The organism is Barnesiella sp. ET7, assembly GCF_024733785.1.
In the GTDB taxonomy this organism is placed as follows: domain Bacteria; phylum Bacteroidota; class Bacteroidia; order Bacteroidales; family Barnesiellaceae; genus Barnesiella; species Barnesiella merdigallinarum.
This window is the reverse complement of record NZ_JANRHM010000006.1, coordinates 57,672-173,014: the sequence shown is the minus strand read 5'-3', so window position 1 is coordinate 173,014 and position 115,343 is coordinate 57,672. Positions and strand designations below refer to the sequence as shown.

Here is a 115,343-nt window from a genome sequence, read left to right as displayed (position 1 = left end):
GTCGTCGGGCCCGGCAAAGGTGCGCAGGGTTTTCATCTCGGGGAAGGATTCGAAGCCGAATTCGCTGACGAACCGCAGCTGGAGCGTGTCCATGGCGTCAAACATCTCCTGTCCGTACCAGATGCCCCAGTAGTGTATGTCGCCCTGGGTCTGGGTAGCGGGGCGCCCCCAGTTGGCCGAGTCGGGCGAGGTGTGTATGTAGCTGCGTTGCGGGTCGTACCGGCGCACATACGCGGCGAGCGTGTCGCGGAAGAGGGTGTGGTAGTCGCGCCGCATCTTCTCGAAAGTCTCGGGCGTGTAGCGGCGATTCCACCCCCAGTATTTGAGTCCCTCGTAGATTTCGTTGTTGCCGCACCACAGGGCCAGCGAGGGGTGGTTGCGCAGGCGGCGGATGTTGTAGCGGGCCTCGCGGGCTACGTTGCCGAGAAAGTCCGGGTCACCGGGATAGGCCGAGCAGGCAAACATGAAGTCCTGCCACACGAGTATGCCGTAGCGGTCGGCCAGCTGGTAGAAGAGCTCATCCTCATACACGCCGCCGCCCCAAACCCGCACCATATTCATGTGCGACTGCTTCATGGCCCGGAACAGCCGGGTGTAGTCGTCGGGGGTGACGCGGGTGAGAATGATGTCCTGGGGTATGTAGTTGGTGCCTTTGGCGAAGAGCGGTTGGCCGTTGATGCGGAAGTAGAAGTTGCGCCCCAGCGAGTCCCGTTCGTTGACGAACTCGATGGTGCGTATCCCGGTCTGGTAATGTTTGCTCCCCAGGGTTCGACCGTTTTGCACGAGCGTTATATCCACATCGTAGAGATGCGCTTCTCCCCAGCCGTTGGGCTGCCACAGTTGGGGCTGCTCGATTTCGGAAGAGAAGCCGATGCGGTTCTCGCCCGGTTGCAGGGTGCAGCGACGGGTCGAGCGGGCCACCTCCTGGCCCGCTTTGGCGATGGTGAGCAGCACTTCGACCCCTTCGGCAGCCTGGCGGTTCTCGTTGACGATGGTCAGGTCGGTAGCCAGTCGGGCCCGGTCGTTGTCGATGTGCAGGGTGCGGGTAAAGGCGTCGTCGATGCGGCAGCCGTCGTAGAGCACCAGTCGGGCCGGTCGCCAGATGCCGCAACCCACCAGTCGGATACCCCAGTCCCACCCGTAGTGATAGGGAGCCTTGCGGGCGTATGCACTCAGGTGGGGCGTGCTGCGGTCGTTGTCGGCAGGGTAGTCGATGCCGGTCTGGCGGTATATCGGCTCTACGGCCTTGAGAGGCGAGGCGAAGTGCACGGTGAGGGTATTCTCGCCCGCAACGATTTTATCCCGAACCTCCTTCTCCCAGGCCACGAACATGTTGTCGGTCTGCATCACCGGCTCGCCGTTGAGAACGATGCGGGCAAAGGTGTCGAGTCCCTCGAAGATGAGGCGGGCACAGGAGTACCGGGCCAAGTCGTCGGCATCGACGGTGAAGGTGGTGGTGTAGCTCCACCCTTTCGTTTCGACCCAGGCCACCTTCTCCTCGTTCGTCCCGTAGAAAGGGTCGTCGAGCAGCCCGTTGCGCAGCAGGTCGGCATGCACGGTGCCGGGCACCACGGCCGGGTAAGAGAGGCTATCCCCTTCGGCGGAGAAGCTCCACCCTCGGTCGAGCTCGATTACGCGGGTGTTGTCGGGTGTCGTTTGTGAACGGGTCGGTTGCATGGCAATCAATAAGAGTATCAGTAAAATAACTATACGGTGTTTCATGGTGTATGCGTTGTTCTCTCCTGTTCAAAGGTACGCAAAAAGTTGGTCGGGAGCGACAGCCCCGGAATTTTTTCATTTGATTTTTCAAAAATAAGCCTGTATCTTTGATAATATTATAGGAAAGAGTGTATGAAAACCAATAGAGAAGAAATTTTGCAAAGCGCGCTACAGTTGTTCATGTCGATGAATTACGAGCGGGTGAGCCTGCAGATGATTACCCGCATGGTGGGGCTGACCAAGACGGGTATCTTTAATTACTATCCTACCAAACTCGATTTGTTTGTGGCTGTGGCCGACAAATATCTGTTCAACGCCCAGGACCCGAAGCGCAAGTATGAGGAGTCGGATGGTACGCTGGCCGATTTTATCGATAAATACGTGGCAGGAGTAGAGCGTACGATGGCCGAGATTGTACGGTTGGGTAATGTCCGTCAGGAGGCCATGCCCGGTCAGTCGGCCAATGCGGGTTATTTTCATCTCTTCCAGCAGGTACTCTTCTATTATCCAGACGGTAAGGCCAAGTTGCATGCCTGGATTGAATCGGAGTACGACCATTGGCGTAGCGTTATCCGTCGGGCTATCGAAAGCGGCGAAATCAATCGGGAGACCGATGTGGAGGAGGCGGTGGCCCAGTTCCGCCTCACGTTTGTGGGCATGTCGTTCGAAATGTCGTTTTACGAGGGGCTCGATGTGAATCGATTGGCCGCACACTTCCGGTATATTTATAATCAGTTGAAGCGCTAATCGCCAGGGATAATCATAAAAAAATAAAAATATGACCCATTGGTCATATTTTTATTTTTTTTGTTCTATCTTTGCTCCTGTTAAAAATGACCGAACGGTAATATTTATGAAACAGGAGCGATTTACAAGCATTCACAAGACATTCAACTATACCCCCGGGAGCATTTTCACCAACCAGTGGTCCAACCTGGCATTCGGTATCGGCATGATTGTCGTCCCGGCCATCTGGCCTTTCGGGTTGCGCATTCGTCGTTTGCACATTCTGTCGCCGGCGGTACTCTCGACCATCTTCATTATCGGTGGCATTGTGTTGCTGATATTCACCTGGCTGGCCATGCGCAAGGCTCGTGCTCTCATTCGCGAGGGGGCCATGATTACGGTCGATGGCAACAGGGTTACCTACCCGACGGTAAAGTCGGGGCGGGTCGAGTACGACACCTTTTCCATCAGCGACATCGAGTATATCAAGTACGACGAGAAGGAGAGCCAGTGCAAGGTGAGTCTGCCCGACCGATACCTGGTTTTCGAAATTCCCTATTTCGATTCGTGGGAGCAGTACGAAGAGTTTCGTGCTCTGCTCGGTTAGTATATGACAACCAACTAAAACATCTATATCATGATTACAAAAGTTATGAGAATCTTAACGGCTGTGGCTATTGCCGTGGCCATGTTGTCGTCCTGCTCGTCGGGCAATGATTTGGGTATGGCTTCTGAAGAGGCTGTGGCCAAAGTGAAGGAACTCGTGAAAACTCATGTACCCGCTGATGCAAAAGTCTATCGAGTCGAGATGAACGAAGATCGTGGCGACCGCAAGCTCGAGAATGTGTTGAGCCAGGTAATCGTGTTTTATATTACTCCCGACAATAGCGATTACGTATTGACGATTAACAAGGATGGCGGCGATTTCAAAGCCGATGAACCTTCGAAAAGTAACCGCCAAACATACGCTTATGAACCAACGGCTACACTCGACCTGAATGCTATCGACGCAGCGAAGTTGCAAAAGTGGGGCGAGGAGGGGAATAATCTGTTGCAAGCCGAGGAAGAAGGCGACCAATATGAATTGAAATCGGTCGAAAACTACACTTTTTATACCTTGCCCGTCGGGCTGAATGACGTGGAGCGTTGGAACCGAGACGAATCCTACAAGGCCGACAGCCAGAAGCAATATGCCTATTTCTCGCTGAACTACACGAAGAAAGGCGAGAAGACCGAGATGAACGGCCGATTACTCACTACCAACTACTACACTGTGCCATTCCGGGTGAACGAGGCCGGGCAGGTAGAGTTCGAGTAAAACGGATGACGGGTGAATTTGCTCGGAGATAAAGCGGTCGTTACAGGTGCCGGGGCCGACCGGCTGTTCGAGGCCGGGGTGAGCTATCTCGCTTGCGGGGCCTATTCCCTGGGCTATGCCTGTTTCGACCGGCTTGCCGATGACGACCTGCGGGTCGTTTACAATAAGGCTGTGTGCTGTTTCGGGGCGGGTGATTATGAGCGGTGCTATTCTTTGCTCTGCGAGGCCGACCGTTTGCTGCCGGTACGCCCTTGTTCCGCGCCTTCGGCTTTGCCCCAATCCCTGCTCGACTGGGAGCATGAGAGCGCCTTGCCCTTGTGCCCCATGCTTGTTACACCCTTTTCTCCCGAGACCGATACCCTTTTCCTTCGCCTCAAGGCCGAGGCTGCTTTCCGGCTGAGGCGATACGACGAAGTACGGGCCATTGCCGCCCGACTGGGCGGTAGATACCGGCACATCTGTAACCTCATTGAACAAATCGACCATGACAGTCAAAGCCATTTATAAACTGTATGATTGCGAGGTCCCCAGAGGGGAATTGCTGGAGGCTTTTGCCGAAGTTCCACTCGACGACCGGGACGACAACTTTTACGACCGTACGGCTCTGCATCTGGCTGCCGAGCAAGTCGATGTCGAGGCCATCGAGCTGTTGCTGATGCGAGGGGCCGAGGTCGATGTGCGCGACGCGCAAGGTCATACTCCGTTGCATGCCTTGGCTGTCGTGCGAGGCGAGCGAACTTTTTCGGGCGAACGGATATGTCAGGCTGCGCGGTTATTGTTGGAGCAAGGGGCCAGTGTGACTCGATCGGCCTGCAATACGACCGCTCTCATCGAGGCGGTGCGGAATCGGCATCATCGTCTGGTTGAACTGTTGGTCCGTTCGGCACGGTGTATCGACTCGGTCGACTCCAACGGCGAGAATGCTTTGCACGTTGTATGCCGTGTGGCTGTCGATACGGCCGCTTGTTTGCGTCGGTTGGAGTCGGGGATAGCACGCTTTGCAGATACTTGGGTCCCTGAAAGACGCAAGGAGGAGACTCTGCGCGAGCGGGACGAGCAGCTCGAGGAGGCCGAACGCTGCTATCGTACGGCTTCTCTTCTGCTGGTCGACGGGAGAATAGACCCCGACGAGAAGAACAGTTATGGACGGACACCTTTCGACCTGGCCATGGAAGGGGGCGCCAAGCGGGTGAGTGCCTTGCTTTCGGGTAAGGACTCTGCATCGGGCGAACCGCTCGAAGAGACTGGAGGCATGGATATTTTCCAAGCATTGTATTACAAGGATTTGGCGGCGGTCACGGCCCTGTTGCGATGGGGTGTCGAGCTGCAGACCGAGTGCGGGTATGAGAAGATGAACGACTTTTACGGGAAATCGCCGCTGGCTTGTGCGCTCACTTGGCAGAATGTCGAAGCGGCTGTGATGCTGCTTCGAGCCGGAGCTGACCCCAACTACCGCAATTCGCGGGGCGAGACTGCTTTTGTCGAGTGGCTCGACAAAGGGTGCCGGCATGCTTCTGGGATGGAGACCTTCGGACCTCTGTTGAATCTTTTTCTGGAAAAAGGGTGGAACCCCGATGCCCCGGTGAATGGTAAAGGGGAGACTGCCTTGATGCTTGTATGCTGTTACGAGAGTGACGACTTGGCTCTCTATGCCCTGCGCCGTCTGCTCGAGCGGGGTGTCGATGTCAATGCCCGCGATTGTCGGGGCCGGGTGTCGTTGATGCACCTCTTCAACCGTCAGACCTGCGGCCTCCACAGTGGTTCCATGGAGGAGTTTTTGCTCGAAGCCGGAGCCGATGTGCAGGCGGTCGACAGCGAAGGGAATACCATCTTGCACTATATCGCCGACTGTTATTCGCTCCCGGAGGCGAAACAGGCGGCCCGACTATTGTTTGATTTTGGGGTTCCGTCGGTTGCCGCTGTCAACAATGCGGGGGAGACTCCGCTCGACAGGGCCACCCGCCGAAACAACGAAGGACTGGTGAAACTTTTATTGAAATATGCTTAATCTCAAACGATGGACAATAACCTGACTTTTCTCAATGCCTGTCGCAACGGACAGAAGAGCATCGTGCGCATTTTTCTCGACAAGGGAGGTGTCAATCTCGATAAGCGTGATGGCGAGGGGAATACTCCTCTTTATTACGCCTGTCGGCAGGGGCACCGCGATGTGGTGGCTCTGTTGCTCGATCGGGGAGCCGATGTCTCTTTGATCAACAATCGTAGTGAAAGCCCCCTGCATGCTGCGGCACAGAGTGGGAACAAGGAGATTGTGGCCTTGCTGGCCCGGCATGGAGCCGACTTGAATGCGACCGACCGCGAGGGACGCACGCCGCTCATGGTGCTGCTCGATTACAAACGCACCGATGCCGCTCTTTATCTCATCGGGTTGGGGGCCGATACCGGACAGACCGACCAGTCGGGGCATACTCCACTCGACTATGCTACCGCACATGGGTTGCGCGAGGTGGTGTCGTTGTTGGGTCATACCTCCGCTTGCGACAGCCGGGGCAATACGGCTTTGCATCAGGCGGTCCATAACGACCAGGGAGAGATGGTGCGTACCCTGTTGGCCGATTCGAAGGTTCAGCTCAATGCCATGAACGACAAAGGGGAGACCCCTCTGCTGTTGGCTTGTGGTCGGAGCAACCTCTTTCTGGCCGAGTTGCTGATTGCGGCTGGAGCCGATGTCAACCGGGCTTCGCTGGTTGGGACTGCTCCGCTGCATGCTGCCGTTTTGTCGGGCAACCGTTTTATAGGCAAGGCTTTGCTGGGTGCAGGGGCAAATGTCGATGCCCGCAACAGTCGGGGCGAGACTCCGCTCATCCAGGCCGCCCGGTTGGGTGACAACGAGATGGTGTCGTTGTTGATAGCTGCCGGAGCTGCCGTAAATGTGGCCGACAACCTACAACACACGGCCCTCTATTATGCCGGCGAGCGGGGTTTCAACGAGATTGTCGAAACTCTGCTATATGCCGGAGCCGAAGGATAACAGAACCTTAAAATACTTATTTATATGGCACAAGATGAATTGAACACCCCTCACACGCCGGAGGAGATAGCCCGGGCTGCACAAGAGGCTTCGGTGCGGGCGGCGATGGAACAGATACAGTCGATGTATGGGAATATTCCGGGATTTGAAATGCCCGACATGAGCGATATGCAGGCGCAGATTATGGCCCAGATGCAGGCAGCCGTACCCAACTTGGCAGAGATTCAGAGGCAACAGGCCGCGATGGGAACATTGGGTGGTGTAGATGCCGATACTGTGGCACAAACTGCCCGTGCGAATATGGCGCAGGCCGGGGACTTTTACCGGCAGATGCAGGATGGGTCGCTGGAGCAGGAGCTCCGTGAGATGAACGATCTCGCTCTCGATTCCTTGGGAGAGGACTGGACGATACGCCGCAGCGGCGACAGTCGGTTGACACCCGAGCAACTCCGTGTGCTGGCCTTGGCCGCACCATTGTTGGTCTATAACGACGAGTGTGTCGATACCCTCGATTGCCAAATCGAGATCGATACCATCAAGGCTCAACTCGAAAACTGGTGGGAGATTGCCGACCGCGACTCGGTCGTCAAGACGGTCAACTGGCTGTTGAACGAAGGGCACCACGCCGATGCCGATGAAGCTCTGGCCGTACTCTTGAGTGACGAGGAGGTCGATGCCGACCCTGAACTGGACGAAAAACTTGACGAGGTGCGTCAGATGGTTGCCTACATGATTCAGAACGAATATTGCGACAGGACTACAATCCCCCACACGGCGATAGCCTGGGATTTGGTTCGTGTCGTCAATCTGGGGCGTTGGGCCTACCTGTGCGGTTATGTCACCGAGGAGGAGATGTGGCACATCATGCAGGTGGGAGCCGAGGTGGCCCGGCAGGAGTTCTCGTCGTGGCAGGAGTTTGGGCTCAGCTACACGTTGGGGCGCGGCGTTTGGCACGACGATACCGACGACTGCGACACCGCCTATGAGATAGCATCGCTGCTGCTCGGTCGGGACGATTCGCCCTGGCGGCAGATAGCCTGGTAATAGAGAATGCGAAATCGAAAAACTGTATGGACGATGAGTAACGAATTTTACATCATGCTCACGATAGCTGTCGTGAGTGGTGGAATATGGATTTATAAAAAGAGCAAAAGTGCTATCGGTACCGTGCGCAAGTTGCGCCGGGCTTTCACGACCGTCTGTCTCAATCCTCGTTCGACCTTGAGCGACGAGCAGTGTCGGAAGCTGGCCGTGGGGGCTCTCTATGCTTCGCAACAGGGGGCCTATCAAAATTCGCTTGAGACGGGTATCCGCAGCGAACTGCCCAAGATTCTGGGTGAGTGGTGGGGCATCACCTGTCGTACCGAGGCCGTGGAAGAGCTGCAATACCTGTGCGAGAAAGGTTACCGCTACTACTTTCCTTTTGTGTGGCAGGCCTTCTTGTTGACCGATCCGAAACAGCAGGACGAGGTCTTCCAGCAAAACATGACCTCGCAGGAGGATTATGACAAGATAACCGTTCAACTCCAGAACCTGCAGGATACCTGCGACGAACTGCTTGCGTGCAAAGTCATTGCCGTGAAAGACGACCTGCGTCGCTATGGCGTGGTCGGGTGGGATGCCGGACGCATCTGTTTTCTGGCACGGGCCTGCTGCGAGATGGGCTATATTACCGAGACCGAGGCCTGGCAATATGTAGATGTGGCAAACGAACTGGCCCACGGAGCGTTCTCGTCGTGGCGGGAACTGGCCCTGAGCTACGTGATAGGTCGCTCGTTGTGGGGCGGTAAGCGGGCCTATAATTCGGTGATGAAAGATACCGCCGACAAGCTGCTGGCCGATGCGAACAGCCCGTGGGTGAAATATCCCTGGTAAATTGGATGATAAGAGAAGTGACACCCTCAAAAAATAGAAAGCGATGAAACAGAGTGTTTGGCTTGTAGTCGTTCTGTTGTGCCTCTGTGCGGGGTGCAGAACAACCGCCCCGCTCGAGCCGGTAACGGCGGTGGAGGGGATGGACTACGATGTAAGCCCCGAGATATTGAAACTGCATAAGAAACTCAAACCGCTTGAGCGTCCGCAGGTGCGGTATACTGTCGAGCGGGCGGTCAAGACGGCCGACTCGTGTTGGGTATTGGTGCGCGTAGCCATTCCCTACAAGGCGATATGGAAAAAGGAATTCTACTCGGTTGATATGATTTTTCATGTACCCGAAGGGATGATGGAGTTGGGTAACCTTTCGCTCGACTCGAGAACCCACAAGAAAAAGGGCGGTTCCGACTGCGGCGAAGATTCTTCGGTCGACGTGGAGACCCGGGCAAATCATATTGAGTATATTTATTACTCCGTCAAGTTCGCTTATGACGAGCGTATGGAAGAGAATGCCGAAATATTGTTGATACCCCGTCTTTCCAACGAGCGTTATATCTTTGGTTACGAAGCTACGGTGTTGCCTCTCTATTGGATTGACGATGAGGAAGAAGGCCTGTTTTGGAGCGAGTGTGCCGATTTGCCTCAGGAAGTTCTGCTCGATTCGTCACCGATAAAAAGATGAGAAGCGTGAAACGGTGTATAGTCGTTGTTTGTCTGGCTGTTTGGACGGTGTTCGTTCGGGCCGAAGAGTCCGACTCGGCCATCATTGCCAACTTTTTGAGTGGTTTTTCCGATCTTTATCAGAAAGCCTATTCGTCCCGGATACTGCCTGCCGATTCGGTCGACTCCTCGGTAATGTGTGAACTCTCAGTCAGGGGCGACAGCCTGCGGGTAGGCAGTGCCATCATGCTTGTGTTGGAGTGCAACCGTCGGCCCGATGCCGAGCCCCCGATTATCGTGGCCAACGGCCGGTCGATACGCCCTCGCAGCAACAGTAGCTCAACCGTTTACAGCAATGGAGAGACGACCTCGTGCTACCGCTATTTTTATCCGTTGCGACTCGAGACAGACGGACACTACGAGTTTCGTTGCAAAGACCTTTCGTTCGACAACATTGCTTACGACCAGGGAATGGTGATTCTCGATATTACCCCGTCGGGCTATCGCGTAAATCACGATTTCGACACTCCTGCTTCCGGCACAGAGTGGGGATGGATATTAGTGGGCATTGTCGTCTTCTGTATTGTGGCAGAGTGGTTTTTGTTTTGGCTGTTCTTTCATAAGGAGGGCGATGAACCGCTGGCCGACTTTGTGTTGCGCACACGGCATTTGCCGCTTACGACCGATTGGGCCACGACTCACTATGCCCTGCCCTCTTTGATGGTGTTTATTTTGTGTTGTATGCTGTTGTTCAACCTTTTCTCCCTGATTTATTCCTGGGGTGTATTGTTGCCCTTATGGGTTTTGTGCATACCGTTACTGCTGGCGTTGTTGCTGTTTCATGTGCAGCGCAACCGGCTTGACTTCGAAGAGGTGCCAACCCGCCTTTCGATCGAGGAGATAGGTAACCTCTTTATCGAATTGGCCGAGGTACACGAGTGGAGTATCGACCACCTGGGGTACGACTGTATCGTAGCCCATACCAATCCCTCGATGTGGAGTTTCACTTGGGGCGAACATATATTTGTTGTCTATGACAGCGGTCGGGTGTGGCTCAACAGCGTGAATAATCTCGACCGACGTAGTTCGATTGTCTCTTTTGGGTATACGCGTCGCAATCTCCGTTGGATAGTCGAGGCCATCCGGGCGCGGGAGTATGGAGGTGCGAAATGAGCAGTCGGATAATATTTGGCGGGTCGCACCGTTCTTATATATATTACATGTATATAATGCGGTTTGAGGCTATGCAAAATATTTATGATCTCCGGCAAAAAGGGAAGTTGATTTTTCTGTTGATATCGGTGCTGCTGGTCGGCGGGGTGCTCTATGTGTCGAACGACCTGGTCGAGGACCTCTCGGTCGAGGAGCGCAAGAAGATGGAGATTTGGGCCGAGGCGACTCGCGAGTTGGCCAGCGACAAGACCGAGATGAGCATGGAGCTTATCCTGAAGGTCATCCAGAGCAATACCTCGATACCGGCTATTCTGGTCGATGGGAATGGCGAGATAAATCAGTATGTCAACTTGAATCTTCCTGAGACTGATCCCGAGAAATATTTGCGGCGGAAGCTGGCTCATTTGCAGAGTGGCTCGAATGTGATCGAAATCAATCTGGGTGGCGACGAGAAACAGTATCTCTACTACGACGACTCTATCCTGCTGAAACGGCTTTCGTTCTATCCCTATGTGCAGTTGGGAGTGATGGTGCTGTTTGTGCTGATTGTCTATTTTGCACTTATCAGCACGAAGAAGGCCGAGCAGAACAAGGTGTGGGTGGGGCTGTCGAAGGAGACGGCTCACCAGTTGGGCACCCCCATATCGTCGCTGATGGCGTGGATGGATTTGCTGGAGGCTTCGGGGGTAGACCCGGCGCTGCTCTCCGATATGAACAAGGATGTGAAGCGGCTTTCGGTCATAGCCGAGCGCTTCTCCAAGATAGGTTCGAAGCCCGAGATGGAGCTGGTTTACGTGAACGAGGTGCTCGAGAATGCCACCGAGTACATGCGTCGGCGGGTCTCGAGCAAGGTACAGATAACAACCCATCTGCCATCGGATGCCGAGGGGGCCATGGTGTGCCTGCCGCTGTTTGAGTGGGTTATCGAAAATCTGTGCAAGAATGCGGTCGACGCCATGAACGGCGAGGGGCGCATCGATGTATATCTGACCTCGGAGAGGCAGCAGATCTATATCGACATCAAGGATACCGGCAAGGGTATTGCCCGCAAAAACTTCAAGACGGTGTTCAATCCCGGTTATACGACCAAGAAACGCGGTTGGGGGTTGGGCCTCACGCTGGCCAAGCGCATCATCGAGGAGTATCATGCCGGTCGGATTTTTGTGAAGGAGTCGGAGGTAGGCAAGGGTACTACCTTCCGAATCGAGCTGAAGCGCGTAGCCTGACTTTGTGACTCCCCAATCGGTCGACAGTGACGAGCGTTGTGCTTCGCTTCCCCGATGGAAACGGGCCCTTTCGGGATTGAAAAATTTTAAATATGAAATAAAAACTCCCGAAAAGATTGATTTATAACGATTATTTTTTATACCTTTGCGCAGTTTTAACGACAAATAGCATTGGGACGATTTAGTGCTTATAAATTACCGCTCAAGAGTATGCCGATAGGTACTCAGAATTTTGAGTATGTATTGGATAATGAGTTCTTTAAGAATATCGAAGGAGAAGATGTTCAAAAAGGGAAGGTAAATGTGAAGCTGACCGTGAAGCGGACTGCGGCTTCTTTTGAATTGAATTTCGATTTGGAAGGAGTGATTCAGATTCCGTGTGATCGCTGTCTCGACGACATGGATCACGAGGTAAAAACCCACGAGACGCTTTTCGTGAAATTCGGTAGCGAATACAGCGAGGAGAGCGACAATGTGGTAGTGATTCCCGAGAGCGACGGGGAGTTGAACATCGCCTGGTTCTTGTACGAATTTGTGGCGCTGACAATTCCCTTGAAGCACGTTCACCCGGCAGGGAAGTGCAACAAGTCGATGAGTGCTAAGTTGCGCAAACATACGGCCCGCTCGCTGGACGATGGCGACGACGAGGCCCTCGATGCGTTTGACGATGAGGACATCGCAGACGTGGTACCCGACGAAGGCGAGACAATGACCGACCCCCGTTGGGACGAATTGAAGAAAATAATAGATAATAATTAAATAATAGAAAAATGGCACATCCTAAAAGAAAACAATCTAAAACGAGAACAGCCAAAAGAAGAACTCACGACAAAGCAGTAGCTCCTACTTTGGCAGTTTGCCCCAACTGTGGCGCTTGGCATGTATATCACACCGTATGTGGCGAGTGTGGCTATTACAGAGGAAAATTGGCTATCGAAAAAGAGGCTGCAGTCTAAGTTTCGATATGTAGAGCCCTAAAGCGATTTAGGGCATTTTTTCACACACTAAGCCGATTTTATAGTTATGAATGCTAAAATAACGGGGATAGCCTCGTATGTCCCTGATTATGTGCTGACCAACGACGAACTGTCGCACATGGTCGATACCAACGACGAGTGGATTACGACTCGCGTCGGTATCAAGGAACGCAGAATTTTGAAAGGTGAAGGTACGGGCTCGTCCGATTTGGGTGAAAAAGCCGTGGCCGAGCTTTTGCGGAAGACCGGCGTAAAACCCGAAGAGGTCGATCTGCTCATTTGTGCAACCTCCAACCCCGACTATCGTTTCCCCTCTACGGCTTCGATCGTATTGGAGAAGTTGGGTATCAAGACCGCCTATGGTTATGACATCCAGGCTGCATGTGCCGGCTTTATCGTAGCCTTGCAGTCGGGTGCCGCTTACATCAAGAGCGGTTTGTACAAGCACGTAGTGGTGCTGGCTGCCGAGAAGATGTCGTCGATGGTTAACTACAAAGACCGTTCGACCTGTCCGCTGTTCGGCGATGCTGCCGCTTGTGTGATGCTCGAGCCCACCGACGAACCGGTAGGTATCGTCGATGCCGTGCTGCATACCGACGGTATGGGCTTGCCCCACCTGCTGATGAAGGCTGGCGGTGCTGTTCATCCTGCTTCGCACGAGACGGTCGACAACGACGAGCACTACGTCTATCAGGAGGGTCGCGCCGTGTACAAACACGCCGTAACCGACATGCTCACCTCGTCGGAGAAGGTGATGGAACGTAACGGCCTCACGGTCGATACGATCGATTACTTCATTCCTCACCAGGCCAACCTGCGTATTATCGAGGCTATCGCCGACCGTATGAAACTTCCCGAAGAGAAGTTGCTGGTCAACATCCAGAAGTATGGCAATACGAGTGCAGCGTCCATCCCCTTGTGCATGGCCGAATTTGAAGATAAATTCAAAGTCGGCGACAAGTTGGTACTCACGGCTTTCGGTGCCGGATTTACCTGGGGCGCTCTCTACCTCGTGTGGGGATACAACGCGAAATAAACATTGCGAGAATAAGACAAAGACGCATCTTTTGTAGCAAGAGATGCGTCTTTTCTTGTCTTTGAACAAAAGCCGACGGCGGTTGTTTCGTCAAGTAGAATATTTTCACTACCTTTGGGGACAATAGAATAAGAGAAACGTCTATATATTGTCTGGCAAACTAACCCGATAAAACTATGCACAAGGCCGGTTTTGTAAACATTGTAGGAAATCCCAACGTAGGCAAGTCTACGCTGATGAATTCGCTGGTGGGCGAGCGCATCTCGATCATTACGTCGAAGGCGCAGACTACGCGCCACCGCATCATGGGTATCGTGAATACCGACGACATGCAGATTGTCTATTCCGATACGCCGGGTGTACTCGTGCCCAACTACAAGCTGCAGGAGTCGATGCTCAACTTCTCGCAGTCGGCCCTGGTCGATGCCGACATTCTGCTCTATGTGACCGACGTAATAGAGACTCCCACCAAAAACCAGTCGTTCCTCGACAAAGTGGCCGAGGAGACGGTGCCCGTGCTGGTGGTCATCAACAAGATAGACTTGTTGCAAGGCGGGCAGGAGTCGCTCGAAAAGCTGGTAGAGGAGTGGAAACGCCTGTTGCCGAAGGCCGAGGTGATACCCGTTTCGGCACAATATAAGTTCAACCTCGACTATCTGCTCAAGCGCATTCAAGAGCTGTTGCCTCCCTCGCCGCCCTTCTTCGACAAGGACGCGCTCACTGACAAGCCGGCCCGATTCTTCGTGACCGAGATTATCCGCGAGAAGATATTGCTCACCTACGACAAGGAGATACCCTATGCCTGCGAGGTGGCTGTCGAGCAGTTCAAGGAGGAAGAGGGGCGCATACACATCATGGCGGTGATCTATGTCGAGCGCGATTCGCAGAAAGGCATCATCATCGGCAAGGGCGGCTCGGCCCTGAAAAAGGTGGGCATGCTGGCCCGCAAGGATATAGAGGCATTCTTCGACAAGAAGGTCTACCTCGAGCTCTACGTCAAGGTCGAGAAAGACTGGCGGAGCCGCGAGAATAAACTGAAAGGATTTGGATACATACCCGAGTAAAACCCGATGGCTGTGACAGCCGTAAAAAAGAAAGAGAAATTATGGGAAATATAGTAGCAATCGTAGGACGCCCGAACGTAGGGAAGTCGACCCTGTTTAACCGCTTGACGCAAACCCGCAAGGCCATCGTCAACGAAGAGGCCGGCACGACTCGCGATCGCCAGTATGGCAAGGTCGAGTGGTGCGGGCAGGAGTTTTCCATTATCGACACCGGTGGATGGGTCGTTAATTCGGAAGATATTTTTGAAGAAGAGATCAACAAGCAGGTGGCGCTGGCTATCGAAGAGGCCGATGTCATCCTGTTCATGGTCGACGTGAGAACCGGAGCCGTAGACCTCGACGACCACGTGGCCGCCATCTTGCGACGTTCGTCCAAGCCGGTGATTCTGGTAGCCAACAAAGCCGACTCGAACGACTGGCAATACAACGCCGCCGAGTTCTATTCGTTCGGTTTGGGCGACCCCTTCTGTGTGTCGGCCGCCAGCGGTTCGGGCACGGGCGACCTGCTCGACGAGATTCTGAAACGCTTCACCAAGAAGTCGGAGCCCGAAATCGAAGAGAATATACCTCGCTTTGCCGTCGTGGGACGTCCCAATGCCGGCAAGTCGTCCATTATCAATGCCTTCATCGGCGAGGAACGCTACATCGTGACCGACATCGCCGGTACCACGCGCGACTCCATCTATACCCGTTACGACAAGTTCGGGTTCGACTTCTATCTGGTCGATACCGCCGGTATCCGCAAGAAGGGCAAGGTGACCGAAGACCTCGAATACTATTCGGTAATCCGCTCGATACGGGCCATCGAGGCCTCCGACGTCTGCATCCTCATGATCGATGCCACCCGCGGCATCGAGGGGCAAGACCTCAATATCTTCTCCCTCATACAGAAAAACAAGAAGGGGCTGGTGGTCTGCGTCAACAAGTGGGATTTGGTCGAAGACAAGTCGAACAAGGCGATACAGACCTTCGAGAATGCCATACGGGCGCGCCTCGCTCCGTTTGTCGACTTCCCCATCGTCTACGCTTCGGCCCTGACCAAGCAGCGCATCTTCAAGGTGCTCGAGAGCGCCGTGCAGGTCTACAAGAACCGCCAGCGCAAGATACCCACCTCGAAACTCAACGAGGTGATGCTCAGCGCCATTGAGAACTATCCGCCCCCTGCACACAAGGGTAAGTATGTGAAGATAAAATATGTGACCATGTTGCGCGAGACCTATGTGCCCACATTCGTCTTCTTCTGCAACCTGCCCCAGTGGGTGAAGGAGCCCTACAAGCGCTACCTCGAGAACAAGATTCGCGAGACGTGGAACTTCAGCGGAACCCCCATCAACATCTTCATGCGCGAGAAATAACGAAACAAGCGATACCTTATCGTTCACTGGCCCCGGAGTTTTTTACAAGATTCCGGGGCTATTTGTTTCAAGGCTGGCGAAAGTTCGTTACATTTGTAGGACGCTCGCCCGATGAGGGGCCGGGTACAACCTTTTAAGCCTTACGATAGAGATGATGACACAACCTCCCTTTCTGATTCCCGGCGATGGACTCGCCATTGTTTCGCCAGCCAGTATCATTAACCCCGATTATGTGAAAGGAGCCGTCGAGCGGCTCGAATCCTGGCCGCTGGGTGTGTCGGTATCGCTGCACTGTCTGGGAGAGTCGGGGGTCTACTCGGGTACTGTCGACGAGCGTACCGACGACTTTCGTAACGCCTTGTATACCACCGAGGTGAAAGCCATCTTGTGCAGCCGCGGCGGTTACGGCACCGTGCATCTGCTCGACCGGCTGGCCGACGATGTGGCCCGTAATCCCAAGTGGATAATCGGTTTCAGCGATATTTCGGCGCTGCACGCCCTGTGTGTGAGCCGGGGCATCATGTCGCTGCATGCGCCCATGTGCAAGCACCTCACGGCCGAGCCGGCCGACGACCGTTGCACGCAGTATCTGCGGCAGATTCTCTTCGGTCAGATACCCGAGTATCACGAGAAAACTCACCCGCTGAACCGGCAGGGCGAAGGCCGCGGTATGCTGGTGGGCGGCAATCTGGCGGTACTGTGTGGACTGATAGGGACCCCCTACGATATATTCCGGCCCGGCTCGGTGCTCTTTATCGAGGATATTGCCGAGGCTCCCTACAAGATCGAGCGCATGCTCTACCAGTTGAAACTGGCCGGGCGGCTGGCTTCGCTCTCGGGGCTGATTGTAGGCCGCTTCACCGAGTATACCGAGAACGAGGGGCTGGGTGGTACGCTCTACGAACTCATCTATCGCCTGGTCGAGGAGTATGACTACCCCGTTTGTTTCGACTTCCCCGTGGGGCATGTCTCCGACAATCTGCCTCTCATCGAGGGGGCCGAGGTGTTCTTCTCGGTCGGTAAAGAGTCGGTCGACCTCTCTTTTTGTATAAAATAGGCGGGATATTTGCGAGTTTTTGTCAGAATGCGTACTTTTGAGCAAGATGAAAACGCTAAACCGCCAACTGATATATTTATTTCTGATTATAGGACTGATGGCCTGTTCGGCAAAATCGGGGAGCAGCAGTGAGACTCAGGCGACCGATACCGTGTCGGTCGAGGTTCCCGTGTTCGATGCCGATAGCGCTTATGCCTATGTAGAACGTCAGGTCGAGTTCGGATACCGGGTGCCCAATACGCCGGCACATCGTGCTACGGCCGACTATCTGGCTGCCGAGCTGGCCCGTCACGGAGCCACGGTCGAGGTGCAGGAGGGCACCGTCACCGCCTACGACGGCAGCGAGCTGGCCATCCGCAACATCATCGGGTCGTTCTCGCCCGAGAAGAAAAACCGCATACTCCTTTTTGCACACTGGGATACCCGCCCCTATGCCGACAACGATGCCGACAAGAGCAAGCATCGCCAGCCCATTGCCGGTGCCGACGACGGTGCGAGCGGGGTGGGCGTGTTGCTCGAGATAGCCCGACAGGTGGGGCAGAAGCTCCCCGATGCGGGGGTCGACATTGCCTTCTTCGATGCCGAGGACTACGGAGCCCCCTATTGGAGCACGTCGAACGACGAGGATACCTGGGCCCTGGGCACACAATACTGGACCCGCCGTCCGCACAAGCCCGGCTACCGCGCCCGGTTCGGCATTCTGCTCGACATGGTGGGGGGCTCGGGTGCCCGTTTCTGCCGCGAGATGTTTTCGGAGTATTACGCCTCGGGCATCGTGAAGCAGGTGTGGGAGACGGCCCGTCGGCTGGGTTACGGCGACTATTTCGTGGACGAGAAGGGGGGCTATGTGACCGACGACCATGTGTATGTGAACCGTTACGGCATACCCAGTGTCGACATCATCGCCTGCTCGCGCGAGACGGTTACGGGATTCCCGCCCTACTGGCACACCGTAGACGACACGATGAAAAATATCGACCCCGCCACGCTGAAGGCGGTGGGGCAAACCGTGCTGACGGTCATTTATGAAGAGTGATTGATAAAACTACCCATATGAAAAGTATCGACGAAATACAAGACGAGATTATAGACGAGTTTTCGGTCTTCGACGACTGGATGGATAAATACGCCTTACTCATCGACCTGGGCAACAGTCTGCCCCCGATCGAGGAGAAATACAAAACCAACGAGAATCTGATTGAAGGATGCCAAAGCCGGGTGTGGCTGCAAGCCGACTACCGCGACGGCCGCATCTGGTTCGAGGCCGAGAGCGATGCCATCATCGTGAAGGGCATCGTATCGCTGCTGGTGCGGGTGCTTTCGGGCCGTACCCCCGACGAGATTCTCAACGCCGACCTCTACTTTATCGACCGGATAGGGCTCACCGAGCACCTGTCGCCCACCCGTTCCAACGGTTTGGTGGCCATGGTCAAGCAGATGCGCATGTATGCCTTGGCCTTCAAAGTGAAAAACAACTAAATCATTTAATACTTAAAATCTAACATTATGTTTAAAGGACATCCTAAGGGTTTGATAGCTGCGGCACTCTCCAACATGGGCGAACGCTTCGGCTATTACATTATGAATGCCGTGCTGGTACTGTTTCTATGCTCCAAATTCGGTTTGAGCGAAGAGACTTCGGGTACCATATATTCATTCTTCTATGCCGGTATCTATCTGTTGGCGTTGGTAGGCGGTATCATTGCCGACCGTACGCAAAACTACAAAGGTACCATCAAGACCGGTTTGATTATCATGGCTGCAGGCTATGTGTTGCTGTCGATTCCTATCCTGGCTACCAGCGGAAACGTGGCATGGTTGCTCCCGCTCACCTGTTTCTCGCTCTTCCTCATTGCCTTCGGTAACGGTCTGTTCAAGGGTAACCTGCAGGCCATCGTGGGCCAGCTCTACGACGATTTCGAGGCCGAAGCTGCCAAGCAGGGCCCCGAAGCCTTGAAGGAGGCCAAGAGCAAACGCGACAGCGGATTCCAGATATTCTATGTATTTATCAACGTGGGCGGACTCATTGCCCCGTTTGTGGCTCCGTTGCTGCGCGAGTGGTGGCTGGGTGCGAACGGTATGGCCTACAATGCCCAGTTGCCGGCCCTGTGCCACCAGTTTATCAACAACGGTGCCCAGATGAGTCAGGCCGCTCTCGATAACCTCAATGCCTTGATGGCGGCTGCCGGCGGCAACGTGACCGACCTGGCCAGCGCCAGCCAGAACTACCTCCAGATTTTCAACGAGGGTATCCACTACTCGTTCATCGCTTCGGTGGTAGCCATGCTCATCTCGTTGGTTATCTTTGTGGCTTACCAACGTCGGTTCCCCACTCCGGGCAAGAAGACCAAAGTCGAGTCACAATCCTATACCGCCGAAGAGAAGCGGGCCATGGCCAAGGAGATTCGCCAACGTATGGCCGCTCTGTTTGCCGTGTTGGGTGTGGTTATCTTCTTCTGGTTCTCGTTCCACCAGAACGGTATGTCGCTCTCGTTCTTTGCTCGCGACTTCGTAGACTCGAGTGCCGTGGCTCCCGAAATCTGGCAAGCCATCAACCCCTTCTTTGTAATTACGCTCACCCCTATTGTCATGGCGCTGTTTGCCTGGTTGACTCGCCGGGGTAAAGCCATCTCCACGCCCCGCAAGATTGCCATCGGTATGTTCATTGCCGGGTTGGCCTTCCTCTTCCTGGCCATCTTCTCGGCCATGAAAGGTTATCCTTCGGCCGACGACTTCAAGCTCCTCCCCGTGGCCGAGCAAATGGCTCGCAAGGCCCACTGGTGGGTACTGATTGTGACCTACTTCTTCCTGACGGTGGCCGAGTTGTTTATTTCTCCGTTGGGGCTGTCGTTCGTTTCGAAGGTGGCCCCCAAGCACCTGTTGGGTCTCTGCCAGGGCCTCTGGCTGGGAGCCACTGCCGCAGGTAACCTGCTGTTGTGGGTAGGTCCGCTCATGTACAACGCCTGGCCCATCTGGCAATGCTGGACGGTATTCCTGGTGGTATGTCTCATTTCGATGGGCGTAATGCTGGGTATGCTCCGGTGGTTGGAGCGGGTGGCCGAATAGTGCGCCTGTTTACGTCTAACACCTTATAAGGCAAGGCTCTCGGGAAAGTGCTCCCGGGGGCCTTGTTGTTTCATAGCTCTTTTCGCAACCGGAATTTCAGAGGCGAGAGCCCCGTCTTCTTGACGAAGAATTTGCCGAATACCGACTGGTCCGAGAAGCCCAATTGCGAGGCAATCTCCTTGATGTCGAGGTCGGTACATACCAGCATGCGGCGGGCATCGGCGCAGATGAGTTCCGAGATGAGGAATCGCACGGTGTTGCCGGTCGTCTGCTTGACTATTCGCGAGAGGTAGGTGGTCGAGATGTGCAGCTCGTCGGCATAGAAGCCGATGTCGTGGTGCTGCCTGTAATGGGCTGTCAACAGTTTGCGGAACTTGCGGAATATCTCGCCCGAGCGTTTTACGTAGACCGGCATGTGGCGGTTGCTCTGGCAGAAGGTATCGGCCGTTTGCAACAGCAGCAGGCAGCACAGGTGGTCGATGATGCCGTTTGGGTAGATTTTGAAGCCCCGCAGGTCGCTCGAGAAGAGGGCGAATGTCTGTCGCAGATAGCGGCTTTTCTCGGGTTTCAACGACACGATGGGGAGGTGGTCGGCCTGGATGAACTCGGCCAGTTGGCTGTAGAGCGGCTGGCTGCCGGGCAGGCTGTCGAAGTATTCGGGTACGAGGCAGATGCAGGTAAAGGTGAAGTCGGGGCTTGCATGGTGCAGGGTGGCTGTCAGGCTGGGCGAGAGTACAACCAGATCTTCGCCCTTAATCGCGTAGTCCTGGTGCATGTCGGTGAGCAAAGCTGTTCCACTTTCGACGAAAACGAAAAAGAAGCCTTTGCCGATGGTTGCCCGGTCGTGGGGTGAGAGCCCTTGCCTGTGGGCGAAAGCTCCGATTTGCGGTATCTTGCGAAGCAGGTCGAGTAGCAAAATGTCCATGAGCCGAATTTTTTACCAAAGGTAAGAACTGTTTCGTTTTTAACCAAAGTTGTTTATTCTTTTATGAGCACACATTGCGGAAATAGGGCGAACTTTGCACCGTTTTTTTAAGGTATTACACATTATGATGAATGTTTATTCGTTGAGGCGTTGCTTTTTGTTTGTTGTTTCGCTGTTTATCAACGCCTTGGGTATCGACTTTATTACAAAAGCCTTGTTGGGGACTTCGCCTATTACCGGTGTCAATTATGTATTGAGTCTGTTTACGCCGCTCACGATGGGGCAATGGACGATTATTGTCAATATCCTGTTCATGCTGTTTGAGTTGCCGTTCATGACGCACGAGTCGTTCAAGGAAGATTTGCGTCCCTACCTGCTGCAGATACCCATTTCGCTCAGTTTCGGTATCTTTATCGACTGGGGTATGAACATGTTGTTTTGGGTAGCCCCCGTCAATTTTGTGCAACAGATTGTTTATCTGCTTATTGGCTGTTGTGTGTTGGCCATGGGTATTGCCCTCGAGATGAAGGTGAATGTGGCCATGACGGCCGGCGAGTTTTTTGTGAAGGTGATAGCCCAGCGGTTGAAGCATCCCTTTGGTTTCGTGAAACTGGGATTCGACGTGACGCTGGTGCTGATAGCTTGCATCATGTCGTATCTCTTCTCGTCGACGGTTACCGGCGTAGGGCTGGGTACGGTGGTTTCGGCCTTGCTTGTGGGCCCTATTGTACATATGGTGAGCCCCTTCTACCGTGTGCTCGACCGGTGGTTGCTTTCGCCCGCAGCATAAACGAGTTCCGTAATCAGAAAATGGAGAGTTGCCGCTCGAGCAACTGAAACGATAGCCTGTGGTAAGGCGAAGGCCCGTATTGAGCAATGGCTGCTCGATGAGCTTTGGTGGGATACCCCTTGTTCGATTTCCAGTCGTACATGGGGTATTTTTCGTGCAGTTCGTTCATGTAGTCGTCGCGGTAGGTCTTGGCCAGAATCGAGGCGGCGGCAATGGCCTCGTATTTGCCGTCGCCCTTCACCACGCAGGTGTGGGCAATGCCGGGATAGGGTTTGAAGCGGTTGCCGTCGATGAGCAGATGCTGGGGGGTGACCCGCAGCTGCTCGATGGCCCGGTGCATGGCCAGGAACGAGGCGTTGAGAATGTTGATGCGGTCAATCTCCTGCGGGGTGACAATCCCCACAGCCCAAGCCAGGGCCGCCTCTTCGATGAGGGGGCGCAGGGCATAGCGCTGTTTCTCGGTCAGTTTTTTCGAGTCGTTGAGCAGTTCGTTGCGGAAGTCGGGTGGCAGCACCACGGCTGCGGCATAGACCGCCCCGGCCAGACAGCCGCGACCCGCCTCGTCGCAGCCGGCTTCGACCACTCCGCTGTTCATGTAGGGCAGCAACATATTCTCTCGGTTATTTCCCTAATTGACGGATAGCCCCGGTCTGGGGATAGAAGGTGGCGCAGGTGGGGTTCTTCTTGTCGGTGAAGAGCGACGGGTCGAGCCCGAAGATAACGCCGAACTGGGCCACCGGCACTTCGCCTTTGAACAGGGCTTTTTTGCCGTCGGTGAGAGTCACCTCGGCCTTGCCGGGAATGGCGTAGGGCACGGCATTCTTGGGCATCTTTTTCACCTCGCCCTTGTTGTCGACGGGGAGTTGTCCCTCCTCGGTAATTTGCAGGTTGAGGTATATGGGGGCGCCGCTCAGGTTATTGGAGTCGACTATGCCATAGAGGTCGGAGATGCGGAACACCACCTCGTTGGTTGCCTCAGCTACGGGGATATAGTCGATGTGCTTGACCACCGTTTCGGTTTGGGTCGTACCCATGAAGAGGGCGGTGAGGGCAGCCTCCTGCTCGTCGAGCTGTTGGATGACGAGTTTGAACGATTCGCCGTCGGCCGGCAGCTCGTCCACCTCGCCGGTAACCAGGTTCAGGCGGCTTTCGCGTATGCGGTAGAGCTGCTTGGCAGCCACCTCGGCCATCTTGGCGGTCGAGGCCGACATGAGCAGCTCTTCGGAGTATACCTTGGCATAGTCGTGGTTATCGAGGGGCGACTTCTTTTTGGCTTTAGGTTCGATGGGGACAATCGTGTCGACCACGGGTTCGGTGTTGATCGAGAGCAACAGGCCGTTTTCGTCGAGTACGATGTAGCCGTCGCTACCCGACTTGAACTGCATGAGGTATTGCTCCTCGGGGTCGGGCACTCCGTAGGGGTTGACCTTGACCGAAGTGAGGCTCCACGATTCGGAGTCCTGGGTGATGGCACCCGGTATGCCCAGATATTTCTCGGCATACTGATAGTAGGGGCCTGCCTTGCGGATGGTCTTTGTGGCTACGACCTCGAGGTCGAGGTGAGTTTGCGGCAAAGAGAATATGAGTCCGTACTCGTTATGTTTGTCGGCGGTGAGTCTTTTCGTCTCCTGAGCCAATCCTATGCTGGTCGTGAAGAGCAGGCAGAGGGATAAGAGGGCGTATTTCATAGAGCTTTGTATTGTTTTGCTGTTGGTTTACATTCGGGAGAACTCGGAGTCGGGAGCCGTACATAGGCTTTTTCCCCTCGCCGGGTTATTCTATCTTTTACAAAGATAGCGAATGTTTTGAAATTTATTGCATTCGCTCCGTTTTTATCTGTTTGAAGGCTTGTCCCAGACGGGCCACGATGTCGCCGGCTGTGACGAACTCTTCGCCCTCCTGTCGGGCGGCAATGTCGCCGGCCGTACCATGAACGAATACTCCGATGATAGCCGCCTCTTCGGGGGAATAGCCTTGGGCCAGCAGAGAGCCGATGATGCCGGTAAGCACGTCGCCGCTGCCGGCGGTAGCCATGCCGGGGTTGCCCGTGGAGTTGAAGTAGATTGAGCCGTCGGGCATGGCTATGGCCGTATGGGCCCCTTTCAGCACCACGATAATATCGTATTTGACAGCTACATGAGTGGCACATTTCAGCCGGTCGGCATCGCTGGTTTGCGGGCCGAACATGCGCTCCAGTTCAATGACATGCGGGGTGAGTATGGTGTGGGAGGGCAGCGATTGCAGAATGCTCGGGTCCTGAGCAATGCAGTTCAGCGCGTCGGCATCGAGCACGAGGGGTTGCTTCACCTCCTGAAGCAGATGCTTGAGAGCCGCTATCGAGGTGGCGTTGCACCCCATGCCCGGGCCTGCGGCCAGCGCCGTGTAACGCCGGTTCGAGGGAATCTCTTCGATATGCTCTTCGCCTTTGTCGGGCGAGAAGAGCGCTTCGGGTACAGCTGTTTGCAGAATGAGGTTGGCGCAGCGAGGCGCGTGGACCGATACCAGACCGGCCCCGCTGTGCAGGGCAGCCCGGGCGGCGAGAACCGAAGCTCCCACCATGCCGTATTGTCCGGCGGCAAGCAGCAGGTGGCCGTAGTCGTGCTTGTCGGTGTATTTGGCCCGAGTATGCAGGTGGCGGACTACATCGATGGCCGTAGTGAGGTAGTAGTCGGTGGCCGTCTCGGCGATAGCCCGGGGGTGCAGACCGATGTCGAGCACCTTGACCCGACCGGTAAACTGGGTATTCTCGGCAAAGAAGAAAGCCAGTTTAGGAGTCTGGAGGGTAAGGGTGAGGTCGGCTTTGACCACACGGTCGGGCGAGGCGTCGGGATTCCATTCGCCGAAGAGGCCCGAGGGGATGTCGATGGAGATGACAAAGGCCTCGGACTCGTTGATATATCGGGCCAGCGAGGCAAATCCGCCCGAAAGCGGGTCGTGCAGTCCGGCCCCGAACAGGCCGTCGATGATGACATCGCCTCGTTGTATTTCGGGCGGAGTAAACTGGTTGGTGATTTCGTAGAACTGGGTGATGCCGGTAGCCCTCAATCGGTCGCAGTTGCGCGCGCAGTCGGTCGACAGGCGATGGCTGGGTATGGTATTGAACAGATAGACGGCCGGTTGATAGCCCAATCCCAGCAGCAGGCGAGCCGTAGCCAGTGCATCGCCCCCGTTGTTGCCGGGGCCGGCAAAGATATAGAGGCGGCGGTCGGGCGATACGGTTTTACTGATCTCTTCGGTGAGAGCTTCGGCTGCCCGCTCCATCAGGTCGATCGAGTCGATAGGCTCGTATTCTAAAGTAAGTTGGTCGAGCAACTTGGTCGATTGGGTCGTAAACAGTTTCATGTCGTACAGGTTTTACCCTCGGCTACAGGGCCGGGAGGAGTCTTACAAAGATAGTGAAAGGTGAGAGCAGAGACAAAAAGAAAACGAAGTTTTCGTTTTTGATTTATGCCGAACTGCATCTTATCATCTATAAAGAGAGCGAAAGTCGAAAGAGGAAGAGCTAGTTTGCTTGATTTTTTATATTGAAGCATATTCTGTCTACTTCGAAAACATGCGAAAAAAACGGGCTAAGAAATATTTTGGCAGGTCAAGAGGCGATGCAAACGGTAATTCTGCAAAAATATAGTGTGTCGTTATCGGAGTTTTTGCGATTTATTATAACTTTGTGCAACATTCAGAATAACACCAATGGACACAAAGATTCAGATTAAGGACCGTTTTTTCACGCCCTATATTTCGAAAGAAAAGATTGCCGAGGCTGTGGCTCGTGTCGCTTCGCAGATGAACGAAGACCTGGCCGGAAAGAACCCCCTCTTTTTATGCGTATTGAACGGTGCATTTGTTTTTGCCGCCGATCTGTTTCGCGAAATCAAGGTCGATTCCGAGATTTCGTTTATCCGCATGAAATCGTACGAGGGCATGCACTCGACGGGCGAAGTAAAACAAATCTATGGTTTGCAACAAGATATTACCGACCGCACGGTAGTGGTGGTCGAGGATATTGTCGATACGGGTTTCACCATCCAGCAGCTGCTCAAGCAGCTTTATGCCCACAATCCCAAAGAGGTGAAGGTGGCCACGCTGCTGTTCAAGCCCGAGTCGCTCAAGTGCGATGTAAAGCCCGACTATGTGGCGCTCGAGATTCCCCCCGCCTTTATCGTGGGTTATGGCCTCGACTATGACGAGCAGGGGCGTAATCTGAAAGATATTTATGTCGTTGTCGAAGATTGAACAAACACAAGGTTGAATAGGATAATATTAAGGTAAAATGTTGAATGTAGTTATTTTTGGCGCTCCGGGTTCGGGTAAAGGAACTCAGAGCGAGAATCTTATCAAGGAGTATGGTCTGTTCCATATTTCTACGGGTGATGTATTGCGCGAGCAGATTGCCAAAGGTACCGAACTGGGCAAGACAGCCGATTCGTATATTTCGAAAGGTCAGCTTATTCCCGACGAGTTGATGGTCGATATTCTGGCTCATGTACTCGACTCGCACGAAGAGGCCAAGAAGGGCGTCATCTTCGACGGTTTTCCCCGTACCATTGCACAGGCCGAGGCTTTGAACCGCATGTTGGCCGAGCGTCAGGCTCAGGTAGATGTGGTGCTGGGTCTCGAGGTCGAGGAGCAGGAGCTGATCGACCGTCTGCTGAAACGCGGACAGGTATCGGGCCGCAGCGACGACAACCTGGAGACTATCCAGAAACGTCTCGATGTCTACCACAACCAGACCAGACCGCTCAAGGACTTCTATCAGAAAGAGAAGAAATATCGTGCTATCCCCGGCATGGGCAGCATCGACGATATTTTCGAGAGCATCAAGAAAGAGATTGCCAGCTTGTAAACCGCATGCAAGCCGGCAGAAAGGAGTGCCCCCGGACGGGGTGCTCCTTTTTTTTGTGTCTGGTGTTGCCTCAATTGCCCGTGTAGGGAAGAGTCGATAGAGAAGAAGAGGGTGCCCTCAAGTCGATGACTTGACAAGGCACCCTCTTTTGCAAGTGGCGTGTTTGGAAAATTATTTGACCACTTTGAATGTTTTGACAGTTCCACCAGAAGTTACCCGAATGAGGTAGAGACCTTGGGCAGCAGGTTGGAACGAAACCGAACCTTGAGCCCCGTCGATGCGATCGACAAGGTTGCCCGTAGCGTTGAAGAGCTCGACCGTACAGTTGCTCAGCTCGCCCAATACCACCTGCAGCATGCCGGCATTTTGGGCTACGAAGCAGGCATTGCCTTCGAGTTGTTCGATACCCGACTGAACCTTGCCGGTGTAGTGGAGCACGATTTTCTGATTTTGGTCGCCGTCGGCATTTTCGACAATACCGGCCGGGATAGTCACATAATACTCTTCGCCGCTTTCCAGGACAATGGGTTGAACGCCCTCTTGATACTCATCGGCCGGGAATACATTTACCGTTTTTCCGCTGGCATAGGCCATCCAGCCACCCTCGTTCACGACTAGTTCGCCATAGAGCTCTTGGCCTTTTACGACGGTTACCTCGGGGTATTGTTGCACGAGCGAGATGTTGTCGGCAAAGGTAATTTCGAGTGTGCCGAGGGTCTCGAGCTCCGAATCGTTGGCAGGGAGCACACTCTCGTAAGCCAAGACTCCGGTAGCCGACTCGACGATGTGGTCGAACTGGTAGCCCCACTCGCTGTCCTCATAGTCGGCTTTGCAGCCTTTGGGAACATACACGGTTACCTGTGAGGCTTCAAGGTTGCCAAAGGGGTGGTCGTAACCCTCGTAATAGTTCAGTACGGGAGGGGTGGCACCCAGGCAGAATACTTCGGTGAGAGCGGTGCAGCCGTTGAAGGCGTAGGCCTCGATGTCGCGGATGCTTGCGGGAATCGTTATCGATTTCAGAGCGGTACACTGGGCAAAGGTCCCTTCATACACGGCAGTCATGTTTTCGGGAAGAACTAGTGTGGTCAGTTGCGTCAAGGCAAAAGCCTGGTTACCCATCAGTACGAGCGATGCGGGGAAGTTGATTTCGGACAGGGCCGACTCGGAGAAGGCGTTGTCGTCGAAGGCACGCATACCATCGGGCACAACTATTTTCTGTACGTTTGAGTGCGCAAATGCACCTTCGCCCACACCCAGACAGCCGTCGGCAATGGTGTATTCGGTAGCTTCGGCTTTTGTCGGATAGGCCATGAGCACTTTACCGTCGGACGAGTACAATACCCCGTTTATGGCTTGGCATACGGTGTTGCCGGCCTCTACTTCGAAGGCTGTTACTCCCGTGTAGAAGAAGGCCGCGTCGCCAATCTCGGTTACGCCGGCCGGGATGGTTACCGAAGCGAGCGACGAGTCATCGAGGAAAGCATATTCTCCTATCGACTTGAGGCTGGCAGGGAGGTTTATTTCGGTCAGTTTGCTGCACTCTCTGAAGGCACCTTCGCTCAGCACTTCTACTCCTTCGCCCAGAGTTACCCGGGCCAGGTTGGGGCAGAGCTGGAAGGCATTGTTGCCAATCGTCTTGCAGCTGCCGGGAATCTCAATCTCGGTAATGGCCGTCTTGTAGAAGGCTCCACTGCCTATCGAGGTGAAGTCACCGGCAAAGGTGATAGTGGTCAGTCCCTGGTCATTGAAGAAACAACTTTGCGGAATCTCGGTCACTCCGGCCGGAATAGCCAGCGAGCTCAGTTTGCTGTTCGAAGCCAGGGCATAGGCTCCCAGTGTGGTGAGGTTTTGCGACAGTACTACCTCTTCCAGATCGTAGTTGTAGTAGATGGCGTTGCTTTTCAGGGCCGTTACAGTGTTGGGCATTTCGATTTTGCGAATGTCCGACAACCACTGGAAGGCATACTCTTCGAGCGAAGTCACGGTGTAGTTTTTCCCTTCGTAAGCGACCGATTCGGGAATGATAACTTCGGTCATCGGGGTTTCGTCCGATCCATACGTCTCGTTAAATCCCGACACGCCTACCGTATTCTCGCCGGTAACGGTGTATTGGATTCGATTTACCTCAAATGTTGTAGCATCTGCGGCTTTGGACTGGAACGGGCAAAGAGCTGTAATGAGAGCAAAAAAAGTAAGAAATCTCTTCATAGTTATACCTGTTTTAGTTAATACGACTGCAAAGGTATATGTTTCCATAATATATGGAAATATATACATAAAATCTTTATTAAAAAGAGTTATTGTGAATTTTTATTTATTTTTCTTATCGGTAGATTTTACTTGAAATCTCGATAAGGGACTATCGCTGTACAAATCGGTATTCCTATTTAAAAAAGATAAAGTGTCTGAAACCCGATGGGGTTTGACTTTTTGTTTCTATCTTTATGGATAGAAGATGGGATGCGGTTCGGGATAATCAGACTCGAAATTTTGTTTCGGTTTGCCTCTCCGACCACTTTTCACTATCGTTTGTTACACGAAGACAGGAGGTGGCTCGACATGGTCAAATTTGAAAACAAAGTTTTCATTTGCCACTGCTCTCGCCTTTCACTATCTTTGTAGAAGACAGGAGGCGGCTCGGCATGGTCAAATTTGAAAACAAAGTTTTCATTTGCCACTGCTCTCGCCTTTCACTATCTTTGCAGCGGATAATAAAAATAAGAGAAGAATATGGCAGAGTCGAATTTTGTAGATTATGTGAAGATACTGTGTCGCTCGGGCAAAGGGGGTGCCGGAGCCATGCACTTGTACCGGGCCAAGTATGTGCCCAAAGGCGGTCCCGACGGCGGCGACGGCGGCCGGGGCGGTAATATTTATTTGCGGGCCAACCGCAATTTGTGGACTCTGCTGCACCTGAAATATTCGCGTCACGTCTTTGCCGGCAATGGTTCGCCCGGCGGGGCCAACCGCAGTTTCGGCAAGGATGGTGAGGACAAGACCATCGAGGTGCCCTGCGGTACGGCGGTATTCGATGCCGACACGGGCGAGTTCCTGTGCGAGGTAACCCAGGACGGCGAGGAGCTGGTGCTTCTCAAAGGGGGCCGGGGAGGCTTGGGCAACTGGCATTTCAAGTCGGCCACCAACCAGACTCCGCGTTATGCCCAGCCCGGTGAGCCGGCTATCGAGCGCACCGTGATTCTGGAGCTGAAACTGCTGGCCGATGTGGGTCTGGTGGGATTCCCCAATGCGGGCAAATCGACCCTGCTCTCTACCATATCGGCAGCCCGTCCCAAGATTGCCGACTATCCCTTTACCACCCTCGAGCCCAATCTGGGCATTGTCTCGTATCGCGACAACCGCTCGTTTGTGATGGCCGATATTCCCGGTATCATCGAGGGGGCCAGCGAGGGCAAGGGTCTGGGGTTGCGTTTCCTCCGCCACGTCGAGCGCAATGCCGTGTTGCTCTTTATGGTGCCGGCCGATGCCGACAGTATTCGGGGCGAGTACGAAATCCTGCTGCGCGAGCTCACCGCCTTTAACCCCGATTTGCAGGACAAGCAGCGGGTGCTGGCCGTGACCAAGTGCGACATGCTCGACGACGAGTTGCTCGAGGCCCTGAAAGAGGATTTGCCCGACATCCCTACCGTATTTATTTCGTCGGTGACGGGGCTGGGCATTACCGAATTGAAAGATCTCTTGTGGAATCAGCTCAACGACGAGTCCAACCGGGTGATGACCTTGACGCACCGCAACCTCGATGCCCGTCACCGGGTAGCCGAGGAGGACAATTTCGATACGAGCGCCGGGCTCGACGATGAGGCCGACGACCTGGTCGACGGCGATAACTTCGACGAAGAGGAGTGGTGATGATTCTGCACACGACCGATACTTTCCGCTGGTACTCTTTCCCGCTTTTCGATGCGCTGCCGGGTGTCGTCACCTTTGTCACTACCCGAGGGGGCGTTGTGACGGACGATTCTTTCTCGACCGATAATCTGGGCGAATATACCGACGATGCTCCCGAGCGGGTGGCTGCCAACCGGCGGCGGTTGCACGATGCCTTGGGGTTCGACTGCCTGGCTGCTCCCCATCAGGTGCATGGGGTGGAGGTGGCTGCGGTTTCCCGCGACTGGCAGGACAGCCCTGACGGCGATAGGCGACAGATGCTCGAGGGTGTCGATGCGGTGATGACCGACCGCACCGGAATAGCTGTGGCCGTCTCTACGGCCGATTGTGTGCCGGTGCTGCTCTACGACCCCGACCACCGGGCTTGTGCCGCCGTGCATGCGGGGTGGCGGGGCATGGCGGCCCACATCATCCGCGCTACGGTCGAGTCGATGCAAGCCCGTTACGATACCCGGCCCGCCCGCTTGTATGCAGCGGTGGGGCCGTCGATAGGTCCCGACAGTTTCGAGGTGGGCGACGAGGTGGTCGAGGCTTTCCTCTCGGCCGGATTCGACGAGCGGGCTGTGGTGCGGCGCTATCCGTCGCGCCGGTCGCACATCGACCTGTGGGCGGCAGCCGTCGAGGAGCTGGAGGCTTGCGGGGTGGAACTTTCGCACATCGAGGTGGCCGGTATCTGTACCCGGGAGCACAGCGACGAATTTTTCTCGGCACGGGCACTGGGTGTGCGCTCCGGCCGTTTTCTCACCGGATTGTATTTTCGGCAGGAGGGGTAAGCCCCGTTCTGTTGCCTGCCTTTGACATTACGCGGGCCTCTTTTTACGGCCCGGGAAACTCTGTCTGTACCGAAATAAAAAAGACTGAACCCTCGATCGAGTCGTCGGGTTACAGTCTTTTATAATCGACCGCACATCAGTCGTCTGGTGGTCGGCGTTTCCCCTTTTTTAGTATTGTCTGTCTCAGTGGGGATAGGTTAGAGAGCCCACTCTGAGGGTGTGCATTGTTGTTTCACCGCGGCGTCGACCGTGGGGAAGAAGGTGAATCCCGTCTGTTGCTCGATATACTCTACCGATTTGCAACAGTCGGTACTGAAGGCGGTGGGATAGTCGCTACGATGCTCGAGCCAGAAGCCAATGGCTTTCAGCTCGCCGGCATCGCACTGGCCGACGGCTTTCCCCGTATTGCCCGAGCGGGTGCGCAGAATCACCTTGAAGTAGTGGGTGGGCACGGGGCACAGTTTGGCGTTGGGGTCGCGGCTGCTGCCATAGCTGCCGTCGTAGGTCGTGGTGTATCCGTTGCCGAAGTAGCAGCCCGTCACCACATAGAGGGTATCGTTGCAGATGTTGTTGCGGATTTTACTCTCGAGCGATTCCCACACGCCGCTGTTGAAGTCGCTGTTTTGCGGCGTCATGTTCGAGGCGTAGAAGGTCTGGCTGTTCAGCTCGTCGTTCACGGTGCGGTCGCCCGAGGGTATCTGGTGGCCGCGCGAATAGCCGTCGTAATAGCAGTAGGGGTTGCCGTAAAGCAGCGCCTGGAAACTCTCCTCGATCAAGGGGTCGGCCGCCCAGGCATCGGTGCGTCCGCTGCCGCCCCGGTAGCAGGCGTGCAGGGGATAGGCCACCCACAGGGCGGCATGCTTGTCGCGGTCGAAGAGCAGGGTGTAGTTGCGCACCCGTTGGCCGCCGATGAGGCCGTAGTGTGTCACCACCTCGTCGCCGGTGCCGTAGACCGGCAGTTCGGCCGGGGGATAGACGGTATTGTCAAAGGTGATGACCTGGCCCGACGGGTCGCCGTCGGTCAGCCGCACATCGTCGATGCGCATCATGTTGGCCCCGTCGGTGGTGCTGAACCGGATACCGAGGGTGCCATCGGTGAGTCCCTCGACCGAAAACTCGCAGGTGGTGAGCTCCCAGTTGTTGGTCAGCGGTCGGGTATAGTCGAGAGCTACCCACGACGAGCCGTTACCCACCTCGACCCGCAGGTCGGTGTAGTCGAACAGTTTGTTCTCGGAACTGCCGAATTGCAACACGAAGTCGCGTTCTTCGCCCACCCGTATGCCGTTGATGGCGACGAAACTGCCGCTCTTGTTGAAGTAGAGGTTGTTTTTTCCTGAAGCGTAAGGCTTGTAGTCGGCCGACGGGGCGTAGTCCGAGGTCCAGTCGCTCCGCACCGATACGCTCATCTGGTCGTAGGTCTCGCTGCCCTGGCCGGTGCCCGAGGCATTTTTCCAGCCGTCGAACTGGTCGAGGTAGGGCCAGTAGGTATTCTTTTGCGCCACCTCCCGGTCGAAATCGTTGTTATAGATAACGGTGCGTTCGGGGATAACGACCGCCGCTTCGCGTGTGACGGTCACCTCGCGCACGATTGCTTTCTCGTTGTCGCTCCGGGGTACGGTCGATACGGTGAGCTTGCAACTCTCGCCGACCGGAGCGTCGGTGATGCGTATCGTCCACTCGCCGCTTGTTCCCTCGCTTCGATCTATCTTCAGGGCGGCATTCGCCACGGTTGCCCGCCACGAGGTGTTGGTGCTGACAGAGACGACGTTTTTCGACGCATCGTTCTCGTCGAAAGTCAGTTGTTCGGGCGATACGGTGAGGATAATCTCATCGGGAGGGGTTCCGGGCATTTCGGGTTCCTGTTGCTTTTCCTCTTCACAGGCGCAGAGCGTGAGAAGCAGGCATAGCGGGTAGAAAAATACCTTTTTCATCTCTGTTGAATTTGTCACATTATTTACAAAAGTAGTCGAGGTGCTCTCAAGCGAGCGGGCAATGCGTCAAATTTTGGCGTCAATGCGTCAAAATGTGTATCATGAAGAGGTTCTACTGGGGTCAGATTCGATTTAGATCCATTGATAAAGGTTGTGGAGCAGCCTGTTAACCCGCTAAAAATATCCAATACCTCTATTCCCCTGGAGGGAGAGAGGGTATTGGATAGGAACGGGTGGTGATTGTTCGAATCAACTGTTTTTCCCCGATAGGTTGTTTTAAACGAACCTCTCGACCGATTGCGATGCACTGGGCAATAAGCGCATGCTCGGTCACAAGGCCTTGAGTGCCGACGGGCAGAGACGTCCCGACTATGGTTGCTTCGAAACCTGGAATACGGCCGACAACCTGGTTGTCAACCTGAACGATACCGATTATCCGCGGGCCGGTAGTGTGGCCTATGTGGGTAAGTATGGCGAGCTGCGCATGACTTCGGCCTTTACTCGCACCTTCTCGCCTTCCTTCCTGCTGTTGCGTCATTCGGCCGGATTGCGGGCCGGCAATCATGCCGTATCGCTCTACAATCTGGCTATCGAGCGCGACCTGAATCCGCTCATCGATGCCTCGACCGCCTCGTGGGATATGGTGAGCCTGCCCTTCTCGTTGGCAGTCGGTGGAGGGTCGTTGCAAAACGGCGTTACTATCGACGGCAATCCCGTCGAGGCCATACAGGCATCCGACGCGGTGAACGACAATGGTGGGCAACAGTTGTATCTCTACCAATACGACGGAGCCAAACGGGCCGAGGATTTGTATAGTGCCGTAGCTCCTCAAAACAGCAAATACTGGACCTTCGAAAATAGTCAGATAGGCGCCAACGTGGGTTACCTCATGGCTACCCCTGTGGCAACCGATGCGGTGACCGTGCGCTTCACTAAGTCTTCATCGGCTCTGCCTGTTTATGAAGAGACGGCCAGTGGAGCGAAGAGTCTGCTCTTGCGGCAATACAATCTGAAGAATGTGGTGAACGGGCGTCCTCAGTTTACCTATAAGGAGAACATGGGCTGGAACCTCTTCGGTATTCCGTATCTCTGCTCCTACACCAGCGAGCAGATGAGCATCGACCACATTCTCTACTCGTATGATTCGGCAGCCCGCAGCTTCGTCGCCTTGAACTCGTGGGAGGGCAACACGATAGCTCCCTTCTCGGCTCTCTTCACCCAGACGGCAACTCTGCTCGAGTCGGAAGAACTGACCTTGGACAAACCCGCCATTCCGCTGACTACCTCGCCGGCACCGCACGGCCTCCGGCTGAGCATATCGGGCAACAACCCGGCGGCCGGCAGCGACTGTGTATCGCTTGTAGCCGATGTGATAGACGATGAGCCTATGGACTTCGACATGAGCAACGATGCGTTGAAGATGATGAGCTTCGACCCGCGGGTACCCCAGATTTACGTCTACAATGCCGACGGGGTGCGGTTTGCCCACACCCAGACGGCCGATGTCGAGGGCGAGACTCCGCTGGGAGTTTATACCGGCGAGGCCGGCGTCTACGAGATAGCTTTGACCGACGACTCGGACTACGACCGCTACGAGCGGGTAATCCTGAGCGATCACTTCACCAGCTCCAAGGTCGACCTGAAAGAGGGCTCGTATAGCTTTACGGTCGATGATAAGGCCAACGAAAACGGCCGCTTCACGCTGTCGTTTGGCGCGCTGGACGACGAAATGCTTTCGCCTCGCTTCTATTCGCCCGAAAAGCGGCGGTTGCGCGTGGTGAATCTGCAGGGCGGCGAGACGATACGCGTCTACGACACGTTGGGCCGTGAGCAGGTGGTACGTAGGGCCGCCGGTGCAACCGACGAGTTTGAAATCGAGTCGGGTGTTTATGTGATACGGATTGGACAGAAAAATCCGGTTAAGGGGAAAGTGGTGGTGAAATAGACCGATGGGTCTATTACACCCTTAACCGGCTGAAAAACGATAAGAAACGAAAGGCGTGGAATCGACTTCCACGCCTTTCGTTTCTTTATGCCTGTTTATAAATAGGATTAAATTCGAAATCAGGCAATAATCAATTCGATACCGGCCTCTTCGATACTCTTGGCAATCGAGGGCGAGATGCCCGAATCGGTAACGATGACATCGACCTGGTCGAGGGTGCAGATTTTTCCGAAACCCCGTTTGCCGAACTTGGACGAGTCGGCCAGTACGATGGTGCGCAGCGAGGCGGCAATCATGCGTTGGTTGAGTCGGGCCTCGTCGATGTTCGAGGTGGTGAGACCATAGTCGAGGTCGATGCCGTCGACACCCATGAAGAGCTTGGAGCAGGTGAGGTTGTCGAAGGCGTGAGTGGCCAGGTCGCCAATCACCGAGAAGGAGCTTTTGCGCAGTGTCCCGCCCAACTGAATCACATGGATATGCTCAAACCGGTTGAGCAGGGTCGATACGTTGAGCGAAGCCGTGACCACCGTCAGGTTCAAGTCGTCGGTAATCTCTTCGGCAAAGGCGTAGACGGTGCTGCCCGAGGCCACGATAATCGAATCGTTGGGCTCGATCAGTTTGATGGCTTTGTGGGCGATACGCCGCTTGGCTTCGCTGTTGATACGCTCTTTGATGTGGATATTGATGTCGGCCGTATGGGGATTCACCGGGCTGGCACTCCCGTGCGTACGGAACAAAAGTTTCTTTTCTTCCAGCAGCTTCAGGTCTTTTCGTATGGTAACGGGGGTTACGTCCAGTTCGCGGGCGATATCCAGAACCTTTACAAATCCTTGGGAATTGAGCTTGTCGAGAATGTATTTGTGTCGTTCTGCAATACTGAGCATATATATTATATAATGTATTTATACGACAAATATAAAATTTATTTGAATAAAGCCCAAATAATATAGATAAATATTTTTGAAAACGAAATGAAATATCTTTGAAACGAAAACGAAACGAAAAATATACACATATTTTCTTGTTTTATCTATCCTTTTTTATTTTCTTTGTATCACGAAAAGAAAGTAGAATCGCGAAGGTTGATAAGAAATCAAAAATTGAAAGATAAGAAAATGAAACGTAAGGGCTTGATAAAAGAGATGGCCGAGGAAAAGAGACCATGGGATTTGTTGGTGATAGGAGGCGGAGCCACCGGGCTGGGCGTGGCAGTCGATGCGTCGAGTCGAGGCTATCGTGTCTTATTGGTTGAACAACACGACTTTGCCAAAGCTACTTCGAGCAGAAGTACGAAGCTGGTGCACGGGGGGGTGCGTTATTTGCGGCAGGGCGATATATCGATGGTAATCGAGGCTTTGCACGAGCGTGGTCGCCTGTGGCGTAATGCTCCGCATCTGGTAAAAGACATGCGTTTCATTATAGGCAATTATCGTTGGTGGGAGCAGCCGTTCTACACGATTGGGTTGTGCTGCTACGACTTCCTGGCCGGCCGGCTGGGTTTGGGACGTTCGCTGCCGCTGTCGAAGAAACAGACGTTGAAGGAACTGCCGGGTCTGCTGCACGACCACCTGCGCGGCGGTGTGGTATATCACGACGGACAGTTCGACGATTCGCGCATGGCCATTACGCTCATGCAGAGTGCTGCCGATCACGGAGCCGTGTGCATCAACTATATGAAGGTGACTTCGCTGCTCAAGGACCCTTCGGGCAAGATTCGGGGGGCCGTTCTGGAGGATACGCTCGAGGGCGGTACCTACGAAGTGAATGTGAAAGGGGTGGTCAATGCCACCGGCGTGTATGTCGACGACATCATGCAGATGGACAAGCCCGAGAGTCGCAAGAAGGTACGCCCCAGTCAAGGGGTGCATATCGTGGTCGATGCCGCCTTTCTGGGTGGAGAGTCGGCCCTGATGATTCCCAAGACCCGCGACGGCCGGGTGCTCTTCGGGGTGCCTTGGCACGGCAAGGCGGTGCTGGGTACGACCGATACGCCGCTCAATGAAAATTCGCTCGAACCCAAACCGCTCGACGAGGAGATTGATTTCATTCTCGACCAGGCCGGACAATACCTCACCCGCAAGCCCAAACGCAGCGACGTGCTGTCGGTCTTTGCCGGATTGCGTCCGTTGGCAGCTCCCTCGAACAGCGATTGCAAAAAGACGAAAGAGATTTCGCGCAACCACAAGATATATGTTTCCGACTCGGGCATGCTCACCATTACCGGCGGCAAGTGGACTACCTACCGGCAGATGGCCGAGGATGCGGTCGATAAGGTGGCCGAACTGATAGGGCTCGAACGTCGCCCGTGCGTGACGTGCAAGATGAGGCTGCACGGCTATCGCGAGCAGGTAGACCGCTCGACGTGGGACTACGTCTATGGAAGCGATGCCGACAAGATAGCCGCCATGATTGAGAATGATGCTTCGCTGGGCGACCTGCTCCATATCGGTTACACCTTCCGGGTGGCTCATGTGGTGTGGGCCGTGCGTGAAGAGATGGCGCAGACTGTCGAGGATGTATTGGCCCGCCGGGTGAGAGCCCTCTTTATGGATGCCCGCGCCGCTATCGACATGGCACCCCGGGTGGCCTCGATCATGGCTCGCGAGATGGGTAAGGACCGACGGTGGGAGGCCGACCAGGTCGAAGCCTTTACCCGTTTGGCGAAAAACTATATTTTGGCATGATTGCCTGGAAGAAAGAAGGATAGAGAATAAAAAAGATAGAGGATAATATGTTGAAGTTGTTCAGACCGGCTCCCGTCATCGACCCCCTGCCCAAAGCCCGGGTCGACAAGGAGTACAAGAAGTTGAGATGGCAGGTGTTCCTCGGTATATTCATCGGGTATGCCGGCTACTATCTGGTACGCAAGAACTTCTCGATAGCCATGCCGGCTCTCGAGGAGATGGGTTTCGACAAGGCCGATTTGGGTTGGGCTCTGTCGGCAGTTTCGATAGCCTACGGCATCAGCAAGTTTGTGATGGGAACCGTCTCCGATCACAGCAATGCGCGGGTGTTCATTCCGCTGGGTCTGGTCGCTTCGGCGGTGATAATGACCGTCATGGGTCTTATTCCTTGGAGCGTCGGTTCGCTCTCCATACTTTTTATGTTCTGCATCTTGTTTGTAAACGGTTGGGTGCAAGGTATGGGTTGGCCTCCGTGCGGACGGGTGATGGTGCATTGGTTCTCGGCCCGCGAACGTGGCGTGAAGATGTCGATTTGGAATGTAGCTCATAATATAGGAGGTGCGGTGATGGCCCCGTTGGCTGTCTTCGGTATCACCCTTTTTGGTAATTGGACCGGCGCATTCTACTTCCCGGCCATCGTAGCCGTGGGGGTAGCGGCCATAGCCTATCTGCTGGTACGCGACACTCCACAATCGTGCGGTCTGCCTCCCATCGAGCTTTATAAACCCGATGAGTGCATGCAAGCCTATTCGGCCGACCAGGAGAAGGAGCTCTCGACTCGTGAGATTCTGTTCAAACACGTATTCAACAACAAGTTGCTGTGGGTCATTGCCTTTGCCAATGCCTTCATCTATTTTGTGCGTTACGGTGTACTCGACTGGGCGCCGATGTATCTCGAGCAGGTGAAACACATGGATTTGGCCAACAGCAGTTGGTCCTATTTCGCTTTCGAGATTGCCGGCATTTTCGGTACGATTCTCTGCGGCTGGCTCTCCGACAAGGTCTTCAAGGGTCGCCGTTCGCCGGTAACCATTATCTATATGCTGTTGGTGATGGTCGCCGTCTACGTCTATTGGAACAGTGCCTCGGCTACGGTGACCAACGTGGCCATGGCCGCTATCGGATTTCTCATTTACGGCCCGGTGATGCTGATTGGTGTCTCGGCCCTCGACCTGGTTCCGAAGAAAGCCGCCGGTACGGCTGCCGGGTTCACCGGTCTCTTCGGCTATCTGTTGGGTTCGGCCGTCTTTGCCAACATCGGCATGGGCTATGTCTTCGAGCACTTCGGCTGGGATGGAGGTTTCTTCCTGCTGCTGGGGGCCTGTGCCGTTACGGTGGTGCTGATGCTGTTTTGCAAAGAGGATAGGGCGGTGAACCGTCGATAACCCCGATAGCCGGAGAGTTGGTTCCGGCCGCTTTTCGGGACGATATAAGGAAACTTCAAAAACCTAATAAAAACCATAAATCAAAAGAATTATGAATTTACTAACAAACACACTGCACAGAAGATGGGCTTGCCTGCTGGTGGCTATCATCTTGATGTCTGGTCTACAGATGTTTGCTCAGTCTGGAGGTGGTAATTCGCTGTCCGGTAAGGTGGTCGACAAGTATGACCAACCCATTATCGGGGCCGTAGTCAAGGTTGCCGGAACCTCTATCGGGCGTTCGACCGATGTGGACGGAGCTTTTACTATGAAAAACGTACCCTCCGATGCGACCCTCGAGGTCACTTCTATCGGCTATGAAAAACAGACGGTTTCGGTCAACGGCAAGAACTTTGTCCTTGTCAAGATGAAAGATGCCGACCAACTGCTCGACGAGGTGGTTGTGGTGGGCTACGGTACCCAGAAGAAGGTGAACCTGACGGGAGCCGTGGGAACCATCAGCGCCAAGGAGATTAACGCCCGCCCGGTAAGCAACGTGGCCATGGCCCTGCAAGGTGCCGATCCTTCGTTGAACCTGACGATGGAGTCGGGTCGGTCGAGCGGCGGCTATTCGATGAATATTCGTGGTATATCGTCTATCTCTTCGTCCAATACCCCGCTGATTATGGTCGACGGTGTGGTTACCGAGTTGAATATGGTCAATCCCAACGATATTGAGTCGGTCTCTATCCTGAAAGATGCTTCGGCCGCTGCCATCTACGGAGCCACCGCTTCGAAGGGTGTGGTTTTGATTACGACCAAAACGGGTTCCGACGAGGCCGGTAAGGCTACGGTGAGCTTCAACGGTCGTTTCGGCTGGTCGCAGAATACGACTTCGACCGACTACATGACGTCGGGTTACGATCAGGTAAGTCTGGTCGACAAGGCCTACTACTCGCAATATGCTACCAACTTCACCAACTATACGGCCGAGGAGATGCAGATGCTTTATGAGCGTCGTAACGACAAGACCGAGAATCCCGAGCGTCCCTGGATTGTCCTGCAGGACGACGGTTCGTACCGCTACTATGCCAACTTCGACTGGTATCACTACCTCTTCCGCAAAACCCGTCCGCAACAAGAGTATAACCTCTCGATACGAGGTGGAAATGACCGGGTGAAATATTTCGTGAGCGGCCGGTACAACCGCGAGGAGGGTATCTTGAACGTAACCCCCGATACCTACGACACCTATTCGACTCGAGCCAAACTCGATGTGAAGGTTAAACCTTGGTTGCGTTACTCGACCAATGTCAACTTCTTCTCCTCGTCCTATAAATATAGTGGTCTTGCTACCATCAACTCGACCCTGATGGAGGTCGACAAAACCTTGATGGCTTCGTGGCCGGCCAAGACTCCCGAGGGGCTGCCGGTCTATGCCGAAACTCATGCCAACACTACCATCAACGGTGCCGGGCCCTATCTGGTCGACGACCGTTCGCACCATCAGAACAACCAAAAGTATATTATCATAGGCAACCGCTTCGACATCGATATTTTCAAAGACCTCGTCTTGACGGTCGATTACAGCTACAAATACCGCAAACGTCTCAACTCGGTGCGTAACTACAACCTGCACTACTCCAACAAACAGGGCGAGGAGAAGACCATCATTACCGGTAACTTCAAGGATTACTATCGTGAAAATCACTACGAGACCAACGAGCACAACTTGAATGCCTATGCTACCTATACCCACACCTGGAACAAGGCGCATAACTTTACCGCATTGGCCGGTTATCAGTATCGTGGCTCTCGCAACACCTATTTGCAGTTGCAGCAGCTGGCTCTGTTGAACGAGAACATGTCGACCTTTGCCAACGCTACGGGTGATATTACTCGTGCTCAAACCATCTCCGAGTGGCGTAACAGCGGTTTCTTCGGTCGTGTGAACTACGATTACAAAGGCCGTTATCTCTTCGAAGCCAGTGCCCGTTACGATGGTTCTTCGCGTTTCCGCAGCGACCACCGCTGGGTATTCACTCCCTCGGCATCGGCCGGTTGGCGCATCAGCGAGGAGAGTTTCTGGGAGCCTATTCGAGACGTGGTTGACAATACCAAGATACGTCTCTCATACGGTAAACTGGGCAACCAGGAGGTAGACGACTACTCTTATATTGAAGAGATTCTCACGGGCAATACCATGAGCTATACGCTCGATGGAACCTCGAAGTTGCAATATGCCAGTGTATCCAATCCCAAAACCAGTTACTTGACTTGGGAGACCATCGCTACCTGGAACGTGGGTCTCGACATGTCGTTCCTCGACAATCGCTTGAATTTCACAGGCGATTACTTCATTCGTGATACCGAAGGTATGCTGGGTAAATCGATTGTACTGCCCGGCGTGTTTGGTGCGGTAGAACCCGATGAGAACTGTGCCAACTTGCGCACGAAAGGTTGGGAACTTGCAGTGGGCTGGAACGACTCGTTTGCATTGATGGGCAAGCGTTTCAATTATAGTATTTCGGCTACATTGGGCGATAACAAAACAGTTATTACCAAGTATAATAACCCCGAAAAGAACTTGACCGACTATTACGAAGGCATGGAGTGGGGTGAAATTTGGGGTTATCGTGTAGCCGGCTTGTTCGCTACCGATGAAGAGGCCGCCGACTACACCTCGCGGGTAAACCAGGATGCTGTGAATACTCGTATCCTCACCGATAAAGTCGATCCTTACTACCGTGCCGGCGACTTGAAGTTTATTGACCTCGACGGCAATAACATCATCAACTCGGGTGACGAGACTGCCGACAGCCCGGGCGACCGGGAGATTATCGGTAACACCACTCCCCGCTATTCATATAGCTTCCGTTTGGGTGCCGACTGGAACGGTATCGATTTCACCGCCTTCTTCCAAGGTGTAGGCAAGAGAGACTGGTACCCCGATTATCTCTCGACCGGTTTCTGGGGTCCCTATGCACGCGCATTCACGAGCTTTATCCCGGCCAATTTCATGGATCAGTGCTGGTCGGAGGATAACCCCAACGGATACTTCCCCCGCTACCGTGGTTATCAGACTTTTGCTTCCAGTCAGCTGGGCGTGGCCAACGACCGCTATCTGCAAAATGCCTCTTACCTGCGGTTGAAAAACCTTACCATTGGTTATACCTTGCCGGTACTGAAAAAGGTCTTCTCCAAATTCCGTATCTATTTCACGGGTGAAAACTTGTGGTATTGGTCGCCGATGAAGAAGCATACCCTCTATATCGACCCCGAGGCTGCCGGACAGAACGACGGTACCGGTATGGCATACAGCTACTCGCGTAACTTCTCGGTGGGTGTGGATATTACATTTTAACGATTAAAACAGAACGACGATGAAAAAGTTTTTATATATATCCAGCGTGTTGATCGGAGCCGCTTTGTTCGGCTGTACCGATTTGGATTTGATTCCCGAGGATACGGTCACGCCCGAGTCTTATTTCTCGAACGAAACGGAGTTGCGCCTGTGGACCAACGCCTACTATGCCATGCTCCCCGATGCCGATGACCTCAACGATATTTGCGCCGACGATGTGGTAAAGAATATCCTTTCCGATGTCCTTTTGGGCAACCGGCTTCCGGCCACCGAGGGCGGCTGGAATTGGGGCGACCTGCGCAAAATCAATTTCTATTTCCAACATTGCGGAAACTGTGACGACGTAAATGCCCGCAACCACTACGACGGTTTCTCCTATTTCATGCGTGCTTTCTTCTATTACGAGAAAGTACAGCGCTATGGCGATGTGCCTTGGTACGACGAGGTAATCGGGTCGAAAGACAACGAGTTGCTCTACAAGGCCCGCGATTCGCGCAAGGTGGTGATGGCTCATGTCATGGCCGACCTCGACTCGGCTATCAACAAACTGCCCGAAGCCCATACCCCCTACGAGGTGAACAAGTGGACGGCTCTGGCCCTGAAATCGCGGGCCGCGCTGTTCGAAGGTACCTTCCGCAAATATCACAACCTGGGCGATTGGGAAGAGATGTTGCAACTCTCGGCCGATGCTTCGCTCGAACTGATTCAGAAAGGTGGTTACTCGCTCTATAAAGAGGGTAGCACTCCTTACCGCGACCTCTTTGCCAAACTCGAGGCTCCCGCCGAGGAGATTATCCTGGGCCGCCGGTACAGCACCGAGCTCTCTATCCTGCACAACACGCAGTGCAACTCGATGACCGGCAACCAGCGGGTATCGTTCACCAAGCGTTTTGTCGACCACTACCTCATGGCCGACGGCAAGCGCTACACCGATATTCCCGGGCATGAGAAGAAACAGTTTGTCGACGAGGTGACCGGCCGCGACCCGCGTCTGGCGCAAACCATCTTGACACCGGGTTATGTGCAGATGGGTACTGAGAAAGAGATGATCAATACCTTGTCGAAATACACCTTGACCGGCTACCAGTATATCAAGTTCGTGATGGAACCCAAATACGACCAGTCGAACAAGTCGCCCATGTATTACCCGCTCTTCCGCTTGGCCGAGGTTTACCTCAACTATGCCGAGGCCAAAGCCGAGCTGGGCACCCTCACGCAGAACGACCTCGATATTTCGGTCAACCTCTTGCGTGACCGCGTGGGCATGCCGGGCATCGACCTGGCCGAGGCCAACAACAACCCCGACTCCTACCTGATGGCCGACGTGACAGGCTATCCCAACGTGACGAAGAGCAACATGACCGGTGTAATCCTGGAGATTCGCCGCGAGCGCACCGTCGAGCTTTGTCTCGAAGGCTTCCGCCAGTGGGATATGTTCCGTTGGAAAGAGGGTAAACAGTTTACTCACGAGTTCCATGGCGTTTATTTCCCTGGTGTGGGTAAATATGATCTCAACGGTGATGGGCGCAATGAAACAGCTCTTTGGAAAGACGAACCTGTATCGGGTTTGGGATTGACCAAATATCAGTTAGGAGTTGATTTCTTCCTTACCAACGATACCGAAGGCTACATGTGGCCTCATAAAGATGTGAAACGTACCTGGGACGAAGACCGCGACTACCTGTGGCCTATCCCCACCGAAGAACGTGTGAAAAACCATAATCTCACGCAGAATCCGGGCTGGGACGACGGTCTGTCCTTCTAAACCATCACGGAGAGAAGGAGATTGTACAGTCTCTTTCTCTCCGGTTACAGTTCAATAATTAACAATAAATCTAATCTAAAACAAAGTGGTTATGAAAAGAAAATTGACTTCTTGCCTGCTTGCTGCAGGGTTTATGTTGGCATCGGTGCCCAGCACATTTGCCACGACGTATTTTATCAAGGCCGACGGGTCGGATGATACCGATGGTTCGTCTTGGGAACAGGCAATCAACTACGACTATTTTGCCGAGAACATGGAACAAGGGAACTTTGCCGACGGCGACGTGTTCTGCTTTGCCGGTGGTGTCTACAAACTCTCTTCGCCCGATTTCGACAAGTATCTGTCGGTGAACCGCAGTGTGACTTTCCTGGGTGGTTTCGACCCCAACAGCACGGGAACGAATACCGATATTACCTATCCTTCGCCCTACGAGACCGTGATTTCGGGCGGTATCGAGAGCGATGTGGCTGCCGTGCCCGGCAACCGCACCCACCTGTGGTATATGGAGCGCAAAGACGGCGACCAGCCTGTGCGCATCAACGTGACGGTGAAAGGTTTTACCTTCAAACACGCTTTCCGCAACTACGACAGTGCCAGTAATTATAAAGGGGCGGTGATGGTGTTCAATACCGATTTGGATATGCAATGGTGTAACTTTATTCAAAATGGAGCCGCCTTTATCGGAACATCTGGTTTGACACTTATTGCTTCTGAGGCAAATATCTCTGATTGTGTCTTTTCAGAAAACTTTTCTGCTGAGAAGGGTGCTGCCTTAGGCTTGTTTATAAGCTCGGCTTATGCAGGAGATGAATATCTGACGCAAGCTGTGGTTCAACGTTGCCAGTTTACCGATAATTATTTTACGACCGACTATTATCCTGAAGCTGAATATGGCGACGACGGTAAACCGGCTTATACCAATAAACTTCGCGGAACGGCAATCATTTTGGGTAGCAATGACGAGCGTCTCCGCCTCTATTTGGTGAACAGTTTGGTTGCCGACAACTATACCGAAGGATTTGGTGTTATAATGGGCTATCCCGGAACGACGATGTATATGATTTCCAATACAATCGCTAATAAAGATTATACCGCTGCACAAGAAACTCGTACGGTTTCCGGTAATCAAAATGCTACAAAGGATGTAGGCCGCGGTTTGGGGGTAATGAGCTATGGCGGATTCAATTATATGGCGAATAATTATATTGTGAATGGTGTTTTAGGGGAATCAGCACCTTCTAATCCTGCTATATTAATGAGCCGTAGTAACAATGCCCGTCCCGGCAAATGGTACAGCGGGGGTTACAACCTCTCCGGTACGGCTTGGTATTGCACCTCCTGGGCCTCGCCGAGAGACCGCACGCAAGACCCCTCGGTTCAAGACGACCATGACGACGGTACGGGCAAAATCGTACAAGGTACCTACCTCTATCTGAGCGATACCGACGCAGAAACGTATACCTATGCCGATGTCTTCGGCGACAACACTTTCGGCGACAACGGCGGTTTCAGCCAGACTTTGGCTCCGGTTTCGCCCGTGAAGAGCTTGACTATCGATGAACTGAATGCCTTGAAGACCGAATGGAAATTGCCCGAGAATATCGACCTCACGGTTGACCAACGCGGTTACAAACGGGCTGCTACGACCTGTGTAGGTTCGTACGACGGCGACGCCACTTCGGGTATTGCCGATGTAACCGTTGCCGACCGCTTGACAATCAGCACGCTGGGTAACGGCCTCTTCCGGGTAAACGGTGCCCAGGCCGAGGCTACGGTTTACAACCTGAGCGGTAACGTAGTGAAGGTGGTTCCGGCCGATGAGGTAATCGATCTCTCTTCGCTCGCCAAGGGTGTGTATATCATTCATGTCGATGGCGAAGCTTTCAAAGTGATTAAATAATAAGAATCTTTAATTAAGTAGTTTTTTCATCGGGTATGCTGCCGGTGTTTTGCCGGCAGCATATCTTTCTCAAAACGGTTGTCAATGCCATGATTTGTCGTGCCATGAAGATAAGTAAATGCCTGTTTTTGCTTTTGGCCCTTGTGACCGGTAATGCGTTTGCTTCGGTTACCTGGAAAGTGTGGAATACCGAATATCGGGTAGACACCACGTTTCATGCCCAAATAGGGCCCGGAACGACCCAGACCTCGTTGTTGCTCACAGGCCCCGATACCACCTTGACGGTATTTTATCTGACGGTCGACCTTACCAATCCCTATGTCGATATACGCACGGTGTGCGCCAAAGACCATCTGGCCGGAGCACAGACCGTGACCGATATGGCCGAGAGTCACAGCGTCGAGGGCGAAAGCCTCTATTTTGCCGGTATCAACGGCGGTTTCTTCGCCATGTCGGGGAAAGCCAACGACGGCAAGACCAGCATCGTGGGGCGGCCTCACCATGCCACCGTGGCCGAGGGTGAGATTTTCCGCACATCTACCTCGTCGATTTGTCGACACTTTGGCATCACGGCCGACAAGGTCCCTTACCTGAGCAACGCCTCGGTCGATTTCACGGGAACCATCACATCGGCTACTCAATCCTATGAAATTTCGGGCGTGAATGTCGACGCCGCAAACAACAAACTGATACTTTATACCGATAAAATGCCGGGGCAAGTCACCCAGGTGACGAGCAACTCGTTCCCGCTTTATTACGAGATTGCCCTTTTGCCCAAATCGGGCGAGAAACTGGTGCCCGGCAAACCTTGCAAAATGAAAGTCTCGGGCTCGTGGGCCCGGGGTACCAACATGGCCGTGCCCGACGGCGGCTATGTCATCAGCGGGAAAGGCATGTCGGGAGTCTTTATCCAAAGCCTGAACGATGGCGATGAGGTAGAGGTATACCTGCCCATGTCGTTCGATGGCGAGGAGGTGTCGGTCGACAATCTGGTGACCGGCAATCCCAAGATACTGGGGAACGGTACCGTACTCGATACCGAGGACGAGCGGAAGGATGCCGTAGAGTGGCACCCGCGCACCTCGATCGGATACAGCCGGGATAAAAAGACATTGATTATGCTCGTCTGCGACGGGCGCACGTCGGTGTCGCGGGGTGTACGCACCCGCGAGCTGGCCGACCTCATGCGCTATGCCGGGGCTTACGAAGCCTTGAATCTCGACGGCGGCGGTTCGAGCACTCTATATACCAGCATGCTGGGGGTGCGCAATCACCCCAGTTCCAACGGCGTGCAGCGCCAGGTGGGCGATGGCGTCTTTGTCGTCTCCACGGCGCCCAGATCGGTCTATATCGGGGGCATCGGTTTTGCCACGCCGCCGCATGTGCTGGCCAAGGGCGAGGAGTATACCCCCGAGGTATACGGTTATAACGCATACGGCCTGTTGATAAGTACCGAGGTGACCAACTATACCCTCACCTGCGACGAGGGTATCGGGCACATCACCTCCGACGGCAAGAGCTTCGTGGCCGACGGCAGCGGCAAGGGCAAAATCTATGCCCGCACCCCGGCCGGCTATACTTGCGAGATGGAAATCTCAATCCGCGAGAATATCGAGGACCTCTATTTTCGGCTCGACTCGGTCATCAACGATTGCCACTACCGCTACCCGGTCGAGGTATTTATGACCAACCTCAAAGGCGAGGAGGTGTCGCTGGCTCCGCAAATGCTTTCGTGGCGCAGCTCCGACGAACAGGTGGCAGTGGTTGAGGAAGGCGTTTTGAGAGGCCTCGCGAGCGGTGTGGCCGAGGTTTACGGCTCGATGTCGGGATTTACCGATACGCTGCTGGTGAAAGTACAGGAGCCTGTGCGCCACTGCATGAACCTGAACGACGGTTCGGCCGACTGGATGAGGGTGTCGTTCGTGACATCGGCCGGGTTCAAGAATACCTCGGTTACCAATTCGGTCGACAAGGGGCTGGAACTCTCGTTCCTCTACAACAGTCCTTCGGCCAAGACCATCACCCTGTCGGGCAATATCCCGTTGTACAGCTTGCCCGATACGCTGCGCATACATGTCAATCCCGGCGAAGCCCGAATGAAGAGCCTCTCCTGCACGTTGCGGACCCCGTCGGGGACGCATACCGTCGACCTGCCTGTTCCGGCAGTGGGGCGGGAGAGTGTGGCCGATATTGTTTTCCCCGATGCGCTGGGCGAGACTATCGATATGGCCAACTATCCCATCACGCTGTCGTATCTGACCCTGGGCTTGGATATGAATACCTTGGGCGAGACCTATCACATGACGATTCCCGCCGTAGAGGTAATCTATAATTATTACAACGAAAATGCGTCCGGTATCGAGTCGGTGGCAAACGCCGGTCTCGCCTGGACGGTCGAGGGGCGCACGGTGCTGCTGGGTCGCACCGCCGACCGCATCGAACTGTATAACGTCGGTGGCGGGCTGGTGGCTTTGGCCCGGGAGAGCGACCGCATATCGGCTCCCGGCGTGGGCCTCTATGTGGTGCGTGTGGTAAGCGACGGCCAATCTGTTTCGCAGAAAATATGGATAACGAAATAATATGGGCAAAAATATGAAGAAAAGATTTTTAGGATTGCTGATAAGCTGCTGTTTTGCCTCGGTGCTCGTGGCTGCGCCCGTTTATCGAATGGGCTCGTACAATATACGAGGCAAAAACGATAGCGATACGGGCGACAAGTCGTGGGACGTGCGCAATGTATACGTGGTCAAGAATATCGTAGACCACGATTTCGATGTGATAGGTCTCCAAGAGAACAGTACCGACATGCTGCCCGATCTCGAAGAACTGCTGGGCGATGACTATGCCAACCATTCGTGGGGTGCAGGCTCGGCCTCGGACAACCGCTCGGGCACACACACGACCGTTGTCTATAAAGCCGACAAGTTCACTTTGCTCGACAAGGGACAGTTCTTCCTGGCCGAGGACCCTACTGCTCCGGGGTTGCCGTTCGATACGGCCGTGCGGCGAATTACCGTATGGGTGAAACTGCAAAATAAGGAAACGGGCGAAATCTTTTTCTATTTTTCTACTCATCTCGACCATAAGGGAGAATTTGCCCGGGCCGAGACTGCGCGCCTGAATGTGCGCAAGATGCAGGAGATAGCGGGCGACTATCCCGCTTTTATCGTAGGCGATTTCAATGCCTATTATGACGAGAAAGCTATGTATAACACATTTAATGCTTATTTTAATGATAGTCGCAAGACGACACAATCTGCTCCGGTAGGGCCGGGTGCCACGTTTGGACCGTGGAACCCGACTCTTTCGGGCGGTGAGCCTATCGACTATGTCTTTTGCAATCGCGTGAATGTGTTGTCCTATGAAACGATAACCGAGGATTTCGGGCGGGGAGTCACCCCTTCGGATCACCTGCCTATCCTCATTACTTGTACCTTACAGGAGGGTGCCGAGTCCGGCAAGTGGTATGTGAGTGCTTCGGCTTCGGGTACGGGCGACGGCTCGAAAGAGGCTCCCTTCGCTTCGTTGCAGGAGGCTCTCGATGCGGCTTCGAAACAAGATACCATTTATATGACCGCGGGGACCTTCTATCCCGTGGAGGCGGGTTCGCTCACGGGGCGTCAGGCCACGATGAATGTCTCGACGGGGGTCTACATTCGGGGTGGATACAATGCCGATTTCTCGGCCGTGACGGGCAAAACCGTCTTGTCGGGCGATTTGGGTCATAACGATGTAATCGACGAAACGGGGCGTATTGTCTCGGGAACCGAAGAGAATGCCTGCCATGTGGTGACGGTGGCCGACTCGTGCTTCCTTGACCTGGGCGGGCTCGAAATCACCGGCGGCTATGCCGACCTCTCGGGTGCCAACAGCGGCGGAGCCATCTATTCGAAAGGCATCGACCTCGTGTTGCGCGATGTCGACATTACCGACAACTATGCAGCCGGTTACGGCGGCGGCATATATACCGAGGGCAACCTCACGGCCGAGCGTACGACCTTTGCCCGCAACCAGTCGGGCACGCAGGGTGGGGCCTTCTATTCGCAGACTCCGGGTTGGCGTACCGACATCGACGACTCCTATTTCGTGGATAACCAGGCGACCCAGGGCAGTGCCGCCTATTCTGCCGGACTGGTGCTGGCCATGCTGCGGGGCAATACGATTGCCGGCAACGTGAGTGCCCGTAACGGGGTCTATACCCAGACCGGCTCCTCGAAATATCTGAGAAGTACTTTTGTCAACAATACTTTTGTCAACAATCGGTTGACAGCCACGAGCAACGCCCTCTCCGACAAGTCGAACGGCGGGGCGGCCATCTATTTCAATGCCGCGTCGGGGGCTCTCAACCTGGTCAACAATACCATCACGGGCAACACCGACTCGTGCTACACGAGCAGCGGTACCCCCTCGGCCAACTTCAACGGTTCGGCCGTTCATGTCATGGCCGGTAGTGTGAAGCTGGTCAACAACATCATTGCCGGCAACTTCTCGTCGGCTGCCGAGGCCGGCGAGGTCTATCTGGGAACTTCGGCCAAGCTGATGACCTCGACCTACAACCTCTACGGTGCTGCCGACCGGATGAACATCACGGCTAAAACGCGCGATATGGTATGTTACAGCTACGACCGCAGCGTGCAGGACCTGAACGGCATGCTTCACAGCGAAGTGGTCGACGGCAAGCTGTGCCCCATATTGACCGATAACGGTGGCCATGCGCCTACGGTGCGGGTGCTGTCGGTCGCTTGCGGCAACAACAATCTGAACGTGCTGAAAGCTGCCTCTCTGCGCGAATCGTCTTTCTATATCGACATCGACGGCAACGGTAAGTATACCGACCAGTTGACGGTCGACGGCCGGGGTGTGGAGCGCAACACGAGCGGCTCGATGGTGGGTGCCTATGAGTATACCGGCGAGTCGGGAATAGAGGCGGCCTCGAGCGACAGTGGTCTCGACCTTTATGTATCGGAGAATCGGCTTTATGTATTGTCCGAAAATTCGTCGGCAAGCTACGCAATATATACCGCATCGGGCAGTTTACAAATCGAAGGCGAAGCGGTGCCGGGTACTCCGGTCGACCTTTCGTCGTTGCCCGCCGGTGTGTATGTGGTGTATGTCCACGACCGGGCCGGACAGGTAAAAGTGATTAAAGTATTGATAAACGAATAGTTAATTGTAAACAGGTAAAACAAGATGAAAAGGTTTGGTAAAGATTGCAAGTATTGGCTCTGGTGCGTGATTGTGGCACTGGGTGTTATATCGTGCAGCGGAAATGACGAACCGGGTGGAACAGGCAACAACACGCCCTCCTACCCGGTAACTATCGACACGACGTCGGTATTGGTGCAGCGCATCCTGAGTCGTACCGACTTGGTGACGAAAGTAACGCGGGTGACGACCGAAGAGCGTTTCCCCGGGCTGGTGCTTTCGGAGATTGACTTCAACACGGCCAAGGCCCGGCAACATGCCTATGTGGCCGAGGTCGATTTGTCGAAACTGACCATTGCCACCACTACACCCTATGGCGAGGTGAACGTGATGCCTACCCGGGTGAACACGATTCCCGAGCAGGCCAAGTATCTCGAGAACTCGGGCCGTCGGGTACATGTGGCGGTGAACGGTGGCTTTTGGGTATACAAAACGGCTTCGGACGGAGAGATTACGCTCATCAAGCCCAAGGAGCTCTTTTGGAAAGACGGTTATCCGCTGAGCGACTGGTGGCAGGACCCCAATCACGAGTTTACCGTCTATATGACGCGCGACGGCAGTGTCGACATCGACGTGGCCAGCAACGTGGTCAAGCGCAGTGCCGAGATTTATCAGGCATTGGGCGGTCTGGGTTGTCTCATTCGCCGCGGCGTGTTCAACGACGGCATCAGCAGCATAGGTACCTATCTGTGCGATACGCATCCGCGCACGGCCATCGGGCTCTCCGAAGACAAGCAGACGCTCTATGTCGTGGTGGTCGACGGTCGTCGGGTGAACTATGCCGAAGGTCTTGACATCTACGAACTGGCCGACTTCATGTGGGGCATAGGCAGTTACGATGCCGTGAACTACGATGGCGGCGGCTCTTCGATTATGGTGCTGCGCGACGAGAATGTAACCGACCGGGCCTCGTTCGTGGTGCGCAACCGGCCCTCCGACGGCACCCCTCGCGCCGTGGGCAACGGCTTTGCCATTGTCGAGAAATAAGATACGTGTGTGAATGTTCCCCCCTTTGCACAGGGGGACGCTGTATTTCGAATAAAATCGGCTCTATCGGGAAGTTGGGAAAATTTTTCGATAGCTTGTACAGGCAGAGGCAGACCGTGGTTTGTCTCTGCTCTTTTTTTGCACTATCTTTGCGCCGGAGTGGGAGGTTACCTCTCCTGTGGCCGTGTTGTCGATGAGGCATGCAATGGCCGGTTCTAAAACAAGAAAGCTATGAGTGGTTTGATGTGTAAGACGCTGTTTATCGATTTGGACGATACGATATGGGATTTCCAGGCCAACTCCAAACTGTCGTTGCGGCAGGTGTACGACGAGTTTTCGCTCGGGCGTGCATTTACCGGTTACGAACAGTTCGAGAAGCTCTACATGACGGCTAATCACGAGTTGTGGGAGGAGTATCACCACAATCGGGTGACGAAAGATTTCCTGATTGTGGAGCGTTTTGCCCGTCCGTTTCGTGAGGCGGGCAGTGCGTTGAGCGGCGACATGGACTTCATCATGGCTCTCAACCACCGCTATCTCGATGTGTTGGCCCAGCAGAAGACGCTGGTGCCGGGGGCTATCGATCTGCTCGATTACCTCACGGCCAAGGGCTACCCGCTCTACATCCTGAGCAACGGCTTTGCCGAAGTGCAGGCTCGCAAATTGCAGTCGGGGGGTATCGATCGCTATTTCAAGCGGCTCATCCTCTCTGACGAGATAGGCATAACCAAGCCCGACCGCCGGCTCTTCGACTACGCCTTGCAGGTGGTGGGGAGCACCGCTGCCGATACGGTGATTGTGGGCGACAACTACGACGCCGATATTCTGGGGGCGATGAATGCCGGGTGGCGGGCCATCTATTTCAACCGTGACAACTTGCCCGTGACCGGGCCTCGACCCGACTATATGGTTACGGCGTTGGAGCAGTTGAAAACGATTCTGTAATCGAAAAAAAATAAGGATATGAATATTTTTCGAGCCTCTTCAGACGAAACGATTTCTTGGATACAGACCTCTGCACAACTGTTGGTAGCCATACCATTGGTTAGCTATTTGCTGGCTGTCCTGTCTTTGTGGATAGGTTTCTCGGTCAATGGCTTCATATTCCCTGCTGCTGTGTGTTTGTCCGTTTTGTGGGTGTGTACTGTGAAGAATATACAGAGACGGGTGAAGTGGAGTAGCGTATTGACCGTGGTGGGTGTATTGCTGGTTACGATATTGATTTCGATGTATGTCTATGATTGGTCGTACGACGGGCAATGGTATCATATTTGTACCGTGCGAGAATTGATCAATGGTTGGAACCCTTTGTGGGATACTTCTGTAAGTAGTTCGGTCGATCGGGATACCGCCATGTGGGTGGAGCATTATCCGCGAGGCATAGAGACCATTGCCGCTACGGTTGTTGCTTTCTTGGAAAATTTGGATGCCGGTAAGGTTTTGAATATGTGGTTCGTTATCTCGTCTATGGGTTATGTCTATATATTCTTGCACGATTTCCTGCCAAACCGTAACCGATATATGCGGTTGTGGATAACCGTGTTGATAGCTCTCAATCCAGTAGTAATTGTTCAATTATTTACCTGTTATATCGATTGGACTCTCTATACCCTGTTGGTTATATTTCTGGTGAATCTATATCTCTTTTTCGAGAAGGGAGAACGCAGGGCGTTGTATGTCGATTTGCTTCTGCTGTTTTTCATCTCATCGATAAAATTCAATATTTTCTTTTGGATTGTACTGTGGGGTGGCATTCTCTTTTTTATCTTGCTGAGAAATCATAAGTACAAACAGCCTTGTCGCCTGACTGTAATATGTGCCGTTATAGCTTTGGCGGGAATAGTCATAGGAGGTTACAATCCTTATGTGACCAACTGGCAAGAGCATGGTTCTCCTTTTTATCCGCTTGCCGGAGATGAGAAGGTAGATATTTTTAACAATCAGGTTTTGCCGATGATGCAGGGAAAATCGAATTTTGAAAATGTGCTTTTATCGTTAGTCGCTAATCCGTCGAACAATATGAATTCCGATGAGGTGAGTGTTGTGGGTATATCTAAAAACAATCTTTCGGCATCGTGGGTGTCGGATGCTCGGATAGGCGGTTTTGGCATATTCTTCTTCGAGTCTGTTTTGTTGGCGCTGATTCTGTTTATTAGTACCGGTTATTCCCGTCGTATGGCTTGGTATCTGGTGGCCCTTGTCGGGTTGCTGGCTTCGTTGTTTATCCTCCCATACGGATATTGGGCTCGATATGTAAGTTTCTTCTATCTGTTCCCGTTTGTGCTGTTGTTTTATGCCGAGCGATATGGCCTGAAAAGACGTCTGTCTCGAGGGGTACATATCCTCATTCTTACATTGCTCTCTATCGATGTTTTCATTAGTCTGTCGGGAGTGATAGTGCAGAATGTGGTTTACAGACAGACGGTAGACTATGTGCTGAATCGAATGGAGGCTTCGACGCAGGAAGTGGAATTGAGCACCTGTAACTATTTGTTCCTCGATAAAATGGAACGACGTGGTATCCCGTATAAGTTGGTATCTGAAGAGACCCTGAAAGATAGACTCGATATTTCCAACCCGATTTATTTGAATCGGGAAGATTTTGATTTTGAGATCAATAGGCCGAGAATCCTTTCAATTTACTCTTCGTTCGGGCTGAGGTGTGAACCGAACGAACACTATACGGGAAATGCCAAGTAGGCTATTCTCTGTGTACGGTTCTATTTATTCTTTCTGGCTTTTTGTTCAGTCCAGTCGTAGGAGCGCTGGCGATCGGCTTCGGTGACGGGTCGGATGACACGGCAGGGGTTACCGCCGGCGATGACGTTGGCCGGGATGTCGCCCACGACCACACTGCCGGCTGCGATGATGCTGTTGTCGCCGATGGTCACGCCGGGGGCGATGGTCACGCCGCCGCAAATCCACACGTTGTTGCCGATGGTGATGGGCCAGGCATACTCGAGCCACTGGTTGCGACGCTCCACGTCGATGGGGTGGCCGGCGGTATAGAGGCCCACGTTGGGGGCAATGAGTACGTTGTCGCCGATGGTGATGGGGGCCTCGTCGAGCATCACGCAGTTGTAGTTGGCAAAGAAGTTTTTGCCTACGTGGATGTTGTGGCCGTAGTCGCACAGGAAGGGCGATACGATGGTGAACCGTTCGGGCGTGGTGCCCAGAATGTCGCGGAGCAGCCGCTCCCGCTCCTCGGTTTGCGAGGGCAGCAGGCGGTAGTTGAGTTCGAAAAGTTTATCGCGGGTGGCAAACAGTTTTTGCAACAGTTCGGGAGCCGAGGCATCGTACAGTTGCCCTCTCTCCATTTTCTCTTGTTCGGTCATCATCGGCTAAGGTTCGTTTAGAAAGTGAAGACCGTCGATTTTCGACAGCCGGTTTTTGAGGTTCTCCATGCGGGAACGGCGTATGCGCAGGGTCATCTCGCAATCCATGTCGAAGAGTTGCGAGACGATGGTGGGCCCCTCCTCTTTGACGACACGCATCACCTCGTTCATCAGGGGGTATTCGAAACCGAACTGCACCTCGTCTTCGACCAGCCGCTCCACGATTTCGTTGGCGGCGATGGCTTCGGCAGCCGCTTCGCGGTAGGCCACGATGAGTCCGCTGGTACCCAGCTTGATGCCTCCGAAGTAGCGTATCACGACGATGAGGATGTCGGTCAGGTTGGCCGAGTTGATTTGCCCGAGTATCGGTTTGCCGGCCGTCCCCGAGGGTTCGCCGTTGTCGTTCGATCGGAACTGGGTGCGCTCGTGTCCCAGCATGTAGGCCCAGCACACGTGGCGGGCGTCGTAGTACTCCTTCTGGTATTTTTCGAGTTCACGCTTCACCTCGTCGACGGTTGTCACGGGGATGGCGAAGGAGAGGAACTTACTCATCTTCTCCTTGTAAATTCCCTCCGAGGTGCGCGATATGGTCAAGTAGGTGTCGTCCATATACAAAAAAAGAGCTTACCTCTGCAAAAGTAAGCTCTTTTTGGGGAATACGCAAGTATCAATATTTGTGTTCGTTGCTTTCCATTTCACTGGCGGTGATGGGCTTTTTGTCCATGGCGCGCCATACGTAGAAGATATAGGCCAGCACAAAGGGGATGAGCAGCGATACTACGCTCATGGTTTTCAAGGTGAAGAGGCTCGACGAGCTGTTGCAGATGGTGAGCGAGCTCTGCATGTCGGCAGCCGAAGGGTAGTAGGGGGTGTGGTTGTAGCCGGCGATGAAGAAGAGGCTGAGAACCACCAGCACGGTGCCGATACCCGAGAACCAGATGCCTCGGGTGAAGTGCTGCCCGAATACCGAGCGGATGAGGGCATAGAGCACCAGCACCACACCCACGAGGAACATGAAGGCTACCCACGGCATTTCAACGAAATTGTAGAAATATTTGTAGGGCCGGGTAAATACCTCGCCGGTGAGCGGGTTGGTCTCGTAGCCGGTAGCCATCAGGGTAGCGGCCACGAACGAGAGGAAGAAGAGCACGAACACGATGCCGTTGACCAGCACCTGTTTGCGTGCCCGTTCGAAGAGGGTATCGTCCTTGATATTGTTCATGAAGTAGAGGGCTCCTTGTGTGCGGGCCAGCAGGAGCACCGTGATGCCCAGCAACAGGTTGCGCACGTCGAGCAGAGCCTCCAGGCCGTTCCAGTCGTTGGTCCAGCTGCTGATGACCGGTGCCCCGGGAGTGGTGAGGTTGGCCTTGTCGACCACGAAATCGGCTCCGGTGAAGAAGGTACCCACGGCTACGCCCAGCAGTAGGGGGCCCACCACGCCGTTGACAAAGAGGAAGGCGTCGTAGGTCTTTTTGCCCAGGAAGTTGCCGCTCTTCGAACGGTATTCATACGATACGGCCTGTATGATGAAGCTGAACAGGATGGCCATCCACAGCCAGTAGGCCCCGCCGAAACTGGTGGAGTAGAAGAGGGGGAAGGAGGCGAAGAAGGCCCCGCCGAACACCACGAGGGTGGTGAAGGTGAACTCCCACTTGCGGCCCAGCGAGTTGATCATCATGCTCTTTTCAATTTCGTTTTTACCCATGGTCGCCAGCAGCGATTGTCCGCCCTGCACAAAGAGCAGGAATACCAGTATTGCGCCCAGCAGCGAGATGAGAAACCACCAATAGTGCTGGTAAAATAGTTCGTTCAGTTCCATAGTGTGTCTTTATTTTTTTTCGGTTCCTTTTTTGATTTGTTTCAACATGATACCCACCTCGGCGATGAGCAGGATGGTAAAGAGTGCGGCAAACAACCAGAAGGTGGTTTGTACCGAGGCTACCTCGATTTTCGAGATGGCGGCGAAGGTAGGCATGATGTCCTGGATAACCCACGGTTGGCGGCCCATCTCGGCCACAATCCAGCCGGCTTCGAGGCAGACGTATCCCAGCGGAATGGTGAGTATGGCTACCCACAACATCCATTTGAGGTTATGCAGTTTCTCTTTGTAGGAGAGGATGAGCACGAGGATGAAGAAGAGGATAAAGTAACCGCCCAGGATAATCATGATGTGGAACGAGTAGAAGACAAACGGCACGTGGGGAATGAGCTGTTCGACCGAGTCGACATAGCCGTAGCCGAAGTATTCGTAGTTGGCATCGAGTCGGGCCCGGGCCTCGTTCATGGCTGTGGTGTCGTTGTTTTGCCGGGCCGTGTTGAAGTCGGCCAGAGCGGCGATGGCCAGGCGGCCGCGCTCCATCTTCTCCTGAGCCGAGAGAGCGATAATCTCCTCACCCTTGAGGTTCTTGTCGGGGTAACCGCCGTCGATGATGTCGTTGATACCCGGCACGAAACCGTCGACCTGGCGCGTAGCCAGTATTGAGAGCAGTTTGGGGATAGGTATGTCGAAAAGAAACTCCTTCTCGTTGTTGTTGAACTCCTTGGCCGGATTGAGAATACCGAAGGCGATAAGCTCCTGCCCCTCCTTGCCGTGGTAGACACCCTCCATGGCAGCCAGTTTCATGGGTTGCTTGTCGGCTACCTGATAGGCCGAACCGTCACCGGTGTAGGCTACGACGAGAGCCCCCACCAGACCTACCCAGGCCCCCACGCGGATGCTCTGTTTGGCCAGGAAGTTTTCGCGATTCTTAAGCAGATACCATGCACTCACGCCCACGACGAAGATGCCGCCCAGCACCCAGCCGGCCGATACGGCGTGGAAAAACTTGTTGACGGCTACCGGCGAGAGTACCAGCGCCCAGAAGTCGTCCATGACGTTGCGGGCAGTCTCGGGGTCGAACTTCATGCCCACGGGGTATTGCATCCACGAGTTGGCTACCAGAATCCACAGCGCCGAAATCGAGGCCCCTATGGCGGTGAGCCAGGTCGAAGCCAGGTGGAACCGTTTGCTCACTTTGTTCCAGCCGAAGAACATGACGGCGATGAAGGTCGCCTCCATGAAGAAGGCCATGATGCCCTCGATGGCGAGCGGCGCCCCGAAAATGTCGCCCACGAACCAGCTGTAATTGGACCAGTTGGTACCGAACTGGAACTCGAGAATGATACCGGTTGCCACCCCGATGGCGAAGTTGACGCCGAAGAGGGTCATCCAGTATTTGGTAATGGTTTTCCATCGTTCGTCGCCGGTACGGTAGTAGATGGTTTCCATGATACTGACGATTATGCCCAACCCCAGCGTGAGGGGGACAAACAGCCAGTGATAAATAGCGGTGAGTGCAAATTGTGCCCTCGACCAGTCTACGAGCGTGAAAAGATCGTTCATAACTCCTGTGATTGTTGTTGTTGAGAATTATTGGTATTGGTGAGATTTTCGATGACGGCATTGGCCCGCTCCTCGTCGGTATCGAACTCTTTTTGCAAAATGTTGGGGAAAAAGAAGAGCCGCAGGATAAAAAACATGATGAACAGTTTGATAAGAATGATTGCCCAAAGTGTTTTTCCCAAGGTCATCGATCGGAATCCTTCAAGGTAGAATCGCCATACGCGCACTACGAAATTGTCGTTTTTCAAGGTTTGGTTTTCTTCCATAAGTGTATTGTATGTAGATGAAGAAAATTTTCGCAATATTCGGTAAAATTTGTGATTGATACAAATTTATAACCGTTATTTTTTATTACGAATCAATACTTTTTTCACAAGTAACGATTGGGGTGCAGGTTTGGTTTGGAATAATTTCCAAGAAAAAATAGAACAGTATCAATAATTTGTGTTACCTTTGTCACGCATTGGTTTCGAAACCCCGTCCGGGGCGTAGAATGAAAAGGGAATCGGGTGAAAATCCCGAACAGTCCCGCTGCTGTAAGCTCCCGTAGAGGTGCCGAGAATACTTGAAAGCCACTGATTATGACGATTGGGAAGGCCTCGGTTACCGGAGTAAGTCAGAAGACCTGCCATGCTTTTAGTCATTAGCTTTCGGGGGGTAGAGCTTGTGAATCTGCGGAAGGGTGGCCTACACGCGTCCGTCTGTTTACACCGACTTGTATCGAAAGAACCCGCTCCGAGGCTGTTAAAAAATAGTCCGATGGAAAGACTTTGTCGTTGGGTATCGTTTGTGTGTGCGATTGGGGTACTGGCTGCTCTGCCCGTGCGGGTGTGGGCCGATGAGACTTCGTCGACCGACTCGATACAGACCCGGTCGCTGGGCGAGGTAATGGTCACGGCCAACCGGTATAGCGAGGTGATACCCTCACAGAAACTTGCAGGGAAGGAGTTACAGGCTCTCAACAGTTTTTCGGTGGCCGATGCCATACGTTACTTTTCGGGTATTCAGATTAAGGATTACGGTGGAGTGGGCGGTTTGAAGACCGTCAACATCCGCAGCATGGGTACCAACCACATGGGGGTATATTACAACGGTATCCAGTTGGGCAATGCTCAGAACGGCCAGGTGGACCTGGGGAAATTCTCGCTCGAGAACATCGAGGAGATTTCGCTCTACAACGGGCAGAAGAGCGAGATATTCCAGTCGGCCCGTGAGTTCGGCTCGGCCGGTTCCATCTACCTCACCACCCGTCGGCCCAAGTTCAAGCCGGGTGAGAAGTCGCACCTGAAGGCCTCGTTCAAAACGGGGTCGTTCGACTTGGTCAACCCCTCGGTGCTCTTCGAATACAAGCTCAGCGAGAGCGTGAGCATGACCTTCAACAGCGAGTGGACCAACTCGAGCGGTAAGTACAAATTCCGTTACAAGCGGGTTACCCCCTCGGGCGAGGTGGCCTACGACACCACGGCTACCCGGCAAAACGGCGACATCGATGCCGTGCGTTTCGAGGGCGGTCTGCAGGGCTATCTCTCCAACGGTTTTTGGAAAGCCTACGTCTACCATTACAGCTCCGAGCGGGGTATCCCCGGCGCCATCGTCAACAACGTGTGGCGCAACGGCGAGCGGTTGTGGGACCGCAACACCTTCGTGCAAGGCGTCTATCAGCAGGATATTACCCGCAAGTACAGCCTCAAGGTCAATGCCAAGTATGCGTTCGATTATACCCACTATGTGAACAACGACGACAAGCTGATGCGGGTCGACAACCAGTACAAGCAGCGCGAGGTCTACGTGTCATTGGCCAACAAGTATTCGATACTCCGCAACTGGGACGTGTCGGTGGCCTACGACATGCAGTGGAACGGCCTGTCGGAGTACCTCTCGGCCAGCCGCTACACCCACTGGATTTCGGCCGCTACCGCCTTCTCGCTGGCCGACCGGCTGAAGATGCAGGCCAGCGTGCTGGCTACGCTGGTCGACGAGACGGCCGAGGGGCAGACCAAGGCTCCCAACAAGAGCAAGGTGACACCCGCCGTCTTCCTCTCGTACCAGCCGCTCAAGCGATACAACTGGGTGCTGCGAGCCTTCTACAAGCAGATATACCGCATGCCCACCTTCAACGACCTCTATTACACCGATATGGGCAACTCGGCCCTGAAGCCCGAGAGTGCCACCCAGTACAACGTGGGCTTTACTTATGCCGTGGCACCCAAGACGGGATTCCTCTCGGGATTCCATACCGGTGTGGATGCCTATTACAATCTGGTGAAGGACAAGATTGTCGCCTATCCCAAGGGGCAGCAGTTCCGCTGGACCATGCTCAACCTGGGGAAGGTCGACATCCGGGGCGTCGACGTGCAGGCCACGGCCACCTTCCGGCTGCCGCTCGAAATCGGGCTGATGACCAAGGTGCAGTATACCTATCAGGAGGCCATCGACATCACCAACCCCAGCGACAACTACTACCGCGACCAGATACCCTATATCCCCTGGCACAGCGGCTCGGCCATTCTGGGGCTCACCTACAAGGATTGGGGCCTCAACTACAGCTTTGTCTACGTGGGCGAGCGGTACAACCAGCAGGAGAATATCGAGTATAACTATGTGCAGCCGTGGTACACGAGCGACATATCGCTGGTGAAGTCGTTCAAAATCAAAGCTGTGAATCTGAAAGTGACGGCCGAGGTCAACAACCTGTTCGACCAGGCCTACGACGTAGTGCTCAATTACCCCATGCCGATGCGTAACTATCGGTTTGGCATAGCTATCGAATTATGATGAGAGGCAGAATTTTACATATAATTATCGGGATGATGCTGGCGATGCTGGTATCGATGACCTCGTGCCGGGAGGACGATGTGATTGTCCTCACCGAATACGAGTCGTTGCCGATGCTCGACCGTGAGTCGCCCTTTGCCGGGTTCTATCTGCTCAACGAGGGCAACATGGGGTCGAACAAGTGTACGCTCGACTTTGTCGACTTCGAGCAGGGGCAGTATGCCCGCAACCTCTATGCCGAGCGTAACCCCAATGTAGTCAAGGAGCTGGGCGACGTGGGGAACGACATACAGGTCTACGGTTCCAAACTCTATGCCGTCATCAACTGCTCGCACAAGGTCGAGGTGCTCGACGCCCGTACCTGCCAGCGTATCGGCCAGGTCGATATTCCCAACTGCCGCTACGTCGCTTTCGACGGCGGCTATGCCTATGTGTCGTCTTATGTGGGGCCGGTTGGCATCGACCCGAATGCCCAGCTCGGCGCCGTCTTTCAGGTCGATACGGCCACCCTCGAGGTGACAGCCGAGGTGACGGTAGGCTATCAGCCTGACGAGCTGGTGGTGCAGGACGGCCTCATCTATGTGGCCAACTCGGGCGGATACCGCAAGCCCAACTACGACTATACGGTCTCGGTGGTCGACATCGCCACGATGACCCAGATACGCAAGATTCCCGTGGGGATAAACCTGCATCGCATCCGGGCCGACCGCTACGGCAAGTTGTGGGTATCGTCGCGGGGCGACTACAAGTCGGTGCCTTCGCGCCTGTTTGTTCTGGAGAAGGACCAGCGCACCGGCCGCATGGAGGTGAGCGACACGCTCGATATTCCGTGTAGCGAGATGGAGATTTGCGGCGACTCGCTCTACCTCTACAGCGTGGCCTGGAGCGATATATCGCAGGAGAACCGGGTGACCTACGGTATTGTCGACGTGCGCACCGGCCGGTTGGTATCGGACAACTTCATCACGGACGGTACCGAGACCGATATCGAGATTCCCTACGGGTTGAAGGTAAACCCCGAGAACGGCGACATCTACGTGACCGATGCCAAGAACTATGTGTCGAGCGGAAACCTGCTGTGCTATGGCCGCGACGGGAAGCTCAAGTGGAAGGTGCGTACCGGCGACATACCGGCGCACATGGCTTTTTTGAAGAAAACAAACTAACAGGATATGAAACGGATATTGTACTTTTTGTCGATCGTGTGGCTTGGTTTCCTGGCCGCTTGTCAGTCCGATTCCCCGGCCATGATTTCGCTGGGACTCGACGATACCTATGTGGTGGAACGCATGAAGAGCCTCACGCTTCACCCCGAGTTCAGCGGGGAGCGCTATGAGTGGAAGCTCTCCTACGAATCGACGGCGGTCGACTCGCTCGTGGCCACCACCCGCGACTATACCTTCGTGGCCTACGAGACCGGTACCTACTGGCTGAAGCTGAACATCTACGACTCGGCCAACCCTGTCGAACACCTCATGCAGATTGTGGTCCGCCAGGAGGAGGTAGCTTACAGCCCCTACATCACCCGGGTGCATGAGTATCGCCCGGCTCCGGGGCAGTTTGTCAACGAGCTGCCCGAGTATAGCGAGGGCGATACCGAGGAGACCATGCGGCAGAAGGCCGAGGACTGTCTGGCCTACAATGCCGGTACGATGGTGTCGCTGGGCGGTTACGGCGGTTATATCGTCGTGGGATTTGACCATACGATTGTCAACCGTCCCGGCGAATACGACTTCAAGGTCTTGGGCAATGCCTTCTACTCCACGGGCAAACCCACTGCCGCATCGGGCGGCAGCAGCGAGCCCGGTATCGTGATGGTATCGGTCGATGTCAACGGCAACGGCCTCCCCGATGACGAGTGGTACGAACTGGCCGGCAGTGAATATCACAAGGAAGAGACGGTGAAAAATTACGGAATCACCTATTACCGCCCCGACGAAAACAAGACTCCGGTGCCCGGTACCGATACCAGCGTGACCGACTCGACCTATGTGCGCTGGACCGACAACCAGGGCGGGACCGGCTACGTGTCGAAGGTCGTTTTCCACAAGCAATCCTATTACCCGCAGTGGCTCTCCGACGAGACGCTCACGTTCGAGGGCACCCGCTTGCCCGACAATGCCATCGACGAGAGCGGCGACGGCTCCTATTATGTGCTCTATGCCTACGACTGGGGGTATGCCGACAACCACCCCAACGACAGCGAGAAGTCTAACTTCAATATCGATTGGGCGGTCGATGCCGAGGGTAATCCCGTGCATTTGCAGGGCATCGACTTTATCAAGATCTATACCGGTGTCAATCAGTTCAACGGCTGGTTGGGCGAGTGCTCGACCGAGGTGGCCGGAGTGACCGATTTGCACATCGCGGAAAAGTAAGAAAAAGAGAGATAGAATAGTAAGAATAAAATAGCGTATAGTGCGCACCGGTTCGGCCCGTTGAAGGCCGATTAAAAGGGAATCGGGTGTGAGTCCCGAACAGTCCCGCTGCTGTGAACTCCATCGAAAAGGAGCCGAGAGACAAGTCACTGATCCGTGCGATTGGGAAGGCCTCGGCTGCCGGAGTGAGTCAGAAGACCTGCCGTGCGTATTGTCCCGATAGCTTGCGAGGTATGAGCTGTGGCAAAAAACGATTCCGGGCCGGCAGGCCGGAGGCGGTTCCATGGGCAGGGGTAAACCATATCTTGCAAGTATTGAAATGGCAAAAACGATTGTTCAATTTTAATACTTAAAGATTTAACCGAAATGAAAAAGATTTATGTTTTCATGCTTTTGCTGTTTGCGGTGATGCAGTTGCCGGCACAGATACTTGTGCAGGGGCGGCCGCACCCTACCGCCGTGCAGCAGGTATCGCCTCGGGCTATTACCGATGGAACCTTCACGATGGAAATGATTGAAAACTGGACCGGCGAGGGCGCCAACCGGGCGGCTCTGGCGGTGCAGTGGAATGTCGACGGCGAGGAGAGTGCCCTGGTGTGGGGCTTCCGCTGGGACGGCGAGGCTACCGGCGCCACCATGATTACGGCCATTGCGGCAGCCGACCCGCGGTTTGTCATTGCCTCGGAGTCGGGCACGGCGTTCGGCAGCACGGTCTCGGGCTTAGGCTACGATGTGAACAAGAGCGGCGATTTTGCCATCGTCAAGGATGGTGAGGTGCGGCAGGCCAACGAGTTGGGATTGATACCCATGTCGGGCTACTCCTACGACGGGTGGAGCTGTACCGACCCCGAGGACTATTGGCAGTCGGGGTGGTATCAGGGCTATTGGTCGTACTGGACGAAGTCGGCCGATAGCGATTCGTGGTATTACAGCAACATGGGAATCTCGGGCCGTAAGCTCACCGACGGGTGTTGGGACGGTTGGAATTTCTCGGCCGGCATGCAGTCGTATGACTGGAAACCGCTGGCCGCTGCCGCCAAGAACGGGCTCACCGAACCCTCGATAAAGAGTCAGCCCGAGAGCCTGGTGGTGTCGCCGGGCGAGCCGGCCGCTTTTGTGCCGGTATTCCGGGGCGACAGCCTCACCTATCAGTGGTATAAGGACAAGGTCGCCATCGAAGGGGCCGTGAAGGCTGTCTACTCGATAGCGTCGGCTACGACGGCCGATGCCGGCAGCTACTATTGTGTGGCCGGAAACCGGCTGGGCTCGGTATCGACCGACCCGGTCACTCTCACCGTGGGCGAAAAGGCCGTGGTGGCCATTCCGGGCGAGGCTCCCCACACGGCAGTCATCATGTATGACGACTCGTATGCAACCTTTTCGGGCTCCTTGACCATACCCGCCACGGTCGAGCTCGATGGCCAATCCTGTACGGTGACCGCCATCGGCGACATGGCTTTCATGGGGTGTACCAAACTGACTTCGATAGAGCTCCCCGCCACGGTGCAGACGATAGGCGAGGGGGCTTTCTACGGCTGTACGGGGCTGACCGCCGTGGAGCTGCCCGAGTCGGCCGCCACGATTGGAGCCGAAGCCTTCGGCGGTTGTACGGCACTGACTACGCTCACGACAAACGAAAATCTCAAGACTCTGGGACGCTCGGCCTTTGCCGGCTGTACGGCTTTGACCGCCGTAGCGTTGCCCGACGGTCTGACTACCATAGAGGCTCTGGCTTTCAACGGCTGTGCCAAACTGTCTTCGGCCTCGCTGGGCCATTCGCTCACGCAGGTAGGCGACTCGGCCTTCTTCGGCTGCTCGGCTCTGGCTGCGGTGGAGCTTCCGGCTACGGTGACACGGGTGGGCGATTATGCCTGTTACGGTTGCAGTGCCTTGCAGAGCCTGACCCTGTCCGGGCAATCGGCTTTGCGCGAAATCGGGAAATATGCCTTTGCCGAGACGGCCATCGCCTCGGTGTCGCTGCCCGACGGGGTGACCTCGCTGGGCAGCCATGCCTTCAGCAAGTGCGCTTCGCTCACGACCGTATCGTTGGGCAACGGCCTCACGACTGTCGGCGACTATGCCTTTGCCGACTGCAAGAAGCTGACGTCGCTCACGCTGGGCAACCGGCTCACCGCCATCGGCGACCGCGCTTTCGACAGTGCCGGCCTCACCTCGCTGGTATTGCCCGCTACGGTGCAGACGATAGGGGAGTGGAGTTTCTTCAACTGTCCGCTCACGACCCTTACCCTCAACGACGGGTTGCAGTCGATTGGCAGCCGTGCCTTCTATGGAGCGGCGATACAGACCCTCGATATTCCCAACAGTGTCACCATGCTGGGCACCTATGCCTTCAGCAACTGCAAGAAGCTGGAGACCCTCACCGTGGGGAACGGCATCACCAAGATTGGCGACTATGCCTTCAACTCCTGCACGATGTTGTCGCAGATTGCCTGCCCCTCGGTGACCGAGATAGGAGCCAGTGCCTTCAAAGGGTGTTCGGCGTTGAAGTCGTTGCCCTTGAGCGACCGGATTGTGACGCTGGGAGCCTCGGCCTTCTCGGGCTGTACGGGCATCACCGAGTTGACGGTGCCCAACAGCATCACCTCGATAGGTTCCTACGCCTTTGAAAAGTGTACGGCATTGACCTCGGCCACACTCGGCACGGGCATTGCTGCGGTACCCGACTATGCCTTCAGCGGCTGTACGGCTCTGGAGTCGGTGGTATTGCCCGCCAACATTACGGCGATAGGAAAATATGCCTTCCAGAACAGCGGCCTCAGCCAACTGCCCCTGACCGAGCAGATTGTCGAAATAAGGGAGTATGCCTTCAAGGGGTGTGCGAAGTTGACCGAGGTCGATATTCCCGACCGGGTGACCATGTTGGGCGGCTATGTGTTCAGAGAGTGTACCGGCCTGCGCACGGCACGCATCGGCGGTGGGGTAACTTCAGTTCCCGACTATGCCTTCTACGGCTGTACGGTGCTCGACTCGGTGGTGCTCTCCGACCGGATTGTCGAGATTGCCGACTACGCCTTCTACAACTGCCGCGGGTTGAAACGTCTGCCCGATGCTCCCGGGGTGACCACCTTCGGCCGCTCGGCCTTCTACGGTTGCACGGGGCTGGAATCGGCTCAATTTTCCGATAAGGTGACCACGCTGGGTTCGGCCCTCTTCTCGGGCTGTACTTCGCTCACCTCGATTGTGGTGCCCGACGGGGTAACTTCGCTGGGAGCCTCGGCCTTCTACGGTTGTTCGGCCCTGCAGTCGGCCGAGCTGGGTACCGGCGTGAAGGCGCTCGAATCGAACCTCTTCAAAAACAATACCTCGCTCACCCGGGTGGTGGTAAACGGCGCCATCGCTTCGGTAGCAAACTATACCTTTGGCGGCTGTTCGGCCCTCGAGAGCCTCTACATCAACAGCGCGCTCCCCTCGGGGGCCAGCTCGAACACCTTCGACAAGGTGCCCGAGAGCTGTAAAATCTATGTGCCGGCCGAGTCGTGCGGCGATTATGCCGAGGCCAACTACTGGAAGGCGTTCGACATACAGCCCTGGCTCACCCAACTCTCCATCGTATCGACCGCTCCCGAGATGACGCTCGACGGTGGCGAGTTGCTCGAAATCGACGGAAAGACAACCACCTTTGCCATCACCTTCAATCGCAGCCTCGTAGAGGCCGATGCCGTTACGGTCCGCCTGAAACAGGGCGATACCGAGCTTGCCGGGCAGACCTTCTCGCTCTCGAGCGAAGGGGCCGTGCTTACGCTCGTGCGTGAGGGCGAGGAGCTCCCGGCCGGCGACTATACGCTGGTGCTGACCACCTCGACGGCGACGCTCCGAATCTCCTTCCGGGTGGCTACTCCCACCGGCATCGAGGGTGTCGGGGCCGACAAGGTGGTGCTGACACGCGAATACTATTCGGTCGACGGCAAGCGGTTGCCCGCTCCCGTGCCGGGTATCAATCTGGTGAAGGTCGTGTATGACGACCATTCGGTAGAGGTTTTGAAAGTGTTTGTAAATACCGACCTCAGACGCTGAGCGACCGAGGTCATGGCATAGAGGGCAACCTCCCGGGGCTCGGCTCCGGGAGGTCCCCTCAAAAAAAGAGATAGAAGAGATGAAACGCTATGTACTCCTTTTGACCGCCTGGGCGAGCAGCCTGTTTGCGCTCGTCGGGGCCTACCCGCTGGCCGATATTGCCAGTTGGACCGGCGAGGGCGATACCGAGGTGGCGCTGGTGATTGCCTGGAACGACGGACGGTCGCCCGAGGCGCTGGCCTGGGGCTATCGGGGTACCGTCGAGACTACCGTCATTGCTATGCTCAACGAGGTGGTGAAGGCCGACCCGCGGCTCTTTTCGCTCACTCGCCGTCAAGGCGGATATACGGTCGACGGCCTCGGCTTCGACCTGAACGGCGAGAATACCGTCGCGCTCGTTGTGGGCGGCAATACCACCTATCCCAAATACCAGACTTCGGGTCTCTTCACCTCGACTCCCGGCAATTACAACCGCTGGACCTGTACCGATGAGGAGGACCACTGGAATTCGCCTTCGGAGGCCGAGCCCGGGGTGTGGCGCTGTCTCGAACAACAGCCCGACGGCACTACGGTCGAGGCCGATGTAAATGCCACCCGTCTGCAAGCCGGCGCTACCTATCTGTTTCTCTACGAGAAGGCCGACGGCAGTCGCCCCGACTATACCGGGGCCGTGGCGGTGGAGCCCTACGAACAGGCCCCCGTCGATTACACGCAGGGCCTCTTTCTGGTCAATGAGGACTGGTATGGCTGGGACAACGGCACGGTCAACTTCCTCACGTCCGACGGACGTTGGGTCTATCGGGCTTTCCGGCGGGAGAATCCCGGCGAAACGCTGGGGGTGACCACACAGTATGGCGCCATCTATGGCGGGCGTTTCTTTTTTGTCTCGAAGCAGGCCAGCAGTACGGCCGATGCCTCGACCGGCGGTCGTCTGGTCGTAGCCGATGCCCTCACCCTGAAGAGGGTGGCCGCCTTCGACGAGATAGGGGGCGACGGACGGGCCTTTGTGGGCGTGGATGAACACACGGCTTACATAGGGACCTCGTCGGGTATCACCCGCTTCGACCTGGAGTCGATGAGTCTGGGCGAAACGATAGCCGGGACCGGTGGCGAGGGCGGCCTCTATGCCGGACAAATCGGTGCCATGGTGCGGGCCGGCAGCTATGTGTTTGCCGCCAAGCAGGCGGTGGGTGTGCTGGTAATCGATGCCACAACCCACACGTTGCACACCACGATCGACCTGCCTACCATCTCGACCCTGACGCTGGGACGCGACGGTGGCGTGTGGGCCGCCGATGCCACGTCGCTCGTGCGCATCGATGTGGCTACACTCGAGACCCGAAGCCGCCTCTTGCCCGACGATTGCCGGGTATCCAGCACCTGGGGCGCGTGGAATGCGGGCAGTTTGTGTGCGGCATATCGAAATAATTTTCTTTATTTTGCAAACGAAAAAGGAAACCAAATTGCACGTTATCATATTCCGACCGACGAATTGGATGCCGACTTCTTCACCCTGCCCGACCAGGACAAGGCCTATGTGCAGCAGTTCCAGGGTGCCGGTCTGCGGGTAGACCCGCGAAACGACCGCCTGATTGTGACGGCGACCCAGAGCGGATACCTGTCGCACTACATGAACAACTGGGTGCATGTGGTCGACGGCCTTTCGGGCGAGCTGCTCGGTACGATAGAGCTCGAGCCCTACTACTGGTTCCCGGCCCTGCCGGTATTTCCCGACAACGAGGCGCCCGTCATCGCTCTTCCCGACCGGCTGTCGATAGGCCGTGAGCCGGTAAAAATCTCGTTGCTCGAAGCAGTGACCGATGCCGACAATCTGTCGGCCTCCATTGTGTCGGCCGTTGAGGTCGAGGATTCCTCGGTTGCTACGGCCCGCATCTCGGGCTATGACCTCACGGTGAGCGGCGTGAGCATAGGGGATACCCGCTTGACCCTCACGGTCAACTCGAACGGGAAAAAGGCGACCCGCACCGTCGATGTGCAGGTGACCGAGGCGAGCGGTATCGACGAGGCGATGTGTACTGCCGTCGAGGCCTGGCCCAACCCGGTGCACGACCGGCTTACGATTGTAGCCGTCGACGGTTCGGTATTCGGGCTGGTCGACCTGCGGGGCATACCCGTTTGCCGGGGTGTCGTCTCGGGTGGAAAAGCGGCCGTCGACCTGTCGTCCATTGCGCCGGGCATCTATGTGCTGACCGTCCAAAATGGCGGTAGCGTGAAAAATATGCGAATTGTAAAACGATAGTTATCAACCAATTAAATCATATAGCAATGAAGAAAATTTTACTTGCGTTGGCTGTTCTTTTGAGCGGCATGGCTTCGGCCGAAAACATTGTGTTGGATTTGTCTACCCCCAATGAACCTATTAATTATGACAAAGATGGCTTGTGGACCGAGGTCTTTAATGATGAAGCCAAGGTGAAATCCCAAGAGTTTACGTTTGCACACAGGTCGCCCTTTCCCCAGTATTCTTGCGGATTCTTTGCCAGTAAGATGACCACCATTTTAGCTTCGGCCGATTATGACGACCAATATGGGTGTATGGCCAAAGGGGGAGTAGCCGGTGAAGGTACTCCCTATCTGGGCGCATATTGGGAAACCAGTAATGAAACCGAAGACTGGAAATCGTGTGAAGTAAAGATTTCGTCTCCTCATTATGCCGTAGGTTGCTATGTGTGCAACAGTCCCTATTCCTATTATGTAATGAAAAACGGGAATAATTATGCCGCTAAATTTGAACAAGGTTCCTGGTTCAAGTTGGTAGCTCATGGCCTTGACGGGAATAGAGACGAAATAGGAAAGGTTGAATATTATCTGGCCGATTACTGTTCGGAAAACTCCGACGAGTGGAAACTCAACGACTCGTGGGAATGGGTCGACCTGAGCTCACTGGGCAAGGTGTCTTCGATTTATTTCACGATGGAGTCGAGCGATACGGGCGAATGGGGCATGAATACACCCGGCTATTTCTGTCTCGATAAACTCACGGTGTCGACCGAACCTTCGTCGGTCGAAGAGCCTACGGTAGCTGCCGTTAAAGCCTACTACAATCGCGCCGATGGTGCCGTGCGCATAGAGTCAGCCGAGCCGGTTATGGCTGCTGTATACAACCTGAACGGTGCTCTGGTACTGAACCAACAGGTAGAAGGTACGGCTGCAATCGACATGAGCGCTTGTCCTTCGGGCGTATATGTAGTGCGCTGTGGCGATTATAGCGTGAAGATTGTAAAATAAATTTTATAGCAAGTGTATGATAATTTATTAGTTAAGTCCCTACTGCCATAGGGTATGGCGCCTCTGGCGAAGTGATTCGACGGAGGCGTTTCTTTTTTTTTTGATTGCTGTAAGTATCTCTTTTTTTAGGTTTATAGTTATACTTTTCTATTGCATGGAGCCGGAGAAAACATTTTTTTGATTTGCCCGATAGGGGGAAAATGGATTCGATGCGTTATCATATCGAAATCGCCCTTCCCGCAAGCGTGAAATGGGGGCGGAAGAGATAAGAATAACCTGTTAAAATGAATTGCAAATGAGAAAGGTATTACTCGCTTTAGCTGTTTGTCTTTGTGGAGCCGCCTCGGCCGAGATTGTGGTGTTGGATTTGTCTAAGCCGGCAGCGGCTATTGAATATAACGAACAAGGAGTGTGGAACCAGGTCTATCAGGACGAGACCCAGATACACTCGCAAGAGTTCACATTTTCGCACGCCTCGTCGTCGCCCTCTTATTACAATGGTTTCATTGCCAGCCGGTCGACGGCGATACTCGAGTCGGCCAACTTCAACGACCAGTGGGGCTGCATGGCCAAGGGAGGTTATGCCGGTGAGGGAACTCCTTATCTGGTAGCCTACTGGGATGCTTATGCCGATTCGGCTTCGGAAGAGAAAAGCTGCGAAGTGACCTTCTCGTCGCCCTATTATGCTGCCGGTTTCTACGTATGTAACAGTCCGTATACCTACTATACGATTCAAAAGGGGAACAACTTTGCCAAGAAGTTTGAGACCGGCGACTGGTTCAAGCTGATTGTTCACGGGGTAGATGCCCAAGGCGAAGTGAAAGGTACGGTCGAGCATTATCTGGCCGATTACCGTTCGGAGCAATCGAAAGACCAACGGTTGAACAACGCGTGGGAGTGGGTCGATTTGAGCCCGCTGGGAAGAGTGGCTTCGCTTTACTTCACGTTGGAGTCGAGCAATCAAGGAGAGCATGGCCCCAAGACCCCGACCTACTTTTGCCTCGACCGTCTTACGGTTCTGACTGCGCCCTCGTCGGTCGAAGAGGCTGTGGCTCCTGCCGTCAAAGCCTATTACGACCGTGCGGCCGGGGTAGTGCGGGTAGAGTCCGATCGTCGGGTCGACGCCACACTTTACAGCCTGAGCGGAACTCCGGTTGTGACTCAGCCGATAGATGGTACTGCAACTATCGATATGACAGCCTATCCTTCGGGTGTTTACGTAATACGCTGTGGCGAGTACAGAGTGAAGATTGTAAAATGACTTCTATAAAAAGTGTATGATGATTATTGTTAGCTAAGTCTCTACTGCTACAGTGAATGGTGCCTCCGGCGAAGTGATTCGACGGGGGTGCTCCCTTTTAAAGGGGCAGGCCTTCCCGGGGATTGAGCAGGAGCAGGATTTGTGCGATGATATGCTGTTTCCATTGAGGCAGAAACCGGGCATACTCCTCGGGGTCATCGTCGAAGAAAAGCTTTTGGGAGAGGTTGCGGCTGAGGAACGGGAAGGTAATCTGGCTGTAAAAGGTCATAAAGAGGAACTGCATCGGTACCTTTTCGAGATGGTTCTTGTCAATCTCCTGTTTGAGCAGCTCGCCGATGTGGCTCAGGTACTGGTCGAAATTGAGGGAGTAGAAGGTGTCGATAAGGTGGTTCACGTCGCGGTGAATCTCACCGATGATGAATTTGGGCAGCAGGGGGTTGGACGAGAAGATACCGAAATAGATGTCGATTACCTCTCCGAGTTTCTTTTCGAACGGCTCCTGTTTGGAAAAGATGGCGTCGATATGGGGCAGAAAATGGCTCACAATCGAGGCAAATACCGCTTGGAACATCTTGTCCTTGGTACGGAAATAGTAGTGCAGCGTGGGGCGGTTTATTCCCACGACGGCCGCGATGTCGCTCATCGAGGTTTGCTCGAATCCTTTTTCGATAAACTCCTGTTTGGCCGCTTCGATAATGCGGGTTTCTATATTTTCGGTTGCTCCGCTTTTGGGGACGGTATGTGTCGGTTGGGTTTTCATGGTCGTTAGGCTCTTAAGTGGTGGGTGAAAAGCAACAATCGGTTGGTTACATTCACGCTGCTTACACCGCTGTCAAAATCCAAAGATAATAAATTTAATTCAGGATAGAGCATGCGCAGTCTCTTTTCGATGCCTTTCGATACAATGTGGTTGGCAATGCAGCCGAAAGGTTGTAGCGAAATGACATTGTGAATACCCTGTTTCGTAAACTCGATGATCTCGGCCGGGAGCAGCCACCCCTCGCCGAACTGGGCGGCACCCGATACTACGCCTCGGGTGTTTGCAGCCTCTTCGTAGATGTCGCTGAAGGGGACGAAGTAGCGGAACTCCGAGCCCGTGCGGTTGAACTGCGCTATCCGTTTGTCGATGAGCCTATAGGCCATCCGGGAGAGGAAGTGGGGGATGTGCTGCTTCGACAGGTACATCGACTCCTTGTTGTCCCGGTTGACGAATCCCTGCATGAAGAAGGGCAACAGCAGCGGCGGGGCAACCTCGATGCCCTGTTCGGTAAGGACGCGGACCACGTGCTGGTGGGCAAAGGAGTTGAACTTCAGGAAAATCTCGCCCACTACGCCTACGCGGGGGCACGTTTTGTCGAGGCAGATGCCGTTGAAATCCCGGGCGGCCCGGGCTGCATATTCGACCAGCAGAGACGGCGTGTTGTCGAGGATAGGCTTCTCGGCCATGGCCAGATATTGGTCGCGCAGACGGGCTGCGGCTCCCGGCTCCCGTTCCCGTACGACCGAGGCGTGGTAGAACTTGGAGATGGTATCGGTGTAGAGCAGGGCATTGAGGGCTACCGACAGTATCTTGCCCCACTTCAGTTCGAATCCCTCTTGTTCGTTTACGGCCTTTCGTCCCAGCCCCAGCGTGACGACCGGTACATGGCCGAACCCGGCATCGAGCATGGCCCGCTTGATAAGGGCCAGGTAGTTGGTGGCGCGGCACTGTCCGCCGGTTTGGGTGATGGCTACGGCCGTGTGGTCGAGGTCGTATCGCCCCGATTCCAGTGCCTTGATGATGTCGCCCACGATGAGGGTGGCCGGGTAGCAAACCTCGTTATTGGCATATTTCAATCCCGTCTCGGCCGAAGCGGCATCGCTCGGAGGCAGCACTTCGACGTCGTATCCCGACAGTTTGAAAAGCGGTACCAGCATGGGTGTGATGTACTCCGACATGAAGGGGGCGATGATTTTTCGACGGCGGTCGCTTTTGTGGAATACCTGGGTCGTGCGGAATGCTTCGGTCGTGACGGGGCGATTGTTTTGTCGCAGGCTCTCGACCAGCGAGCGTACCCGCAGTTTCAGGGAGCCTATGTTGTTCACGTCGTCGATTTTCAACAGGGTGAATGGCTTGCCGTTGCGGTGCAGGATGTCGCGGATTTCGTCGAGCAGGAACGCGTCGGGGCCGCAGCCGAAGGAGGTCATCTGCACGAAGTGAATATCGTTACCTTGTCGGGCCACCCATTCGGCGGCCTTCAAGATGCGGTTCATGTAGGCCCACTGTTTGACGAGGTAGGTGTCGTGGGTATCGATTCCGTCATCTCCCCGCACGATGTCGTCGGAGATGACATTCACCCCCAGGTTGGCAATCATCTCGGAGAGTTTGTGCTGTACGAGCGGGTCGGTGTGGTAGGGGCGCCCGGCCAGTAAAATGACAGGTTCGCCCTTCTGCCGGCTCTCCCGTACGATGGCTTCGGCCTTTTGTCGGATGTCGATGGTGTATTGTCGCTGGGCTTGCCAGGCCTGCTTCACCGCTTCGCGGGCCTGTTCGTGCGGGATACCCAGTGTAGCCAGGTAGCGGGTGCACTGCTTGGTGAGCAAGTCGATGTCGGCAAAGGTGATAGCCGGCGAGTCTACCGGTATGTCGGGCGACATGGCACTGCGTATCACGTCGGAATATCCGGCTACGATGGGGCAGGTATAGCTGTTCGACATCTTTTCGTCGTTCTCGTGTTCGTAGACAACATAAGGGAGGAATATGCGGTCGACCTTCTTTTGTACGAGATTCTGGATGTGGCTGTGCACCAGTTTGGCCGGGAAACAGATGTTGTCGGACATGACCGTGTGCAGTGCCTTTTCGTAGCTGACGAAAGTCGACAGGTCGGAGAGCACGACCCGGATGCCGCAACGGGTGAAGAGGGCGTGCCAGAAGGGATAGTTCTCGTAGAGATTGAGTACCCGGGGAATCCCCACGACCGGCGAGCCCTGTTCGGGAGTCGCCCGGTCGAAAAGCAACCGGTACTTGTAGGGGTAGATGTTCTGGCCGGGATTTTCGCTTTCGCCCCGGTTGGTGAATATCCGTTCGCATTTGTTTCCCGAGTAGAAGGTGTTGCCGTTGGGGAAGGTGTAGCGGCATACGAAGCAACGGTTTTCGCAACCGCCGCACTGAATCTGACGACTGGTGTAGCCGGTCGAGGCAAGCAGCGAGTCGAGTGTGCGGGGTGCCGACTGCCGTTCCAGCGCCTGAAGGGCACAACCATAGGCCCCCATCAGTTCGGGGTGGTTGCTTCGGGCTACCTGTCGGCCGGTTTCCAGTTCGAAGGCCCGCACGATAGCGTCGTTGTGCATGGTGCCTCCCTGCACGACAAGGGTATCGCCCAGCTCTTTGCTGTGCTTCAGTTTCAGTACCTTGTAGAGGCAGTTTTTTACGACCGAGTAGGAGAGGCCTGCGGCAATGTCGGCAATGGTGGCCCCTTCGCGCAGTACCTGTTTGATTTTCGAATTCATAAATACCGTGCAGCGGGTCCCCAAATCGCAAGGTCGCGAGGCGGTGCAGGCGGCTTGGGCAAAGTCGGAAACCTTGTAGCCGAGCGTGCGGGCGAAGGTCTCGATGAATGAACCGCATCCCGACGAACAGGCTTCGTTCAGCTCCATGCGGATGATGGCTCCTTGCTTGACAAAGATGGCCTTCATGTCTTGCCCGCCGATGTCGAGGATAAAACTTACCTCGGGCTCCATCTGCCGCGCAGCCTTGTAGTGGGCCATGGTCTCGATCATGCTCCCGTCGAGGGCAAAGGCCGCCTTGATAAGCTCTTCGCCATAGCCGGTCGAGCACGAGCCGATGATGTCGAGTCGGGTCTGCCGGTCGTCGCACTGTTTCTTCAGTTCGGCGAGTCCCTGGCGAACCGCCTCGATGGGGTTGCCCAGATTGGGGGCGTAGTGGGTGAAGAGGATAGCTCCGTCGGGGGCCACGGCTACAATCTTTGTCGTGGTAGAGCCCGAATCGATGCCGAGTACTGCCTGCTGGTGTCCCGGTGCAAGCGGCCGTGAGGGCCAGTTGTAGCGGGCCTTCTCGGCTTGCCATCGCTCATACTCTTGAGCCGAAGCAAAGAGGGGAGGCAAAGAGGCCTGGCGGGGTGTGTCGTTGTGCCGGGCGATGGCTTGTGACAGGCGCGAAAGCGAGGAGACTTGGTTCTCATCGGCACACAAGGCGCATCCCAGAGCGGGCAGCAAGTTGCCTCCGGCCGGGAGGATGAAGTCGCTCTCGGCAATTTGCAGGTAGTCGGCAAAGGCCTTGCGCAGGGCCGGGATAAAGGTGAGTGGGCCGCCACACAACAGGATGGGCGGGCGGAAGGTCCATCCCCGCGACAGTGTGACAATCGTCTGCACGGCTACGGCATGGAAAATCGAGGCGGCAATGTCGGCGAGAGGGACGTTGCGACTGACCAGGTTTTGGATGTCGGTTTTCGAAAATACACCGCATCGGGCAGCGATGGGATGGATGTGATCGGCCTGCAGGGCCAGTTCGTTCAATCGCTCGATGCTCACGCCCAACAATACAGCCATTTGGTCTATGAAGGCTCCCGTGCCGCCGGCACAGTTTCCGTTCATGCGCAGGTCGATATTCTCGCCTTGAAAGAGGACTACCTTGGCATCCTCTCCACCGATGTCGATCAAGGCCGAGGCTTCGGGGTATCTCTCCTGAGCGTACCGGGTGGCGGCTACCACCTCTTGTACAAACCCGGCCTGCAACTGTTCGGCCGTGCCCATACCTACCGAGCCGGTGACGGCGATGGCCGTAGTCACGTCGCCCAGTTGCTCGCGGGCTTCGCGAAAGTAGGTTTCGAGCAATCGGTTTACTTGAGCGTTGTGCCGTTCGTAGCGCGAGAATACTACCTGTCCGTGGTTGTCGAGAATCACCATCTTGGCGGTCGTAGAGCCAACGTCTAACCCTGTTCTGTAATAGTTGGTCGCTTGCATGAGTCGATGATTTGAAGTCAAAAAAATAATTTGTCTTATATGTCTGACTATGCTGTCAGACGCAAATGTAGAGATTATTCTTTGACCTTGGAACTCTTGTTAAATTTTTTTGGCTTTTCGGGTAGGACGAGGCTCTTTCTTCATTTGTTCGGATTTTCTGTTCGAAGATTCTGATTTAACACAATTTGGTTATAACTCCTCTTGAATTAACACAATTGATGCACTATTTCCTATATATTTGCGGCAGGTTACTAACAGAAAATAAAAGAGAAAGTCATGATTTATGTCTTGTTCATAGTCATTGCGTTGGTGAGCTTCGCCGTACAGCGTACGTTGCAGAGCAAATTCGAACGCTATTCGCAAGTGCCTATTCCCTATGGACTTACCGGTCGCGATATTGCCATGCGTATGTTGCAGGAGAATGGCATCAATAATGTCACGGTGACACAGATCGACGGTCGCCTGACCGACCACTACAACCCTACGACCCACACGGTCAACCTCAGCCGCGAGGTCTACTACGGCAACAGCGTGGCTGCTGCGGCTGTAGCTGCTCACGAGTGTGGCCATGCGGTACAGCATGCCCGAGCCTATTCGTTCCTGACGTTGCGCTCGGCTCTGGTTCCGTTTGTCAGCTTTGCTTCAAACTGGGTACAATGGATTTTGCTGATTGGTATCTTCACCATACAGGTGATGCCTCAGATTATGCTTGTAGGTATCATTTTGTTTGCTGCCACTACGTTGTTCAGTTTCATTACGTTGCCGGTCGAAATCAATGCCAGTCAGCGGGCTTTGGCGTGGTTGAATCAGGCCGGTGTGACCGATGCCACGACTCACGACAAGGCACAAGATGCCCTCAAGTGGGCCGCCTACACCTATGTAGTAGCTGCTCTGGGATCGTTGGCTACGCTGGTGTACTACATTCTCATTTTTGTGGGAGGTCGTCGCGACGAGTAAGGAACGATACCATACCGTTTGAGCCGATAGATGTACAAGCCGTTGCTCCGTGTGGGCAGCGGCTTTTTTTAAAAGATATAAAAGTAAAAGCTTTTTTGGTAAATATGAGCAATTTGCCTACTTTTGCGATAGTTTTTGTTTAAGGTCTAATTTTTTTTTGAATGGAATCGTTGGCAAAGTGCTTCGGGTGAAGTCTGCCGGCGAGACGGGTCGTTGATCGACCCGATAGAACGTATGAAGAAATATTGGTATAAGATTGTGTGGATAGCGTGTGCTATCCTATGTACTCAATTTGTCAATGCACAGCGCGTAGCGCTTAAGAGTAATGTAATCGACTGGGCCACACTGTCGCCCAACCTGGCACTGGAGATGCGGCTCAACAGCCGGCTGACCCTCGATATTAGTGCCACGGCCAATCCGTTTACGTTTTCCGTTGCCGACGTAAAGGCCACACATGCCCGATTGCAACCCGAGTTGCGCTATTGGTTCAACCGTCCCATGGCCCGCCATTTCGTGGGCCTTAGCTTTCTGGGCGGGTTGTACAACATGAACATCAGGCAACATCTGTATCAGGGCGATATATGGGGCGCCGGGCTGTCGTATGGCTATGCGTTCGTATTGAGTAGGCACTGGAACCTCGAGGCTACGCTCGGTGTGGGTATGGCCCGGTTGCGGGCGTTCGATTATCGCGAAGGCGAGGAGAAACCCGCTACGCCCAACTTGCGCAAATGGTCGCCGATTCCCATTCGGCTGGGCCTTTCGTTTTCCTATATATTCAAGTGATAATAATTTGTGATTATGCTGATAAATAGATTACGCTCCTGCTGGGTGGCAGGCGCTTTGATTGGGGCTGCACTGCTGCCGCTGTGGGCTCGCGACATCAATGTGCGGGGAACGGTCACCAATATCGAGGGTGAGCCGCTCTACCGGGTGAGCATCTTCAACGCCGCTACCAACAAGCTGGTGGGGGCTACCAATGAGGATGGCAAGTATTTGGCGAAAATCGATTCGGAGGGCGATTTGCTCTTCTCGTCGCTGGGATATGAAGAGAAACAAGTAGCCGTGCGTGGCGAACTGACCATCGATGTCGAACTCGAACCTTCGGCCGTGGCGCTGAACGAGGTGGTAGTCTCGGCCAAACGCATCGTCGACAAGGTGGTGCCCGAGCCTACCGATATCGAGGTGAAGGGCAACTACTTCCATGTGAAGACCCGGGTGAAGATTCCCCGCGAACTCTTCACGACCGATGCCCGCATGATTATACAACCGGGTATCTACAATGTCTCTCGCGGGCAGATGGTCTTTCTCAAACCGGTAGTTTTCGACGGCAAGGAGTATGCCATCACGCAAGAGCGCATGTACGACTACGACACCCGGCAAGACCCCTTGTCGCAATATGTGCAGATAAAAACTACCTCGTCGCGCAAGGACGATTGGGTGGGCTACAACGACTCGACCTATGTCGAGAACCCCAACGACGACTTCCGTTGCGACATGATGGTGGCGATGGAGAACTACAACCGGGTGCTCTACCGCGATACCTTTGTGATTGCCCGCGGCGTGGTCAACCCGCTGCGGTTCCTCGAGTACGACATTCCCGGCAGTGCGGTGAAGAACGAGCGCTTTTTCCCGCAACCCGAGATGCAGTTGCGCGATACCCGGGGCGATGTGAATCTGACTTTCCGGGTCAACCAGAGCCGGCTCAACCTCGACGACGGCAACAACCGCGAGGAGATGCAACGGCTGGTAGCCCGCCTGCGCGAGGTCGAGAACGACCCCAATGCCCGGCTGAAGAGCTTCTCCATTGCGGGAACGGCTTCGCCCGACGGTAGTTACGAAAAGAACCTGAAGTTGGCCGGGCAGCGTATGTCGTCGGCCATGGATTGGGTGTTGAAAGAGCTGAACGAGTCGACTCGTCGGCAACTCGATATAAGTACCGATGCCGCGGTAGAGCCCTGGAGCCGGGTGGTCGAACTGCTTCGGGCCGACGGCAAGAACCAGGAGGCCGACGCCATACAGGCCATTATCGACCAATACCCCGACAATCCCAACCGGCAGTGGCGCAAGGTGGTGTCGCTGCCCTTCTATCGTCCGCTCATTACGGGCACCTATTTGCCGCAGTTGCGTCGGGTCAGCTACGAACTGCTCTTCTCGCAGTATCGCTACCTCACCGACGAAGAGATAAGGACTCTGTATCGGACCAACAGTGCCGAGCTCACCCGCAACGAGTTCTGGCGGTTGTACAACCAGGCCGGTTCGGCCGACGAGCGCGAGGCGATATGCCGGCGGGCTCTCGAGGTCTATCCGAAGTTCCTGGTAGCTGCCACCGACCTGGCAGCCCTCCTTATCGAGAAGGGTAAGCCCGATGCCGAGTTGCTCGTCCCCTATCTGAGTTTGCCCGAGTTGCCCGATGAAACCCGGCTCAACCAGGTAGTCGCCTGGATGGCGGTCGGCAAGTTCGGTCAGGCCGATTCGTTGGCCGCCGATTTGCCCGATACCGGGGTCTATCACAAGGCCAGGGTGTATGCGGCGGCTTTGAACGGCAGGTACAGCGAGGTGATACAGGAGGTTTCGGCCGATTCGCCCTTCAACGAAGTGTTGATGTTGCTGGCCATCAAAGCCAACGACCAGGCCTGGGAGAAGGCCAAGCTGTTGGGTAACTCGGCCCGCGAGAACTACATCAAGGCCGTTGCGGCCAATCGTGTCGACGAAGTGGTGCTCGCACTCTCGTATCTGGAAAGTGCGTTCAAGAAAGACCCGTCGCTGCGCGATGTGGCCAGCATCGATGGCGATGTGCTGGAATTGTTGCAACAACATGATGATGAGGAGTAAGTATGAAAAGGAAAAATTCGAAATACAGTATGCGTGGTTGTAAAGGGGCAGTAAGGTGTGCCTGCCTGTTGATGGTGCTGTGTGCGTGGAGCGCGTCGGCCCAGACACAGGAGGCTGCGAACAACGATACGACCCAGTTCAACGGATTGAATTACATGTTACAGCGTCCGGCCAGAAACGAGCGCTTTGCCCGGAAAAAGTTTGGCGACCACCTCTTCTTTACGGGCGAGGCGGGAGTCACTGCCGTCCGCTCGGCCGGGACTCTCTTTTCTACGCCGGGGTTGGGGCTGCGTAGCGGTCTCACGGTGGGCGACTGGTTCACCCCCGTACATGGCGTGCGGCTGGGGCTGAATGCCGGGTTGCACAATGGACTGGGCGAGGTCAACCCCTATTTTGCCGGACTCTCGGCCGACTATCTGATGAATCTCTCGGCCTTGTTGCACAAAGACAATGCGTCGCGCATCTTCGAGTTGATAGGGGTAGCCGGCGGTGAATATCAACTGTTGTACCGCCGGGGCAACTGGAACCACGGCGGAGGTTTCAGACTGGGTATGCAGACGCGCTTCAACTTCTCGCCGCTCACCTTCTTCTACCTCGAGCCGCGGGTAGGTATCTATACCGACGGCATCGACGGCATCTCTACCTGGATGCGATACGACTGGGAGGCCTCGCTCATGGCCGGTCTGGGGTATCGGTTGCTCTCGGCGCCGGTACGTCGGCACGAATCGTTCTGGGGGGCTAATCAAGGTCTCTTCTTCTCGTTGGCAGGTGGTCTGTCGTCGACCTTGACCAGTTCGTTGAATCCGTTGCTCGACTCGGGTTATACCGCCATGGTGTCGATTGGCGAACAGTTCACGCCGGTATCGTCGCTGCGCTTGTCGGGGACGGTCCGTTATCTGAAAACCGACCGGAATACCCATAAGGCATCGGTAGGAGCCCAGCTCGATTACCTCTTCAACATGCACGCCCTCTTCGGTGGATATAACCCTGGTCGGGTGTTCGAGATGTCGGGCCTTTTGGGAGCCGGTTATCACAAGGTGGCTGTCGATGAAAAGCTCCAGAGTCGCTGGAGTGTGGGGGCCGGTTTGCACGGCGAGTTCCGCTTGTCTGGAAATCTGGGCCTGTTCATAGAGCCTCGGGTCGATGTCTTTGCCAACGGAGCCTGGGGCGACCACCTGAGTGCGGTAGACCCGTTGGCTTCGGTATGGGCCGGACTTACCTATCGGCCGGTTTCGCCTGCAATCAATCGCTCGACTATCGAGCAAGACCCGTTCGACTTGCCTCGGAGCATCGGCGACCTCTACCTGACGATAGGCGGTGGCTTTGCCAGTGTGCTCAATACCTCAATCTCCGACCCGTTACCCAACAAGGGTTATCGCCTGTTCGGCGGTATAGGCACCTGGTGGAATCCGGTTTCGGGCGTGCGGTTGCTGGCCAATTTCTCGTCGCTCGATGCCCGCTTTACGACGCACCACACGTGGGCCGTGGGTGGTCAGCTTGACTATCTGTTCAACCTGACTAACCTCTTCTATGGTTATGATCGCAGCCGCCTCTTCTCGCTGAGTGGGGTGGCCGGTCTCAATTACGATTTTGTATCGTCGGAGGGCTATTTCCAGCACAGCGTGGGTGCAGGTGTAGGTCTGCAAGGTCTCTTCCGGCTCAACGATATGTTTGGCTTGTTCATCGAGCCCCGTCTGATTGTAGGGCAGGATAACCGTTGGGAACAGCAGCTTATCTCGAGCATCGATGTCGTGCCCACGATTACGGCCGGTCTCACCTATTCGCTCTATGGCTACGGGCGCACACATGGTACGATGGAGAAGGCCCAGGAGTTCCGCCACGAAAACTTCGTAGACCATATATTTTACGGAGCAGGCGTAGGTGTTGCCGGTATTATGCACCGCAATTTGGTTTTTCATCCGCTCGACCGCATCGGGCCCATGGCTTCGGCCTATGTGGGCAAATGGTTTACGGGGGCATCGGGTGTGCGGCTCTCGGCCGGTGCCGGTGCTTATCGCGACTCCGAAATCGGGTATCGCAAGTTCGGCCTCGTGCAACTCGATTATCTGTGGAATATCAATTCGACCCTTTACGGCTATAACCCGTCGCGCATCTTCGAGACTCACCTGGGGGTAGGTGCCGTGCTCTCTTATGCTACCGGCAACCACACGGGATTCTACCCCGGAGCCGCCCTGAGTCTGCAAGGGTTGTGGAATGTCGGTTCGGGTATCGGCTTGTTCGTCGAGCCTCAACTGCGGGTATTCGGGAAGAACTACTCGCGCGAAGGTATTGCCAGCTTGCCGGTCGACATGCTCACCTCGGTGAACGTGGGCCTTCAATACCGGCTCAACCACTACGACTACCAGGCCAATCATGCCGCCTACGATACCGACAACAAATATTTCGTGTCGGTAGGCTATACGGGTCGCTGGCTCCGGAAGTCAGGACTGCAGTTCGCTCCGGGTTATGGAGCCACCCTCTCGCTGGGTAAGTGGTATACTCCGCTGTCGGCCTGGCGTTTGGGCTTGGACTACGGCTACTATCGCACCCAACCGCAATATATGGCCTTGTCGCTCTCGGCCGACTATCTGTTCAATCTCTCGGCCTTTACCGTAGGGTATAATCTCGACCGCTTCTTCGACCTGCTGGTATTGGGTGGTGTGTATGGCGGCGTGGGCAATTGCCGGAAACAGAACGAATTTGTGTATGGAGCCCGGGCCGGCGTTCAGGGACGGTTCAACCTCTCGTCGGGGATAGACCTGTTTGTCGAGCCGCAACTCGTGGCTTCGCACCTGCCTCACACCTATGGCAGTGTCGATACCGAAGCCCGCGTGCTGGTGGGCCTCAACTACAAGCTGGGCCGCAATGCGGTAGAGGGTGGCCGTCGTGCTCCCGACCGCAACACCTTTGTATCGGTATCGGTAGGCCCTTCGCTCTTCAGCGAAACGATATTGATGGACCGTTACCGCAAGGTGTCGGTCGCTACCGACATTGCACTGGGTCGCTGGTTTACGGCCGCATCGGGTGTATCGGTAGGGTTGGGCTATGACTTCATTACCCCGAGAACTTCGCCTACACTCAACGTAGGGACGCTCCATGCCGACTATCTGCTCAACCTCTCGTCGCTACTCGAGCCCGACCCCGATCGTCGGTTCCACTTGATTGCCTCGTTGGGTACCGGTCTGGGCTGGAGCAACTACAACCGCGATGGCGGTATAGGCTGGGTGGCTCGCGGTGCCGCTCAGTTGCGCTGGAACGTATCGCGCACGCTCGACCTCTTTGTGGAGCCTTCGATGACCCTCTGGGACGATAAGCTGTTCGAAACCAACACTCACCACTTTATCGGCGTAGGCCGGGTTTCGGTAGGAACCGCCTATCGGTTTTGACGCACGACTATGATATTGCAGGCGCCCGACTCTCGAGCGTGAGTCGGGTGCCTGCGTTTTTCAGAGGTCGTGGCCAGGGATACCTGTCGTCGGCTTTCGGGGCAGGATACTCGGAAGGGGGGGGTGAATACCGGCTTTTTTCTCAAGGATAAAGAACCAACTATATCGCGGAGTATGTGCGCTATATCACTTTTTTGCATTATCTTTGCTCGGTAAAAAAGCGAAGGCAGCAGATACCCGATAGGTTTCGATTGGACAGCCGGGCCGTGAAGCCTGCAATCGGCAAGGTGGCTGCCGGGATAGATTGAAGCCGGGAGCTCTCCCCGCGAAGAACATAAAATAGACAATGAAAAATATGATGGCAAAACCTTCCATTCCCAAAGGTACGCGCGATTTCTCGGTCGACGAGATGGCCAAGCGCAATTACATATTCGATACGATAAAACAAGTTTTTGCTCTCTATGGGTTCCGGCAGATTGAGACGCCGGCCATGGAGACCCTGCAGACCCTCATGGGCAAATATGGCGAGGAGGGTGACAAGTTGCTCTTCAAGGTGCTCAACTCGGGCGATTTCCTCTCGGATGTTTCGGAGGCCGACCTGGCCGAGCGCAATCTCAACCGCCTGGCTGCCCGCCTGTGCGAGAAGGGGCTCCGTTACGACCTCACCGTGCCCTTTGCCCGCTTTGTGGTGATGCACCGCAACGAACTTACCTTCCCCTTCAAGCGTTATCAGATTCAGCCCGTGTGGCGGGCCGACCGTCCGCAGAAGGGGCGTTATCGCGAGTTCTACCAGTGCGATGCCGACGTGGTGGGCTCCGACTCGCTGCTGAACGAGGTAGAGCTCATCGAGATGATCGACGAGGTATTCTCCCGTCTGGGCATACGGGTAGCCATCAAGTTGAACAACCGTAAGATATTGAGCGGTATAGCCGAGTGGATAGGGGCTCCCGAGAAGATTGTCGACATTACTGTGGCCATCGACAAACTCGACAAGATGGGGCTCGACAAGGTGAATGCCGAACTGATGGAGAAGGGGCTTTCGCAGGAGGCTGTGGCCCAACTGCAACCCATCATCCAGTTGCAGGGCAGCAACGAGGAGAAGCTGCAGGTGCTGCGCCGCGAATTGGCTGGCTCGGAGACGGGCTTGAAGGGTATCGACGAGTTGGAGTATATCTTGCAGAAACTCTCGGCCTCGCCGTTGCGCTCGACGCTCGAGATAGACTTGACATTGGCGCGCGGCCTCAACTACTATACGGGTGCCATTCTCGAGGTGAAGGCGCTCGATGTGCAGATAGGCAGCATCACGGGTGGCGGCCGCTACGACAACCTCACCGGTGTATTCGGTCTGCCGGGTGTATCGGGCGTGGGCATCTCGTTCGGTGCCGACCGCATCTTCGATGTGCTCAACCAGCTCGACCTCTATCCCAAGGAGTCGATGCAGTCGACACAGGTGCTCTTTGTCAACTTCGGGGAGTGCGAGAGCCAGGTCTGTCTGGGCCACCTCGCTCGGTTGCGGTCTGCCGGCGTGCGGGCCGAAATCTATCCCGAATCGGCCAAGATGAAGAAACAGATGAGCTATGCCGACTCGATAGGGGCCCAGTATGTGGCTCTGGTGGGCGAGACCGAAATCGCCGCCGGCAAGATAGCTCTGAAAAACATGACTACGGGCGAGCAGTCGTTGCTCTCGCTCGACGAGGTTATTGCCCTTTTGCGTAACCGGCAAGAAACGATAAAAGAAAATAAAACCATAGATAGATTGAATCGATGAGCTCGAAATTGGAATACACCGGCTTGACTGAGGCCGAGGTGTTGAAAAGTAGGGAAAAGTATGGCGAAAACGTGTTGACGCCACCGGCCCGAACCCCGATGTGGAAATTGTTTCTGGAGAAATTCTCCGATCCTATCATTCGTATTTTATTGGTAGCTTTGTTGCTGTCGATAGCCGTTTCAGTCTATCACGTGGCAACCGGCGAGGCCGGAGCTTCGGCCCTGTTCGAACCGGCCGGCATCGCCCTGGCCATCCTGCTGGCTACGGTGGTGGGCTTCCTCTTCGAGATGAGTGCCGCCAAGAAGTTCGACATTCTCAATCAGGTGAACGACGACCTGCCCGTGAAGGTGGTGCGGGGCGGACATATTGTCGAGATTCCCAAACGTGAGGTGGTGGTGGGCGACATCGTCATGCTCAATGCCGGCGACGAGATACCGGCCGACGGTATTCTGCTGAGTGCCGTCTCGGTGCAGGTGAACGAGTCGTCGCTCACGGGTGAGCCCATGGCCACCAAGACGACGGTCGAAGCCGACTTCGACAAGGATGCTACCTATCCCTCCAACGCCGTGATGAACGGTTCGACCATGCTGGGCGGCTATGGCGTGATGCAGGTGACTCAGGTGGGCGACGCTACCGAGTATGGCAAGGTCTATACCGGCTCACAAATCGAGAACAATACCCAAACTCCGCTCGACAAGCAGCTCAATACGCTGGCATCGTTCATCACGAAGGCCAGTTATGTGATTGCCGCTATCATCTTTGTGGCCCGCACGGTCATCTACCTCACCGACCATCCGGTGCTCGACTGGCTCAGCTTCGGCAGCTATCTGCTCTCGACGGCCATGATTGCCGTGACCGTTATCGTGGTGGCCGTGCCCGAGGGGTTGCCCATGAGTGTGACCCTGAGTCTGGCCATGAGCATGAAGCGTATGCTGGCCAACAACAACCTGGTGCGCAAGATGCACGCCTGCGAGACGATGGGTGCGGCTACGGTCATCTGTACCGACAAGACGGGAACCCTCACCCAAAACCAGATGCGGGTGAGCGAGGCTGCTTTTGACTACGCCTCCGACTCGAATATCAAAGCGATTATTGCCGAAGGCATTGCCGCCAACTCGACGGCTCACCTCGACGAGGGTACCAACGGGGTGAAGGTGCTGGGTAACCCCACCGAGGGGGCTCTGCTGCTGTGGCTGGCCGACCAGGGTGTCGACTATGCCGAGTTGCGCAACCGGGCACATGTGGTGGAGCAGCTCACCTTCTCGACCGAGCGCAAGTATATGGCTACGGTAGTCGATTCGCCGTTGCTCAACCATCGGGTGGTTTATGTAAAGGGTGCCCCCGAGTATGTGATGAATTTCTGTTCGCAGATGGTTACGGCCCAGGGGCTCGTGCCCATGGAGAGCAGCCGTCCGGCTGTGGAGGCGAAACTGTTGCAGTATCAGAACCAGGCCATGCGTACTTTGGGCTTTGCCTATGCGCTGGTAGGTCCCGACGAGCCTTACTTCATCGCCGGCCATCTGTCGCCTCATATCCACCTCACCTTCCTGGGTGTGACCGCTATTGCCGACCCCGTGCGCAAGGAGGTGCCCGAGGCTGTGGCCGAGTGTCTGAATGCCGGTATCAAGGTGAAGATTGTGACGGGCGACACCCCGGCTACGGCACGCGAGATAGCCCGCCAGATTTCGTTGTGGAAGCCCGAGGATGGCGACCGCAACATCATCACCGGTACCGAGTTTGCCAACCTCTCCGACAAGGAGCTGCTCGAGCGTATCCCCGACCTGAAGGTGATTGCCCGCGCCCGCCCCATGGACAAGGAGCGGCTGGTGAAGCTGCTGCAGTCGCAAGACGAGGTGGTGGCCGTGACCGGCGACGGTACCAACGATGCTCCCGCCCTCAATGCCGCCCAGGTGGGCCTCTCGATGGGCGACGGCACCTCGGTAGCCAAGGAGGCCAGCGACATCACCATCATCGACAATTCGTTCGGCAGCATCACCAAAGCTGTGTTGTGGGGCCGTTCGCTCTATCGTAATATCCAGAAATTCATTCTCTTCCAGATGACCATCAACGTAGCGGCCTGCCTCATCGTGCTGCTGGGGGCCTTCCTGGGCACCGAGTCGCCGCTCACCGTCACGCAGATGCTGTGGGTGAACCTCATTATGGATACCTTTGCCGCGCTGGCTCTGGCCTCGCTGCCGCCCGACGAACGGGTGATGCGCGACAAGCCCCGCCACCTCAACGACAATATCGTGACCCGTGCCATGGGCAAGGGCATCATCGGTACCGGTATCGCCTTTGTGCTGCTCCTCTTCGGGCTGCTGCAATACTTCAAGCATGTCGATGTCACTTCGATAGCCCAGTTCGACCTGAGTCTCTTCCTGGCCAACTTCTTCAACTTCAGCCCCGTACACGAAGGTCTCACCCGTTACGAGCTCACCCTCTTCTTCTCTATATTCGTCTTCCTGCAGTTCTGGAACATGTTCAACGCCAAGGCCTTCGGCAATGTGCAGTCGGCCTTCAGCCGCTTGAACACCTGCAAAGGCTTCCTGTGGGTAACGCTCATCATCCTGGCCGGGCAGATACTCATCGTGAGTGTGGGCGGTGCGCTCTTCAGCGTGACCCCGCTGCAGCTCATGGATTGGGTTTATATCTTTGCCGCTACCTCCATTGTGTTGTGGATTGGCGAGATTTATCGACTCATTCGCAGAATTGTGGCATAAATTGTTGATAAAAAATGCGCCGATTTGTTGCGTAGTCCAAAATAATCGTTTATCTTTGCACCGCATTTGACAAGTGGTCGGTGCAAAAATAGACATGATGGCGAGATAGCTCAGTTGGTTAGAGCGCATGATTCATAATCATGAGGTCCCGGGATCATACCCCGGTCTCGCTACAAAGAGAGCTTTAGGAGACTGGAGCTCTTTTTCGTTAAGTTCATATAGCACTTGAAGTGAGGCTTGGTGCTTTTTATTATTGTGGCGAAGGGTTAGGGCGTCCCGATGCAGCATCGGGAAGGTCCCGGGATCATACCCCGGTCTCGCTACGAAGAGAGCTTCAGGTAACTGGAGCTCTTTTTCGTTAAGTTCATATAGCACTTGAAGTGAGGCTTGGTGCTTTTTATTATTGTGGCGAAGGGTTAGGGCGTCCCGATGCAGCATCGGGAAGGTCCCGGGATCATACCCCGGTCTCGCTACGAAGAGAGCTTCAGGTAACTGGAGTTCTTTTTCGTTAAGTTCATATAGCACTTGAAGTGAGGCTTGGTGCTTTTTATTATTGTGGCGAAGGGTTAGGGCGTCCCGATGCAGCATCGGGAAGGTCCCGGGGTCATACCCCGGTCTCGCTACGAAAAATAAAAGTTGCCTCACGATTCAGTGAGGCATTTTTTTTACCTCCTCCAATGTATTACGTTTATATCCTCTATTCACGTACACGCAATCGATACTATGTAGGTTATACTCACGATATAGCCACTCGCTTGTCGAAGCACAATGCGGGAGCTACGCCGAGTACCCGAAGCGGCAGGCCTTGGGAATTGGTGTATAGCGAATCCTATACGGAGAAAGGGGCCGCCATGGCTCGGGAGCGAGAGATAAAGAATAAGAAGAGTAGAATATATATCAAGCAGTTGATAGCGAAGGGTTAGGGCGTCCCGATACAGTATCGGGAAGGTCCCGGGATTATACCCCGGTCTCGCTACAAAGAGAGCTTCAGGAGACTGGAGCTCTCTTTGTATGGGGTCATTCCGCACATGATGCGGAATCCAGGGAATATCCGCAAAGGAAAATACCCGCAAGAGTCACTTGGCTGGGCCCCGTATCGAGGTGCGGGGTGACATGATGCGCATTGCGTGCATGGGAGACACACCCATCATTCCACGCCCCCGACGCGGTATTCAGAGAAATATCGGTAGGGGAGTATAAAAAAAGTTACATATTTTTATCTAAGTTAAAATAGATTTACTATATTTGAAGTGCAGGGGAGGGAACTGTCTGGCAATGTCAAAGGGGAACATGGGCTCTTTTTGTTTGTCGTTATGTTTATCTTTCTGTCTAACAAAGGGTATGTAAAAATAAAAGGTCTCTTTTTGCATGCTTTATGGAATAAAGGCCTTCATCTAAACTTCTTTTTATCATGAAAGACAAGTTATTTGCTTTTTTCGAGCCGTTATGGCAGTTTATCGACAACGGGTCGTTTTATCGTGAGCCCTTCCGTTGGTTGTATGTAGCTATTGCTGTCCTGAATTTGCTGTTCCCGTTGGTGGCCATCTTTGGGGCAATAGGCAGTGGTGTCTTCGAGTATATACCGGGGAAGGTTATTTTTGCCCTCATTTTGATATTTATTCTCATGATAGCCTTGGGCATTATGAGCTTTGTGCTCTGGATAAACAGGCAGAAAAAATTGAAAGAGCTGCTTTGTGAGGATAACGAGTTTGTAGCCATTCCCATGGTGTCGCATTTTATTCAGACCGTAGGCGAGTGGTTGGGCTTCTACATCGGCTTGTTTGGCTGTGTGGCATCGCTGCTGTTCCTGCTGTTTGGCGGCAGTGAGATGATGAACCAGTTGGGCGGAGCCAGCCTGTTGCCGTGGGGCACGGGTGCCGTGATGATAATCATGTACCCGATTATCGGCTTCCTCATTGTCGTTTCGGGCCGTCTGTTGGCCGAGTTGTACCGGGCCATGGCCTCGATTGCCAATAGTGCGAAGCGCATCTCGAATCGGGTGGCCGATGCCGCTCCGGCCGAGAGCGAGGCACCCGCAGAGGCTTCTCCCGCCGGTGAAGAATAACCTCTTTTAAGGATAAAGAAAAGAGCGGCAGGACTCCGTACGGGGGCCTGCCGCTGCTTGTATGCGGAGAAGGGGAGAAGGGGGGGAGGTTCTCCCGGTCGTTTTCTCTTGAGTCTGTTCAGGGGTGAGTTGGCCGGGGAGTCGGGTCAAGGCATGGGGGATACCTCGATAACCTCTTTTACCCGATAGACACCGTCGTATTCGGCGGCAAATCCTTCGGCCGATTTCCCGGCGTCGACCACTCGCAGCGAGGCTTTCACGGCGGTGTAGGGTTTTGCCTTCTCGCCGACGGCCTTTTCGTACAGAGGCTTCAGGGAATCGGTTTCGTCGATAATCCAGTATTCGGCCGTATCGCCGTCGGCAATAAACGAGCGCACCTCGTGCCCGATGATCAATCGCCCGTTCACCGTGAAGGAGAGCGGGGTCGCCGGTTGTATAAGAGTGGCCGGTATCGAACTTTGCGGACGGGCAAGGCTCATCACATAGTCGCCCTTTTTCAATACGAGGCTGTCGGCCGTGAGTTTGCCGATTTCGAACGTATCGGCAAAGGCGATGGTCTGGTGGTTGCCGATGCTTTCGCCCGAGAGGATAAGCCGGTCGCCCTCCCGACTCCACTGTTCGTATTGGAGGGTTGCCATGTTGATCGATGATGCTTCGCCGTTTTCTTTCAGGTCGATACCCTGTATGGCATCGGGGTTACCCGGTATCGGTTCGATCCATTGTCCCGTCAAGGAGGCTTTGTTCTGACAGGCCGAGGCCAGAATAGCAATAGCTGTCAAGGCCGTGAACATTTTTGTTTTCATTGTTGAAAAGTGTTTTAGGTTTATGGTACTTTCTGCAAAGCTATGAATAAAAAGGAATTTTGGTATCCCGATACCCCGGGAGAAAAGAAAGAATATACAAATGCGAGACGGTTTTAAGACAATTTAATGTATCGTAGCGCAGTATTGGCCTTTATTTTTGTTTTATCTTTATACGAGAAATTCGTGTAGAAAATATAGAATAGAAACTAAAACAAAAAGAACTATGAAAATGAAGTGTTTATATGTGGCTGTGGCTGCTGCCGTGCTTTCGTTGGCTGCGTGCCGCTCCTCAAAAGATGCCGTGTCGGTAAACGATCTCGACGGCGAATGGAATGTAGTGGAGATTCAAGGCCAGGCCGTGCAGGCCGAGTCGCAACCCTTTATCGGGTTTGATGCCCAAGACGGACGGGTATATGGTTATACCGGTTGCAACCGGCTGATGGGTGCTTTGACCCTCTCGAAACCCAATAAAATCGAATTGGGGCAGATGGCCTCTACCCTCATGGCTTGTCCCGATATGGAGACCGAGCGGCTCATGCTCAATGCGTTGGCCTCGGTGAAAAGCCTCAAGTGCTCGGGCAAGACGTTGGTGCTGTATGGAGCGGACAAAGAGCCGGTGATGCTGTTGCAGAAGCGTTTCGAAGTCGTGCCCCTGTCGAGCCTGAAAGGCGACTGGCGTGTGGTGAGCCTCTACGGAGCCGCTTTGCCCGAAGGCATGGAAACCGTGCCAGCACTCAACTTCGACGTGACAGCCAATCGGGTAACCGGCAATTCGGGTTGTAACCGGCTTTCGGGTGCGATTAACCACGACGGGGCCGACGAGAACTCCATCTCGTTTGGCAACGTGGCCTCTACCCGTATGGCCTGCCCCGACATGGATACCGAGAATCAGGTACTCTCGGCCCTCAACAGCGTGCGTTCCTACGGTCTGCTCGACAACGGCCGTCTGGCACTCATGAGCGAGGGTGGCACGATTGTGCTCGAGTTGGAACGGAGCAAATAAACTGTTCCAGATATACAGGTGAGACCGAGGGGCCGCCTTCCCGCCATGCGGGAGGGTAGCCCCTCGGTTGTTTTTGTGCTCTGGGGGGTATGGATTTTTGCGCCTCCGGAGTGTGCTTTCCGCAGATTTTCCTTACATTTGTATGGGTGTCGGGCCCCTTCCCGGCATCGACCTGATACACATGAAATACTAAAAACAAGAACCGATGAAAAAATGGATTGCAACGCTTGCATGCTTCTGCCTGCTGTCTGTGTCGGCGCAGGCCCAGAAGTATGTACCTACCCCCGAGAATCTTCAGAACAGGAAAGAGTTTGCCGAGAGCCGGCTGGGTATCTTTATCCACTGGGGCCTGTACAGCACCTTTGCACAGGGTGAGTGGTATATGAACAATGCCAGTGTCGACGCCCGCGAATATGCCAAGGCCATGAACGGCTTTTATCCCCACCGTTTCGATGCCCGCCAGTGGGTGTCGGCCTTCAAGGCTGCGGGGGCGAAATACATCTGTTTCACCACCCGGCATCACGAGGGCTTCTCCATGTGGGATACCCGGTGGTCGGACTATAACATCATGAATACGCCCTACGGCAAAGACATCGTGCGGCAGCTGGCCGAGGAGTGTCACCGCCAGGGCATCAAGCTGCACCTCTATTACTCGCACATCGACTGGACCCGCGAGGACTATCCCGCAGGCCGTACGGGCCGGGGGACCAAGCGGCTCGACCGCGCCGACTGGCCGGCATACTATCGCTTCATGAACAACCAGTTGACCGAGTTGCTCACCAACTACGGCGAGATAGGGGCCATCTGGTTCGACGGCTGGTGGGACCACGACGTGGATTCCGTCCCCTTCAACTGGGAGCTGGAGGAGCAGTATAAGCTCATTCACGACCTGCAACCCGGCTGCCTGGTGGGCAACAACCACCATCAGACTCCCTTCGAGGGCGAGGACATCCAGATTTTCGAGCGCGATGTGCCGGGCGAGAACAAGGCCGGACTCTCGGGGCAGGATATCAGTGCGCTGCCGCTCGAGACCTGCCAGACCATGAACCACTCGTGGGGGTACCGGGTGACCGACCAGGAGTATAAATCGACTCGGGAGCTTATCCAGCTGTTGGTGCGCACCTCGGGCAAAGGGGCCAACCTGCTGCTCAACGTCGGCCCGCAACCCGACGGTACGTTGCCCGAGGCTGCCTTGACCCGCCTGGCCGAGATGGGCAAGTGGCTCGATCGCTACGGCGAGTCGATCTATGCCACCGTGGCCGGCGATTACCGCGAGGGCGACAACCTCATCACGACCCGCAACGGCAACGTGCTCTATGTGCATATTCTGAATACCGACATCGAGCAGGTGAAGATGCCGGTTGCGCAGAAGGTGAAGAGTGTCGAGGTGCTGGGCGAGGGTACCCGCATCGACTACAAGTACAGGAAAGGGGAGCTGACTTTCGCCGTCGATGTTCCCTCCGACTGCATCGACTATGTGGTGAAGGTGACGCTCAAATAGTCATCGGACTTTGCAATAATAAAACGCAGCAATAAAACGCAGGGCTTCGCTCCCATTCGAGGGGAGCAAAGCCCTGTGGCTTTTTTTCGGGAGAGACAGGCTTATTTCCAAGCCGTGGCCTGCTCGGTAATTACACCGTCGTTCAACGTGCATTGGTCGAGGCTACCCTCTTTGACCTGGATGCAGAGGTAGAGCATGCTGCCGGCCGAGGTGCAGCGCAGCGAGCGGTTGCAGTGGGTGGCTACACGCACGATAGAGCCCTCGGCAATGGGGAAGGCGGTGTCGTCGACCTGGAAGTCGCCCGAGCCCCGCAGAATCAGATAGACCTCTTCGTTCTGCTTGTGGCTGTGGAAGAAGGGGACTGCCTGGCCCGGCTCCAGGGTGCTGAACGAGATTTCGCAACCGGTGGTGCCTGCACAATCTTTTACAAACTGTTTGCCGGCAAAGGCGCTCAGGTCGCCTACCGTGGCGTGGGTGAATTTTTCACCCTCATTGACTTTACGAATTGTTTCCATTTTCTTATCGATTAAGTTGGTTTATGATTGGTTACTAAAAATAACTTTATTATTTTTGTAGTGCGAAGATGCTCTTTTCCCGGCTCCCTTGCAAGAAGGCACAGCGAGATAGGTAAGTTACACCGAGGTAACGAATGCAGGAAATCAGGAATATACAAAATATTAAATAAGATGAAAACTTTTCTTCATACCGGAGTTTGTCCCGTGCGCGATATTTTGAGCCGGCTGGGCAGCAAATGGTCGGTGCTGGTGCTCGAGACCTTGCACGAAAACGGCACCATGCGCTTCAACGACATACAGCGCTCGTTGGGCGACATCTCGCAACGCATGCTCACTGTCACGCTGCGGTCGCTCGAGGAGGATGGCATGCTCACCCGCCGGGTCTATGCCGAGATACCGCCGCGGGTCGAGTATACCCTCACCGAACGGGGGCAGAGCTTCATGCCGGTGCTCGGCGAGCTGGTGCGCTGGGCCTTCGAGCACTCGGGCGACATCATGGCTTCGCGGGAGGCAATGCGCTCCGGGGAGTCGTAGTGTTACCCTTTTTGTTTCTAATCGCTCTGTTTGACAGATAGATATACATCTGTTGAAACATTTTTGATAAATGCAGGTTATCGAAATGTAACAGATGTTATATGCTCATTCACGTCGTTGTCTCATCTTCGTAGCCCCATGCCCATATCTTTGCGGCGGAAAGAAAAAAGATAAGAAAGTATGGGTAAAAACAGATTATTAGCGATTGTTTTAGGATTCATTTTTACACTTCGGGTGTTGGGCGCTCCGGCTACCGGCTCGATTACGGGAACCGTACAGGACAAGAAGAGCGGCGAGACCATCATCGGAGCCACCATCCAGGTCGAGAATACCTCGATAGCTGCGGCTACCGATATAGACGGGAACTTCGCGTTGAAGAGCGTGCCGGCCGGCAAACAGGTGATTGTCTGCCGCTATCTCTCGTACAAGACGGCCCGGATACCGGTCGAGGTAGTTGCCGGACAGAGTGCTGCTCCGCTGGTAATCGAGCTCAAAGAGGACGGGGTTGCCCTGCAAGAGGTGGTGGTCTCGACCTACCGGCGCAACGACACCGAGACGTCGCTCATCGAGGGAATGAAGGCCCAGGTGCAGGTGGCGAGCGGTATCTCGTCGCAGCAGATAGCCAAGACGCTCGACCGCGATGCCTCCGAGGTGGTGAAGCGCGTGCCGGGTATCTCGATTCTCGACGACCGCTTTGTGGTGGTGCGGGGATTGGCCCAACGCTACAACAACGTGTGGATCAACGGCAACACGGCTCCGAGTCTGGAGTCGGACAGCCGGGTCTTCTCGTTCGACATGCTGCCCAGTTCGCAAATCGAAAACATGATTATCTATAAGTCGCCGGCTCCCGAAATTCCGGCCGACTTTGCCGGCGGTTTCATACGCATCACTACCAAGAGCCTACCGCTGCGCAACTCGGTGCAGGTGAACTACACCACCGGGTTCAATACCAGTACACAGTTTACCGACACCCGGCTCAACCCCGGCAGCTCGACCGACTGGCTGGGCTTCGACTTGAGCAAACGCCCCCTCTCGAGCAGCATGCCTTCGCACATGGATGTGGCCGGCAGCAACCCCGACGAGGTGACACGGCTGACCCGTTCGTTCAACTCCGACTGGCGGGTGAAGAGCTACATTCCCATGCCCGACCAGCGGCTGTCGCTCACCGTCAACCGGCGGTTCGACACCGAAGGGGGCACCGAGATAGGCATGACCACCTTCATCAATTACAGCAACACCTACAAGACGATACAGGATATTGTCAACGCCCGGTTCGGCGTCTACTCGTCGGAGGCCGACAAGCCGGTCTACCTCGACGACTATATCGACAACCAATACTCCAACGACGTGCGGGTAGGGGCCATGCACAACTGGTCGTTTGTCTTCAGCGACCGCAACAAAATCGAGTTCCGCAACCTCTTCAACATGCTGGGTAAAAACCGCCTGACCGAACGTACCGGCGAGCGCAACATCAGCAGCCCCTTCTACCGCGAAGAGACCGAGATGCTCTACCAGTCGCGCCTCACCTACCTGGGGCAGCTGGCCGGCAACCACTTCCTCGACGAGCACAAGCTGCACTCCCTGTCGTGGAACGTAGGTTACAGCTACGCCTACAAAACCGAGCCCGACCGACGCATCATCGTCAACCAGGCCGGTATGAGCGAGGGCGCCGACGTGTCGCAACTGAAGGTGGGCAACGAGGAGATCTCGCGCTACTTCCAGTCGCTCAGCGACCACCTCTTCTCGGGGAGTGTCGATTACAAGGGCTCTGTCAATTTGGGTTCCATCCGCTCGACCGTCAAGGGCGGCCTGATGGGCGAATACCGCACCCGCAGCTATACCCCCCGCGAGTTTGTCTACCGCTACGACAACCTCACCGTGGCCGAGCGTCAGGAGTACCTCTACCTGCCTTACGAAGAGATGATGAGCGATGCCTGGCTGAGTGCCGACAAGGTCTACATCGACGAAATCACCCAGAAGACCAACGCCTACGAAGCCACCAACCTCTACGGTGCCGGCTACGGAGCCATCGAGCTGCCGCTGGGCCAATTCAACATCTACGCCGGGTTGCGCCTCGAGTATAACCGACTGCGCCTCACCCGCGACAAGTCGATGTCGGCCACGCAAACCCTGCTGACCAGTCGCGACTACGTCGACCTCGACCTGTTGCCCTCGGTCAACGCCACCTACAACTTCAACGAGCAGCACCTGTTGCGGCTCGCCTACGGCCGCTCGCTCAACCGGGCCGAGTTCCGCGAGGTGTCGCCGGCCGTCTACTACGACTTCGACCTCTTCAACGAAATCGGCGGTAACGAAGATTTGAAAACCTGTAAGATCGACAACCTCGATTTCCGCTACGAGTTCTATCCCGCCCGGGGCGAGATGGTGAGTGTAGGGCTCTTCTACAAACATTTCGAGAACCCCATCGAATGGACCTTCATCGACATGGGCGGTACCCTGCGCTACAACTACGAGAATGCCCTCTCGGCCCAGAGTCTGGGTGCCGAGGTAGAGATACGTAAGAGCCTCGACTTCATCGGGATGCGCAACTTCAGCCTGCTGTTCAACGCCACGCTCATCAAGAGCAATGTGCGGTTCGACGAGTCGGGCATCGTCAAGACCGAAGACCGCCCCATGCAGGGCCAGTCGCCCTACATCATCAACGCCGGGTTGTACTACCAGAACGAGAAGTGGGGCCTGATGTCGTCGCTCCTCTACAACCGCCTGGGCAAGCGCATCATCGGTATCGGCAAGTCGAACAGCACCACCCACGACGTGAGTGTGAACATACCCGATACCTACGAGATGCCCCGCAACAGCCTCGACTTCACCATCTCCAAAAAGCTGGGTAAGCTCATCGAGCTGAAGGCCGGCGTGAAGGATATACTGGCCGAGAAGGTGGTCTACAAGCAGTTCCCGCAGTTCTACGATGCCGCCGGTCAGTTGCAGGAGCGCGAGCAGGTGACGAAATCGTATCGTCCGGGCCGTGCGGTGAGTGTGGGTATCACCTTCAATTTCTAATCTCGAAAAAAGATAACTTTTCTATCATACTAACCAAAAAGAAAATCAAATGAAAAAGCTATTCAAAACGATTGCCTTCGTATGTTTGGCAGCCATGACCGTAGTAAGTTGTGATGAGAATAACGACGAACCCGTTGTTCCGGCCGGTTCGAGCTACGACCTGGGCGATGGTTCCGATGCCTATGAGATTTCGTCGGACATGACTTTGACCTATCCCAATACCTATAACCTGCGCGGTTTCGTATATGTAACCGAGGGGGCTACCCTCACCATCGAGCCGGGTGTGGTTATCAAGGGTGAGAAAGAATCCAAGGCTACCCTGATTGTAGAGCGGGGCGGCAAACTCATTGCCGAGGGCACGAAAGAGCGTCCTATCGTCTTCACGTCGGCTCAGGCTCCGGGCAGCCGTAAACCGGGCGACTGGGGCGGTATCATCCTCTTGGGTAAAGCCAAGAACAACAAGGGCGAGCAGACCATCGAGGGCGGCGTACGCAGCAAACACGGCGGTAACGACGATGCCGACAACTCGGGTGTGCTGAAGTATGTACGTTGCGAGTTTGCCGGTATCGAATATTCGGTCGACAACGAAATCAACGCCATCACCTTCGGGTCGGTCGGCAGCGGTACGACGGTCGATTATGTACAGGTTTCCTACTCGGGCGATGACTCTTACGAGTGGTTCGGCGGTGACGTCAACTGCAAGCACCTGGTAGCTCTGGGTACCTGGGACGACGACTTCGATACCGACAACGGTTTCTCGGGCCGTCTGCAGTTCCTGGCAGCCGTACGCGACCCGAAAATCGGTGACAAGTCGGCCTCCAACGGTTTCGAATCGGACAACTGCAGCGACGCCGCTACCATCGAGCCTTACACCTCGTGCGTATTCTCCAACGTCTCGATGTTCGGTCCCGTGGTTGATCCGAACAATTACACCGACGAAGCCGGCGTGAACGGCAGCAATACCGACGCCCACTTCCAGGCTGCCATGCACCTGCGCCGCAACACCCAGTTGAGAGTGTTCAACTCGGTATTTGCCGGATTCCCCCTCGGTCTCATCATCGAGAACGACAAGAACTCCACGACGCAAGACTTTGCTACGGCCGGGAAACTGGTGGTAGAGAACTGCCTCTTTGCCGGTATGGTCAAGAACTTCCAGGATGCCCAATACTGGGAGAACAACACGCCCTACAGCCCCACCGACAACGGTGCTTTTGCTGACAGCTACTTCAACCGGGCCGACGGCAAGAACCACGCCTATGCCGCTATCGCCGACCTCAAGTTGCAGGGCAATCCCCAAAGCCTCACGGGCTTCAACCTGATTCCTTCGCAGGAGAGCCCGCTGGTAAGCCAGGCTGCCGACTGGAGCAACCCGCTGGTAGCTTCGGGATTCGAGCAGGTTTCGTACATCGGTGCCTTCTCGCCCAGCGAAACGGCCGACAACAACTGGATGACCGGCTGGACCAACATGGATCCCCAGAACACAGTCTATTGATACAACACAATCTGATTTAACTGAACACAATCTAATACGGTCGGGCCTGTGCCCCGGGCTCGACACTTGAAGGGTTAGCAATAACCGGGAACATAAAGGGTTCTATCGTCGCTCTCTCGGAGGGCAGGATAGAGCCCTTTTTCGTGTACCGTCTGTCCGGAGGGGGCTTGTCGGGAGCAGGGAGAAACGGCTCCCGGACGTATATCTATACGGCGAGGGGGATAGACCGGTGGTTCGGCCTATCCCCCTCGTGGTATGGAGTGAGAACTTTCGCTATTTCAAGTAGGGTTGCAATACCTCTTTCCACACCAGATAGGCATCGCCCAGCAGGTGCAGCCCGTCGTTGGTGTAGGCGGGGTCGAGGTCGTTCGAGCCGGGGGCCGTGAGGTGCGAATAGAGGTCGATATAGGTGCACTGCTCGGCGGCGGCCAGTTGCTCGAGCCGCTGGTTTATCTCGACGATCTGCGGCTCCTTGCCCGCGAGTTTGCGGTACTGCCCGAACGAGTTGTTGATGGGCAGCATACTCTGTATGTAGAGCTGCGTGGCGGGGCTGTCGTGGCGTATCTTGCGCACGATTTGGGCGATGTTGCCCACGATGCTGTCGGTCGAGAGGTCGTGCGACACGTCGTTGATGCCGATCATCAGGAAAATCTTGGCCGGTTTCCCCTGCACGATGGGCTCGAGGCGGTCGTAGACCCCCATGGCCACGTCGGAACTGATGCCCCGGTTCTTGACGTTGGGGTTGTCGAGCAGTTCGTGCCACTCGCAGCCGTTGGTGATGCTGTTGCCCAGGAAGATGATGTCGTCGCTGTCGACCGACAGCTTCTCGAAGAGCGTGGCCCGCTGGTAGTAGAAGAGGTTGTAGTGGTAGACCTCTTGGGCCGACAGGGCCGTGGCCCCTACGAGCGACAGCAGCAGAAGGACGGGAATCTTTTTCATAGGACTCGGCTCCTTTTATTTGTCGGGATTTTCGGCGTGATAGGCATCGACGGCTTTCTTGACCGAGCCGTGCAGGAGCAGCAGTCGTTTGGCGTGCTCGTAGTCCATGCCCAACTCTTCGGAGACCATGCGGGTGCCCCGATCGACCAGTTTCTGGTTGGAGAGTTGCATGTTGACCATGCGGTTGCCTTTGACCCGTCCCAACTGTATCATGACCGAGGTGGTAATCATGTTGAGAATCATCTTTTGTCCCGTACCCGATTTCATGCGAGAGCTGCCGGTCACATACTCGGGGCCCACAATCATCTCGATGGGCACGTCGGCCTCGTGCGAGATGGGCGAGTCGGGGTTGCTCGAGATGGAGCCGGTGAGGATGCCGTGCTCGCGGGCGGCCCGCAGGGCCCCGATGACGTAGGGGGTAGTACCCGAAGCGGCGATGCCGATGACGGTATCTTTGGTGTTGATGTGGTGTTCCTGCAACTCTTCCCAGCCGCGGTTCATGTCGTCCTCGGCATTCTCGACCGGGTTGCGCAGGGCGATGTCGCCGCCGGCAATGAGTCCGATGACCAGCGTGGGCGGCATGCCGAACGTGGGGGGAATCTCCGAAGCGTCGAGCACACCCAGCCGTCCGCTGGTGCCGGCGCCCATGTAGAAGATGCGGCCGCCCTGTTTCATGCGGGGCACGATTTGGGTGACGAGTTTCTCGATTTGGGGGATGGCCTTTTGTACGGCCAGGGCTACCTTCTGGTCTTCGGTATTGATCTCTTCCAGAATCTCACGAACCGATTTTTTTTCGAGGTTGTCGTATAGAGACGGTTGCTCGGTGATTTTCACGAATGCCATAGCGATTGCGTTTTATAGGGTTGAATGATATTCTACAAGTCCGTCCATGGGGCTTTTGATAATGGTGCCCAGCTCGATTTGCAGGGCGTTGGCGGCCTCTTCGAGCACCTCCTTGTAGTAGTAGGCGATGGAGCCGATGAAGTGCACCTTCACGTTTTTGTAGTCGTACTGCATGACGTTGCGGGTGAAGAAGTTCTTGAAGCCGTTGAGCACGATGCGGTGTATGCAGGGCTCCTCGATATTCTCGATGAGGAAGGGCGAAACCGAAGCCAGGAACCGGTTGGGGAAGGGCTTCTTGTAGACCCGGTCGAGAATCTCCTTGGGGGTGAGGTCGAAGCGTTTGAGAAACTTCTCCTTCAACTCGGGGGTAAGCTGGTTCTTGAGGCAGTCGCCCACCAGCAGCTTGCCCAGTACGGCGCCGCTGCCTTCGTCGCCCAGGATGTAGCCCAGAGGCGATATGTTGTCGACAATCTCTTTGCCGTCGTAGTAGCACGAGTTCGAGCCGGTGCCCATGATGCAGGCGATGCCCGGCTTGTGGCCGCACAGGCTGCGGGCGGCGGCCAGCAGGTCGCTGCCTATCTCGATGTGCGCGTCGGGTATGTGGCGGGCGATGGCCTGCTCGACAATGGCATTCTTCTCGGGGAAGGCACAGCCTGCACCGTAGAAGTAGACGGCATCGATTTTCAAGCCCTCGAGGTGAGGCATGAGTTTGTCTTTGACTACGAGGCTTATCTCCTCCTCGGTCTGGAAAAACGGGTTGGTACCCTCGGTAGTAATTCGTTTGACGGGAGCTCCCTGGTTTACTACACACCAGTCGGTTTTGGTTGAACCGCTATCTGCTATAATAATCATATCTTTATATATATTTTCTTTTTATACAAAACATATCCTACGAGCCAGTTTACCCCGATGAAGAGCAGGGCGAAGATGAGCGAGGCGAAGGTCTCGTCGCCAAACAGGGGTACGAGCCACTCGTTGTAGATGACCCCCTTCAGCGTCATGGCCGTGCCGCCGTAGGTGACGTAGATGTTGCCCAGGAGGATGCTCAGCACGCCGCCCAGCACATACATGAACAGGGGGTTGATGCCGAAGGCTTCGAAGAAGCGGCTCCACCTTTTGTAGCCTTTGATGTCGATAATCCAGATGAGCAGGGCCAGCGCACTGGCGGCGAGCCCGCAGGTGGTGAGGGCGAAGGTGGGCGACCATATCTTTTTGCTGATGGGGCAGCCATACTCGAGCAGCAGGCCCGCAAAGGTGAGTATGGTACCGGCGATGAAGAGGTTTTGCATGCGCACGGCATTGTCTTTGGTGTGCATGATGAGGCCTCCGCAGAATACGCCTATCAGCACGTGGCATATCGACGGGATGGTGCTGAGCAGACCTTCGGGGTCGAAGGCCAGGCCGCTGTCGTGATACATGTGATTGGTACCCAGCACGGCGCGGTCGACTACCGAGATGATGTTATCTTCGGAGAACTCGAATCCCCGGCCCGTAACCAGAACGACAAAGTAGGCCAGCAGGGCCACGATGACGATGTGCGGGATATACTTGTGCTTGACCAGCAGCGACACGAAGGCGGCCACGCCGTAGCAGATGGCCAGACGGGGCATCACGCCCAGGATGCGCAGGTGATCGAAGTTCCACATCGACCGGCCCAGACGCTCGAGCCACGGCAGCGACTCTTCGCCCAGTTGGTGATAGTTGCGCATGGTCAACCCGAACCACGCGATGGCCAAGCCGATGGCAAAGATGACAATCGTGCGGCGAATGATTTTCCAGGCCACCGGCCCCGATAGTTTGAAATCGAACTTCCGCAGCGACATGTAGGTCGATATACCCATGATGAACATGAAGAAGGGGAAGACGAGGTCGGTAGGGGTGAGCCCTATCCACTCGGCGTGCTCCAGCGGGGCATAGATGTGACCCCATGAGCCGGGGTTGTTGACCATAATCATACCGGCTATGGTGATGCCTCGCAGGATGTCGAGCGAGAGGAGTCGTTTGCTGGGTGGGTTGTTCATGGCGTTTTTCTTTTATTTTTTAGGGGTTGTACATTGGTCTACCAGATAGACGATCGAGAGGTAGGGAATGCCTGAGTTGGTGGTCAGTCCTATCTCGCAGGTGCGGCTGTTGGAGTAGCCGGTCTTTACGCCGGCTTTCTCGAGTTGGGGTTTCAGCTTGCGCAGGGCGTAGGCGTTGACCTCGGGGTGCGTGAAGCCGCGGTCGCCGGCAAATCCGCAGCAGCCCACCTCGTCGGGTACGACGACGTGGCGCGAGCAGAGCCGGGCCAGCTCGACGAGCATGTTGCCTAGGTTCATCTTCCGCATCGAGCAGGTGATGTGCACGGCGATGGGGGCGTCGATGGGGGTGAATTGCAGCTTGTCGCGCAAGAAGGTGTAGATGAACTCTACCGGTTCGTAGAGTTTGACGCGGGTCATCACCTCGCGCATGCGGTGCAGGCAGGGGCTCTGGTCGCACAGCACGGGGTAGCGCCCCTCGTGGCTGGCTTCGTAGAGAGCATCTTCCAGTTCGGTCGACTTGCGGTCGGCAATATCGCGCATGCCTTTGCTCTCCCAGATGGTACCGCAGCAAAGGTTCTTCATGTTCTTGGGGAAGATGACTTCGTAGCCAGCCTTTTGCAGCAGGGCTACGGTCTTGTCGATAAGCGGCGTGGGGTCGGGCGAGTTTTTGGCCGGGCCCATGGTCTGGTTGATGCAGCTGGGGAAGTAGACTACCTTCAGCGGTTCGGCATGTTGTTGTATCGTGTGCGGACGGTAGGGTTTGGGCATGGCCGGGGTCCACAGCGGCAGGCCCATGCGGTGCAGCGTGCGGCCTACGGCGCTCATCGATTTGTCGCCCAGCAGGGAGTGTGCCACATTGGCCAGGTAGAGCACCGGACGGATGCTGGCTTTGGTACCGGCAAAGTGGTTGGCTACCCAGTCGCCGGTTTTGTAGCCCAGGCTTCCGGCGGGCAGGCTCTCTTCGCGCAGGTCGTGGGTGAGGTCGCCCACGCTGATTCCCATCGGGCACGACATGGAGCAGAGTCCGTCGCCGGCGCAGGTGGCGTTGCCCAGATATTTGTATTGTTTCAGCAGGGTGTGCATGCGCGCCTGACTCTCGGCGTCGGCCAGGTGGCTCAACCGGGAGATTTCACGCCGGATGACGATGCGTTGGCGCGACGAGAGCGAGAAGCCGCAGGTGAGGCAGTTGACCTCGCAGAAGCCGCACTCGATGCAACGGTCTACGTGGGCGTTGGTGAGCGGCATGGGTTTGAAGTTCTTCAGGTGGCAGCGCGGGTCGTCGTTGAAGATGACACCGGGGTTGAGCAACCCCTTGGGGTCGAAGAGCTCTTTGACGGCCTTCATGTAGCCGAATGCCTTTTCGCCCCACTCGTATTTGACGAAGGGAGCCATGTTGCGGCCCGTGCCGTGTTCGGCCTTGAGCGAGCCGTCGTATTTGTCGACCACGAGGCTCTTCACCTCGTCCATCAGTCGCTCGTAGCGGGCCACCTGTTCGGGCGTGTCGAACGACTGGCTGATGATGAAGTGGTAGTTACCCTCCAGAGCATGGCCGTAGATGCAGGCATCGTCGTAGCCGTTCTCTTCGAGCAGGGCCTGCAGGTCGGCAGTAGCCTCGGGCAGGTCGTTGATGGGGAAGGCCACATCCTCGATGAGTACGGTGGTGCCCAGTTGGCGGGTGCCGCCTACCGAGGGGAAGATGCCCGAGCGGATGGCCCAGTATTTCGAGTACTCCTCGGGCTTGTCGGTGAAGTGTATGGGTGTGGCCGTCTGGAAGGGGGCCAGTATCTTTTTGATGGCCTCGATGTTGGCCTGGAGCTCTTCGGGCGAGTCGGCCTTGGTCTCGGTGAGCACGGCGGTGAGCCCTGTGCCGGTGGTGTCGCCCACCGAGGCGAGCGACTTCTTGTCGAGCATCTCGGCACTGAATACCGGGCCCTGCTTCATGGCCACGACGGCGTGGCAAGCCTCCTTGATGTCGTTGAAATAGAGCATGGCGCTGGCCGAGCAGGGGTAGTCGTGCTCGGTCTTCATCGTCACTTCGGAGAGGAAGGCGAGCGTACCTTCCGAGCCCACCATGAGGTGGGCGATGAGGTCGAACGGGTCGTCGTAGGTGACGAAGGGGAGCAGGTTGAGGCCGGTTACGTTTTTGATGGAGTATTTCCGGCGGATGCGCTCGCTCAGGGCCTGGTCGGCCCGGATGTCGTCGCGCAACTCGACGAGCCGTTTCAAGAAGTCGGGGTGGCTCTGCTCAAAAGCCTGTCGGCTGGCGGGATCGCCCGTGTCGAGGCGAGTCCCGTCGGCCAGGACGATTTTGGCCGACAGCAGCTCCTTGTCGCTGTTGGCGTGGGTGCCGCAGTTCATGCCCGAGGCGTTGTTCATCACAATGCCTCCTACCATGGCCGATTTTACCGAGGCGGGGTCGGGTGCGAATTTTCTGCCATAGGGTTTCAATATTTCATTCACACGGGCCCCGATGATGCCGGGCTGGAGCGTGATGCGCGTATGGTCGTCCGAGATGGCGTATTGTTCCCAGTTCTTGCCGGCAACAATCAGTATCGAGTCGCTTATGCTCTGTCCCGAGAGCGAGGTCCCGGCAGCTCTGAAAGTTACCGGCAAGGCATACTTGTCGGCCAGGGCTAGCAGCCGGGCCACCTCAGCCTCGTTTTTCGATCGGATTACGATCTGAGGGATAAGGCGATAAAATCCGGCATCGGTACCCCACGCCAGCAGGCGCAGTTCGTCGGTGTAGATACGGTCTTGGGGAATGAATGTCCCGACCTCTTTCAGATAAGCGTTGTACTTTTGATCTTTCATCTCGGTCTGTTACTTGGTGTTACTTATAAAGATAGTATTTGCGTGACAATTTCTTGAAGCTCTCTACATCTTTATACCAGTAGTCCTTGATGTCGTCGAAGCGGTAGTTCTTGGAGAACCGCTCGCGTATCTGGTTGCTGCCGCACACCTTGTCGAACATGTCGAAACGCTTTTCGGTTTCGGGCCCGAAAGCCTTCTTGTCGGGGTACATGGCAGCCAACTCCTGCAAGATGTAGAACTGGACCTCGGAGAGGCGAGCCTTCCGATAGTCGAGGATGTGCACTTGTACTCCCTGCAAGTGTTCGCCCTGCCCGAAAGCGTAGAAGGGCTTCAGGTGTATGGGGCGGAACTTGATGCCCGGCAACTCGAGCGCGTTCATGCGGTCGGCCAGCTTCTCGGCGTCGATCCACTGGGCGGCAAACATCTGGAACGGAATGGTGTACCCCACGCCTATCGACAGATAGGGCAACTCGCCTACGATACCCGACAGGGGGTAGAAGTAGGCCGAGTGGGGGTGCGGAATATGGGGCGACGAGGGTATCCATTGCAGCCCCGTCTGGGCATAGTCCATATTGCGTTTCCAGTGTTTCATGGGTACGACCGTGAGCTTGCAGTCCTTGGCCAACATGTGTTCGCCCACCAGCATGCGAGCCAGCTCGCCGCAGGTGAGTCCGTAGACGTAGGGAATCTTGAACTGGCTCACGAAGGAGAAGTAGCCGTCCTCGACGATGTTGCCTTCGACCTTCTCGCCCCCGATGGGGTTGGGACGGTCGAGCACGACAAACTCGATGCCGTTTTCGGCGGCAGCCTCCATGGCTACCCCCATGGTGCTGATGTAGGTGAACGAGCGGCAGCCTATGTCTTGGATGTCATAGACGAGCACATCGATGCCCTTGAGCATCTCGGGGGTAGGTTTGCGGGTCTTCCCGTACAGCGAATAGACGGGCAGTCCGGTCGAGGGATCGGTCGAGTTCTCTACCTTGTCGCCGGCATGCACGTCGCCGCGCACACCGTGTTCGGGACCGTAGAGGGCTACCAGATTGACGTTGGGAGCTTCAAACAGGATATCGATGGTCGATTTCAGCGAATTGTCCACCCCCGTAGGGTTGGTGATGAGACCGACTCTTTTCCCCTCCAGTATCTTGAAGTTATCTTTTTTCAGAACCTCGATTCCTGTCATTGTTTTCTGTGCACTCAATCCTCCTGCAAAAATTGCAATCAGGCACAAAATTATATACTTTTTTAATGTCATAGACTTTCTTTTTGCTATTTTGTTACTGTTTCATTTTCGTTTGCATCCTTCTTGCCGTAGTTGGGGTCGATTTTGATGAAGGCACACACGGCGATGGTGGCGGCGCAGCAAATCATTACCCAGTAGAAGAAGTGTTTATACCCGATGAGCTCTTGCAGCCAACCGGCAGCCATGCCCGGCAACATCATGCCCAGAGCCATGAAGGCGGTACAGATGGCATAGTGGGCGGTCTTGTGCTCGCCGTCGGAGAAGTAGATGAGGTAGAGCATGTAGGCGGTGAAGCCGAAGCCGTAGCCAAACTGCTCGATGAAGACGCAGAGGTTGATGATGAAGAGACTGTCGGGCTGGTAGTAGCTGAGGTAGACAAAGGTGGCGCAGGTGAGCGAGATGCTCCAGGCCATGGGCCAGAGCCATTTGCGCAGGCCGCCTTTGGCTGCTACGATACCGCCGATGATGCCGCCGACGGTGAGGCCCAGGATGCCGATGGTACCGTAGACCAGACCTACCTGGCCGGTGGTCAGACCCAGACCGCCCAGCTCTTTGGGGTCGAGCAGGAAGGGGTTGATGAGTTTCACCAGCTGTGCCTCGGGCAGACGGTAGAGCAGCATGAAGAGGACGGCCACCCATACCTGTTTCTTCTTGAAGAAGGTGACGAAGGTGGCGAAGAACTCCTTGAAGATGTTCGAGGCGGTAGCCTCGCATACGGCCCGGTCGGAAGCGGGTTTGGGCAGAATGTATTTGTGATACAGGCAGATGGCGATGAAGAAACCGGCCAGTACGAAGAAGGTGATGGACCAGGCCAGGGCGATGTTGCCCGAGGTCGACTCGAACGAAGCCGATGAAGCCTCTTTCAGTTTCGGGTCTACCTGTATGGTGATGTAGGCGGGTTTGTTCCAGTTGTCGGCGTTGAACTCGATGCGGTCGCCCTGAGTGAGGAAGATACTCTGGTCACCCGTTTTGTGCACGGTGTTGAGTACCACCTTTTCGCCGGGTTTGGGCTGTTGCGAGAGGCATACCTTGATGACCCCGATGTTGCCGGTGAGCTGGTGTTGGGTGCGCTCGCGGTTTTCACCGAAGGTGTTCTTGATGAAGAGCTCGAACTTGCTGAGCTCCTGACCCTTTGCGGCGGTGCTGCTCTGGGTCGTGGCGGCCGTCTCGGGAGCGGCGAAACCGTTGGCGATGTTCTGCTGTTTTACCCAGGCATTTACCGAGTCGACTTGGGCGGGATTGGCCGCGGTACCTATCTCGAGCACGGCAGGCGTGGCCACGAAGTGCATCTCGTCGTTGTTGCTGTCGGTCACGTAGTCGGTCGAGGGGAGGGCGATTTCACTGGCATACTGCGGGCCGGCCTTCACCTCGAGCGACAGAGGGGTAAGGCCCGTATTCGACTCGAGCAGTCCGGCCAGAATCACCAGCAATCCCTGCCCGGCGATGGTGGCCACCCGATAGAAGGTGCTGCGGATGCCCACATACATGGCCTGGTCGTGGGTGTCGAGGGCCAGCATGTAGAAACCGTCGGCCGCAATGTCGTGCGTAGCCGAGCTGAAGGCCACCAGCCAGAAAATGGCCAGCGTAATCTGGAAGAAGTGCGGCGCGGGAATGGTGAATGCGATGCCGGCCAGGCCTGCGCCCACGAGCATCTGCATGGTCACTACCCACCACCGTTTGGTTTTCAACAGGTCGATGAAGGGGCTCCAGAAGGGTTTGATGACCCACGGCAGGTAGAGCCAACTGGTGTAGAGGGCGATGTCGGTATTGGAGATTCCCAGTCGTTTGTACATGATGACCGAGATGGTCATCACAGCCACATAGGGCAGCCCCTGCGCAAAGTATAGCGTAGGAATCCAGGCCCAGGGCGATGTCTTTTTCTGCGAATTCATGGTTTATGTGTTAATAGAGTTTTTCAATGGTTGCTCCCGCGAAATAGTGCAGGAGGATGTGTCGGTAGTCGTATCCCTGCTCGCCCATGACGGCGGCGCCTATCTGGCAGAGTCCTACGCCGTGGCCCCAGCCGGCTCCCCGCAGCACGAAGCGTTGCGGTATGCCGTCGACCACCTCCTCGCGCTCGACGATGAAGGCCGAGCTGTACAGGTGCGAGGGCGAGAGGGTGCGGCGTATCTCCAGCTCCTTGCCGATGGTGAGGGTCTGTCGTGTGCCCTGTATCTGCAGGCGGATGAGCCGACCCGAGGTGCCCCGCTCAATGGGTTTCAGGTCGACAATCTGGCCGAAGTCGATGCCCGATTTCTCCCGGATGAGTGCCGCCAGCTCCTGTTGGGTGTAGGCCACGCTCCAGCGGTAGAAGTCGGTCGTCTCCTGGTCGTAGTTGTTGAGCACCTGCGAGAGCACCCGTTTGTCGGTGGTGTTGCAGAAGGCCTCGGGCGATTCGCAAATCCAGCGGCGGGCATTCTTCTCGACGGTCAGGTCGGGGAAGTCGTGCTCGTTGCGGTCGTCGCGCAGGGCGACGAGGTAGGGAAAGTCGCGGTTTTCCCAGCACGAAGAGAAGCGCTCCATCACGCCGCCGCAACACTTCGAGAAGCGGGCGTCGCATATCTGGCCGTTGTAGGTGAGTATCTCGCCCCGGGTGGCCTCGATGGCCTGCCCCACGATGGGGGTCGATTCGCGGGTGATGCCCTGGTAGCGCTGGCAGTGGTCGTCGGCGCAGACGTCGAAGCGGTCGTGGTCCTCCCGGTCGTACCAGCGGATGAGCTCGTGATCGGTGCGGAAGCACGAGACGGGTTTCTGCCCGGCCAGCGCCTTGTTCTTCTGTATTTGAGCCAGCAGCCAACTGCGGGAGATGACGGCGTGCGACTTGAGCAGCTCGAGCGAGGCGGTGGCGCTCATCTCCGACGAGATGACGCTGAGCAGATACTCTTCGATGCCCAGCTCGTTGATGGCGGTGAGGCGGTCGCCCTCGACAATCAGCTTCAGGGCTCCCCTGAAGGTCTGGTCTTCGCGGCGCTCCCAGTGGAATTTCACCCCTATGGTCACCCCCTTGAGGCAGAACGAGTGGCCGGCCTCCTGCGGGGTGAAGAGGAGCTGGTCGTACAATCCGCCGTTCCAGCCGATGCGCCCCTGCTCGATGCGGGCCGTTTGGGCCCCTTCGACCGGGTGGCCGCCTTGCAGATAGGTGCCGTTGAGGACGAACCCGATGGTTTCGCCCGACATGATTCCTACGGTTACCGATGGCTCTTTCATGGCTGTGCTATTTGAGTTTTTGGGCTATTTGGTTCATTTTCTCCCGGTCGAGGCATACCTCGGCGAGTATCTGGGCCAGGTCGTCGGCCGTGATTTTCTCGAAATCTTTCTCGAGCGGGGTGATGAATACACCACCCATATCGACCGATGCGGGGCTGAGCAGGATGTTGTCGTCGCCCTCGGCAAAGTAGCACGAGGGGCGATGCTGGGCCCGCGGGAAGATGGCGACCGACCAGCGGTCGGTGTCGTACCAGGCGAGCACGTTCATCATGGGCTCCGTTTCGTCGGGTTTCACCTCGAGCGTCTGGTAGAGCTTGTCGAAGAGGGCCCGGGCGTCGTCGGCCCCGGTGGCTTCGATGAGGAAGAAGGGGCAGATGTACTCCTCGACCAGACTCAGCCGGGCCGAGCCCTGGGTAATCACCGGCGTGCGGTGGCAGGAGGCTACCACGTCACACAGCGGCAGGAAACCTTTGTTGCCGGCCTGGAAGTGGGCGTGGTCGGGAGCCGAGGCTCCGCATTTGGGTCCGTTGTAGAAGAGCACGAAGTCGTCGGCCTCGCGAGCCAGACGCAGCATGTCGCCGAACCGGCTGCCGATGAGTTGCGGCGTGTGGCGGTTGACCGGGATGGTGAAGTGCTTGGGGAAGATAGGGAAGGGGTTGATGAGCCACGTGTACTCCCCGTCGGGCAGCCCGTGCTGTACCTCGGGCCGGTTCTCGACGCAGAGGAAACACTTGCGCTCCTTCAACGATTTCGTGTCGACCTTGGCCGCCGACGAAACGATGCGGGCCGGGTTGAACTGCACCTTGACCGTGCAGCCCCCCAGCGGTATCTCCTTGACCCGTACCGACTCCAGTGCCTGGTAGTTGTTGCGGGCCGAATCCCACACGGCGAGCTGGTCGTCGAGCAGGCGTTCGATATGTTTCGATGTCAGTTCCATACCGGTTTATTTTTTATTCATGGCCACCCGGGCTTGCAGCTCCCAGGTGCGGATGCGGTCTTTGTAGAGGTTGTTGGCGTTCATCTTCTCGATGCTGAGCGAGGCGTCGGAGTTGTCGTCCCAGCGGCGGCACAGGTATACCACGTCGTAGACGCGGCCTATCTGGTAGCGGCGCGAGATGTTCAGACCCAGGGCGTAGTCTTCGCCGTAGCTGGTGTTGGGCACCTTCACCTTGCGCAGAAGCGGGGTGTAGAAGGCGCGCGGAGCACCCAGGCCGTTGATGCGCAGGGCGTTGTTGCGGCCGTTTTCGGGGGTCCACTCCTTGTGGTCGATGATGCCCGGGGCAATCATGTTCATGTGGAAGTCGGTCATCATGTAGGTACCTACCACCATGCCGCAGTTCTGCTCGTAGAAGGCGTTGACCATGGTTTGCAGGGTGTGCTCGTCCTTGTAGACGTCGTCGCTGTCGAGCTGCACGGCAAACTTGCCGCACTTGGGGTGATGCACGCCCAGGTTCCAGCAGCCGCCTATGCCCAGGTCGTTGCGCTCGGGAATGAGGTGGACGACCCGCTCGTCGGCCGCAAAGCGGTCGATGGCCTCGGTGGTGCCGTCGGTCGAGTGGTTGTCGATGATGATGAGGTTGAATTTGAAGTTGGTCTGCTGCTTCAGTACCGACTCGATGGCATCGGCAATGGTGCGTACGCGGTTGCGCACGGGAATGATGACCGAAGCCTCGTATTCGAAGTTACCCTCGTCGAAGGCAATCTTCTCGAAACGGGGCTCGAGGTATCCACCGATGGCCTTGAGGTGCTCGGTGCAGGCGGCCTCCATCTCAATCTGTACGCCCCGGTTCTTGGGGTCGACGTAGTCGAAAATCTTCTCGCCGCTCTTGCGGTTGTCGTTCTCGACTTCGGAGTAGAGATACTCGTTGATGTGTACCAGCGAAGCCTTTTGCGACAGCTTCAGACGCAGGTCGTAGAGACCGGCAAACTGGAAGTCGGTGGTCATGCGCGAGGCGGCCTCCCGGAAGGCGGCGGCGTTGAAGAGCAGCAGCGACCCGAAGTTGAAGTCGTCGCGCAGACTGCCGTACTGGTAGTCGATGACGGGGGCCTTCTCCTGTTTACCTTCGGTCACGTGGTACGAGTCGGCGTAGGCCATGCCGGCCTGGGAGTCGTCGGCGATGCGCACCATGCGCTCGAGGGCGAAGTAGCCCAGTTCGAGGGTGGTGTATTTGGTGTAGAGTAGGGTGTAGTCGGCATCGCTGCGGTCGGCTATCGCGTGCAGCGTGGCCGAGGCGTTGAGGCTGGTTACCGGCAGAAGTTCACACCCCTCTACCGCTTCTTGATTCTTTTCGGTGGCGAGCAGGTAGATGCTCTTCACATGTTCGCAGGCCCGCAGCCCTTTTACGGTTTCGCTTACCTGAGCCTGGCTCGAGAAAGGAATGAAACAGTTGATTGTTTTCATAACTGGAGTTTTATTTTTGTTTATTCGTTTTATAATCGATGACAAGCAGCCCTATCTCGCCGCCGGTGGCGGTGAAGAGGCAACGCTCTTTCGAGAGGGGCACGAGGGTGCTGATGAGCGAGTTGCCCACCTTGTGCTTCCACAATACCCGGCCGGTGCGGGCGTCGAGGCCGAACATGAGTCCGTTTTTGGTGCTGCCGAAGACCACGCCATCTTTCTCGACGGGCATCGAGGGGGCGTGTTCGTAGCCGAAGCCCACGTTCGAGGCCCACAGCTTTTGCGGGTGGTCGGCGGTAGCCGAGTAGCAGACCACGCTGTCGTTCATCGTCTTGCTGTAGATGCGGCGGTTGTCTTCCGACAAACCGATGGTCTCGCGCACCATCGACTCTTTGGTGCGCCACACGGTGGCCCCGGTGCGGACGTCGATAGCCGAGAGCACCCGCTCGGGGTCGGCCACGAACACCTTGCCGTGGGCACCTACGGGCCATACGGCAGCGGCCGAGTAGAATTTGCCCGGTTTGCCGTCGCGCCACTTCCACACTTCACGGCCGGTTTTCAGGTCGAGGGCATAGAGGTTCTTGTCCCACGCCCCGAATATGACGAGCCCGTCGTAGACGAGCGGTTTGGTTTCGATGTATCCGGCCACCCCTTCGTAGGTCCAGACGGCTTGCCCCGAGTGGAGGTCGATGGCTCTGAAGCAGTGGTCGCTGCCACCGATATAGACTACCCCCTTGTGCAGGGTCACGGCGCCCAGCACGGGGGCATCGGTCTGGACTTTCCACAGCAGTCGGCCGGTGGTGGCGTCGAGGCCGTAGATGCACATGTCGGCCGAGCCGAATACCACTACGTTGTCGTCGGCCGCGGGGGTGCCCACGATGCGCATGCCGCTCTTGAAGCGCCACAGCTCCTTGCCGTCGGCGAGGGCGTAGCAGGCGAGGGTGCCCGAGTCGTCGCCCACGTAGACCTTGCGGTCCCAGCAGGCGGGCGAGGAGAATATCTCATAGCCGCACTTGACCAGCCACTGCTCCTTGACCTGGGGATACTCGAGGTTCACCGAGTAGTCGGGGCGGGGATAGCCGGCGTTGCTTTTGTCGAAGTTGGGGCCGGTCATGGTGTAGCCTCCCCGGCGCACCGGTTCCCGGCCTATCTGCTGTTCGTAGATGAGGATGGAGTCGGGGGTCACCTCGCAGAGCGAGTAGCCGCCGACGGGGGCTTTGTCGCGCAGGTTCGACCGGCACAGAATGCCGGGTATGCCGTCGTATTTCAGATTCAGGTACTGGTGGT

83 protein-coding genes, 1 tRNA gene, 2 pseudogenes and 2 riboswitches (2 of these 88 cut by a window edge) are annotated in these 115,343 nt (G+C 55.4%); of the genes and pseudogenes, 57 read left to right on the top strand and 29 right to left on the bottom strand.

Features of this window, described 5'->3' with window-relative positions; all coding sequences use genetic code 11:
- Positions 1 to 1,722, bottom strand: the 5' portion of a protein-coding gene (locus NW211_RS05560; protein WP_258327208.1) for a glycoside hydrolase family 2 protein. 867 nt of this gene lie to the left of the window's left edge; 1,722 of the gene's 2,589 nt are visible here — the first part of the coding sequence; its start codon is at positions 1,720 to 1,722; the stop codon falls past the left edge of the window.
- Positions 1,723 to 1,851: 129 nt separating this feature from the next.
- Here NW211_RS05560 and NW211_RS05555 point away from each other — a divergent pair, with 129 nt between their 5' ends.
- The 20 genes from NW211_RS05555 to NW211_RS05460 all read left to right on the top strand — a co-directional run bounded on the left by NW211_RS05555 (position 1,852) and on the right by NW211_RS05460 (position 20,241).
- On the top strand, positions 1,852 to 2,466 hold the full coding sequence (locus NW211_RS05555; RefSeq protein WP_258327207.1) for a TetR/AcrR family transcriptional regulator: 615 nt from the start codon (positions 1,852 to 1,854) through the stop codon (positions 2,464 to 2,466).
- Positions 2,467 to 2,572: 106 nt separating this feature from the next.
- Positions 2,573 to 3,052, top strand: a complete 480-nt coding sequence (locus NW211_RS05550; RefSeq protein ID WP_258327206.1) for a hypothetical protein — start codon at positions 2,573 to 2,575, stop codon at positions 3,050 to 3,052.
- A gap of 30 nt (positions 3,053 to 3,082) precedes the next feature.
- A complete protein-coding gene (locus NW211_RS05545) occupies positions 3,083 to 3,763 on the top strand; it encodes a hypothetical protein (protein WP_143240942.1) in 681 nt (226 codons plus the stop codon).
- Positions 3,764 to 3,775: 12 nt separating this feature from the next.
- Complete coding sequence (locus NW211_RS05540; protein ID WP_258327205.1) at positions 3,776 to 4,270, top strand: hypothetical protein; 495 nt, start codon at positions 3,776 to 3,778, stop codon at positions 4,268 to 4,270.
- Entirely contained in the window at positions 4,248 to 5,771 is a 1,524-nt protein-coding gene (locus NW211_RS05535) for an ankyrin repeat domain-containing protein (RefSeq protein ID WP_258327204.1), read from the top strand. Before NW211_RS05540 ends, NW211_RS05535 begins: the two co-directional genes overlap by 23 nt.
- Positions 5,772 to 5,780: 9 nt before the next feature.
- The gene (locus tag NW211_RS05530; RefSeq protein WP_258327203.1) at positions 5,781 to 6,755 is read left to right on the top strand and encodes an ankyrin repeat domain-containing protein; all 975 of its coding nucleotides are present in this window, start codon (positions 5,781 to 5,783) and stop codon (positions 6,753 to 6,755) included.
- A 24-nt stretch (positions 6,756 to 6,779) separates the two neighbouring features.
- Positions 6,780 to 7,799 (top strand): DUF1266 domain-containing protein, encoded by a 1,020-nt coding sequence (locus NW211_RS05525; protein WP_258327202.1) that lies wholly within the window; start codon positions 6,780 to 6,782, stop codon positions 7,797 to 7,799.
- Between the two features lie 33 nt (positions 7,800 to 7,832).
- Positions 7,833 to 8,630: a DUF1266 domain-containing protein gene (locus NW211_RS05520; RefSeq protein WP_258327201.1), complete on the top strand. Its 798-nt coding sequence runs from the start codon at positions 7,833 to 7,835 to the stop codon at positions 8,628 to 8,630.
- A 43-nt stretch (positions 8,631 to 8,673) separates the two neighbouring features.
- Positions 8,674 to 9,309 carry a hypothetical protein gene (locus NW211_RS05515; protein ID WP_258327200.1) on the top strand — a complete coding sequence of 212 codons (636 nt, stop codon included), beginning with the start codon at positions 8,674 to 8,676 and terminating at the stop codon, positions 9,307 to 9,309.
- 5 nt (positions 9,310 to 9,314) lie between these two features.
- On the top strand, positions 9,315 to 10,460 hold the full coding sequence (locus NW211_RS05510) for a hypothetical protein (RefSeq protein ID WP_258327199.1): 1,146 nt from the start codon (positions 9,315 to 9,317) through the stop codon (positions 10,458 to 10,460).
- A gap of 71 nt (positions 10,461 to 10,531) precedes the next feature.
- Positions 10,532 to 11,686 (top strand): PAS domain-containing sensor histidine kinase, encoded by a 1,155-nt coding sequence (locus tag NW211_RS05505; RefSeq protein WP_087408830.1) that lies wholly within the window; start codon positions 10,532 to 10,534, stop codon positions 11,684 to 11,686.
- A 171-nt stretch (positions 11,687 to 11,857) separates the two neighbouring features.
- Complete coding sequence (locus NW211_RS05500; RefSeq protein ID WP_258327198.1) at positions 11,858 to 12,445, top strand: DUF177 domain-containing protein; 588 nt, start codon at positions 11,858 to 11,860, stop codon at positions 12,443 to 12,445.
- 11 nt (positions 12,446 to 12,456) lie between these two features.
- A complete protein-coding gene (gene rpmF / locus NW211_RS05495; RefSeq protein WP_008861440.1) occupies positions 12,457 to 12,642 on the top strand; it encodes a 50S ribosomal protein L32 in 186 nt (61 codons plus the stop codon).
- Positions 12,643 to 12,709: 67 nt separating this feature from the next.
- On the top strand, positions 12,710 to 13,699 hold the full coding sequence (locus tag NW211_RS05490) for a beta-ketoacyl-ACP synthase III (protein ID WP_258327197.1): 990 nt from the start codon (positions 12,710 to 12,712) through the stop codon (positions 13,697 to 13,699).
- A gap of 176 nt (positions 13,700 to 13,875) precedes the next feature.
- Positions 13,876 to 14,763 carry a GTPase Era gene (era, locus tag NW211_RS05485; RefSeq protein WP_087408802.1) on the top strand — a complete coding sequence of 296 codons (888 nt, stop codon included), beginning with the start codon at positions 13,876 to 13,878 and terminating at the stop codon, positions 14,761 to 14,763.
- A gap of 41 nt (positions 14,764 to 14,804) precedes the next feature.
- Positions 14,805 to 16,118: a ribosome biogenesis GTPase Der gene (der, locus tag NW211_RS05480; RefSeq protein ID WP_258327196.1), complete on the top strand. Its 1,314-nt coding sequence runs from the start codon at positions 14,805 to 14,807 to the stop codon at positions 16,116 to 16,118.
- A gap of 151 nt (positions 16,119 to 16,269) precedes the next feature.
- Positions 16,270 to 17,175 (top strand): LD-carboxypeptidase, encoded by a 906-nt coding sequence (locus tag NW211_RS05475; protein ID WP_258327195.1) that lies wholly within the window; start codon positions 16,270 to 16,272, stop codon positions 17,173 to 17,175.
- Positions 17,176 to 17,221: 46 nt separating this feature from the next.
- Positions 17,222 to 18,211 (top strand): M28 family peptidase, encoded by a 990-nt coding sequence (locus NW211_RS05470; protein WP_087408829.1) that lies wholly within the window; start codon positions 17,222 to 17,224, stop codon positions 18,209 to 18,211.
- A gap of 17 nt (positions 18,212 to 18,228) precedes the next feature.
- The gene (locus NW211_RS05465) at positions 18,229 to 18,654 is read left to right on the top strand and encodes a SufE family protein (protein WP_087408799.1); all 426 of its coding nucleotides are present in this window, start codon (positions 18,229 to 18,231) and stop codon (positions 18,652 to 18,654) included.
- A gap of 27 nt (positions 18,655 to 18,681) precedes the next feature.
- Positions 18,682 to 20,241 carry a peptide MFS transporter gene (locus NW211_RS05460; RefSeq protein WP_258327194.1) on the top strand — a complete coding sequence of 520 codons (1,560 nt, stop codon included), beginning with the start codon at positions 18,682 to 18,684 and terminating at the stop codon, positions 20,239 to 20,241.
- A 70-nt stretch (positions 20,242 to 20,311) separates the two neighbouring features.
- Here NW211_RS05460 and NW211_RS05455 read toward each other — a convergent pair whose 3' ends face one another.
- Entirely contained in the window at positions 20,312 to 21,166 is an 855-nt protein-coding gene (locus NW211_RS05455; RefSeq protein WP_258327193.1) for a helix-turn-helix domain-containing protein, read from the bottom strand.
- Between the two features lie 124 nt (positions 21,167 to 21,290).
- Here NW211_RS05455 and NW211_RS05450 point away from each other — a divergent pair, with 124 nt between their 5' ends.
- Positions 21,291 to 21,956, top strand: a complete 666-nt coding sequence (locus NW211_RS05450) for a YitT family protein (protein WP_258327192.1) — start codon at positions 21,291 to 21,293, stop codon at positions 21,954 to 21,956.
- Positions 21,957 to 21,969: 13 nt separating this feature from the next.
- On the opposite strand, the gene NW211_RS05445 is transcribed toward NW211_RS05450, so the two are convergent.
- From NW211_RS05445 to NW211_RS05435, 3 genes are all read right to left on the bottom strand, one after another.
- A complete protein-coding gene (locus NW211_RS05445; RefSeq protein WP_087408795.1) occupies positions 21,970 to 22,566 on the bottom strand; it encodes a ribonuclease HII in 597 nt (198 codons plus the stop codon).
- A 10-nt stretch (positions 22,567 to 22,576) separates the two neighbouring features.
- Complete coding sequence (locus NW211_RS05440; RefSeq protein WP_087408794.1) at positions 22,577 to 23,644, bottom strand: DUF4831 family protein; 1,068 nt, start codon at positions 23,642 to 23,644, stop codon at positions 22,577 to 22,579.
- Between the two features lie 124 nt (positions 23,645 to 23,768).
- Positions 23,769 to 25,298: an NAD(P)H-hydrate dehydratase gene (locus NW211_RS05435; RefSeq protein ID WP_258327191.1), complete on the bottom strand. Its 1,530-nt coding sequence runs from the start codon at positions 25,296 to 25,298 to the stop codon at positions 23,769 to 23,771.
- 348 nt (positions 25,299 to 25,646) lie between these two features.
- Between NW211_RS05435 and hpt the strand changes: the two genes are divergently transcribed.
- Positions 25,647 to 26,189, top strand: a complete 543-nt coding sequence (gene hpt, locus NW211_RS05430; protein WP_087408792.1) for a hypoxanthine phosphoribosyltransferase — start codon at positions 25,647 to 25,649, stop codon at positions 26,187 to 26,189.
- A gap of 37 nt (positions 26,190 to 26,226) precedes the next feature.
- The gene (locus tag NW211_RS05425) at positions 26,227 to 26,799 is read left to right on the top strand and encodes an adenylate kinase (protein ID WP_087408791.1); all 573 of its coding nucleotides are present in this window, start codon (positions 26,227 to 26,229) and stop codon (positions 26,797 to 26,799) included.
- Positions 26,800 to 26,970: 171 nt separating this feature from the next.
- On the opposite strand, the gene NW211_RS05420 is transcribed toward NW211_RS05425, so the two are convergent.
- Complete coding sequence (locus NW211_RS05420) at positions 26,971 to 29,007, bottom strand: leucine-rich repeat domain-containing protein (protein WP_258327190.1); 2,037 nt, start codon at positions 29,005 to 29,007, stop codon at positions 26,971 to 26,973.
- 522 nt (positions 29,008 to 29,529) lie between these two features.
- Between NW211_RS05420 and obgE the strand changes: the two genes are divergently transcribed.
- Together obgE and pgeF are read left to right on the top strand one after the other, a co-directional pair.
- Complete coding sequence (obgE, locus tag NW211_RS05415; RefSeq protein ID WP_087408788.1) at positions 29,530 to 30,666, top strand: GTPase ObgE; 1,137 nt, start codon at positions 29,530 to 29,532, stop codon at positions 30,664 to 30,666.
- A complete protein-coding gene (gene pgeF / locus NW211_RS05410) occupies positions 30,666 to 31,478 on the top strand; it encodes a peptidoglycan editing factor PgeF (protein ID WP_258327189.1) in 813 nt (270 codons plus the stop codon). Before obgE ends, pgeF begins: the two co-directional genes overlap by 1 nt.
- Positions 31,479 to 31,675: 197 nt before the next feature.
- Here pgeF and NW211_RS05405 read toward each other — a convergent pair whose 3' ends face one another.
- The gene (locus NW211_RS05405) at positions 31,676 to 33,409 is read right to left on the bottom strand and encodes a DNA/RNA non-specific endonuclease (protein ID WP_258327188.1); all 1,734 of its coding nucleotides are present in this window, start codon (positions 33,407 to 33,409) and stop codon (positions 31,676 to 31,678) included.
- 322 nt (positions 33,410 to 33,731) lie between these two features.
- On the opposite strand from NW211_RS05405, the gene NW211_RS05400 reads away from it, so the two are divergent.
- On the top strand, positions 33,732 to 35,354 hold the full coding sequence (locus NW211_RS05400; protein ID WP_258327187.1) for a T9SS type A sorting domain-containing protein: 1,623 nt from the start codon (positions 33,732 to 33,734) through the stop codon (positions 35,352 to 35,354).
- A 119-nt stretch (positions 35,355 to 35,473) separates the two neighbouring features.
- On the opposite strand, the gene NW211_RS05395 is transcribed toward NW211_RS05400, so the two are convergent.
- The gene (locus tag NW211_RS05395; RefSeq protein WP_087408784.1) at positions 35,474 to 36,238 is read right to left on the bottom strand and encodes a DeoR/GlpR family DNA-binding transcription regulator; all 765 of its coding nucleotides are present in this window, start codon (positions 36,236 to 36,238) and stop codon (positions 35,474 to 35,476) included.
- A gap of 231 nt (positions 36,239 to 36,469) precedes the next feature.
- Between NW211_RS05395 and NW211_RS05390 the strand changes: the two genes are divergently transcribed.
- The 10 genes from NW211_RS05390 (at position 36,470) to NW211_RS05345 (ending at position 55,323) form a co-directional block, all read left to right on the top strand.
- A complete protein-coding gene (locus tag NW211_RS05390; protein ID WP_258327186.1) occupies positions 36,470 to 38,038 on the top strand; it encodes a glycerol-3-phosphate dehydrogenase/oxidase in 1,569 nt (522 codons plus the stop codon).
- Between the two features lie 47 nt (positions 38,039 to 38,085).
- Complete coding sequence (gene glpT, locus NW211_RS05385; RefSeq protein ID WP_258327185.1) at positions 38,086 to 39,423, top strand: glycerol-3-phosphate transporter; 1,338 nt, start codon at positions 38,086 to 38,088, stop codon at positions 39,421 to 39,423.
- Positions 39,424 to 39,514: 91 nt separating this feature from the next.
- Positions 39,515 to 42,766, top strand: coding sequence for a TonB-dependent receptor (locus NW211_RS05380; protein ID WP_258327184.1), 3,252 nt, complete (start codon positions 39,515 to 39,517; stop codon positions 42,764 to 42,766).
- A 19-nt stretch (positions 42,767 to 42,785) separates the two neighbouring features.
- Positions 42,786 to 44,531 carry a RagB/SusD family nutrient uptake outer membrane protein gene (locus NW211_RS05375; RefSeq protein ID WP_258327183.1) on the top strand — a complete coding sequence of 582 codons (1,746 nt, stop codon included), beginning with the start codon at positions 42,786 to 42,788 and terminating at the stop codon, positions 44,529 to 44,531.
- Positions 44,532 to 44,622: 91 nt separating this feature from the next.
- Positions 44,623 to 46,431: a T9SS type A sorting domain-containing protein gene (locus tag NW211_RS05370; protein ID WP_258327182.1), complete on the top strand. Its 1,809-nt coding sequence runs from the start codon at positions 44,623 to 44,625 to the stop codon at positions 46,429 to 46,431.
- Between the two features lie 104 nt (positions 46,432 to 46,535).
- Positions 46,536 to 49,010 carry a phosphodiester glycosidase family protein gene (locus NW211_RS05365; protein ID WP_258327181.1) on the top strand — a complete coding sequence of 825 codons (2,475 nt, stop codon included), beginning with the start codon at positions 46,536 to 46,538 and terminating at the stop codon, positions 49,008 to 49,010.
- A 13-nt stretch (positions 49,011 to 49,023) separates the two neighbouring features.
- Entirely contained in the window at positions 49,024 to 51,597 is a 2,574-nt protein-coding gene (locus tag NW211_RS05360; RefSeq protein ID WP_258327180.1) for an endonuclease/exonuclease/phosphatase family protein, read from the top strand.
- Between the two features lie 24 nt (positions 51,598 to 51,621).
- Positions 51,622 to 52,623: a phosphodiester glycosidase family protein gene (locus NW211_RS05355; RefSeq protein WP_258327179.1), complete on the top strand. Its 1,002-nt coding sequence runs from the start codon at positions 51,622 to 51,624 to the stop codon at positions 52,621 to 52,623.
- Positions 52,624 to 52,854: 231 nt separating this feature from the next.
- Complete coding sequence (locus NW211_RS05350; RefSeq protein ID WP_258327178.1) at positions 52,855 to 53,568, top strand: YjjG family noncanonical pyrimidine nucleotidase; 714 nt, start codon at positions 52,855 to 52,857, stop codon at positions 53,566 to 53,568.
- 18 nt (positions 53,569 to 53,586) lie between these two features.
- On the top strand, positions 53,587 to 55,323 hold the full coding sequence (locus NW211_RS05345; RefSeq protein ID WP_258327177.1) for a hypothetical protein: 1,737 nt from the start codon (positions 53,587 to 53,589) through the stop codon (positions 55,321 to 55,323).
- Between the two features lie 20 nt (positions 55,324 to 55,343).
- Here NW211_RS05345 and NW211_RS05340 read toward each other — a convergent pair whose 3' ends face one another.
- The 5 genes from NW211_RS05340 to NW211_RS05320 are packed head-to-tail and all read right to left on the bottom strand — an operon-like array spanning position 55,344 to position 59,606.
- Positions 55,344 to 55,961 carry a sugar O-acetyltransferase gene (locus NW211_RS05340; RefSeq protein ID WP_258327176.1) on the bottom strand — a complete coding sequence of 206 codons (618 nt, stop codon included), beginning with the start codon at positions 55,959 to 55,961 and terminating at the stop codon, positions 55,344 to 55,346.
- A 3-nt stretch (positions 55,962 to 55,964) separates the two neighbouring features.
- Positions 55,965 to 56,567, bottom strand: a complete 603-nt coding sequence (locus NW211_RS05335; protein WP_087408827.1) for a YigZ family protein — start codon at positions 56,565 to 56,567, stop codon at positions 55,965 to 55,967.
- Between the two features lie 58 nt (positions 56,568 to 56,625).
- Positions 56,626 to 57,777 carry a cytochrome d ubiquinol oxidase subunit II gene (gene cydB / locus NW211_RS05330; protein WP_258327175.1) on the bottom strand — a complete coding sequence of 384 codons (1,152 nt, stop codon included), beginning with the start codon at positions 57,775 to 57,777 and terminating at the stop codon, positions 56,626 to 56,628.
- A gap of 9 nt (positions 57,778 to 57,786) precedes the next feature.
- Positions 57,787 to 59,340 carry a cytochrome ubiquinol oxidase subunit I gene (locus tag NW211_RS05325; RefSeq protein ID WP_087408773.1) on the bottom strand — a complete coding sequence of 518 codons (1,554 nt, stop codon included), beginning with the start codon at positions 59,338 to 59,340 and terminating at the stop codon, positions 57,787 to 57,789.
- A complete protein-coding gene (locus NW211_RS05320; protein WP_087408772.1) occupies positions 59,337 to 59,606 on the bottom strand; it encodes a DUF4492 domain-containing protein in 270 nt (89 codons plus the stop codon). The genes NW211_RS05325 and NW211_RS05320 overlap by 4 nt, the downstream gene beginning before the upstream one ends.
- Positions 59,607 to 59,787: 181 nt before the next feature.
- A riboswitch (cobalamin riboswitch) is annotated at positions 59,788 to 59,988 on the top strand.
- Positions 59,989 to 60,099: 111 nt separating this feature from the next.
- On the opposite strand from NW211_RS05320, the gene NW211_RS05315 reads away from it, so the two are divergent.
- The 7 genes from NW211_RS05315 to NW211_RS05285 all read left to right on the top strand — a co-directional run bounded on the left by NW211_RS05315 (position 60,100) and on the right by NW211_RS05285 (position 73,038).
- On the top strand, positions 60,100 to 62,115 hold the full coding sequence (locus NW211_RS05315) for a TonB-dependent receptor (RefSeq protein ID WP_087881022.1): 2,016 nt from the start codon (positions 60,100 to 60,102) through the stop codon (positions 62,113 to 62,115).
- Positions 62,115 to 63,281 (top strand): YncE family protein, encoded by a 1,167-nt coding sequence (locus NW211_RS05310; RefSeq protein ID WP_258327218.1) that lies wholly within the window; start codon positions 62,115 to 62,117, stop codon positions 63,279 to 63,281. The genes NW211_RS05315 and NW211_RS05310 overlap by 1 nt, the downstream gene beginning before the upstream one ends.
- Positions 63,282 to 63,287: 6 nt before the next feature.
- A complete protein-coding gene (locus tag NW211_RS05305) occupies positions 63,288 to 64,493 on the top strand; it encodes a cell surface protein (protein ID WP_258327174.1) in 1,206 nt (401 codons plus the stop codon).
- Between the two features lie 31 nt (positions 64,494 to 64,524).
- Positions 64,525 to 64,715: riboswitch (cobalamin riboswitch) on the top strand.
- A gap of 144 nt (positions 64,716 to 64,859) precedes the next feature.
- Positions 64,860 to 68,528, top strand: coding sequence for a leucine-rich repeat protein (locus tag NW211_RS05300; protein WP_258327173.1), 3,669 nt, complete (start codon positions 64,860 to 64,862; stop codon positions 68,526 to 68,528).
- Positions 68,529 to 68,607: 79 nt separating this feature from the next.
- Complete coding sequence (locus tag NW211_RS05295) at positions 68,608 to 70,788, top strand: DUF5074 domain-containing protein (protein WP_258327172.1); 2,181 nt, start codon at positions 68,608 to 68,610, stop codon at positions 70,786 to 70,788.
- 26 nt (positions 70,789 to 70,814) lie between these two features.
- Positions 70,815 to 71,777, top strand: coding sequence for a DUF4465 domain-containing protein (locus NW211_RS05290; RefSeq protein ID WP_258327171.1), 963 nt, complete (start codon positions 70,815 to 70,817; stop codon positions 71,775 to 71,777).
- 295 nt (positions 71,778 to 72,072) lie between these two features.
- Positions 72,073 to 73,038, top strand: coding sequence for a DUF4465 domain-containing protein (locus tag NW211_RS05285; RefSeq protein WP_258327170.1), 966 nt, complete (start codon positions 72,073 to 72,075; stop codon positions 73,036 to 73,038).
- Between the two features lie 97 nt (positions 73,039 to 73,135).
- On the opposite strand, the gene NW211_RS05280 is transcribed toward NW211_RS05285, so the two are convergent.
- Together NW211_RS05280 and NW211_RS05275 are read right to left on the bottom strand one after the other, a co-directional pair.
- Positions 73,136 to 73,798, bottom strand: a complete 663-nt coding sequence (locus tag NW211_RS05280; RefSeq protein ID WP_258327169.1) for a TetR/AcrR family transcriptional regulator — start codon at positions 73,796 to 73,798, stop codon at positions 73,136 to 73,138.
- Between the two features lie 5 nt (positions 73,799 to 73,803).
- Positions 73,804 to 78,000: an acyl-CoA dehydratase activase-related protein gene (locus tag NW211_RS05275; RefSeq protein ID WP_258327168.1), complete on the bottom strand. Its 4,197-nt coding sequence runs from the start codon at positions 77,998 to 78,000 to the stop codon at positions 73,804 to 73,806.
- Between the two features lie 276 nt (positions 78,001 to 78,276).
- Between NW211_RS05275 and NW211_RS05270 the strand changes: the two genes are divergently transcribed.
- The 9 genes from NW211_RS05270 to NW211_RS05235 all read left to right on the top strand — a co-directional run bounded on the left by NW211_RS05270 (position 78,277) and on the right by NW211_RS05235 (position 91,728).
- Positions 78,277 to 78,957 carry a zinc metallopeptidase gene (locus NW211_RS05270; protein WP_087408763.1) on the top strand — a complete coding sequence of 227 codons (681 nt, stop codon included), beginning with the start codon at positions 78,277 to 78,279 and terminating at the stop codon, positions 78,955 to 78,957.
- Between the two features lie 234 nt (positions 78,958 to 79,191).
- Positions 79,192 to 79,740, top strand: a complete 549-nt coding sequence (locus tag NW211_RS05265) for a DUF3575 domain-containing protein (protein WP_143240939.1) — start codon at positions 79,192 to 79,194, stop codon at positions 79,738 to 79,740.
- A 15-nt stretch (positions 79,741 to 79,755) separates the two neighbouring features.
- Positions 79,756 to 81,789: a carboxypeptidase-like regulatory domain-containing protein gene (locus tag NW211_RS05260; protein WP_258327167.1), complete on the top strand. Its 2,034-nt coding sequence runs from the start codon at positions 79,756 to 79,758 to the stop codon at positions 81,787 to 81,789.
- A 2-nt stretch (positions 81,790 to 81,791) separates the two neighbouring features.
- On the top strand, positions 81,792 to 85,175 hold the full coding sequence (locus NW211_RS05255) for a hypothetical protein (protein WP_258327166.1): 3,384 nt from the start codon (positions 81,792 to 81,794) through the stop codon (positions 85,173 to 85,175).
- Positions 85,176 to 85,530: 355 nt separating this feature from the next.
- Positions 85,531 to 86,943: a histidine--tRNA ligase gene (gene hisS, locus NW211_RS05250; RefSeq protein ID WP_258327165.1), complete on the top strand. Its 1,413-nt coding sequence runs from the start codon at positions 85,531 to 85,533 to the stop codon at positions 86,941 to 86,943.
- The gene (locus NW211_RS05245) at positions 86,940 to 89,663 is read left to right on the top strand and encodes a calcium-translocating P-type ATPase, PMCA-type (RefSeq protein ID WP_258327164.1); all 2,724 of its coding nucleotides are present in this window, start codon (positions 86,940 to 86,942) and stop codon (positions 89,661 to 89,663) included. The genes hisS and NW211_RS05245 overlap by 4 nt, the downstream gene beginning before the upstream one ends.
- 99 nt (positions 89,664 to 89,762) lie before the next feature.
- Positions 89,763 to 89,836, top strand: a tRNA-Met gene (locus tag NW211_RS05240).
- Positions 89,837 to 90,340: 504 nt separating this feature from the next.
- Positions 90,341 to 90,586 (top strand): GIY-YIG nuclease family protein, encoded by a 246-nt coding sequence (locus NW211_RS14165; protein ID WP_375379575.1) that lies wholly within the window; start codon positions 90,341 to 90,343, stop codon positions 90,584 to 90,586.
- A gap of 488 nt (positions 90,587 to 91,074) precedes the next feature.
- Positions 91,075 to 91,728 (top strand): hypothetical protein, encoded by a 654-nt coding sequence (locus tag NW211_RS05235; protein ID WP_258327163.1) that lies wholly within the window; start codon positions 91,075 to 91,077, stop codon positions 91,726 to 91,728.
- Between the two features lie 146 nt (positions 91,729 to 91,874).
- Here NW211_RS05235 and NW211_RS05230 read toward each other — a convergent pair whose 3' ends face one another.
- The gene (locus NW211_RS05230; protein ID WP_025278368.1) at positions 91,875 to 92,531 is read right to left on the bottom strand and encodes a lipocalin family protein; all 657 of its coding nucleotides are present in this window, start codon (positions 92,529 to 92,531) and stop codon (positions 91,875 to 91,877) included.
- A gap of 223 nt (positions 92,532 to 92,754) precedes the next feature.
- Between NW211_RS05230 and NW211_RS05225 the strand changes: the two genes are divergently transcribed.
- Positions 92,755 to 93,534: an META domain-containing protein gene (locus NW211_RS05225; protein ID WP_025278367.1), complete on the top strand. Its 780-nt coding sequence runs from the start codon at positions 92,755 to 92,757 to the stop codon at positions 93,532 to 93,534.
- Between the two features lie 205 nt (positions 93,535 to 93,739).
- On the top strand, positions 93,740 to 95,035 hold the full coding sequence (locus NW211_RS05220; protein ID WP_258327162.1) for an alpha-L-fucosidase: 1,296 nt from the start codon (positions 93,740 to 93,742) through the stop codon (positions 95,033 to 95,035).
- Positions 95,036 to 95,136: 101 nt separating this feature from the next.
- On the opposite strand, the gene NW211_RS05215 is transcribed toward NW211_RS05220, so the two are convergent.
- On the bottom strand, positions 95,137 to 95,550 hold the full coding sequence (locus NW211_RS05215; RefSeq protein ID WP_258327161.1) for a cupin domain-containing protein: 414 nt from the start codon (positions 95,548 to 95,550) through the stop codon (positions 95,137 to 95,139).
- 171 nt (positions 95,551 to 95,721) lie between these two features.
- Here NW211_RS05215 and NW211_RS05210 point away from each other — a divergent pair, with 171 nt between their 5' ends.
- The 3 genes from NW211_RS05210 to NW211_RS05200 all read left to right on the top strand — a co-directional run bounded on the left by NW211_RS05210 (position 95,722) and on the right by NW211_RS05200 (position 100,597).
- The gene (locus NW211_RS05210) at positions 95,722 to 96,084 is read left to right on the top strand and encodes a helix-turn-helix domain-containing protein (RefSeq protein WP_087408753.1); all 363 of its coding nucleotides are present in this window, start codon (positions 95,722 to 95,724) and stop codon (positions 96,082 to 96,084) included.
- A gap of 180 nt (positions 96,085 to 96,264) precedes the next feature.
- The gene (locus NW211_RS05205; protein WP_258327160.1) at positions 96,265 to 99,105 is read left to right on the top strand and encodes a TonB-dependent receptor; all 2,841 of its coding nucleotides are present in this window, start codon (positions 96,265 to 96,267) and stop codon (positions 99,103 to 99,105) included.
- Between the two features lie 49 nt (positions 99,106 to 99,154).
- Entirely contained in the window at positions 99,155 to 100,597 is a 1,443-nt protein-coding gene (locus tag NW211_RS05200) for a hypothetical protein (RefSeq protein WP_087408751.1), read from the top strand.
- A gap of 273 nt (positions 100,598 to 100,870) precedes the next feature.
- On the opposite strand, the gene NW211_RS05195 is transcribed toward NW211_RS05200, so the two are convergent.
- From NW211_RS05195 to NW211_RS05145, 12 genes and pseudogenes are all read right to left on the bottom strand, one after another.
- The gene (locus NW211_RS05195; protein WP_258327159.1) at positions 100,871 to 101,536 is read right to left on the bottom strand and encodes a GDSL-type esterase/lipase family protein; all 666 of its coding nucleotides are present in this window, start codon (positions 101,534 to 101,536) and stop codon (positions 100,871 to 100,873) included.
- A 15-nt stretch (positions 101,537 to 101,551) separates the two neighbouring features.
- On the bottom strand, positions 101,552 to 102,379 hold the full coding sequence (gene murQ, locus NW211_RS05190) for an N-acetylmuramic acid 6-phosphate etherase (protein ID WP_087408749.1): 828 nt from the start codon (positions 102,377 to 102,379) through the stop codon (positions 101,552 to 101,554).
- 12 nt (positions 102,380 to 102,391) lie between these two features.
- On the bottom strand, positions 102,392 to 103,231 hold the full coding sequence (locus NW211_RS05185) for an ATPase (RefSeq protein WP_258327158.1): 840 nt from the start codon (positions 103,229 to 103,231) through the stop codon (positions 102,392 to 102,394).
- The gene (locus NW211_RS05180) at positions 103,228 to 104,400 is read right to left on the bottom strand and encodes an acyltransferase family protein (protein ID WP_258327157.1); all 1,173 of its coding nucleotides are present in this window, start codon (positions 104,398 to 104,400) and stop codon (positions 103,228 to 103,230) included. Before NW211_RS05180 ends, NW211_RS05185 begins: the two co-directional genes overlap by 4 nt.
- Positions 104,401 to 104,412: 12 nt before the next feature.
- Positions 104,413 to 107,211 carry an FAD-binding and (Fe-S)-binding domain-containing protein gene (locus NW211_RS05175; RefSeq protein ID WP_258327156.1) on the bottom strand — a complete coding sequence of 933 codons (2,799 nt, stop codon included), beginning with the start codon at positions 107,209 to 107,211 and terminating at the stop codon, positions 104,413 to 104,415.
- Positions 107,212 to 107,230: 19 nt separating this feature from the next.
- A complete protein-coding gene (locus tag NW211_RS05170; RefSeq protein ID WP_087881021.1) occupies positions 107,231 to 108,463 on the bottom strand; it encodes an exo-beta-N-acetylmuramidase NamZ domain-containing protein in 1,233 nt (410 codons plus the stop codon).
- Between the two features lie 14 nt (positions 108,464 to 108,477).
- A pseudogene (locus NW211_RS14120) lies at positions 108,478 to 109,272 on the bottom strand (MFS transporter); the annotation flags it as partial.
- Between the two features lie 690 nt (positions 109,273 to 109,962).
- Positions 109,963 to 110,262: pseudogene (locus NW211_RS14160) on the bottom strand (MFS transporter); the annotation flags it as partial.
- Between the two features lie 91 nt (positions 110,263 to 110,353).
- On the bottom strand, positions 110,354 to 111,658 hold the full coding sequence (locus tag NW211_RS05160) for a SpoIID/LytB domain-containing protein (protein ID WP_258327155.1): 1,305 nt from the start codon (positions 111,656 to 111,658) through the stop codon (positions 110,354 to 110,356).
- Positions 111,659 to 111,665: 7 nt separating this feature from the next.
- Complete coding sequence (locus NW211_RS05155; RefSeq protein ID WP_087408743.1) at positions 111,666 to 112,595, bottom strand: DUF4922 domain-containing protein; 930 nt, start codon at positions 112,593 to 112,595, stop codon at positions 111,666 to 111,668.
- Positions 112,596 to 112,601: 6 nt separating this feature from the next.
- Positions 112,602 to 114,059, bottom strand: a complete 1,458-nt coding sequence (locus tag NW211_RS05150; RefSeq protein ID WP_258327154.1) for a glycosyltransferase family A protein — start codon at positions 114,057 to 114,059, stop codon at positions 112,602 to 112,604.
- Positions 114,060 to 114,069: 10 nt separating this feature from the next.
- A protein-coding gene (locus tag NW211_RS05145) for a PQQ-binding-like beta-propeller repeat protein (RefSeq protein ID WP_258327153.1) crosses the window boundary here: on the bottom strand, positions 114,070 to 115,343 show its 3' portion. It continues 592 nt past the right edge of the window; 1,274 of the gene's 1,866 nt are visible here — the last part of the coding sequence; its start codon lies beyond the right edge, outside the window; its stop codon occupies positions 114,070 to 114,072.

Bases quoted from the DNA above. Each gene is read 5' to 3' on its own strand.
- NW211_RS05555 (WP_258327207.1), top strand. From the start codon at position 1,852: ATGAAAACCAATAGAGAAGAAATTTTGCAAAGCGCGCTACAGTTGTTC.
- NW211_RS05550 (WP_258327206.1), top strand. From the start codon at position 2,573: ATGAAACAGGAGCGATTTACAAGCATTCACAAGACATTCAACTATACC.
- NW211_RS05545 (WP_143240942.1), top strand. From the start codon at position 3,083: ATGATTACAAAAGTTATGAGAATCTTAACGGCTGTGGCTATTGCCGTG.
- NW211_RS05535 (WP_258327204.1), top strand. From the start codon at position 4,248: ATGACAGTCAAAGCCATTTATAAACTGTATGATTGCGAGGTCCCCAGA.
- NW211_RS05530 (WP_258327203.1), top strand. From the start codon at position 5,781: ATGGACAATAACCTGACTTTTCTCAATGCCTGTCGCAACGGACAGAAG.
- NW211_RS05525 (WP_258327202.1), top strand. From the start codon at position 6,780: ATGGCACAAGATGAATTGAACACCCCTCACACGCCGGAGGAGATAGCC.
- NW211_RS05520 (WP_258327201.1), top strand. From the start codon at position 7,833: ATGAGTAACGAATTTTACATCATGCTCACGATAGCTGTCGTGAGTGGT.
- NW211_RS05515 (WP_258327200.1), top strand. From the start codon at position 8,674: ATGAAACAGAGTGTTTGGCTTGTAGTCGTTCTGTTGTGCCTCTGTGCG.
- NW211_RS05505 (WP_087408830.1), top strand. From the start codon at position 10,532: ATGCAAAATATTTATGATCTCCGGCAAAAAGGGAAGTTGATTTTTCTG.
- rpmF (WP_008861440.1), top strand. From the start codon at position 12,457: ATGGCACATCCTAAAAGAAAACAATCTAAAACGAGAACAGCCAAAAGA.
- NW211_RS05490 (WP_258327197.1), top strand. From the start codon at position 12,710: ATGAATGCTAAAATAACGGGGATAGCCTCGTATGTCCCTGATTATGTG.
- era (WP_087408802.1), top strand. From the start codon at position 13,876: ATGCACAAGGCCGGTTTTGTAAACATTGTAGGAAATCCCAACGTAGGC.
- der (WP_258327196.1), top strand. From the start codon at position 14,805: ATGGGAAATATAGTAGCAATCGTAGGACGCCCGAACGTAGGGAAGTCG.
- NW211_RS05475 (WP_258327195.1), top strand. From the start codon at position 16,270: ATGATGACACAACCTCCCTTTCTGATTCCCGGCGATGGACTCGCCATT.
- NW211_RS05470 (WP_087408829.1), top strand. From the start codon at position 17,222: ATGAAAACGCTAAACCGCCAACTGATATATTTATTTCTGATTATAGGA.
- NW211_RS05465 (WP_087408799.1), top strand. From the start codon at position 18,229: ATGAAAAGTATCGACGAAATACAAGACGAGATTATAGACGAGTTTTCG.
- NW211_RS05460 (WP_258327194.1), top strand. From the start codon at position 18,682: ATGTTTAAAGGACATCCTAAGGGTTTGATAGCTGCGGCACTCTCCAAC.
- NW211_RS05455 (WP_258327193.1), bottom strand. From the start codon at position 21,166: ATGGACATTTTGCTACTCGACCTGCTTCGCAAGATACCGCAAATCGGA.
- NW211_RS05450 (WP_258327192.1), top strand. From the start codon at position 21,291: ATGATGAATGTTTATTCGTTGAGGCGTTGCTTTTTGTTTGTTGTTTCG.
- NW211_RS05445 (WP_087408795.1), bottom strand. From the start codon at position 22,566: ATGTTGCTGCCCTACATGAACAGCGGAGTGGTCGAAGCCGGCTGCGAC.
- NW211_RS05440 (WP_087408794.1), bottom strand. From the start codon at position 23,644: ATGAAATACGCCCTCTTATCCCTCTGCCTGCTCTTCACGACCAGCATA.
- NW211_RS05435 (WP_258327191.1), bottom strand. From the start codon at position 25,298: ATGAAACTGTTTACGACCCAATCGACCAAGTTGCTCGACCAACTTACT.
- hpt (WP_087408792.1), top strand. From the start codon at position 25,647: ATGGACACAAAGATTCAGATTAAGGACCGTTTTTTCACGCCCTATATT.
- NW211_RS05425 (WP_087408791.1), top strand. From the start codon at position 26,227: ATGTTGAATGTAGTTATTTTTGGCGCTCCGGGTTCGGGTAAAGGAACT.
- NW211_RS05420 (WP_258327190.1), bottom strand. From the start codon at position 29,007: ATGAAGAGATTTCTTACTTTTTTTGCTCTCATTACAGCTCTTTGCCCG.
- obgE (WP_087408788.1), top strand. From the start codon at position 29,530: ATGGCAGAGTCGAATTTTGTAGATTATGTGAAGATACTGTGTCGCTCG.
- pgeF (WP_258327189.1), top strand. From the start codon at position 30,666: ATGATTCTGCACACGACCGATACTTTCCGCTGGTACTCTTTCCCGCTT.
- NW211_RS05405 (WP_258327188.1), bottom strand. From the start codon at position 33,409: ATGAAAAAGGTATTTTTCTACCCGCTATGCCTGCTTCTCACGCTCTGC.
- NW211_RS05400 (WP_258327187.1), top strand. From the start codon at position 33,732: ATGCTCGGTCACAAGGCCTTGAGTGCCGACGGGCAGAGACGTCCCGAC.
- NW211_RS05395 (WP_087408784.1), bottom strand. From the start codon at position 36,238: ATGCTCAGTATTGCAGAACGACACAAATACATTCTCGACAAGCTCAAT.
- NW211_RS05390 (WP_258327186.1), top strand. From the start codon at position 36,470: ATGAAACGTAAGGGCTTGATAAAAGAGATGGCCGAGGAAAAGAGACCA.
- glpT (WP_258327185.1), top strand. From the start codon at position 38,086: ATGTTGAAGTTGTTCAGACCGGCTCCCGTCATCGACCCCCTGCCCAAA.
- NW211_RS05380 (WP_258327184.1), top strand. From the start codon at position 39,515: ATGAATTTACTAACAAACACACTGCACAGAAGATGGGCTTGCCTGCTG.
- NW211_RS05375 (WP_258327183.1), top strand. From the start codon at position 42,786: ATGAAAAAGTTTTTATATATATCCAGCGTGTTGATCGGAGCCGCTTTG.
- NW211_RS05370 (WP_258327182.1), top strand. From the start codon at position 44,623: ATGAAAAGAAAATTGACTTCTTGCCTGCTTGCTGCAGGGTTTATGTTG.
- NW211_RS05365 (WP_258327181.1), top strand. From the start codon at position 46,536: ATGAAGATAAGTAAATGCCTGTTTTTGCTTTTGGCCCTTGTGACCGGT.
- NW211_RS05360 (WP_258327180.1), top strand. From the start codon at position 49,024: ATGAAGAAAAGATTTTTAGGATTGCTGATAAGCTGCTGTTTTGCCTCG.
- NW211_RS05355 (WP_258327179.1), top strand. From the start codon at position 51,622: ATGAAAAGGTTTGGTAAAGATTGCAAGTATTGGCTCTGGTGCGTGATT.
- NW211_RS05350 (WP_258327178.1), top strand. From the start codon at position 52,855: ATGAGTGGTTTGATGTGTAAGACGCTGTTTATCGATTTGGACGATACG.
- NW211_RS05345 (WP_258327177.1), top strand. From the start codon at position 53,587: ATGAATATTTTTCGAGCCTCTTCAGACGAAACGATTTCTTGGATACAG.
- NW211_RS05340 (WP_258327176.1), bottom strand. From the start codon at position 55,961: ATGATGACCGAACAAGAGAAAATGGAGAGAGGGCAACTGTACGATGCC.
- NW211_RS05335 (WP_087408827.1), bottom strand. From the start codon at position 56,567: ATGGACGACACCTACTTGACCATATCGCGCACCTCGGAGGGAATTTAC.
- cydB (WP_258327175.1), bottom strand. From the start codon at position 57,777: ATGGAACTGAACGAACTATTTTACCAGCACTATTGGTGGTTTCTCATC.
- NW211_RS05325 (WP_087408773.1), bottom strand. From the start codon at position 59,340: ATGAACGATCTTTTCACGCTCGTAGACTGGTCGAGGGCACAATTTGCA.
- NW211_RS05320 (WP_087408772.1), bottom strand. From the start codon at position 59,606: ATGGAAGAAAACCAAACCTTGAAAAACGACAATTTCGTAGTGCGCGTA.
- NW211_RS05315 (WP_087881022.1), top strand. From the start codon at position 60,100: ATGGAAAGACTTTGTCGTTGGGTATCGTTTGTGTGTGCGATTGGGGTA.
- NW211_RS05310 (WP_258327218.1), top strand. From the start codon at position 62,115: ATGAGAGGCAGAATTTTACATATAATTATCGGGATGATGCTGGCGATG.
- NW211_RS05305 (WP_258327174.1), top strand. From the start codon at position 63,288: ATGAAACGGATATTGTACTTTTTGTCGATCGTGTGGCTTGGTTTCCTG.
- NW211_RS05300 (WP_258327173.1), top strand. From the start codon at position 64,860: ATGAAAAAGATTTATGTTTTCATGCTTTTGCTGTTTGCGGTGATGCAG.
- NW211_RS05295 (WP_258327172.1), top strand. From the start codon at position 68,608: ATGAAACGCTATGTACTCCTTTTGACCGCCTGGGCGAGCAGCCTGTTT.
- NW211_RS05290 (WP_258327171.1), top strand. From the start codon at position 70,815: ATGAAGAAAATTTTACTTGCGTTGGCTGTTCTTTTGAGCGGCATGGCT.
- NW211_RS05285 (WP_258327170.1), top strand. From the start codon at position 72,073: ATGAGAAAGGTATTACTCGCTTTAGCTGTTTGTCTTTGTGGAGCCGCC.
- NW211_RS05280 (WP_258327169.1), bottom strand. From the start codon at position 73,798: ATGAAAACCCAACCGACACATACCGTCCCCAAAAGCGGAGCAACCGAA.
- NW211_RS05275 (WP_258327168.1), bottom strand. From the start codon at position 78,000: ATGCAAGCGACCAACTATTACAGAACAGGGTTAGACGTTGGCTCTACG.
- NW211_RS05270 (WP_087408763.1), top strand. From the start codon at position 78,277: ATGATTTATGTCTTGTTCATAGTCATTGCGTTGGTGAGCTTCGCCGTA.
- NW211_RS05265 (WP_143240939.1), top strand. From the start codon at position 79,192: ATGAAGAAATATTGGTATAAGATTGTGTGGATAGCGTGTGCTATCCTA.
- NW211_RS05260 (WP_258327167.1), top strand. From the start codon at position 79,756: ATGCTGATAAATAGATTACGCTCCTGCTGGGTGGCAGGCGCTTTGATT.
- NW211_RS05255 (WP_258327166.1), top strand. From the start codon at position 81,792: ATGAAAAGGAAAAATTCGAAATACAGTATGCGTGGTTGTAAAGGGGCA.
- hisS (WP_258327165.1), top strand. From the start codon at position 85,531: ATGATGGCAAAACCTTCCATTCCCAAAGGTACGCGCGATTTCTCGGTC.
- NW211_RS05245 (WP_258327164.1), top strand. From the start codon at position 86,940: ATGAGCTCGAAATTGGAATACACCGGCTTGACTGAGGCCGAGGTGTTG.
- NW211_RS14165 (WP_375379575.1), top strand. From the start codon at position 90,341: ATGTATTACGTTTATATCCTCTATTCACGTACACGCAATCGATACTAT.
- NW211_RS05235 (WP_258327163.1), top strand. From the start codon at position 91,075: ATGAAAGACAAGTTATTTGCTTTTTTCGAGCCGTTATGGCAGTTTATC.
- NW211_RS05230 (WP_025278368.1), bottom strand. From the start codon at position 92,531: ATGAAAACAAAAATGTTCACGGCCTTGACAGCTATTGCTATTCTGGCC.
- NW211_RS05225 (WP_025278367.1), top strand. From the start codon at position 92,755: ATGAAAATGAAGTGTTTATATGTGGCTGTGGCTGCTGCCGTGCTTTCG.
- NW211_RS05220 (WP_258327162.1), top strand. From the start codon at position 93,740: ATGAAAAAATGGATTGCAACGCTTGCATGCTTCTGCCTGCTGTCTGTG.
- NW211_RS05215 (WP_258327161.1), bottom strand. From the start codon at position 95,550: ATGGAAACAATTCGTAAAGTCAATGAGGGTGAAAAATTCACCCACGCC.
- NW211_RS05210 (WP_087408753.1), top strand. From the start codon at position 95,722: ATGAAAACTTTTCTTCATACCGGAGTTTGTCCCGTGCGCGATATTTTG.
- NW211_RS05205 (WP_258327160.1), top strand. From the start codon at position 96,265: ATGGGTAAAAACAGATTATTAGCGATTGTTTTAGGATTCATTTTTACA.
- NW211_RS05200 (WP_087408751.1), top strand. From the start codon at position 99,155: ATGAAAAAGCTATTCAAAACGATTGCCTTCGTATGTTTGGCAGCCATG.
- NW211_RS05195 (WP_258327159.1), bottom strand. From the start codon at position 101,536: ATGAAAAAGATTCCCGTCCTTCTGCTGCTGTCGCTCGTAGGGGCCACG.
- murQ (WP_087408749.1), bottom strand. From the start codon at position 102,379: ATGGCATTCGTGAAAATCACCGAGCAACCGTCTCTATACGACAACCTC.
- NW211_RS05185 (WP_258327158.1), bottom strand. From the start codon at position 103,231: ATGATTATTATAGCAGATAGCGGTTCAACCAAAACCGACTGGTGTGTA.
- NW211_RS05180 (WP_258327157.1), bottom strand. From the start codon at position 104,400: ATGAACAACCCACCCAGCAAACGACTCCTCTCGCTCGACATCCTGCGA.
- NW211_RS05175 (WP_258327156.1), bottom strand. From the start codon at position 107,211: ATGAAAGATCAAAAGTACAACGCTTATCTGAAAGAGGTCGGGACATTC.
- NW211_RS05170 (WP_087881021.1), bottom strand. From the start codon at position 108,463: ATGACATTAAAAAAGTATATAATTTTGTGCCTGATTGCAATTTTTGCA.
- NW211_RS05160 (WP_258327155.1), bottom strand. From the start codon at position 111,658: ATGAAAGAGCCATCGGTAACCGTAGGAATCATGTCGGGCGAAACCATC.
- NW211_RS05155 (WP_087408743.1), bottom strand. From the start codon at position 112,595: ATGGAACTGACATCGAAACATATCGAACGCCTGCTCGACGACCAGCTC.
- NW211_RS05150 (WP_258327154.1), bottom strand. From the start codon at position 114,059: ATGAAAACAATCAACTGTTTCATTCCTTTCTCGAGCCAGGCTCAGGTA.